The sequence below is a fragment of the Pseudomonas sp. LS2P72 genome (assembly GCF_054897865.1).
In genome coordinates this window covers 2,915,001-3,029,518 of sequence record NZ_CM142708.1, presented here as the reverse complement: position 1 = coordinate 3,029,518, position 114,518 = coordinate 2,915,001, and the positions used below count along the sequence as shown (strand labels likewise).

Annotated in this window: 101 protein-coding genes, 2 rRNA genes and 5 pseudogenes (1 of these 108 only partly in view); 48 read left to right on the top strand and 60 right to left on the bottom strand. The window is 58.7% G+C overall.

Annotated features, from left to right (window positions below; genetic code table 11):
- From ACYZUA_RS13930 to ACYZUA_RS13865, 14 genes are all read right to left on the bottom strand, one after another.
- Positions 1–1,389, bottom strand: partial view of a methyl-accepting chemotaxis protein gene (locus tag ACYZUA_RS13930; protein WP_461963577.1) — the 5' portion only. 216 nt of this gene lie to the left of the window's left edge; 1,389 of the gene's 1,605 nt are visible here — the first part of the coding sequence; it begins with the start codon at positions 1,387–1,389; its stop codon lies off the left edge, out of view.
- Between the two features lie 199 nt (positions 1,390–1,588).
- Positions 1,589–1,993, bottom strand: coding sequence for a TraR/DksA family transcriptional regulator (locus tag ACYZUA_RS13925; RefSeq protein WP_007907888.1), 405 nt, complete (start codon positions 1,991–1,993; stop codon positions 1,589–1,591).
- A gap of 329 nt (positions 1,994–2,322) precedes the next feature.
- Positions 2,323–3,345, bottom strand: coding sequence for an ABC transporter permease (locus tag ACYZUA_RS13920; RefSeq protein WP_461963574.1), 1,023 nt, complete (start codon positions 3,343–3,345; stop codon positions 2,323–2,325).
- A gap of 194 nt (positions 3,346–3,539) precedes the next feature.
- Positions 3,540–5,105, bottom strand: a complete 1,566-nt coding sequence (locus tag ACYZUA_RS13915; protein ID WP_461963572.1) for a sugar ABC transporter ATP-binding protein — start codon at positions 5,103–5,105, stop codon at positions 3,540–3,542.
- A 70-nt stretch (positions 5,106–5,175) separates the two neighbouring features.
- Positions 5,176–6,102 carry a sugar ABC transporter substrate-binding protein gene (locus tag ACYZUA_RS13910; RefSeq protein ID WP_461963570.1) on the bottom strand — a complete coding sequence of 309 codons (927 nt, stop codon included), beginning with the start codon at positions 6,100–6,102 and terminating at the stop codon, positions 5,176–5,178.
- A gap of 156 nt (positions 6,103–6,258) precedes the next feature.
- Positions 6,259–7,311: a Gfo/Idh/MocA family protein gene (locus ACYZUA_RS13905; protein ID WP_461963568.1), complete on the bottom strand. Its 1,053-nt coding sequence runs from the start codon at positions 7,309–7,311 to the stop codon at positions 6,259–6,261.
- A 160-nt stretch (positions 7,312–7,471) separates the two neighbouring features.
- On the bottom strand, positions 7,472–8,332 hold the full coding sequence (locus tag ACYZUA_RS13900) for a sugar phosphate isomerase/epimerase family protein (protein ID WP_461963565.1): 861 nt from the start codon (positions 8,330–8,332) through the stop codon (positions 7,472–7,474).
- Positions 8,333–8,462: 130 nt separating this feature from the next.
- Positions 8,463–9,473 (bottom strand): bifunctional inositol 2-dehydrogenase/D-chiro-inositol 1-dehydrogenase, encoded by a 1,011-nt coding sequence (gene iolG, locus ACYZUA_RS13895; protein WP_461963562.1) that lies wholly within the window; start codon positions 9,471–9,473, stop codon positions 8,463–8,465.
- A 32-nt stretch (positions 9,474–9,505) separates the two neighbouring features.
- On the bottom strand, positions 9,506–11,437 hold the full coding sequence (gene iolD / locus ACYZUA_RS13890) for a 3D-(3,5/4)-trihydroxycyclohexane-1,2-dione acylhydrolase (decyclizing) (protein WP_461963560.1): 1,932 nt from the start codon (positions 11,435–11,437) through the stop codon (positions 9,506–9,508).
- A 148-nt stretch (positions 11,438–11,585) separates the two neighbouring features.
- Positions 11,586–12,407 (bottom strand): TIM barrel protein, encoded by an 822-nt coding sequence (locus tag ACYZUA_RS13885; RefSeq protein WP_461963558.1) that lies wholly within the window; start codon positions 12,405–12,407, stop codon positions 11,586–11,588.
- 25 nt (positions 12,408–12,432) lie between these two features.
- A complete protein-coding gene (locus ACYZUA_RS13880) occupies positions 12,433–13,935 on the bottom strand; it encodes a CoA-acylating methylmalonate-semialdehyde dehydrogenase (protein WP_461963556.1) in 1,503 nt (500 codons plus the stop codon).
- Positions 13,936–13,979: 44 nt separating this feature from the next.
- Entirely contained in the window at positions 13,980–14,789 is an 810-nt protein-coding gene (gene iolB / locus ACYZUA_RS13875; protein WP_461963554.1) for a 5-deoxy-glucuronate isomerase, read from the bottom strand.
- A complete protein-coding gene (iolE, locus tag ACYZUA_RS13870; protein ID WP_461963552.1) occupies positions 14,786–15,679 on the bottom strand; it encodes a myo-inosose-2 dehydratase in 894 nt (297 codons plus the stop codon). Before iolE ends, iolB begins: the two co-directional genes overlap by 4 nt.
- 150 nt (positions 15,680–15,829) lie before the next feature.
- The gene (locus tag ACYZUA_RS13865; RefSeq protein WP_461963550.1) at positions 15,830–17,767 is read right to left on the bottom strand and encodes a bifunctional 5-dehydro-2-deoxygluconokinase/5-dehydro-2-deoxyphosphogluconate aldolase; all 1,938 of its coding nucleotides are present in this window, start codon (positions 17,765–17,767) and stop codon (positions 15,830–15,832) included.
- Positions 17,768–18,078: 311 nt separating this feature from the next.
- On the opposite strand from ACYZUA_RS13865, the gene ACYZUA_RS13860 reads away from it, so the two are divergent.
- Together ACYZUA_RS13860 and ACYZUA_RS13855 are read left to right on the top strand one after the other, a co-directional pair.
- The gene (locus ACYZUA_RS13860; RefSeq protein ID WP_046049576.1) at positions 18,079–18,999 is read left to right on the top strand and encodes a MurR/RpiR family transcriptional regulator; all 921 of its coding nucleotides are present in this window, start codon (positions 18,079–18,081) and stop codon (positions 18,997–18,999) included.
- A gap of 77 nt (positions 19,000–19,076) precedes the next feature.
- Entirely contained in the window at positions 19,077–19,688 is a 612-nt protein-coding gene (locus ACYZUA_RS13855; protein WP_309677852.1) for a glutathione S-transferase, read from the top strand.
- Between the two features lie 309 nt (positions 19,689–19,997).
- On the opposite strand, the gene ACYZUA_RS13850 is transcribed toward ACYZUA_RS13855, so the two are convergent.
- Positions 19,998–20,936, bottom strand: a complete 939-nt coding sequence (locus ACYZUA_RS13850; protein WP_461963547.1) for a hypothetical protein — start codon at positions 20,934–20,936, stop codon at positions 19,998–20,000.
- Between the two features lie 301 nt (positions 20,937–21,237).
- Here ACYZUA_RS13850 and ACYZUA_RS13845 point away from each other — a divergent pair, with 301 nt between their 5' ends.
- Together ACYZUA_RS13845 and ACYZUA_RS13840 are read left to right on the top strand one after the other, a co-directional pair.
- Complete coding sequence (locus ACYZUA_RS13845) at positions 21,238–21,921, top strand: response regulator transcription factor (protein ID WP_461963544.1); 684 nt, start codon at positions 21,238–21,240, stop codon at positions 21,919–21,921.
- Entirely contained in the window at positions 21,899–23,293 is a 1,395-nt protein-coding gene (locus tag ACYZUA_RS13840; protein ID WP_461963542.1) for a sensor histidine kinase, read from the top strand. The genes ACYZUA_RS13845 and ACYZUA_RS13840 overlap by 23 nt, the downstream gene beginning before the upstream one ends.
- A gap of 185 nt (positions 23,294–23,478) precedes the next feature.
- On the opposite strand, the gene ACYZUA_RS13835 is transcribed toward ACYZUA_RS13840, so the two are convergent.
- The 3 genes and pseudogenes from ACYZUA_RS13835 to ACYZUA_RS13825 form a co-directional block, all read right to left on the bottom strand.
- Positions 23,479–24,231 carry an HvfC family RiPP maturation protein gene (locus ACYZUA_RS13835; protein WP_461963540.1) on the bottom strand — a complete coding sequence of 251 codons (753 nt, stop codon included), beginning with the start codon at positions 24,229–24,231 and terminating at the stop codon, positions 23,479–23,481.
- Positions 24,224–25,063 carry an HvfB family MNIO-type RiPP peptide maturase gene (locus ACYZUA_RS13830; protein ID WP_461963538.1) on the bottom strand — a complete coding sequence of 280 codons (840 nt, stop codon included), beginning with the start codon at positions 25,061–25,063 and terminating at the stop codon, positions 24,224–24,226. Before ACYZUA_RS13830 ends, ACYZUA_RS13835 begins: the two co-directional genes overlap by 8 nt.
- A gap of 11 nt (positions 25,064–25,074) precedes the next feature.
- Positions 25,075–25,221: pseudogene (locus tag ACYZUA_RS13825) on the bottom strand (acetamidase/formamidase family protein); the annotation flags it as partial.
- Between the two features lie 428 nt (positions 25,222–25,649).
- Here ACYZUA_RS13825 and ACYZUA_RS13820 point away from each other — a divergent pair.
- Entirely contained in the window at positions 25,650–26,696 is a 1,047-nt protein-coding gene (locus ACYZUA_RS13820) for a class I SAM-dependent methyltransferase (protein WP_461963536.1), read from the top strand.
- A 112-nt stretch (positions 26,697–26,808) separates the two neighbouring features.
- Positions 26,809–27,651 carry an NAD-dependent protein deacetylase gene (locus ACYZUA_RS13815; protein ID WP_461963535.1) on the top strand — a complete coding sequence of 281 codons (843 nt, stop codon included), beginning with the start codon at positions 26,809–26,811 and terminating at the stop codon, positions 27,649–27,651.
- 115 nt (positions 27,652–27,766) lie between these two features.
- On the opposite strand, the gene ACYZUA_RS13810 is transcribed toward ACYZUA_RS13815, so the two are convergent.
- Positions 27,767–28,669, bottom strand: coding sequence for a LysR substrate-binding domain-containing protein (locus tag ACYZUA_RS13810; protein ID WP_461963534.1), 903 nt, complete (start codon positions 28,667–28,669; stop codon positions 27,767–27,769).
- A 210-nt stretch (positions 28,670–28,879) separates the two neighbouring features.
- On the opposite strand from ACYZUA_RS13810, the gene ACYZUA_RS13805 reads away from it, so the two are divergent.
- The 3 genes from ACYZUA_RS13805 to ACYZUA_RS13795 are packed head-to-tail and all read left to right on the top strand — an operon-like array spanning position 28,880 to position 31,473.
- The gene (locus ACYZUA_RS13805) at positions 28,880–29,578 is read left to right on the top strand and encodes a CoA transferase subunit A (RefSeq protein ID WP_461963533.1); all 699 of its coding nucleotides are present in this window, start codon (positions 28,880–28,882) and stop codon (positions 29,576–29,578) included.
- A 36-nt stretch (positions 29,579–29,614) separates the two neighbouring features.
- A complete protein-coding gene (locus tag ACYZUA_RS13800; protein WP_461963532.1) occupies positions 29,615–30,280 on the top strand; it encodes a CoA transferase subunit B in 666 nt (221 codons plus the stop codon).
- Positions 30,281–30,291: 11 nt separating this feature from the next.
- Positions 30,292–31,473, top strand: a complete 1,182-nt coding sequence (locus tag ACYZUA_RS13795) for an acetyl-CoA C-acetyltransferase (protein WP_461963531.1) — start codon at positions 30,292–30,294, stop codon at positions 31,471–31,473.
- Between the two features lie 114 nt (positions 31,474–31,587).
- Here the strand turns inward: ACYZUA_RS13795 and ACYZUA_RS13790 are convergent.
- The 3 genes and pseudogenes from ACYZUA_RS13790 to ACYZUA_RS13780 all read right to left on the bottom strand — a co-directional run.
- Positions 31,588–31,773 (bottom strand): annotated as a pseudogene (locus tag ACYZUA_RS13790) (Nramp family divalent metal transporter); the annotation flags it as partial.
- Positions 31,774–31,901: 128 nt separating this feature from the next.
- The gene (locus tag ACYZUA_RS13785) at positions 31,902–32,426 is read right to left on the bottom strand and encodes a DUF3833 domain-containing protein (protein ID WP_461963530.1); all 525 of its coding nucleotides are present in this window, start codon (positions 32,424–32,426) and stop codon (positions 31,902–31,904) included.
- Between the two features lie 10 nt (positions 32,427–32,436).
- Positions 32,437–32,970: a chalcone isomerase family protein gene (locus ACYZUA_RS13780; protein WP_461963529.1), complete on the bottom strand. Its 534-nt coding sequence runs from the start codon at positions 32,968–32,970 to the stop codon at positions 32,437–32,439.
- Positions 32,971–33,134: 164 nt separating this feature from the next.
- On the opposite strand from ACYZUA_RS13780, the gene ACYZUA_RS13775 reads away from it, so the two are divergent.
- Positions 33,135–33,929 (top strand): hypothetical protein, encoded by a 795-nt coding sequence (locus ACYZUA_RS13775; protein ID WP_461963528.1) that lies wholly within the window; start codon positions 33,135–33,137, stop codon positions 33,927–33,929.
- Between the two features lie 97 nt (positions 33,930–34,026).
- Here ACYZUA_RS13775 and ACYZUA_RS13770 read toward each other — a convergent pair.
- Positions 34,027–34,321, bottom strand: a pseudogene (locus ACYZUA_RS13770) (DUF6124 family protein).
- 559 nt (positions 34,322–34,880) lie between these two features.
- Between ACYZUA_RS13770 and relB the strand changes: the two are divergent.
- Both relB and ACYZUA_RS13760 read left to right on the top strand, forming a co-directional pair.
- On the top strand, positions 34,881–35,072 hold the full coding sequence (relB, locus tag ACYZUA_RS13765; protein ID WP_461963527.1) for a type II toxin-antitoxin system RelB family antitoxin: 192 nt from the start codon (positions 34,881–34,883) through the stop codon (positions 35,070–35,072).
- 195 nt (positions 35,073–35,267) lie between these two features.
- Positions 35,268–35,855 carry a hypothetical protein gene (locus ACYZUA_RS13760; protein ID WP_461963526.1) on the top strand — a complete coding sequence of 196 codons (588 nt, stop codon included), beginning with the start codon at positions 35,268–35,270 and terminating at the stop codon, positions 35,853–35,855.
- 3 nt (positions 35,856–35,858) lie between these two features.
- Here the strand turns inward: ACYZUA_RS13760 and ACYZUA_RS13755 are convergent, their stop codons facing one another.
- The 3 genes from ACYZUA_RS13755 to ACYZUA_RS13745 all read right to left on the bottom strand — a co-directional run bounded on the left by ACYZUA_RS13755 (position 35,859) and on the right by ACYZUA_RS13745 (position 38,847).
- Positions 35,859–36,575 carry an alpha/beta hydrolase gene (locus ACYZUA_RS13755; protein ID WP_461963525.1) on the bottom strand — a complete coding sequence of 239 codons (717 nt, stop codon included), beginning with the start codon at positions 36,573–36,575 and terminating at the stop codon, positions 35,859–35,861.
- A gap of 178 nt (positions 36,576–36,753) precedes the next feature.
- Positions 36,754–37,866: a succinylglutamate desuccinylase/aspartoacylase family protein gene (locus tag ACYZUA_RS13750; RefSeq protein WP_461963524.1), complete on the bottom strand. Its 1,113-nt coding sequence runs from the start codon at positions 37,864–37,866 to the stop codon at positions 36,754–36,756.
- A 201-nt stretch (positions 37,867–38,067) separates the two neighbouring features.
- The gene (locus ACYZUA_RS13745) at positions 38,068–38,847 is read right to left on the bottom strand and encodes an ABC transporter substrate-binding protein (RefSeq protein WP_056746669.1); all 780 of its coding nucleotides are present in this window, start codon (positions 38,845–38,847) and stop codon (positions 38,068–38,070) included.
- Positions 38,848–39,106: 259 nt separating this feature from the next.
- On the opposite strand from ACYZUA_RS13745, the gene ACYZUA_RS13740 reads away from it, so the two are divergent.
- Positions 39,107–39,739: a type 1 glutamine amidotransferase gene (locus ACYZUA_RS13740; RefSeq protein WP_461963523.1), complete on the top strand. Its 633-nt coding sequence runs from the start codon at positions 39,107–39,109 to the stop codon at positions 39,737–39,739.
- A 110-nt stretch (positions 39,740–39,849) separates the two neighbouring features.
- On the opposite strand, the gene ACYZUA_RS13735 is transcribed toward ACYZUA_RS13740, so the two are convergent.
- Positions 39,850–40,284, bottom strand: a complete 435-nt coding sequence (locus ACYZUA_RS13735) for a rhodanese-like domain-containing protein (RefSeq protein ID WP_461963522.1) — start codon at positions 40,282–40,284, stop codon at positions 39,850–39,852.
- 101 nt (positions 40,285–40,385) lie between these two features.
- Here ACYZUA_RS13735 and ftrA point away from each other — a divergent pair, with 101 nt between their 5' ends.
- Positions 40,386–41,360: a transcriptional regulator FtrA gene (gene ftrA / locus ACYZUA_RS13730; RefSeq protein ID WP_461963521.1), complete on the top strand. Its 975-nt coding sequence runs from the start codon at positions 40,386–40,388 to the stop codon at positions 41,358–41,360.
- 123 nt (positions 41,361–41,483) lie between these two features.
- On the opposite strand, the gene cobF is transcribed toward ftrA, so the two are convergent.
- On the bottom strand, positions 41,484–42,239 hold the full coding sequence (gene cobF, locus ACYZUA_RS13725) for a precorrin-6A synthase (deacetylating) (protein ID WP_461963520.1): 756 nt from the start codon (positions 42,237–42,239) through the stop codon (positions 41,484–41,486).
- Complete coding sequence (locus ACYZUA_RS13720; RefSeq protein ID WP_461963519.1) at positions 42,239–42,811, bottom strand: histidine phosphatase family protein; 573 nt, start codon at positions 42,809–42,811, stop codon at positions 42,239–42,241. The genes cobF and ACYZUA_RS13720 overlap by 1 nt, the downstream gene beginning before the upstream one ends.
- Positions 42,812–43,152: 341 nt before the next feature.
- Between ACYZUA_RS13720 and ACYZUA_RS13715 the strand changes: the two genes are divergently transcribed.
- The 8 genes from ACYZUA_RS13715 (at position 43,153) to ACYZUA_RS13680 (ending at position 51,530) form a co-directional block, all read left to right on the top strand.
- On the top strand, positions 43,153–44,007 hold the full coding sequence (locus ACYZUA_RS13715) for a MurR/RpiR family transcriptional regulator (protein ID WP_461963518.1): 855 nt from the start codon (positions 43,153–43,155) through the stop codon (positions 44,005–44,007).
- Between the two features lie 2 nt (positions 44,008–44,009).
- On the top strand, positions 44,010–44,654 hold the full coding sequence (locus ACYZUA_RS13710) for a cysteine hydrolase family protein (RefSeq protein ID WP_461963516.1): 645 nt from the start codon (positions 44,010–44,012) through the stop codon (positions 44,652–44,654).
- On the top strand, positions 44,651–45,982 hold the full coding sequence (locus ACYZUA_RS13705; RefSeq protein ID WP_461963515.1) for a glutamine synthetase family protein: 1,332 nt from the start codon (positions 44,651–44,653) through the stop codon (positions 45,980–45,982). The genes ACYZUA_RS13710 and ACYZUA_RS13705 overlap by 4 nt, the downstream gene beginning before the upstream one ends.
- Complete coding sequence (locus ACYZUA_RS13700) at positions 45,966–46,718, top strand: N-formylglutamate amidohydrolase (protein WP_461963514.1); 753 nt, start codon at positions 45,966–45,968, stop codon at positions 46,716–46,718. The genes ACYZUA_RS13705 and ACYZUA_RS13700 overlap by 17 nt, the downstream gene beginning before the upstream one ends.
- Before the next feature lie 57 nt (positions 46,719–46,775).
- Positions 46,776–48,125, top strand: a complete 1,350-nt coding sequence (locus ACYZUA_RS13695; RefSeq protein ID WP_461963513.1) for an APC family permease — start codon at positions 46,776–46,778, stop codon at positions 48,123–48,125.
- Between the two features lie 119 nt (positions 48,126–48,244).
- Entirely contained in the window at positions 48,245–49,261 is a 1,017-nt protein-coding gene (locus tag ACYZUA_RS13690) for an arginine N-succinyltransferase (RefSeq protein WP_461963512.1), read from the top strand.
- 61 nt (positions 49,262–49,322) lie between these two features.
- Complete coding sequence (astA, locus tag ACYZUA_RS13685; protein ID WP_461963511.1) at positions 49,323–50,357, top strand: arginine N-succinyltransferase; 1,035 nt, start codon at positions 49,323–49,325, stop codon at positions 50,355–50,357.
- Positions 50,358–50,660: 303 nt separating this feature from the next.
- Positions 50,661–51,530 carry an isocitrate lyase/PEP mutase family protein gene (locus tag ACYZUA_RS13680; RefSeq protein WP_461963510.1) on the top strand — a complete coding sequence of 290 codons (870 nt, stop codon included), beginning with the start codon at positions 50,661–50,663 and terminating at the stop codon, positions 51,528–51,530.
- Between the two features lie 150 nt (positions 51,531–51,680).
- Here the strand turns inward: ACYZUA_RS13680 and ACYZUA_RS13675 are convergent, their stop codons facing one another.
- The 5 genes from ACYZUA_RS13675 to ACYZUA_RS13655 all read right to left on the bottom strand — a co-directional run bounded on the left by ACYZUA_RS13675 (position 51,681) and on the right by ACYZUA_RS13655 (position 56,198).
- Entirely contained in the window at positions 51,681–51,983 is a 303-nt protein-coding gene (locus ACYZUA_RS13675) for a hypothetical protein (protein ID WP_461963509.1), read from the bottom strand.
- Positions 51,984–52,447: 464 nt separating this feature from the next.
- Positions 52,448–53,692, bottom strand: coding sequence for a M20/M25/M40 family metallo-hydrolase (locus ACYZUA_RS13670; RefSeq protein ID WP_461963508.1), 1,245 nt, complete (start codon positions 53,690–53,692; stop codon positions 52,448–52,450).
- Between the two features lie 163 nt (positions 53,693–53,855).
- Positions 53,856–54,689, bottom strand: a complete 834-nt coding sequence (locus ACYZUA_RS13665) for an IS3 family transposase (RefSeq protein WP_461962417.1) — start codon at positions 54,687–54,689, stop codon at positions 53,856–53,858.
- On the bottom strand, positions 54,686–54,982 hold the full coding sequence (locus ACYZUA_RS13660; protein WP_461962418.1) for a transposase: 297 nt from the start codon (positions 54,980–54,982) through the stop codon (positions 54,686–54,688). Before ACYZUA_RS13660 ends, ACYZUA_RS13665 begins: the two co-directional genes overlap by 4 nt.
- A 142-nt stretch (positions 54,983–55,124) precedes the next feature.
- Positions 55,125–56,198, bottom strand: coding sequence for a diguanylate cyclase (locus ACYZUA_RS13655; protein WP_461963507.1), 1,074 nt, complete (start codon positions 56,196–56,198; stop codon positions 55,125–55,127).
- A 193-nt stretch (positions 56,199–56,391) separates the two neighbouring features.
- Here ACYZUA_RS13655 and ACYZUA_RS13650 point away from each other — a divergent pair, with 193 nt between their 5' ends.
- The 3 genes from ACYZUA_RS13650 to hglS all read left to right on the top strand — a co-directional run bounded on the left by ACYZUA_RS13650 (position 56,392) and on the right by hglS (position 60,475).
- The gene (locus ACYZUA_RS13650; protein ID WP_461963506.1) at positions 56,392–57,846 is read left to right on the top strand and encodes a flavin-containing monooxygenase; all 1,455 of its coding nucleotides are present in this window, start codon (positions 56,392–56,394) and stop codon (positions 57,844–57,846) included.
- Between the two features lie 22 nt (positions 57,847–57,868).
- The gene (locus ACYZUA_RS13645) at positions 57,869–58,810 is read left to right on the top strand and encodes an alpha/beta fold hydrolase (RefSeq protein ID WP_461963505.1); all 942 of its coding nucleotides are present in this window, start codon (positions 57,869–57,871) and stop codon (positions 58,808–58,810) included.
- A gap of 279 nt (positions 58,811–59,089) precedes the next feature.
- Positions 59,090–60,475, top strand: coding sequence for a 2-oxoadipate dioxygenase/decarboxylase HglS (hglS, locus tag ACYZUA_RS13640; RefSeq protein WP_461963504.1), 1,386 nt, complete (start codon positions 59,090–59,092; stop codon positions 60,473–60,475).
- A 153-nt stretch (positions 60,476–60,628) separates the two neighbouring features.
- Here hglS and ACYZUA_RS13635 read toward each other — a convergent pair whose 3' ends face one another.
- Complete coding sequence (locus tag ACYZUA_RS13635) at positions 60,629–61,306, bottom strand: type 1 glutamine amidotransferase domain-containing protein (protein WP_461963503.1); 678 nt, start codon at positions 61,304–61,306, stop codon at positions 60,629–60,631.
- Positions 61,307–61,751: 445 nt separating this feature from the next.
- Between ACYZUA_RS13635 and ACYZUA_RS13630 the strand changes: the two genes are divergently transcribed.
- The 12 genes from ACYZUA_RS13630 (at position 61,752) to ACYZUA_RS13575 (ending at position 75,851) form a co-directional block, all read left to right on the top strand.
- Positions 61,752–62,270: an Hcp family type VI secretion system effector gene (locus ACYZUA_RS13630; protein WP_095131286.1), complete on the top strand. Its 519-nt coding sequence runs from the start codon at positions 61,752–61,754 to the stop codon at positions 62,268–62,270.
- Positions 62,271–62,401: 131 nt separating this feature from the next.
- On the top strand, positions 62,402–64,444 hold the full coding sequence (locus ACYZUA_RS13625; RefSeq protein WP_461963502.1) for a type VI secretion system Vgr family protein: 2,043 nt from the start codon (positions 62,402–62,404) through the stop codon (positions 64,442–64,444).
- The gene (locus ACYZUA_RS13620) at positions 64,437–65,315 is read left to right on the top strand and encodes a DUF4123 domain-containing protein (protein WP_461963500.1); all 879 of its coding nucleotides are present in this window, start codon (positions 64,437–64,439) and stop codon (positions 65,313–65,315) included. Before ACYZUA_RS13625 ends, ACYZUA_RS13620 begins: the two co-directional genes overlap by 8 nt.
- A 179-nt stretch (positions 65,316–65,494) precedes the next feature.
- Positions 65,495–68,935: a toxin VasX gene (locus ACYZUA_RS13615; protein WP_461963499.1), complete on the top strand. Its 3,441-nt coding sequence runs from the start codon at positions 65,495–65,497 to the stop codon at positions 68,933–68,935.
- Entirely contained in the window at positions 68,928–69,980 is a 1,053-nt protein-coding gene (locus ACYZUA_RS13610) for a DUF6708 domain-containing protein (protein WP_461963497.1), read from the top strand. Before ACYZUA_RS13615 ends, ACYZUA_RS13610 begins: the two co-directional genes overlap by 8 nt.
- A gap of 12 nt (positions 69,981–69,992) precedes the next feature.
- On the top strand, positions 69,993–70,607 hold the full coding sequence (locus ACYZUA_RS13605; RefSeq protein ID WP_461963496.1) for a hypothetical protein: 615 nt from the start codon (positions 69,993–69,995) through the stop codon (positions 70,605–70,607).
- Positions 70,589–71,038: a hypothetical protein gene (locus ACYZUA_RS13600; RefSeq protein WP_461963495.1), complete on the top strand. Its 450-nt coding sequence runs from the start codon at positions 70,589–70,591 to the stop codon at positions 71,036–71,038. Before ACYZUA_RS13605 ends, ACYZUA_RS13600 begins: the two co-directional genes overlap by 19 nt.
- A gap of 13 nt (positions 71,039–71,051) precedes the next feature.
- Complete coding sequence (locus ACYZUA_RS13595) at positions 71,052–72,101, top strand: DUF6708 domain-containing protein (RefSeq protein WP_461963494.1); 1,050 nt, start codon at positions 71,052–71,054, stop codon at positions 72,099–72,101.
- Positions 72,102–72,128: 27 nt separating this feature from the next.
- The gene (locus tag ACYZUA_RS13590) at positions 72,129–73,223 is read left to right on the top strand and encodes a DUF6708 domain-containing protein (RefSeq protein WP_461963493.1); all 1,095 of its coding nucleotides are present in this window, start codon (positions 72,129–72,131) and stop codon (positions 73,221–73,223) included.
- Positions 73,224–73,304: 81 nt separating this feature from the next.
- Positions 73,305–73,925 (top strand): hypothetical protein, encoded by a 621-nt coding sequence (locus tag ACYZUA_RS13585; RefSeq protein ID WP_461963492.1) that lies wholly within the window; start codon positions 73,305–73,307, stop codon positions 73,923–73,925.
- 118 nt (positions 73,926–74,043) lie between these two features.
- Positions 74,044–75,300, top strand: a complete 1,257-nt coding sequence (locus ACYZUA_RS13580; RefSeq protein ID WP_240890573.1) for an IS256 family transposase — start codon at positions 74,044–74,046, stop codon at positions 75,298–75,300.
- A 53-nt stretch (positions 75,301–75,353) separates the two neighbouring features.
- Entirely contained in the window at positions 75,354–75,851 is a 498-nt protein-coding gene (locus tag ACYZUA_RS13575; RefSeq protein ID WP_461963491.1) for a hypothetical protein, read from the top strand.
- A gap of 184 nt (positions 75,852–76,035) precedes the next feature.
- Here ACYZUA_RS13575 and ACYZUA_RS13570 read toward each other — a convergent pair whose 3' ends face one another.
- From ACYZUA_RS13570 to ACYZUA_RS13540, 7 genes are all read right to left on the bottom strand, one after another.
- A complete protein-coding gene (locus tag ACYZUA_RS13570; RefSeq protein WP_461963489.1) occupies positions 76,036–76,848 on the bottom strand; it encodes a VanW family protein in 813 nt (270 codons plus the stop codon).
- A 352-nt stretch (positions 76,849–77,200) separates the two neighbouring features.
- Positions 77,201–77,785 carry a hypothetical protein gene (locus tag ACYZUA_RS13565; protein WP_283183935.1) on the bottom strand — a complete coding sequence of 195 codons (585 nt, stop codon included), beginning with the start codon at positions 77,783–77,785 and terminating at the stop codon, positions 77,201–77,203.
- 87 nt (positions 77,786–77,872) lie between these two features.
- The gene (locus ACYZUA_RS13560) at positions 77,873–78,040 is read right to left on the bottom strand and encodes a hypothetical protein (protein ID WP_162842855.1); all 168 of its coding nucleotides are present in this window, start codon (positions 78,038–78,040) and stop codon (positions 77,873–77,875) included.
- A gap of 11 nt (positions 78,041–78,051) precedes the next feature.
- Positions 78,052–78,294, bottom strand: a complete 243-nt coding sequence (locus ACYZUA_RS13555) for a hypothetical protein (RefSeq protein WP_283183934.1) — start codon at positions 78,292–78,294, stop codon at positions 78,052–78,054.
- 62 nt (positions 78,295–78,356) lie between these two features.
- Complete coding sequence (locus ACYZUA_RS13550) at positions 78,357–79,421, bottom strand: lipocalin-like domain-containing protein (RefSeq protein WP_461963488.1); 1,065 nt, start codon at positions 79,419–79,421, stop codon at positions 78,357–78,359.
- Positions 79,411–81,882: an ABC transporter permease gene (locus ACYZUA_RS13545; protein ID WP_461963970.1), complete on the bottom strand. Its 2,472-nt coding sequence runs from the start codon at positions 81,880–81,882 to the stop codon at positions 79,411–79,413. Before ACYZUA_RS13545 ends, ACYZUA_RS13550 begins: the two co-directional genes overlap by 11 nt.
- A 1-nt stretch (position 81,883) precedes the next feature.
- On the bottom strand, positions 81,884–82,552 hold the full coding sequence (locus ACYZUA_RS13540) for an ABC transporter ATP-binding protein (protein WP_461963487.1): 669 nt from the start codon (positions 82,550–82,552) through the stop codon (positions 81,884–81,886).
- Between the two features lie 159 nt (positions 82,553–82,711).
- Between ACYZUA_RS13540 and ACYZUA_RS13535 the strand changes: the two genes are divergently transcribed.
- Together ACYZUA_RS13535 and ACYZUA_RS13530 are read left to right on the top strand one after the other, a co-directional pair.
- Positions 82,712–83,005 (top strand): type II toxin-antitoxin system RelE/ParE family toxin, encoded by a 294-nt coding sequence (locus ACYZUA_RS13535; RefSeq protein WP_461963486.1) that lies wholly within the window; start codon positions 82,712–82,714, stop codon positions 83,003–83,005.
- 2 nt (positions 83,006–83,007) lie between these two features.
- Positions 83,008–83,316: an addiction module antidote protein gene (locus ACYZUA_RS13530; protein WP_461963485.1), complete on the top strand. Its 309-nt coding sequence runs from the start codon at positions 83,008–83,010 to the stop codon at positions 83,314–83,316.
- 13 nt (positions 83,317–83,329) lie between these two features.
- Here ACYZUA_RS13530 and ACYZUA_RS13525 read toward each other — a convergent pair whose 3' ends face one another.
- Complete coding sequence (locus ACYZUA_RS13525) at positions 83,330–84,142, bottom strand: class I SAM-dependent methyltransferase (protein ID WP_461963484.1); 813 nt, start codon at positions 84,140–84,142, stop codon at positions 83,330–83,332.
- 284 nt (positions 84,143–84,426) lie between these two features.
- On the bottom strand, positions 84,427–85,323 hold the full coding sequence (locus ACYZUA_RS13520) for a LysR family transcriptional regulator (RefSeq protein WP_461963482.1): 897 nt from the start codon (positions 85,321–85,323) through the stop codon (positions 84,427–84,429).
- 154 nt (positions 85,324–85,477) lie between these two features.
- Here ACYZUA_RS13520 and ACYZUA_RS13515 point away from each other — a divergent pair, with 154 nt between their 5' ends.
- Complete coding sequence (locus tag ACYZUA_RS13515) at positions 85,478–86,914, top strand: mechanosensitive ion channel domain-containing protein (protein ID WP_461963480.1); 1,437 nt, start codon at positions 85,478–85,480, stop codon at positions 86,912–86,914.
- Between the two features lie 247 nt (positions 86,915–87,161).
- On the opposite strand, the gene ycaC is transcribed toward ACYZUA_RS13515, so the two are convergent.
- The 6 genes from ycaC to ACYZUA_RS13485 form a co-directional block, all read right to left on the bottom strand.
- The gene (ycaC, locus tag ACYZUA_RS13510) at positions 87,162–87,788 is read right to left on the bottom strand and encodes an isochorismate family cysteine hydrolase YcaC (RefSeq protein ID WP_045061273.1); all 627 of its coding nucleotides are present in this window, start codon (positions 87,786–87,788) and stop codon (positions 87,162–87,164) included.
- Between the two features lie 69 nt (positions 87,789–87,857).
- Positions 87,858–89,696 carry an amidohydrolase gene (locus ACYZUA_RS13505; protein WP_461963479.1) on the bottom strand — a complete coding sequence of 613 codons (1,839 nt, stop codon included), beginning with the start codon at positions 89,694–89,696 and terminating at the stop codon, positions 87,858–87,860.
- Positions 89,693–90,286, bottom strand: coding sequence for an antibiotic biosynthesis monooxygenase (locus ACYZUA_RS13500; RefSeq protein ID WP_461963478.1), 594 nt, complete (start codon positions 90,284–90,286; stop codon positions 89,693–89,695). Before ACYZUA_RS13500 ends, ACYZUA_RS13505 begins: the two co-directional genes overlap by 4 nt.
- On the bottom strand, positions 90,279–90,695 hold the full coding sequence (locus ACYZUA_RS13495; protein WP_461963477.1) for a DoxX family protein: 417 nt from the start codon (positions 90,693–90,695) through the stop codon (positions 90,279–90,281). The genes ACYZUA_RS13500 and ACYZUA_RS13495 overlap by 8 nt, the downstream gene beginning before the upstream one ends.
- A gap of 392 nt (positions 90,696–91,087) precedes the next feature.
- A complete protein-coding gene (locus tag ACYZUA_RS13490; RefSeq protein WP_461963476.1) occupies positions 91,088–92,008 on the bottom strand; it encodes a LysR family transcriptional regulator in 921 nt (306 codons plus the stop codon).
- Positions 92,009–92,050: 42 nt separating this feature from the next.
- Positions 92,051–93,037 (bottom strand): MBL fold metallo-hydrolase, encoded by a 987-nt coding sequence (locus ACYZUA_RS13485; protein WP_461963474.1) that lies wholly within the window; start codon positions 93,035–93,037, stop codon positions 92,051–92,053.
- A 207-nt stretch (positions 93,038–93,244) separates the two neighbouring features.
- Here ACYZUA_RS13485 and ACYZUA_RS13480 point away from each other — a divergent pair, with 207 nt between their 5' ends.
- Positions 93,245–93,685 (top strand): helix-turn-helix domain-containing protein, encoded by a 441-nt coding sequence (locus ACYZUA_RS13480; RefSeq protein ID WP_461963473.1) that lies wholly within the window; start codon positions 93,245–93,247, stop codon positions 93,683–93,685.
- Between the two features lie 143 nt (positions 93,686–93,828).
- Here the strand turns inward: ACYZUA_RS13480 and ACYZUA_RS13475 are convergent, their stop codons facing one another.
- Entirely contained in the window at positions 93,829–94,653 is an 825-nt protein-coding gene (locus tag ACYZUA_RS13475; protein ID WP_461963472.1) for an alpha/beta fold hydrolase, read from the bottom strand.
- 355 nt (positions 94,654–95,008) lie between these two features.
- Here ACYZUA_RS13475 and ACYZUA_RS13470 point away from each other — a divergent pair, with 355 nt between their 5' ends.
- Positions 95,009–97,813 carry an ATP-binding protein gene (locus ACYZUA_RS13470; RefSeq protein WP_461963471.1) on the top strand — a complete coding sequence of 935 codons (2,805 nt, stop codon included), beginning with the start codon at positions 95,009–95,011 and terminating at the stop codon, positions 97,811–97,813.
- Here ACYZUA_RS13470 and ACYZUA_RS13465 read toward each other — a convergent pair.
- Complete coding sequence (locus tag ACYZUA_RS13465; RefSeq protein ID WP_461963470.1) at positions 97,778–99,262, bottom strand: ATP-binding protein; 1,485 nt, start codon at positions 99,260–99,262, stop codon at positions 97,778–97,780. The genes ACYZUA_RS13470 and ACYZUA_RS13465 overlap by 36 nt on opposite strands.
- Positions 99,263–99,444: 182 nt before the next feature.
- Positions 99,445–100,395 (bottom strand): annotated as a pseudogene (locus ACYZUA_RS13460) (GlxA family transcriptional regulator).
- A 342-nt stretch (positions 100,396–100,737) separates the two neighbouring features.
- Between ACYZUA_RS13460 and ACYZUA_RS13455 the strand changes: the two are divergent.
- Together ACYZUA_RS13455 and ACYZUA_RS13450 are read left to right on the top strand one after the other, a co-directional pair.
- Positions 100,738–101,460: a pirin family protein gene (locus ACYZUA_RS13455; RefSeq protein ID WP_461963469.1), complete on the top strand. Its 723-nt coding sequence runs from the start codon at positions 100,738–100,740 to the stop codon at positions 101,458–101,460.
- 337 nt (positions 101,461–101,797) lie between these two features.
- Positions 101,798–102,754 carry an alpha/beta hydrolase gene (locus ACYZUA_RS13450; protein WP_461963468.1) on the top strand — a complete coding sequence of 319 codons (957 nt, stop codon included), beginning with the start codon at positions 101,798–101,800 and terminating at the stop codon, positions 102,752–102,754.
- A 3-nt stretch (positions 102,755–102,757) separates the two neighbouring features.
- Here ACYZUA_RS13450 and ACYZUA_RS13445 read toward each other — a convergent pair whose 3' ends face one another.
- Both ACYZUA_RS13445 and ACYZUA_RS13440 read right to left on the bottom strand, forming a co-directional pair.
- Positions 102,758–104,572: an ABC transporter ATP-binding protein gene (locus tag ACYZUA_RS13445; RefSeq protein ID WP_461963467.1), complete on the bottom strand. Its 1,815-nt coding sequence runs from the start codon at positions 104,570–104,572 to the stop codon at positions 102,758–102,760.
- Entirely contained in the window at positions 104,569–105,588 is a 1,020-nt protein-coding gene (locus ACYZUA_RS13440) for an AraC family transcriptional regulator (RefSeq protein ID WP_461963466.1), read from the bottom strand. Before ACYZUA_RS13440 ends, ACYZUA_RS13445 begins: the two co-directional genes overlap by 4 nt.
- A gap of 165 nt (positions 105,589–105,753) precedes the next feature.
- Between ACYZUA_RS13440 and ACYZUA_RS13435 the strand changes: the two genes are divergently transcribed.
- The 3 genes from ACYZUA_RS13435 to ACYZUA_RS13425 all read left to right on the top strand — a co-directional run bounded on the left by ACYZUA_RS13435 (position 105,754) and on the right by ACYZUA_RS13425 (position 107,815).
- Complete coding sequence (locus ACYZUA_RS13435; protein WP_461963465.1) at positions 105,754–106,605, top strand: 3-hydroxybutyryl-CoA dehydrogenase; 852 nt, start codon at positions 105,754–105,756, stop codon at positions 106,603–106,605.
- Positions 106,592–107,194, top strand: coding sequence for a TetR/AcrR family transcriptional regulator (locus tag ACYZUA_RS13430; protein ID WP_461963464.1), 603 nt, complete (start codon positions 106,592–106,594; stop codon positions 107,192–107,194). Before ACYZUA_RS13435 ends, ACYZUA_RS13430 begins: the two co-directional genes overlap by 14 nt.
- Positions 107,195–107,401: 207 nt before the next feature.
- Positions 107,402–107,815, top strand: coding sequence for a VOC family protein (locus ACYZUA_RS13425; RefSeq protein ID WP_461963462.1), 414 nt, complete (start codon positions 107,402–107,404; stop codon positions 107,813–107,815).
- A 168-nt stretch (positions 107,816–107,983) separates the two neighbouring features.
- On the opposite strand, the gene ACYZUA_RS13420 is transcribed toward ACYZUA_RS13425, so the two are convergent.
- The 3 genes from ACYZUA_RS13420 to ltrA form a co-directional block, all read right to left on the bottom strand.
- Positions 107,984–108,286 (bottom strand): group II intron maturase-specific domain-containing protein, encoded by a 303-nt coding sequence (locus ACYZUA_RS13420; RefSeq protein ID WP_461963461.1) that lies wholly within the window; start codon positions 108,284–108,286, stop codon positions 107,984–107,986.
- The gene (locus tag ACYZUA_RS13415) at positions 108,286–108,678 is read right to left on the bottom strand and encodes a hypothetical protein (protein WP_461963460.1); all 393 of its coding nucleotides are present in this window, start codon (positions 108,676–108,678) and stop codon (positions 108,286–108,288) included. The genes ACYZUA_RS13420 and ACYZUA_RS13415 overlap by 1 nt, the downstream gene beginning before the upstream one ends.
- 308 nt (positions 108,679–108,986) lie before the next feature.
- Positions 108,987–110,408, bottom strand: coding sequence for a group II intron reverse transcriptase/maturase (ltrA, locus tag ACYZUA_RS13410; protein ID WP_461959972.1), 1,422 nt, complete (start codon positions 110,406–110,408; stop codon positions 108,987–108,989).
- Positions 110,409–110,966: 558 nt separating this feature from the next.
- Between ltrA and ACYZUA_RS13405 the strand changes: the two are divergent.
- Positions 110,967–111,252 (top strand): annotated as a pseudogene (locus tag ACYZUA_RS13405) (hypothetical protein).
- Between the two features lie 73 nt (positions 111,253–111,325).
- Here ACYZUA_RS13405 and rrf read toward each other — a convergent pair.
- Positions 111,326–111,441 (bottom strand): 5S ribosomal RNA (rrf, locus tag ACYZUA_RS13400).
- Between the two features lie 169 nt (positions 111,442–111,610).
- A 23S ribosomal RNA gene (locus ACYZUA_RS13395) occupies positions 111,611–114,502 on the bottom strand.
- Between the last annotated feature and the right edge of the window lie 16 nt (positions 114,503–114,518).

The following is a 114,518-nucleotide window of genomic DNA, read 5'->3' as shown; positions in this document are numbered from 1 at the left end:
GGTCAGTGGTTGGCTGAAGACCTTGTTGTGGGTTGGCACATAGCCCTGCTGCGTACAGGCAATGGCGAACACCAGGCCTTCATGACGCGGCAACAAGGGTTCCTGGATCGCCGGCAAGACCTGATCGGCGTAGCGATCGAAGCGGGTCTGGTATTTGGCCGGGCTGGTGTTGGGAATGACCTGGTAATTGCGATCAAACAAATCATCGAGGCTGACGCGGCCCTCGTCGATATCCGCTTCAAAGCGCGCCGCGATCTGACTCGCGCCTTCGCGGGCCAGGTCATAAATCCGCTGGTGATAGTCATCCAGACCGACTTCGGCGAGGCGTTCGCTGATGGTTTCGGCCTGACCTTCCATTTGCACGGCGGCCTGGGCCAGGCGCTGGGTCTGTTGGTCGCTGATCGCCAGGTCGCTGCGCATCTGTTCGATGGCGTGAAACAGGCTATCGAGTTGTTCGCGGTTGGTGTCGGCGCCCCTGGCGATTTCCCCGACCTGGTTTTCGACGCCGGCAGCCAGGCGTGCAATGTTCTCCAAGTGTTGACCGGTGTGCTCGACCTGCTCAACGCCGGTGTCGAGGTCGCTGGACAGTTGGCGGATCTGCTCCACCACTTGTGCGGTACGTTGCTGAATATCAGCGACCATTTCCCCGACTTCGCCGGTGGCCGTCGCCGTGCGCGCGGCCAGACCGCGAACCTCATCGGCCACCACCGCAAATCCGCGACCATGCTCGCCGGCCCGCGCCGCCTCGATAGCCGCGTTCAATGCCAGCAGATTGGTCTGGCTGGCGATGGACTGGATCACCAGGGTGACCCGCTGGATATCATCACTGCGCAGGCTCAGGGCTTCGATCAGTTCACGGCTGTTACTGGCGCGCTGACTGAGTTGATGCATGCGGGCGATGGACTCGATCAGCTCCGTACTCCCTGCCGCGCTGCTCCGATGGGCCTCGCTGGCCGCACTGAGGGCTTCCCGGCTGAGTGTCGAGGTGGCTTGTTCGGTCGCGATCATCACTTCAGCGTTGCTGACTATCTGCGCCGCGGCACCGAGTTGCGACTGCAGTTTGTCGGCCAGTTGCTTGACCGAAAAGGCCACACCGGCGGCAGATAATGCGTTGTGACTGGTGGTGTAGGAAAGATCACGAGTCAACTCGGCAATCGCGCTGGCGCTGTCGACGGGGGTTGCCTCAGGGATGGCGCGCGTGCGCAAACGAGGTAGCCAGATCACCAGCATCGCCAATGGCAGGCCAAGGTAAAGCGACCAGCCGCCCAGCGTCATGCCACACAACAAGAGCATCAGGGCGATGCTTTGCAGAGTCGGCGTCAGCCAAAGGTTTTTCGGCAAAAGTACGGGTGCAGACACTGCTGCAACCACAGATCCGTCACGCGTCATCTTCGTCACCCCACCACTAATTCTAATTGTTGTACCGGCATTAAACGCCACTACAAGGCCATTATCTATGGTCCATTAGTAGTGGGCATTGCAGCAGATCAATAGAAGTGCGCGGGGTTTTCGCAGACGAAAAAAAGCATCGCGGGCAAGCCTTGCTCCTAAGGAGTGAGGCTTGCCCGCGATGCGGGGCGTTACGAAATCAGGCCTGACGCTGGTGCTTGTCGATCTGCTCGTGACGCTCTTGAGCTTCGATGCAGTACTTGGTGGTCGGGCTGATCAGCAGGCGCTTCAGGCCAATGGCCTCGCCGCTGTCGTCGCACCAGCCAAAGCTGTCTTCCTTGATGCGTTCCAGAGCCTGTTCCAACTGAGGCAGCATGCGTTGGTCGCGATCGATCGCGTTCACCAGCCAGGTGCGCTCTTCTTCAACAGAAGCAGCGTCGGCCGGATCGGCCGGAGTGTCCAGGCTTTCGATGGCGATGCGGTTCTGTTCGATGCGCTCATGGGTTTCGACTTTCATGTTCTGCAACAGCTCAGAGAAAAAAGCATGTTGCTCGGCATTCATGTAGTCATCCGCCGGCATGGCCAGCAACTTGTCCTTTGTCATTGATATCTCTATAAAAAAACGTGCATTAAGGCGAATTAGGGAGCGTTCCGGCGGACCTGGGTTTGGCCATCGGAACGGCGCCGTGTAATTCCAAGCGCCACCCGGCACTCAATTTACGAGGGGCGGCAGTCTAAGGCCGACTTGAGGCCTCAGCAACTGAAAAGACAGCGAATTTGTCCGACAAAGCCCTGAAAGTGCTCTATGGCAGTCTTTGCGATGGTTATCGGAGTGCGTTTATAGCAAGAAATTCAATCCAGCGGCTGTATATAGAAGACAAATGGTTACGCCACGCGGGTCAGGCGTGGCGCATTGGCTGCTTTATCTGAGGCTCAGCGCTTGCGTTTGCGTTTGTTGCGGTACTGATCGATGACCACTGCGACCACGATGATCAGGCCTTTGATGATGTCCTGAATGTAGGCATCGACGCCGACGAAGGTGAAACCGCTGGCCATGACCCCGAGGATCAGTGCGCCGATCACCGTGCCGGTGATCCGCCCTACTCCGCCGGCCAGGCTGGTGCCGCCGATCACTGCCGCGGCAATTGCGTCCAACTCATAAGACATGCCCATCCCGGCCTGCCCGGTCGCGGCCCGTGCCGACGCCACCACACCCGCCAGGCCTGCCAGCAACCCGGCGATGCTGTAGACGATCACCAGATGCCGCTTGACGTTGATCCCCGAGGTGCGCGCCGCCTGCATGTTGCCGCCGATGGCGTAGGTGTACTTGCCGTACTTGGTGTAACGCAGGGCGATGTGAAAGATCACCGCGACCACCAGGAAAATGATCACCGGCATCGCGCCGTGTCCGATCGCCGTGTAGGAATCCGAGAGCATGCTCACCGGTTGGCCTTCGGTGTAGTAACGCGCGAGGCCACGAGCCGAAACCATCATGCCGAGGGTGGCAATGAACGGCGGGATACCGGTAATGGCAATGATGCTGCCGTTGATCGCCCCCGCCAGCAGTCCCACCCCGAGCCCGGCAATCACCGGGATCCACACTGGCAAGTCAGTCAGCGATGGGAACACCGCCCGGGCGAAGTCCGACGTCTGGGCCAGACTGGCAGCGATCATCGCCGACAGCGCGAGCACCGAGCCAGAAGACAGGTCGATACCGGTGGTGATGATGACCTGGGTCACACCGATCGCCAGCAGTCCGATGATCGACACCTGCAGGATCATCAGCACCAGACGCTGGGAGTTCATCAGGAAGCTCTGGTCGCGCACGATCCAGCCAAACACTTCAAAGACCAGGCCGATACCAATCAGCACCAGGAAAATACTCAACTCGGTCGGAAAGCGCCGGCGACTCTTGACCGGTGCCGTTGCGGGCTTGTTTTCCAGTATCGCGTTCATAACCCACCCTTTAATAGAAATCTGTGTGGCGAGGGAGCTTGCCTGTGGCGAGGGAGCTTGTTTGTGGCGAGGGGATTTATCCCCGTTGGGCTGCGAAGCGGCCCCAAAAGAATAGGACTGCTGCGCAGTCCAACGGGGATAAATCCCCTCGCCACAGAATCCCTACTCACCCCTAGACTGCGTCCGCCCTTGGCTTAGTGGACCGCGGACATGCCCGAGGCCAATTGCATCACTCGTTCCTGGGTCGCTTCGCTGCGGTCGAGGGTGCCCATCAGGTCGCCCTCGTGCATGACCATCACCCGGTCGCTCATGCCGAGCACTTCCGGCAGCTCCGAGGAAATCATGATCACCGCCATGCCTTCGCTGGCGAGGTAGGAAATGAGTCGGTAGATCTCGGCCTTGGCTCCGACGTCGATACCTCGGGTCGGCTCGTCGAGAATCAGAATCCGTGGATTGGTCATCAGCCAGCGCGCCAGCAAGGCTTTCTGCTGATTACCGCCGGACAAGGTGTCGATGCACTGCTCCAGCGACGGGGTTTTGACCCGCAGCTTCTTGCACATGTCTTCGCACAGAGCGCGCAGGGCTTTTTGCTGGATAAATCCGTGGCCGGCGTAATGCGGCAACACTGCCATTTCCATGTTCTCCAGCACTGACAGGCACGGGAACAGACCGCTGAGCTTGCGATCTTCGGTCAGTAACGCGAAGCCCTTCTCGATCGCCATGTGCGGATCGCTGATGCGCACCACTTCGCCGTCGAGACGAATCTCGCCACCGTCGCTCGGGGTAATGCCAAAAATCGCTTCGGCAACGTTGGTCCGTCCCGAGCCCATCAACCCGGCGATGCCGAGAATCTCGCCGGCGTGCAAGTCGAAGGAAACATCCTTGAAAATGCCGTCCAGTTTAAGGTCGCGCACCGACAGCAGCAGATCGCCGATCGGCTGTTCACGCACCGGGAACAACTGGCTCAGCTCGCGGCCGACCATCATCGAAATCAGGCTGTCGCCGTCCATGCTGTCGGCCCGCTGCAGGCCGATGTAGGTGCCATCACGGAACACCGCCACTTCATCGGCGATGCTGAACACTTCGTTCATTTTGTGGGTGATGTAGATGATGCCTTTGCCCTGACTCTTGAGGTCGGCAATGATCGAGAACAGGTGCGCCACTTCCTTGTCGGTGATGGCCGAGGTCGGTTCATCCATGATCAGGATGTCGGAATCGTAGGACACGGCTTTGGCGATCTCGACCATCTGCCGTTCGGCGATGCTCAGGTTGCCGACCTGCTCTTGCGGATCGAGGTTGATCCGCAGGCGTTCCAGCAGTTTCGCCGTGCAGCGATGCATTTCACGGTGGTCGATCATGTGGAAACCGTTGAGCTGCTCACGGCCGATCCAGATGTTCTCGGCGATGCTCATGTGCGGCATCAGGTTGAGTTCCTGGTGGATCATCGCGATCCCGGCCTGGAGTGCTGCCAATGGCGTTTCGAAGACCACCGGTTTGCCCCGCAGGCGCAATTCACCGGCGTCCGGCTGATAGATGCCGGCAATGATTTTCATCAGGGTGGATTTGCCCGCGCCGTTTTCGCCCATCAGGGCCAGCACTGAACCGGGGCGCACCCGAAGCTGCACATCGGACAAGGCCACCACACCGGGAAATCCCTTGCTGACGTTGATGATCTCCAGCAGGTACGGCTCATCGACAGGTGTTGCAGCTGGCTGGATACCCACCAACGGGGTGCTCGAAGCAGTCGCTGAAGCGAACATGATCAGGTACTCCATCAGCAAGGTCGCGGTCGCAACCTTGCGTATTTATTGTTGTTATTGAACGGACGGGCTATTTGAACGTGTCGACGTTTTGCGGGGTAATCAAGCGGTATGGCACCCACACGGCCTGTTCAACCGGCTCGTTCCTGGCCATTTTCACGGCGGTATCGATCGAACCGTCGGCCTGACCTTTGGCGTCCTGGAACACCGAGACCGCCATGTTGCCTTTCTTGATCGCGTTCAGACCGTCCGGCGTTCCGTCGACACCGGCAATCAGCACACTGCCTTTCTCGACGCCGGCCTGTTGCAGGGCCATCGCAGCACCAATGGCCATTTCGTCGTTGTTGGCGATGACCGCGTCGAACTTGCGGCCTTGGGTCAGCCAATCGTTGACCAGGGTCATGCCTTTATCGCGCAACCAGGTGCCGGTCTGCTCTTGCTCGATCTTGATGTTCGGGTATTTGGCCAGAACGTCTTTGACGCCCTTGGTGCGGTTGGTGGTGGAGTTGTTCGCGAGGTCGCCCAGCAGAATCACGATGTCGCCCTTGCCGCCCATTTTGTCGGCCAGGTACTGCATCTGCATTTCACCGGCCTCCAGATCATTGGAGGCGACAGTGACCACGCCTTTGGGCAGCTTCAGGTCATCGGGGCGGCGGTTGACGTAGACCAGCGGGATGCCAGCCTTGACGGCGGCTTCAGTGATTTTCCTGGTGGCAGCGGTATCCACCGGGTTGACCACGATGGCATCGACCTTCTGGCTGATGAAGCTTTCGACCTGGCTCAACTGCCTGACCACGTCGCTGCGGGCGTCTTCGAACTGCAGCTTGACGCCCTCGGGATAGGACTTGGCTTTGGTGTCCATGGATTCGCGCAGGTAGGTCAGCCAGGTGTCATCGAACTGGGACATGCTGACGCCGATCTTCATATCGGCGAGCGCCGCACCACTGGCGAACATCAGGGACAAGGCAAGTGAGGCGAAGCGGATCTTGGTCTTCATGAAAAGTCTTTCTCCACATTCTTGTTGGTTTTATGGATGAGGCGTGACGATTTCAGTAAGCAGGCAAGCTGGAAAAGGGTTGAAACAGGTGGCGAGGCAGGTCGCTGAAAATGACTTTATTGGAAAATAATTTCTATATCAACTCATTTTAGAATTTTATTCTGATTTTATTCCATGGCTCTTGAACGGGCTCAATTCCACGATCTGACGCCGCTCGAAACTCAACCGCGCAGCGTCTAGAACGCGGGTGGTCGCCAGTGCATCACGGGCCTCCACAGGCAGTGGGCCACCGCTCTGTAACGCGGTTTGTAGCTGTAAATAGAACTGATTCCAGCAACCGCGCTCGGAGGGAACCCGCTCGCGCACTTCGCCCTGTTCGAACCAGCCCCAGCGGCGATGCTCTTCAACACCCCAGCGTTCACCTTCGGACTTTGGCGAGAGCCCGGCGAGCGCCGATGCTTCTTGCCCGTCCAGGCCATCGACGCTGTAGCAACCTTGGCTGCCGGTCACCCGAAAGCGCGGGCCGGGGGTGTTTTGCAGGCAACTGCCACCCAAGTGCGAGGTGACACCACTGGCATGGGTCAGGGCCATAAAGAAGCCGTTGTCGAATACCTGGCCTTTTTCCAGGTGATCCAGTTCGGCGTAGACCCGTGTCACCGGGCCGAACAACAGCAACGCCTGATCCACCAGATGGCTGCCCAAGTCGCGCAGGAAGCCGCCGCCACTGCCATTGTTCACTGCCGGTGGTGAGTAACGCTCGATCCGCGATTCGAAACGGGTGACCTGGCCCAGCGCACCGGATTCGATAAGTTTGCGCACGGTCAGGAAGTCCGAATCCCAGCGCCGGTTCTGATAAACGCTGAGTTGCACACCCTGGCGCTCGGCCATGGTGATCAGGGTTTGCGCCTGCTGCGCGTCAGCGGCGAACGGTTTGTCGCTGACCACCGCCACACCGTGTTCGATGCCATCGAGCACCAGCGCCGGACGGCCCTTGAGCGGCGTGGACACCACCAGCACATCGATCCCGGCTTCCACCAGTTGGCCGATGCTGTCGAACGCTGGCACTCCGGGGTGCTCGGCCGCCAGCAATTGTCGGCGTTCCGGTGAACGGGTGACCACACCCACGAACTTCGCCGCCGGCAAACTGCTGATCAGCGGAGCATGGAAAAACCGGCCACCATGGCCGTAACCGACAAGCCCGATACGCATGTGTGCATTCCTTCTTATTGTTATGTAACCGTTCACTGGATCTACACGTCCCCTGTAGGAGCCGAGCTTGCTCGCGATAGCGGTAGAACATTCAACATCTATGTGACTGTCAGGTCGTCATCGCGAGCAAGCTCGGCTCCTACAGGTTTTGTGGAGGTCGCTAGCGACAGAGTTCGCTTTTGACGCGTTCGAGCATCATCCGGTTGGACTCATCCGGCCGGTCTTCCCAGGCAAATACCGAGACTGTGGCGATGCCGTCGAACTGAATCTCGCGCAAGGTGCCGAAAAACGCATCCCAATCGACCTCACCCTGACCGATGTCCAGATGCTGGTGCACGGTGGCAACGACACCCGGCGGGTTGACGATGTAGCGCAACCCGGAAGACGCCTTGTGGTTGTAGGTGTCGGCGATGATCAGGTGGCTCAGCTTCGACCCGGCATACTTGAGCATCGAGGCAATATCGCCTTTGCCGTCGTCATAGAAGAAGGTGTGCGGGGCCGCGTAAAGGTAGTTGATCCACTCGCGATCCAGACCGCGAATGATGTCCACCGATTCGTTGTTGCGCTCGCAAAAGTCGTACGGGTGGGCCTGGATATCAAGCTTGATGCCTTCGCGCTCGAACTCCGGGATCAGCTCGTCCATGGAGCGCATGAACTGGTTCTCACACACCAGCGGGTTGTCTGACTGACCGGTGAACTCGGTGTTGACCAGCTCGCAGTCCATCTCCACGGCAATCTGGATCGCCCGCTTCCAGTTGCGTACGGCGGCAACACGCAAACCTTCGTCGGCAGCAGCCCAGTGGTACATCGGTAACAAGGAAGAGAGCTTGACCCCGGTGTCGCTCAGGGCTTTTCGAAACTCCTTGATCCGCGCCTTGTCGACCCGCGGAGCTTTGTAGAATGGCAGGAAATCTTCCCGGGGCGAGAGTTCGATGTGTTCGTAACCGAGTTCGGCGACCTTATCGACCATTTTGCCCAGGGGCAGGGTGCGGTACATGTAGGGGTCTAGTGCTATACGCATGTTCTTGTTCTCCTTCACCCGAAATCGAACACCGCCCCTGTAGGAGCAAGGCTTGCCCGCGATGGCGTCAGTTCTGACACTCCGCGTTATCGTTCATCGCGAGCAAGCTTTGCTCCTACAGGGGATCGGGTTAGCCGTAGAAATGTGGGCGGTCTGGCAGGCCGACTTTTACGATCGCCCCGCTGTTTTGCGCCTCGATACACGCGTCTGCTGCGACGGCAGCGGCGAAGCCATCCCACGCCGACGGCCCACCCACCTGCCCGGCCCGAACGCCATCGATGAACGCCTGCAACTCAACGTCGTACGCGGCAATAAACCGATCCTTCCAGTCCATCAGAATCGCGTTGGACAACTTCGCCCCGCTGCGCAACTGAACCTGCGACGGCTCGGGCAGTTTGGCGATGCCGGTCTCCCCTACCACTTCGCACTGGATGTCGTAGCCGTATTGGCAGTTAACGAACACTTCCACGTCGATGCGCGTGCCCTTGGCGGTTTCCAGCAGCACGATCTGCGGGTCTTTCAAATGCGCGAGGGCCTTGCTGCTCTTGCGCGGGAACACCACTTGCACCGACACGTAATCGTCGTCGAGCAACCAGCGCAACACGTCCAGTTCATGGATCAAGGTGTCGGTGATCGCCATGTCGGTCTTGTAGTTTTCCCCCACGGTCGGGTTGCGGTGCGCGCAGTGCAACATCAAGGGCTCACCAATCTGACCGCTGTCGATCACGGCTTTCAGTGCCCGATAACCTTCGTCATACGGACGCATGAAACCGACCTGGACCAAGCGTTTGCCGTGGGCCACTTCGGCCTCGACGATTTTGCGGCAGCCTTCAGCGGTGACCGCCAGCGGCTTCTCGCAGAACACCGGCTTACCCGCCGCAATCGCCGCCAGCACGAACTCTTCATGGCTCGGGCCCCAGGAGGTGACGAGGATCGCTTCGACCTCCGGCGCCTTGATCAGCGCGTGGCCGTCGGGATAAACCTCGGCGGTCAGCTTCAGGTCGGAAACGACCTTCGCGGCTTGTTGCAAGTTGATGTCGGTGACCGCGACAACCTGGCTGTTGAGCAAGGTCTGGCTGCAGCGACGAATGTGATCCTGGCCGATGGCCCCGGTGCCGATGACGCCTAACTTTAATGACATGTAAGGACTCCTTGGTGTTCGATTCAGGGCAATCAGTACTGACGGGCCTTGGCCAGTCGTTCATTCAGGGTCTTGGCCACCGCATTGGTGCGGGCGCTGGTGGAGACTTGCGCCACGCCGACCCGCCACCACGACAGGTAGCCGTGAATCATGGTTTTGGGCAGGACCTTGATGTCGATCAGCGTCGACACCGTCTGCAAGCGCGCATCGGCCAATGCCGCTTGCAGTTCTTCAACGGTGTTCACCTTGTAGGTTTTGCAGCCATAGGCCGCCGCGCTCATGGCGAAATCCACCGGCACGAAACCGCCGTCGAGCTTGCCGGTGCCCGGGTTGCGGAACCGGAACTCGGTGCCGAAGCTGTCCATGCCGTGTTCCATCTGCAGGTTGTTGATGCAACCGAAGGTCATGTTGTCGAGCAACACCACGTTGATCTTGCGTCGCTCCTGAATCGAGGTCGGCAGTTCGGAATGCAGCATCATGTAAGAGCCGTCGCCAACCAGCGCGTAGACCTCGCGATCCGGCTCGGCGAGTTTCACGCCCAGCGCGGCGTTGACCTCGTAACCCATGCAGGAATAACCGTACTCGACGTGATAAGTGTTTACCCCCTTGCTGCGCCAGCTGCGCTGCAAGTCACCGGGCAGGCTGCCGGCGGCGGCGACGATCACGGCGTCATCGGCCAGGGTTTCATTGAGCACGCCGAGCACGCGGCTCTGGGTCAGGCAGGAACCGGTCAGCTCGATGAATTCGCGCAGCACCGCCGGATCCATGTGGTCGTTGATTTCCGGGATGAAGTCTTTGTCCTGATATTCGACCTGATAGAGTCGGTCGACTTCCTCGTCCAGTTGCGCCTTGGCCTGTCGCGGTTGATCGCCCCACGCAGAACGGTAATCGCCCAAGGCTTCAGCCAACGCTTGCAAGCCGACTTTCGCATCCGCCAACAGTTGCACGCCATCGAGCTTCAGCGCATCGCAGGGGCTGATGTTCAGATTGAGAAATTGCACGTCCGGATGCTGGAACAGGGATTTCGACGCGGTGGTGAAATCGCTGTAGCGGGTGCCGACACCGATGATCAGATCCGCATCCCTGGCCAACAGGTTCGCGGCCAGGCAACCGGTTTCGCCAATGCCGCCAACGTTCAGCGGATGACTGGACACCACCGCACTATTGCCGGCCTGGGTTTCGGCGAAGGGAATATCGAAGCGTTCGGCAAACGCCTGCAACGCGGCATTGGCGCCAGAGTATCTGACCCCGCCACCGCAAATGATCAGCGGCTTGCGCTTGCCTTTGAACAGCGCCAGCGCATCACCCAGCATCGCTTCAGTCGCCGGACGACGCTCGATGCGATGCACGCGTTTTTGCAGGAAGTAATCGGGATAGTCGTAGGCCTCGGCTTGCACATCTTGCGGCAGGGCCAGGGTCACCGCGCCGGTTTCGGCGGGGTCGGTGAGCACACGCATGGCGTGGATCGCCGCCGTCATCAGTTGCTCGGGACGGTTGATGCGGTCCCAGTATTTGCTCACGGCTTTGAACGCGTCGTTGGTGCTGATGCTCAGGTCGTGGAACTGCTCGATCTGTTGCAGCACCGGGTCCGGCTGGCGGCAGGCGTAAACGTCGCCGGGCAACAGCAGCAAGGGAATGCGGTTGGCGGTCGCCGTCGCGGCGGCGGTCAGCATGTTCGCTGCGCCCGGCCCTACCGATGAAGAGCAGGCGTAGATCTTGCGCCGCAGGTGTTGCTTGGCGAAACCGATGGCCGCGTGGGCCATGCCTTGTTCGTTGCGACCTTGATGGACGATCAGGTCGCCGCTGTCCTGCTCCAGGGCCTGGCCCAGACCCAGCACGTTGCCGTGGCCGAAAATGGTAAAGATCCCGGCGACGAATTTGCTTTGAACCCCATCGACCTCGATGTACTGGTTATCGAGGAATTTCACCAGGGCCTGGGCCATGGTCAGTCGTGTCGTAGTCATAACCGATCCTTCAATACACGAAGAAACCTTTGTGGGAGCGAGCCTGCTCGCGATTGCGGTGTGTCAGGCGCTATCAATATTGAATGTGCCGCCATCATCGCGAGCAGGCTCGCTCCCACAGTTGATTTCCATCAGCCCGAAAACGTTGTCAGGCCAGGGATTTTTGCAGGTGTTCCATGCTCGCGCCGATCGCCTGCTGGATGTCCACCAGGCCATGGACGCTGTCGGCAAACGGTTCGAATGACAGGTAGCCGCTGTAACCGCTGCTGAGCAAGGTATCGATTTGCGCCGCGTTGCCGAGGATGTCGCCCTCGCCCACCAGCACCCGATGGCCGTCGCGAATGGTCGTCAGCGGTGCCTCGGCATCCTCGACACCGGAGATGTGTACAAGCCCGGTCAGCTCGGGGAAAAATTCATGTTCGCTGGCCAGGTGATGGTGAAAAGTGTCGTGAACCAGACGGAACACATCCAGCCCGCCGATGGCCTTGATCGCGTCCACTGCCGTGCGTTTACGGCGCAGCGAGCACTCTTCGAAACCCAGCGGCTCGATGAAACCGAGAATGCCGTGTTCGCGCAGGATCGGCGCCAGTTCAGTCAACGCCGTGCGCAGACCCGAAGCGCGTGCGGCCTCATTACGCGGGTCGGCCCGGTCGTTGAGCGGACACATGACCAACCCCTGTGCGCCGCAATCACGGGCATAAGCGGCCAGCGTCAAGGCGTGCGCTCGGCGCTCGTCATTCCACACATCAAACGGATACAACGCGTTGATCGACAGCACCGTAATGCCTTTGGCGGCACACAACTCACGGACGCGCTCGGGTGCGGTGCCGTCTTCGATCTCGACGCCTTTAAGGTCGTTGCGAATTTCGATGGCGTCGGCCTTGAGGGTCACCGCCAGCTCGATGAACGCCGGCAGGGACAAACGTGGGGCGACCATACGGTTCAGGGCGAAACGCAGGGGTTTGCTCATTATTGTTGTTCTCCGCACAGGTGAATCAGTTGGCCGTCGGCATGCTGAACTCAGGGCCCTTGGCAATGCTGTCAGGCCAGCGCTGCATCACGCTTTTGTAGCGGCTGTAGAAGCGGATGCCTTCTTCGCCGTAAGCGTGGTGATCGCCGAACAGCGAGCGTTTCCAGCCGCCGAAGGAGTGCCAGGCCATCGGCACCGGAATCGGCACGTTGATGCCAACCATGCCGACCTTGATCGTGCGAGCGAAGGCTCGGGCGATGCCGCCGTCGCGGGTAAAACAGGACACGCCGTTGCCGAACTCGTGGGCGTTGATCAACGCGACGGCGCTGGCGAAGTCCGGGACCCGAACGATGCCCAGCACCGGGCCGAAAATCTCCTGTTGGTAGATGCTCATCTCGGTCGTGACGTTGTCGAACAGCGTCGCGCCGACGAAGAAGCCGTTCTCGGCGCCCGGCACCTTGAAGTTGCGGCCATCGACAATCAGCTGCGCGCCCTGGGCCACGCCTTCGTCGATGAAACCTTCGACTTTGGCCTTGTGCTCGGCGGTCACCAGCGGCCCCATGTCACTGTCAGCCTTCAGGCCATTGCCGATTTTCAGTTGATCGATACGCGGCAGCAGTTTGGCAATCAACTGGTCGCCGACATCGCCTACCGCCACGGCAATCGAAATCGCCATGCAGCGCTCGCCAGCCGAGCCGTAAGCGGCACCGATCAGGGCATCGGCCGCTTGATCCAGATCCGCGTCAGGCATGACGATCATGTGATTCTTCGCCCCGCCCAGTGCCTGCACACGCTTGCCGCGCGAAGTGGCTTGCTGGTGGATGTACTCGGCAATCGGCGTCGAGCCAACAAAGGAAATCGCCTCGATGTCCGGGTGTTGCAGCAACGCGTCGACGGCGGTCTTGTCGCCCTGAACCACGTTGAACACACCGTCCGGCAACCCGGCTTCGCTCAACAGACGGGCCATCAGCACACTGGCGGACGGATCGCGCTCGGACGGCTTGAGGATGAAGCAGTTACCGGTGATCAGCGCCAGCGGGATCATCCACAGCGGCACCATCACCGGGAAGTTGAACGGCGTCACGCCGGCACACACGCCCAGCGGCTGACGCAGGTTCCAGTTGTCGATGCCGCCGCCGATGTTGTCGCTGAACTCGGTTTTCAGCAGGTTCGGCGCACCGCAGGCGTACTCGACGATTTCGATGCCCCGGGTGACTTCACCCTTGGCGTCCGAAAACACCTTGCCGTGTTCGCGGCTGATGATTTCTGCCAGCTCATCGTGATGTTTGTCGAGTAATTCCTTGAACTTGAACATCACCCGCGAACGGCGCAGGGGCGATTGCTCGGACCAGGCCGGAAAGGCTTTCAGGGCCGAGGCGACGGCTTCGTCTACGGTCTTCTGGCTGGCCAGCCCGACGCGCGCCTGAACGTTGCCGGTGGCCGGGTCGAAGACGTTGCTGAACCGTTCGCTGCTGCTGTCTTGCACTTGACCGTGGATGTAATGGCCGATGACCGGGGCGTTGCTCATTGATCGTGTTCTCCGTGCAGAGGTTGGAATTCAGGCGTTTTAGTTCAGAGATCAAGCAACCAGCTGTGCTGCGGATCGTTATGGAACTGCCAGACACGTTTCGGGCCGGCCATCACGTTCAGGTAATACGACTCGTAGCCGTACGGCACGCTGACCGGGTGATAGCCCTTGGGCACGACCACGAGGTCGCTGTTTTCCACGGCCATGGCCTGATCGATGCTGCGATCGTCGGTGTACACCCGCTGGAACACGAAGCCCTGGGGCGGGTTGATCTGGTGGTAATAGGTTTCTTCGAGAAAACTCTGGTGCGGCAAGTCATCGGTGTCGTGCTTGTGCGGCGGGTAGCTCGACGAGTGACCCGACGGCGTGCGCACTTCCACCACCAGCAGCGAATGGGCCGGCTCGGTGTCCGGCAGAATGTCGCAGACGTAACGGGTGTTGGCGCCTTTGCCGCGCACGCTGCGCTTCATGGTGCCGGGTTTGATCAGCCGTGGGCCGAGGCCGTTGGTGGTCGAGCCGGGGGCGGCGCACACGGCGATTTGCACATCGCTGAGCGCGACCACTTGCGCCTGACTGCCGGGTGGCAAGTACGCGGCGAACGGAGATTTGTCTTCGAACACCGACTGACGATCGCCGATGTTGTCCCAGTCGAACGCGCCCTGCCCCGGCGCTTCGCCCTTGATGCTGACTCGACCGCTGAGCAGCACCAGGCACAGTTCTTTATCACCGGCCGAGACCGGCAGGGTTTCGCCCAGGCTCAAGCGGTAAGCGGCGAAACCAACGTATTCCAGCTCACCTTTGCCCAGCTCGACCATGGTCCGGCCACGGGCGTTGCTTTTGACCAGCAGGCTCATAATTCAATCCTCTCGTCGAGCAGCGCACGCAAGGTGTCGTAGCCTTTTTTGGCGTAGACATAACTCGGCGCCACCGCTGGATCCTGTTCCGCTTCGACCACCAGCCAGCCGTGGTAATCGGCCGCCAGCAGCACGTCGAGCAAGGCGCCGAAATCGATGTCGCCATCGCCGGGCACGGTGAACGTGCCGTTGATGATGCAGTCCGGGAAGCTCCACAGGTTGTTGCGGGCCAGTTGCACCACCGGTTTGCGTACGTCCTTGAAATGCACGTGGCAGATGCGTTCGATGTGTTTGCGCAGTACATGCAACGGTTCGCCGCCACCCATGTAGCAATGGCCCGAATCGAACAGCAGGCCGACTTCGCTACCGGTCAGCGCCATCAACTTGTCGATGTCTGCCGGGGATTCGACGTAGGCACCCATGTGATGGTGGTAGGCCAGACGGACGCCTTGGGACAGGGTGAAGCGCGCCAGTTCGGTGAGCTTGTCGGCGTATTCCTGCCAGGCGTGTTCGGTGTGAAAACGCGGGCGTTCAACCAGCGGAATGCGCTGGCCTTGAATGGAGTCAGCGACTTCACCGTACACCAGCACATTGGCGCCGTTTTTGGCCAACAGCTCGACATGGCTGCCGATGGCGTCGATTTCTTCGGCCACCGAGCGGCGGGCCAGACGACTGGAATACCAGCCGGACACCAGGGCCAGGTCATAAGGTCGTAGCACATCACCGACGCCCTTGGCGTCTTTGGGGAATTTGCCGTTGAGTTCGAAACCTTCGTAGCCGATTTCCTTGCCTTCGCTCAGGGCGGTGCTCAGCGGCGTCTCGCCACCGAGGGACGGCAGGTCGTCGTTGCTCCAGGAGATCGGGTTGATGCCAATTCGAATAGCGGGCATGGCTGCACCTTTTATTGTTTTCTGAATGAGATCTCTGCAAACCAGTCCTGTAGGAGCAAAGCTTGCTCGCGATGCTTTTGGCGTTCTTGCGGGCCCCATCGCGGGCAAGTCGGATCGCCGCACCGCATGCTCCTACAGGTGATTTGCGCGTCAGGCCCGGGCAGTGCGCCAGGCATCGATCAGTTCGACGAACGTGCTCTGTACCTGACGGATCAGCGCCTCATCGTCGATTTCACCGGCCATCCACGCGCGGCTCGGCTCCTGAAAAATCGTCCGGCCGACTGCAAACCCGCGGCAAGTCTGGCTCTGACTGGCCTGTTGAAACCCTTCAGCCAACGCCGCCGCTGGCGCATTCAGCCCCAGCAACACCACGCCTCGGCAGTACGGATCACGCTCCTGAATCAGCTCGTCGAGTTGTTTCCACTCCTCGGCGCTCTGCGCTTCGATCTTCCACCACGCAGGGTAAATGCCCAGGTTGTAGAGGCGTTTGAGGGCGCGATACAACACGTCCGGATGGGTCGACGGATGATCCTTGGGCGGGATGATTTCCAGCAGCAGATCATGACCGCTGACTTGGGACGCCTGGTACAAACCCTTGATCTGCGCTTCCTGTTCCAGACGCAGCAACGGTTCGTCGTCGGGGTGGAATTGCACCAGGCACTTGATAATTTGTTCCTGCGGCCAGGCAATCAGGTTGCTGCCGATGGAGCGCCCATGTTCGAAGGCCAATGGTCGCGAACCCTGTACTTCCACCGGACGCGCCACCCACCAGCCGCGACCGGTGGCGGCGTTCAGCGAGTCCTGGCCGAAGCGTTGATCGGCCAGCAGCCCGACATCGGCCTCGATGCCTTGCTTGCGCAAATCGGCTTCGACCCGCTCCACGGCTTTGATAAACAGTTGCTTGAGTTCGCAGATGGCGCTCAGGTCGCGACCGCCCTTGTGCGCCAGTTCCACCAGTTGCCCGCGATGGTCGAAAGCAAAAATGAACAGTTGCTTCCACTGTTTGCGCGGCACGCTGACCTGATGCAAACGCTGCAACACCGCGTCCTGATCCGGCCGGGTAATCGGCACCGGGCTGTTAAACAGATAGTCGAGTTCGGCGCGGATCGGCATGGCCGGGGCGCAGGCATGGCGCGACACCACCAGACCGCCGCAGGCATTGGCCAACTGGCAGCAGCGCTCGTCGCTCGCATCCTCCAGCCAACCGGCGAGGAAGCCCGACATGAACGCATCGCCGGCACCCAGCACATTCAACACTTCCACCCGAACGCCGGGATAAATGGCGCCGTCTTCGAGACGCACCGGGATCACTCCGTGAATCACCGTGCAACCTTGCGGGCCGAGCTTGACCACCAGGGTCGCCGCACTCAGGCGCCGCACATTGCGTAGCGCAGTGAGCAAATCCTCGGAACCGCCGGCAATCAGGAATTCTTCTTCCGTACCGACGATCAGGTCGAAACGCGGAAGGATTTTCTGCACATGCTGGCTGACGTTCTGATCAGCAACGAACCGGGTTTCGCCGTCCGCCTTGCCGGCCAGGCCCCAGAGCACCGGGCGGTAGTCGATGTCCAGCACCCGTTTGACGTTGTGCTTCTCGGCGTAATCCAGCGCCTGGATGCTCGCCTTGTAGACGCCGTCGGTGGAGAAATGGGTGCCGGTGATCAGCAAGGCTTTGCTGGAAGCGATGAAGGCTTCACTGATGTCTTCGGCCCGCAACGCCATGTCGGCGCAGTTTTCGCGGTAGAAGACCAAAGGAAAGGTTTCGCGATCCTTGAGGCCCAGCAGAACCATGGCGGTCAGGCGTTCCGGATCGACCTTGATGCCGCTGACGTCGCAACCTTCGCGGGCCAGGGATTCCACCAGGAAGCGGCCCATGTGGTCGTCCCCTACCCGGCTCAGCATCGCCGATTTCAGACCCAGCCGAGCCGTGCCGAAGGCGATGTTGGCGGACGATCCGCCGAGGTATTTGGCGAAGCTTGAAACATCTTCCAACCGCGCCCCGACTTGCTGCGCATAGAGGTCGACGCCCAGGCGCCCCAGGCAAATCAGATCCAATTGACGCCCACTGGCAAAACGAGTCTGGCCCATGCTGGCTCCTGTTATTTTTATCTGCCTGCGTTCGGGGCGATGGCCGCGCCGAACACTCTTGGTGGATGCAGACTAAAACGTCCGGGATCGAACAATCAATAATTATTCTAAATATTTTTCTTGTGGAATATTTTTTCCAATAAACTTCAACACAAGCGCTCCAGACACAGTGCATCGTTTCAGCAGGCCCGATGACGGCCGCAAGCTCAAGATTTTATTCCGGCCTACCCTGTAGACTGCGCACAGCCAACCTATTGTCAGGGGATGACGCCATCTGTCCTCCCTATAAGAACAAGCCAGAAGGATTCCTTATGACCCGCACCGATCAGCCGGCGACGACCGAGAGCACGCCCGACAGCGATCTCGCCAGCCCCCCGATCAATGCCGAGCGTCTGCTGCAGCTGATCACCAACGAATACGAAAGCCTGCCGCGCCAGCTCAAACGCATCGCCAGTTACATGAGCCAGCAGAGCGACCGAATCATGGTCGACCGCATCAGCGATATCGCCCGCGAGTGCGAAGTACACCCGTCGGCGATCGTGCGGTTTTCCCAGCGCTTCGGGTTTAGCGGCTTTAGCGAAATGCAGGCGCTGTTCCGCGAGGCCTATACCCACAAGACCACGCCGGTGCAGAACTACCAGCAGCGCATTCGCAGCATGATCGCCAACAAATCACAGAAGGCGAGCGGCGGCGACCTGGCGCGTGAGTGCATCGATGCGACCCTGTCGGGCATCGAACGGCTGGGGCTGGAACTCGATGACCAGGCCTTCGACAAGGCCGTGGATCTGGTGGTGAATGCCGACAATATCTACGTGGTCGGGGTGCGCCGTTCGTTCGCGGTGGCCGACTACCTGGTCTACAACCTGCAACACACCAACAAGCGCATCCATCTGGTTTCGGGGCTCGGTGGCAGCTACCGCGAGCAGATGCGCAGCGTGCGCGCCAATGACCTGGTGATCGCCATCAGCTTCACGCCCTACGGCAAGGAAACCCAGCACTGCCTGCGCATCGCCCAGCACCATCAGGCCAAAACCCTGATCATCACCGACAGCAACCTCTCGCCGCTGGCAAAACGCGCCAACACTGTGTTGCTGGTCAACGAAGGCAGTTCGTTTGCCTTCCGTTCGTTGAGTGCGACGCTGTGCCTGTGCCAGGCGCTGTTTATCGCCGTCGCGTATCGGCTGGAATTGAAGGTCGATGAGATTCACGAACAGGTCGGTTTCGAAGATTAGCGCCCACGCCGTTTGCAGCTCGCTGAAGCTAAACTAAGGTTGTCCATCCCGAAATGGACATCTGAAGGAGCGGTTCAATGAAGCTGATCGGCATGCTGGATTCACCTTATGTGCGGCGCGTCGCCATCTCTGCCAAACGCCTTGGCATCCCGCTGGAACACCAGTCGGTTTCGGTGTTTCGGCATTTCGAGCAATTCCAGCAGATCAACCCGGTGGTCAAGGCGCCTACCCTGGTGCTCGACGACGGCGATGTGTTGATCGACTCGACGTTGATCCTCGACTACCTCGAAGCCTTGGCCGGTCCTGGCAACAGCCTGATGCCCAGCGATCTCGCGCAACGCCTGCGCTCGTTGCGCCTGATCGGCCTGGCGTTGGCAGCGTGCGAAAAGTCAGTGCAGCTTTACTACGAACGCAACCTGCGGCCGGCGGACATTCAATTTGAACCGTGGGTGGAGCGGGTCGAAGGACAATTGGCGGCCGCCTATTCGGCGCTGGAGCGTGAGCTGGAAATGCAGCCGCTGAAGACCGACGGGACGATTGCTCAAGACGGGATTACGTTGGCGGTGGCGTGGAGCTTCACCCATCTGGTGGTGCCGGATCAGGTGGATGTGAATCGGTTTCCACAGATCAGTGCGTTTACCGCGTATGCCGAGGGGCTTGAGGTGTTTGTGAGTACACCGATTGAGTAGGCAGGTTTGTTGTGCCTGATCTGGCCCCTTCGCGAGCAGGCTCGCCCCCACATTTGATCTGTGTCGCTCACAAACTTTGGGCTCACTGAAGATCTACTGTGGGAGCGAGCCTGCTCGCGATGGCGGCCTGACAGTCACCATCAATCCGAATATCAGTCCGTTCAAACGCAAAACGCCGCTTCCACCAAAGGCAGAAGCGGCGCAGGCATGTGCCCAGTGCTATCAGGTGAACAGGGCGATCAGGATGATGATCGGGATGGGTATGCCAAGAAAGAACAGCAGTAGTGAGCGCATGAGCGTTCTCCTGGGTTAACGAACAGGTACTGAGGTGGTGGATACATAAGCGTCGGTTTCGAGGTACTCGACCGCATCCCGACGACGGCCACCGAAAGTTGCAGCAAGGCTGGCGAAAAACGCGCCAATCAGCAGTGCAATGAACATCCACAGCGAGGTCATTGCAGCCACCTTCGCAGCCGTATCGGCGGCTTGTTGGGCAGCCAGTTTGGCGTCGGCCGCGGCTTTTTGCGTGCGGGCATACACTTCATCAACGCGACGTTCAGCGTCCGCTTGAGTGAGGTTGGTCCGTTGGGCGACCAGTTGCGCCAGGTAGGTGCGATCTTCGGCAGCCAGCTGACCGTCGTTGCTCAGGCTGCGCACGAAGATGCGCGTCACGGTGCCATGAACGGCGTCATCACTGACCGCCACCGGACGGTCATCGCGGAACAGGCTGTCGACGAAGTAGCCATACTGGTCACTGCCAGTGTTGCCGGCAGCCGCGCCAGCGGCTTGAGTCGCGGCACTCGCGGCGCCACCGACCACACTCGCCCCGGCCTGCACGCCACCGCTGACAATGCTGCTGACCGAGCCGACCACCAGCGTCGCCGTCACCAGCGTCGCCACGCACCAGGCCAGGAAGCCATGGGCGGTGTCACGGAAGTAAACTTCATCACCGTGCATGTACGCCCATTTCACCCGCAGACGACCGGCGATGTAACCGCCAAGCCCGGAAGCCACGATTTGCGTAGCGGCCAGCCACACAATCGTTGAAATGCCCAAGCCCTTGGCGCTCACCCCTTCATTGGCCCACGGCGATACCGCCGAAAAACCCAGGCCAAAGCCGAGCAACACGAGGATCAGCGACAACGCTGCCGCCGCAGCGGCCCCTGCGAATATTGCCCCCCAGGACACGCCAGAAAGCGTGCTCGATTCTTCTAAGGCAGGAGAGAAACCATCAGAGGATCTATTCATTGTTATATCGCTCCAGGCAGGAAAGATGGTGTTACAACTCTTCAAAGGAGGGATTGCAGTCACCGTGCCAGTCGCCAACTTTAAATAAATCTCGGGATTTCAGTGATTTAGAAAGTTTGAACTTCCTATGACCATGCAATTTGCAAGGAACTGTCTGTTGCGGCGGGTTTTATGCATTGACCGGGAGAGGTGTTTGCAATGGAAAAATCAAGAGATCGCATGAAGTTTTATTTAGATAGCCTGCCATCATTTCTTGGCAGAATGCCGCTCAACGTTGAGTACTCCTAATCAGGCCCGCCCTATGCCCCGCATCTTGACCATCGAAGACGACGCCGTGACTGCCCGGGAAATCGTTGCCGAACTGAGCAGCCATGGCCTCGACGTGGATTGGGTCGACAACGGCCGCGAAGGTCTGGCGCGCGCGGTCAGCGGCAACTATGACTTGATCACCCTTGATCGCATGCTGCCCGAGCTTGATGGTCTGGCGATTGTCACCACGTTGCGGACCCTGGGCGTGGCCACGCCGATCCTGATGATCAGCGCCCTCTCCGACGTCGATGAGCGTGTGCGCGGCTTGCGCGCGGGCGGTGACGATTACCTGACCAAACCGTTCGCCACCGATGAAATGGCCGCCCGGGTGGAAGTCCTGCTGCGCCGGCAGAACACCGTGACCTCCCAGGTCACCACGTTGCGGGTGGCGGATCTGGAGCTGAACCTGATCAGGCACGAAGCCAGCCGCGACGGTCAACTGCTGACGCTGTTGCCCACCGAGTACAAGTTGCTGGAATTCCTGATGCGCAACACCGGGCAGATTCTGTCGCGGATGATGATTTTCGAAGAGGTCTGGGGTTACCACTTCGACCCCGGCACCAACCTGATCGACGTGCACATCGGCCGGCTGCGCAAGAAGATCGACCCGCCTGGCAATGTCCCACTGATTCGGACCGTGCGAGGCTCGGGTTATGTCATTGCTGAACCCCTCTAACGGCTGGCGTTCATCCAGCAGCCGTTTGCTGGCGCTCTACAGTTCGCTGTTCGTGCTCTGGAGCGGGATTCTCATGGGGGTCATGTACTACGAGGTTTCCGCTTACCTGGACAACCTGGCCAAACACTCGCTGATGCAGCGCCAACATTTGTTTTCGCACTTTCAAGGCGAACAATTGGCAGACGCCCTCGCCGTCAGCATGACCTTCGACATTCGCGGCATCGACGCTTATGGCCTGTTCGATGCCCAGCGCCGCTACCTCAGCGGTGCGCTGCGTCAAATGCCCAAAGGCCTGCCGCTGGACGGCAAGATTCACATGCTCGGCGACTGCGCAGACTCTGATGACCCAAGCCTGCCCGCCGACAGCTGCGACGCGGTAGCGACCCAGACCAAGGACGGTCGCTGGCTCGTGCTGGTGCGGGATAACGGTTCGTTGTTTGCCGTGACCCGGATCATTCTTCACGCATTATTCTGGGGTGTGACGCTGACCATCTTGCCCGGTATCGCGGGTTGGCACCTGTTGCGGCGGCGTCCGTTGCGGCGGATCCGTGCGATCCAGGCCAGCGCCGAGGCCATCGTCGCCGGCGACCTGGCCCGTCGCCTGCCGCTGTCCAATCGCCGCGATGAGCTGGACATGCTCGCCGCCATCGTCAACGCCATGCTCGAACGAATCGAACGCTTGATGAACGAGGTCAAGGGCGTTTGCGACAACATCGCCCACGACCTGCGCACGCCGCTGACGCGCCTGCGGGCGCAGCTGTACCGGATTCAGCAACAGGCTGATGAGGGTTCGACGCTGGCGGTGCAACTGGATTCAGTGCTCGGTGAAGCGGACACCTTGATGGCGCGCTTTCGAGGGTTGCTGCGGATTTCCGAGCTGGAAGATCGTCAGCGACGCTCGGGTTTTGTACAGCTGGATCCGGTGCCGTTGTTGCAAGAACTGCACGACTTTTATCTGCCGTTGGCGGAAGAAGGCGAACTGGTTTTCAAGCTGCAACTGCCTGACGTCTTGCCGCCACTGAATGGCGACCGCGCGTTGCTGTTCGAAGCGGTGGCGAACCTGCTGAGCAACTCGATCAAGTTCACGCCGCCGGGTGGCGAGGTGATTTTGCGGGGGGGCAATGAGGGGGAATTTACCCGGATCGAAGTGCTCGATTCGGGTCCTGGCATTCCGATGGCCGAACGAGAGGCGGTGTTCCAGCGTTTCTATCGTGCCGACGGCGGCAACCAGAAAAGCGGGTTCGGGCTGGGGCTGTCGATCGTTGCGGCGATTGTCAGCCTGCATGGGTTTACGCTTGAAGTCGGTCCTAGTGAACTCGGTGGTGCGCGGTTAGTGCTGGATTGCCAGCAAAGCTTGATCCCCCAGACCTGACGCTAACTCAAGAACGACGTGGATCCCCTGTGGGAGCGAGCCATGTGGCGAGGGGATTTATCCCCGTTGGGCTGCGGAGCAGCCCCGGTATTTCAAAGTTAAAGCGCGTTTACGACTGCTTCGCAGCCGAACGGGGATAAATCCCCTCGCCACATGGCTCGCTCCCACAGGGATTGGTGGTGTTTTCAGTAGCCCACCACCCCTTCTTTATGCATCTGCTGCAGTAATGCCAAGCCACTTTCCATAAACTCCGGCGACCCAGCCATCCCCGCCTCCACCGCCAATCCTTCCAACTGCTCACGCCCATCCAGTTGAGGAAATTCCTCAACCCGCTGCAACAACCGCCAGGCCAACGGGCTCAGTGCAGAAAACTTCACACTCCAGTCCTCAGCCCGACGCACCAGCAACAATGTCGGCTGAGCCGGCGCTGTCTCCGGTTGATAATCCGGCCCCACCAACTGCACCGGCCAGGCATACGCCAACGGCCAGGCCAGCGGCGAAACCTGCAACGGTCGGTCCAGCAACAACCCGGCATCGCTCAGCGGCAACGGCTCGGCCTCGGACTGCTGCAGCGCCATTTCGATCCACTCGTAATGCGCCAGCTCCACCATGAACGGCGGCCACGCCCTTTCGCTCAACGCTTGCGGTTCCGAGGCCAGGAATTCGACAAACTCCTTGGCGATCTCGCCGAATTTCGGCGTGTGCGCTCGGTAGTCGCGCAGGAAAACCCGGACCAGTGAACGCCAGTGTTCATCGCCGAGAATCGTGATCAGCACCGGAAAGGTCCCGCTGAGCAACGACGACAGGTTCGCGAATACCAGGTCGCGGTAAACCTGCGCCCGAGCCACGTCCATCCCGGCCGGTGGCGCGCAATGTTCGGGATCGCGCAGGTAAAGGCCCAGGGTGTTTTGCTGCTGAAACAGACTCGGCTTATCCACGGTTCACCCCCTCGGTTTGCAGGCGGCGAATGGTCTGCAACTCGGCCAGCAGTTCGGAAAATGCCGGGAAGTTGAAATCCCGTTCCAGCAGCGTCGGCTGCGCGCCGAATCGAGCGTAAGCCTCAGCCAGTAACGACCAGACCACCGGTTTCACCGAGGCGCCATGGGTGTCGATTTTCAACGTGTCGGACTCATCGAAATGCCCGGCCACGTGCATGGCCACCACCCGGCCCGAATCGATGCCCGCCAGAAAGGTCTGCGGATCGAAACCGTGATTGATCGAGTTGACGTAGACGTTATTGACGTCCAGCAACAGGTCGCAATCGGCTTCGCGCAGCACCGCGTTGGTGAAGGTCACCTCGTCCATGTCTTGCTGCGGCGCGGCGTAGTAGGAGACGTTTTCCACCGCCAGGCGCCGACCGAGAATGTCCTGGGCCTGGCGAATTCGCGCGGCGACGTGATGCACCGCTTCTTCGGTAAAGGGCAACGGCAGCAGGTCGTAAAGGTGACCGTCATCGGTGCAGTAGCTCAAGTGTTCGCTGTACAGCGGCACGTTGTATTGATCGAGGAAAACCCGGACTTCCTGCAGAAACCCGACGTCCAGCGGTGCCGGGCCGCCCAATGACAGGGACAAGCCATGACAGGACAACGGATAACGCTCGGCCAGGGTACGCAGCGCATGGCCATGCGCACCGCCGATGCCGATCCAGTTCTCCGGCGCGACTTCCAGAAAATCGAAATCGCCCACGCGGGCGGCTTGAAGGTCTTTCATTAAACCGCGACGCAAGCCGAGACCGACTGTCGCCTTCGCTGATGTGATGGGGGTCTGCATGACCATCACCGCGGTGTGCCAGTGATCAGGGTACCGCCGTCGGCCAGTGGCCCGAGCATCGGCTGGCTTGGGCCGATGATGCCGCTGGTGTATGGGTCGACGCGCAGGCGATTGACGGGGGTGGGTTTCAGATCGGTTGCTGGCAGGAACGTGGGCATTGTTATCCCCTTCACGGTGTATAGGGTGCCAAATGGCCTACGCAGTTCATCGCAGATTTGTATCTCGCCTGTGTTCGGCAGAGCCCCTGAGTTAGCCGGCACTGTATCGAGAAGCCAGTTAGATACAGTGGGTTACACAAATCCCTTGTGGGAGTGAGCCTGCTCGCGATGAGGCTCTGCCAGTCGACACCAATGTTGAACATCAGACCGCTTTCGCGAGCAGGCTCGCTCCCACGGGGGGGACGGTGTGAACCAGGGGGTATGGGAAGGTTTTCGTCGCTCCGGCCGGCAGTGCACGGCCCCCGGACTAAACTTAGTGCACGCAGGACGTGCTTATCGTCCTGTTCATTCCCACGACCACCGTCCAGAGGTGAACGCCTCGAAAAACAAGGCCTCTGGACTGTGATCCTGCTGAAGGAGCACACGTGATGGACGAGGCCAGACTCAATGATTTCATGGGCAAATTGGTGAACGACATGGGCGGCGCGGCGATGCTGGCCAACGTCATCCTCGGCGAAGAGCTCGGACTGTACCGGGCCATGGCCGACAGTCAGCCAATCACCCCTGAAGCCCTCGCTGAAAAAACCGGCTGCAACCCCCGCCTGCTGCGCGAATGGCTCAGCGCCCACGCCGCTTCCGGTTACATGGAGCACCGCGACGGCCAGTTCCGGCTGCCCGAAGAGCAGGCCATGGCATTGGCGATCGAAGACTCACCGGTCTATATCGCGGGTGGCGTCGGGGTGGTCGCATCGTTTTTCCATGACAAGGACAAACTGGTCAGCGCCATGCGCGGCGACGGTGCCCTTGCCTGGGGCGATCACCATCCGTGCATGTTCAGCGGCACGGAGCGGTTCTTCCGGCCAGGTTATAAAGCGCATCTGGTCGCCGAATGGCTACCGGCGCTCGAAGGCGTGGTCGCCAAACTGGAGGCTGGCGCCAAAGTGGCGGATATCGGCTGCGGCCACGGCGCATCCACCGTGATCATGGCCCAGTCGTTCCCCGATTCGCGGTTCGTCGGTTTCGACTACCACGCGCCCTCCGTCACCGTCGCTACCCAGCGCGCCGAAGAAGGTGGCGTGGCCGGGCGTGCGCGATTCTTCCAGGGCACGGCGAAAAGCTTCCCCGGCGATGACTATGATCTGGTCTGCTATTTCGACTGCCTGCACGACATGGGCGACCCGGTGGGCGCGGCGCGGCACGCTTATGACGCACTGAAACCGGACGGCACGGTGCTGCTGGTAGAACCGTTTGCCAACGACTCGCTCGACGACAACGTCACCCCGGTTGGCCGCTTGTTCTACGCCGCTTCGACCTTCATCTGCACCCCGAACTCGCTGTCCCAGGAAGTCGGCCTCGGGCTCGGCGCTCAGGCTGGCGAGGCGCGGCTGCGCAAGGTCTTCACCGAGGCAGGGTTCAAGACGTTCCGGCGGGCCACAGAAACACCGTTCAACCTGATTCTGGAGGCGCGTAAGTAAACCCGATCCCTGTAGGAGCACAGCTTGCTGGCGATGGCGTATTTGAAATCGCCATCGCCGGCAAGCCGTGCTCCTACAGGGTTGTCGGCAATGGTCCATCGGAGTGTTGAACATGCTCGACAGCCCCATCCGCGAACAACTCGACCGCCTTCAGCAGTTAATGGCCGACCAGCCGTTTGTGGTCCTGACCGGCGCGGGCATCAGCACTCCGTCGGGCATTCCGGATTACCGCGACAACCAGGGCGTGCGGCGCGGCCGGCAACCGATGATGTATCAGGAATTCCTCTCCGCCCCCGAATCCCGGCGTCGCTACTGGGCGCGGGCGATGCTCGGTTGGCCGCGGGTGCGCCAGGCTCAGCCGAACGTGGCCCACGAGGCCTTGGCCAGTTTGCAAAATTCGCAGCAGATCAGCGGCCTGATCACTCAAAACGTCGACACCCTGCACGACCAGGCTGGCAGCCATGACGTCATCGAACTTCACGGCAGCTTGCACCGGGTGTTGTGCCTGGACTGCGGCAAGCGCAGCGAACGGGATTCGATCCAGCAATTGATGGAAGCGCAGAATCCGTATCTGGTCGGCGTGGATGCGGTGCAAGCCCCGGACGGCGACACGCTGCTGGATGCAGCGTTTGAGGCGCGGTTTCAGGTGCCGCATTGCCCGCATTGCGCGGGTGAACGGATGAAACCGGATGTGGTGTTTTTTGGCGAGAACGTGGCGCAGGCCACGGCGGCCAAAGCAATGGCGGCGGTCGAAAAGGCTGCGGGGTTGCTGGTGGTGGGGTCTTCGTTGATGGCGTATTCGGCGTTTCGGTTGTGCCGGGCGGTGGCGGATCAGGGGAAACCGTTGATTGCGATTAATCTGGGGAAGACTCGGGCGGATGACCTCCTCGATTTGAAAATTGAGGCTTCATGCGAGCAGCTTTTGCCATTGTTGGCTCAGCGCCGCTCGTCCTGATCAACCTAAAACCCTGTGGGAGCGAGCCTGCTCGCGATAGCGGAGTATCAGTCAACACTGATGTCGGATGTGCCGGCCTCTTCGCGAGCAGGCTCGCTCCCACAGGTGACCGTGATCAGGGCAGAGAAACTCGTTGGCCGAGGTTTTCTTCTTTGAGGATGTCGAACAACGCCTGCGCCGCCGCCGACAGTTCAACCCCAGGCTTGGTCAACACCCCAATCGCCCGCTCCACCACCGGATCGCGCAAGGTAATGCACCGCGCCCCCAGCTCCAGCATCTGCCCGACACACAACGCCGGCACCGCACTCACCCCCAACCCGCTCGCCACCATCCGCCCAACCGTCGCCAACTGATGACTTTCAAACTCCACCGGCAATTTCATCCCACGCGCCTGCAAGTGCTCTTCAAGCATCACCCGAACCGTCGACGGTCGCTGCAAGGTGATGAACGGTTCCTTGAGCAAGGTTTGCCAATCGATGTCTTCCCGTTCGGCAAAAGGAGAATCCTTCGGCACCACGGCAACGAAACGATCCATGTACAACGGCGTGAATGCCAGCGACGAACTCTGGTTCGGTTCAAACGCCACCCCCAGCTCAACCTGCCGGTCACGCACCATCTCCAGCACCTGCTCGTTGATCACGTCATTCACCGTGACGTTGACCTTGGGATAACGCGAGCGGAAGGTTTTCAGGATCGGTGGCAGCAGGTTGCCGGCGAATGAGGGCATCGCCGCCAGCGTCACGCGACCGCGCTGGAGGGTAAATCGTTGTCGCAGCTCATCCTCGGCATTGTCCCAGTCAGCGATCAGGCGACGCGCCAATGGCATCAGCGATTCTCCCTCCGCGGTCAGTGCGACATTGCGCGTGTTGCGGGTGAACAGGCGCCCGCCCAGCCCTTCCTCCAGCGCCTTGATGGTCAGGCTCAAGGCCGATTGCGACAGGTGCAGCCGCTCGCAGGCCACGGCAAAACTCAAACTCTGGGCCACGGCCAAAAACGCCCTGATCTGCTTGACTGTCATGTGCGAGTTGCTCCAGTAATCAGGAGCACGGCTTGCCCACGATGGCTTCCTTGAAATCGCCATCGCGAGCAGGCTCGCTCCCACAGGGGTTATTAGTGAGTTTTATCTATCAATCAACCTTAAAAATCAACTTAACAAATGAATACTGCGGCGAGACACTTCTATCCCATACGGCTAGCCAGCCGCCCACAAAGAATAAAAGAGGTGCATATGGCAGGTTTCGACAAGCGCGTGAGTTCCTACGAGGAAGCCCTGGCAGGTCTTGAAGACGGCATGACCGTGATCGCCGGCGGCTTCGGTCTGTGCGGGATCCCGGAAAACCTCATCGCCGAGATCAAGCGCAAAGGCACACGTGACCTCACCGTGGTTTCCAACAACTGCGGCGTCGACGGTTTCGGCCTCGGCGTGCTGCTGGAAGACCGGCAGATCCGCAAGGTGGTGGCCTCCTACGTCGGCGAGAACAAAATGTTCGAAGACCAACTGCTGAAAGGCGAAATCGAAGTGGTCCTGACCCCCCAAGGCACCCTCGCCGAAAAAATGCGCGCTGGCGGCGCTGGCATCCCGGCGTTCTTCACCGCCACCGGCGTCGGCACTCCCGTTGCCGACGGCAAGGAAGTCCGCGAATTCCATGGCCGCCAGTACCTGATGGAAGAGTCCATCACCGGTGACTTCGCCATCGTCAAAGGCTGGAAAGCCGACCATTTCGGCAACGTCATCTACCGCCACACCGCCCAGAACTTCAACCCGCTGGCCGCCACTGCCGGCAAGATTACCGTGGTCGAAGTCGAAGAAATCGTCGAACCCGGCGAGCTGGACCCGTCGCAGATCCACACCCCTGGCATCTACGTCGACCGGGTCATTTGCGGCACGTTCGAGAAGCGCATCGAACAGCGCACCGTGCGTAAGTGATCCCCTGCCCCCGGACCGAATGAAGGAATAACAACAATGGCACTTTCCCGCGAACAAATGGCTCAACGCGTCGCCCGCGAAATGCAGGACGGCTTCTACGTGAACCTGGGCATCGGCATTCCGACCCTGGTCGCCAACTACATTCCTGAAGGCATGGAAGTCATGCTGCAGTCGGAAAACGGCCTGCTGGGCATGGGCCCCTTTCCTACTGAAGAAACCATCGATGCCGACATGATCAACGCCGGCAAACAAACCGTGACCGCACGTATCGGCGCGTCGATCTTTTCCTCGGCCGAGTCCTTCGCGATGATTCGCGGTGGTCATGTCGACCTGACGGTGTTGGGCGCCTTTGAAGTGGACGTGGAAGGCAACATCGCCTCCTGGATGATCCCCGGCAAACTGGTCAAGGGCATGGGCGGCGCGATGGACCTGGTGGCCGGCGCAGACAACATCATCGTCATCATGACCCACGCGTCCAAGGACGGTGAGTCCAAGCTCCTGTCCAAATGCAGCCTGCCGCTGACCGGCGCCGGTTGCATCAAGCGTGTGCTGACCGACCTGGCTTACCTGGAAATCGAAAACGGCGCGTTCATTCTCAAGGAACGTGCACCGGGCGTCAGCGTCGAGGAGATTGTCGCCAAGACCGCCGGTAAACTGATCGTGCCGGATCACGTTCCGCAAATGCAGTTCGCTGCCCAGTGAGGAATCATTCCATGCAAGAAGTCGTCATTGTCGCCGCCACCCGTACCGCCATTGGCAGTTTCCAGGGTGCCCTGGCCAACGTGTCCGCGGTTGACCTCGGTGCTGCGGTGATCCGTCAGTTGCTGGCGCAAACCGGTCTGGACGTTACTGAAGTCGATGAAGTGATCATGGGCCAGGTATTGACAGCCGGCGCCGGGCAAAACCCTGCGCGCCAGTCCGCGATCAAGGCTGGCCTGCCGTTTACCGTGCCGGCGATGACCCTGAACAAGGTCTGCGGCTCGGGCCTCAAAGCACTGCATCTGGCCACTCAGGCAATTCGCTGCGGCGATGCCGACGTGATCATTGCCGGCGGCCAGGAAAACATGAGCCTGTCCAATTACGTCATGCCGGGCGCTCGCACCGGTCTGCGCATGGGTCACGCGCAAATCGTCGACACCATGATCAGCGACGGCCTGTGGGATGCGTTCAACGATTACCACATGGGCATCACCGCCGAGAACCTGGCCGAGAAGTACAGCCTGACTCGCGAACAGCAAGACGCCTTCGCCGCAGCCTCGCAGCAGAAAGCCACGGCCGCCATCGAAGCCGGGCGTTTTGCCGATGAGATCACGCCGATCCTGATTCCTCAGCGCAAGGGCGATCCGGTCGCCTTCCAGGTTGACGAACAGCCACGGGCCGGCACCACCGCCGACTCCCTGGGCAAACTGAAACCCGCCTTCAAGAAGGACGGTTCGGTGACTGCCGGTAACGCCTCGTCCCTGAACGACGGTGCCGCTGCGGTGATTCTGATGAGCGCGGAAAAAGCCAAGGCTCTGGGCTTGCCGGTACTGGCGAAAATCGCCGCTTACGCCAATGCGGGCGTCGACCCGGCGATCATGGGTATCGGCCCGGTCAGCGCGACTCGTCGTTGCCTGGACAAGGCCGGCTGGTCCATCGACCAACTCGACCTGATCGAAGCCAACGAAGCCTTTGCCGCACAATCCCTGGCGGTGGCCAAGGACCTGGAATGGGACCTGAACAAGGTCAACGTCAACGGCGGCGCTATCGCCTTGGGCCACCCGATCGGTGCGTCGGGTTGCCGAGTGCTGGTGACCTTGCTGCATGAAATGATCAAGCGTGACGCCAAGAAAGGCCTCGCCACCCTGTGCATCGGTGGTGGTCAGGGCGTGGCACTGGCGATCGAGCGGGCGTAAAGCGTTCAACAGACGGCGCGGGGACCCACGAATATCCGTTCGCCGCCTGGCAAAACACCCGGTGCGATTCACATCGCACCGGGTTCTTTTTGTCTGGTCGTCAGGCAAATTTCACCCCGCCAGACTCGCCAGCGGCACCACGAACAACAAGCTGTAACCAAACCGCGAGCCGGCCTCGATGGCGGTCGCCCAGTTGCCCGGGTCCATGTAGCCGATGGAAACCAGCAAGCCAGGAACGGCAAAGCGCAGCATCCGGTTGAAGAACGAGGCGCGGGGATCGACGGCAACGCTGCCGGCCACTTCCGGCGGACAGAACGGCGCCGTGGCGGTTTTGGGCAAACTGAATTTCACGCAAACATCCGTCGACGGGTGGAAAAGCGCAGCTTAGACGTTTCAGCCCATGCGCCCAAGGGGAAGATGCTCGGGTATCAGGCGCCGTGGCGGCGGAAGAACAATGTCACCTGGCCCAACTCAACACCGAACTTGGTCATGGCTGAGCGATTGGCCATGGTGTTTTCGTCCAGCAAGTACATCCAGTCGTCGAAATGCACTTGGTAGACCTTGTCGTCCACCGGCAGGTTGAGTTCATAGCGCCAGTGCAGCGCGTTGCCGGCGACCTCACCGCGGGACTCGCCGACCACATCGCCGGCCGTACCGCGCCAACGGCCAGGGCCGTCCGGGTACAACGTCCAGACGCGGGTCTGCCGGGTGCCATCGCTGTAGGTAAAGGCTTCATGCATGATCAGGTTCTGGCCGTCCATTCGGCTGTTGATCAGCACATGAAAGCGCTTGATCACCTCGCCCGAGCGCTTCTGGAACATTCCCCAGCCATCCACTCGCCCGACGAAGAACCCGGGTAGATCGAGCTTGGGGTTTTGCTCGCTGTAGCGCTGCACATCGACGCTGCAACCGGCCAGGCAGACGCACAACACCAACAGCAGATTCTTCAGCATGTCATGCACCTCAAGGCTTGGCGCTGCCCAGCAACTGCTGGCGCAACTCGGGATTACGTGTACGTGGGTCGAGCCAGATATCGAAAAAGGCCCGGGCGAATTGCGGGTCTTTCACTTCGTGTTGCGGCTGCTGGCCGACAAAGAACCGCGCCCCCTGCCCCGGCAAATAAACGCCGGTAATGCGGGTGCCGGCTTTTACATCGACGAACGACTGTTGCATCTGCACCTTCCAGCGCTCGAGTTGCTCGTTGCTGACCGAGGCGCCGGACAACCGCTTGATTTCATCGACACTGGCCTGCACCAGATCATCGCGGGAAATGCTGCGCTGATAGATCAGTTCCAGGGCAAACGGCTGGTCCGGCGCCAAGGGCCGGGCCGCACTCCAGAGCCGAGCGTTGTAGACATCGAACCCGAACACCCGAAACTCGCCGGTGCCGATGATCTGCGCACCGGGCAATGCCTCCTGCCAACTAGCCAAGGCCTGAGTGCCTGACAATCCCAGCAACAACACACCGTAATACAGGCGTAATCGGGGTCTGTTCATCGAGTTCTTTTCAACATGGGTATCTGCTAAAAACTTATACGCAAAGCATCATTTTGTACAATTATTCTAGCCGTATGCTTTGTATACAAAATCTCCTCATTCCTAGAGCAATCCTACGTCCGCAGTGCTAACGTTAGCGCCCCACTCAGGTCGGAGACGCGTGCGTGCTGATACTTAAACTGCTGGTCATCCCAGGATTTCTCTTGCTGATTTCCCTGGCCGGTAAACGCTGGGGACCGAGTGTCGCCGGTTGGCTGTCGGGGTTGCCGGTGGTGGTTGGGCCGATTCTGTTCTTTCTCGCCATCGAGCAGGGCCAGGTGTTTGCCGCTCAATCGGCGACGGCAGCCCTATCGGCGATGTTCGCGATGATTGCCTTTTGCGTGACCTACGCTCAGGTTGCACAACGCGCGAAGTGGCCGTGGGCGCTGGTGATTTCGCTGTTGGTCTGGGCCACGGCGGCCGTTGTGCTGTCATTGATTCCGCCGTCCCTGGTGTTCTCGGTGATCGCCGCCGCGACCGCTCTGCTGGCGGCGCCGTATCTGTTTCCCTCGGTACAGCCGATCGTTTCGGGCCCGGCGCCGAAGTCCGACAAATTGTTGTTGCGCATGATTGCCGGTGCCCTGCTGACCCTCGCAGTCACGTTGTTGGCCAGCACCGTTGGCGAACGCTGGAGCGGCCTGCTCGCGGTGTTCCCGGTGCTGGGCAGCGTGATGGCGGTGTTCTCCCAGCAAACCCGCGGCCCGGCGTTTACCGCTGCATTGTTGCGGGCCACCGCGACCGGGATGTATTCGTTCGCCGCGTTTTGCCTGGTGTTGGCGCTGGCCTTGCCAGACATGGGTTTGAGCGCGTTCGCTCTGGGCGTTGTGGTATCAGTGGGGATGCTCGGGGTGACCAAGCGCTTGTTGGCCAAGCCGGCGAGCGCGGCGCCGGACGCTGGACGGACGGCGATCAAACGCTAAGCTGCTTGATGCCATCGGGCCAGGAAGGTCGCCCGTTCCTCGCGCAGAATGCGGCTAAACAGCGAGGGCGCAAGCGCCCTCGCTACCCGCCTGGCGACTACCCAGGCTTGTGGTTGTCCAGTAATCGATTGACCGCTAACTCACCCAACATGATGACCCGTTGCAGCACCAGCATCGTTTGGCGTCGTGGGCCGTCCGTTACGTCGGTGAGATCGTTGACCATGGCGCTGGCTGATGCCAACGATTCGCAGGCCTCGACGAGCAACGTTTCGTCATCCACCGAAGCTGAGTGCGCGGTCGGCCGCCTCTTCCATTTTCTTGGGGTCAAGATCACGAAAGACGTCGTAGGGTACCGGACGGGTATTCGGGGGGTTGGGCGTAACTTCGAACATAGATGAAGCTCCAACTTGCAATACTTAGGAGCCATCACCCTCGCTACCAAACGAAGGGTGGCGGCCATACGTGGGTTGGTAGACCGGTCGAAGTTGGAAAAACCCGGCGCTCACAATGGAGCCCCACGCATGACCACCATAAAAGCAGAGTCCCGAAAAGAGACTGCATAAGGTGTTGCCATGCGACTTCGTAACGGGCTACCAAACCCGATCACTGTTTTGCAGTGACCAGCAAACGATATAGCCCGCCCCACAGCCGCACAAGCCAGCGGATTCTGGCGTACGCGTAGGCAACGGCGCAAGGCGTTGTAGCCGTTAGGACGTAACAGCGGGTGTCCTTAAACACGCACGTTAAACGCGTGAAAGCACTCATAAAATTGAGGAGGTGTCCGACATTTATTAGGGGTTGGCTGTGGCAAGCGAGAGGTTTAGTGTGGTTGCGCCCATCAGGTAGAGATGGGGTCACGTGGAGCTTGGCTGGGCGCGCGTCATCTTGACACCCGCGGCAGTGAGCCACCTACCGATTAGACGGCTAGGTATTGATCCCGGAGGTCACTCTATGAGCGTCGAACTTTCCCCTATCGTTTCAGCGTTTGAAACCGAAGAGCAGGCCGCCAGCTACGACCGTTGGTTCCGTGCCAAAGTGCAGGCGTCGCTCGATGATCCACGCCCGAATGTCCCGCACGAACAGGTAATGGCTGATATGCGATCCCTTCTCGAAGCCAAGCGCAATAAGCGCGATGCTGGTTGAGTGGCGGCCCGAAGCGCGGGATTAACTGGGTGACGGAGGGCCAGGCCGATGACGTATAGCAACGGCTGGTTGGATCTGATTCCCTGCGCTGACCAAAGGAACATGACCCCCCGTTAAACTGCGCTGGAATGCACGATAACCTCCATGGGATGATCGCCCCCCACCGCGAGACCGACCATTCCCTGGAGTTTTTGAATGTCATTGTTGAGTAAAAAAGCCGTTGTCCTGTTGTTGACGGCGGTTGCCAGTCTCGGAGCGTTGAATGCGCAGGCCGCCAAAGCCACTGCCAGCGCTACCGCGCCCGCACAGAAAGTCTCGATGCTCGGCGGCAAGTTCACGTTCACCCTGCCTAAAGGCTTCGTCGCCAACCCGTTGCCTGCCGGGGACGCGGCCACCGGCACCGCCGGGGCCACGGGCACGATGTACACCAATCAAGCGACGAAAACCGTGGTGATCGCCGCTGAAAACACCATCCCCGGCGGCCTCAACGTCAAAGACAACGACGGTCAGTTCCTCGACTCCGTGGCGTCTGACTTCGCCACTCAACAAGCCACCGCGCTCCCGGACTTCACCAAGCTCAGCGAAAAAAGCCTGACCCAGAAAGGCACCGGCCTGGGGCTGCGGCAGATCGACAGCACCGCCACCCAGGGCGGCGGCAAAACCCTCGACACCACAGTGATGGCCGCGTCCAACACGCGCATGGCGATCGTTCAGGTGATTTCCCGTCTCAGCGACAATGCGGGTCACGAGACGCTGGTCAAACAGATCGTCTCCGGCAAGTAACAATCAGCGATTGAGGCGCTGCAACCAGGCGCTCAAATCCTGCATTTCGACAGCACTGATGCTGTGACCGACGCCAGGGTAGGCATGAAACTCAGGCTTGAGTGACAGGCTCTGCAACAGGCTGTCGGCGTCCGTGCCGTCATTGTAGGAAAGGAGCGTGTCCGCGGTGCCATGACCAATGAAAATCGCCAGCTTCTGGCGTTTTTCATCCGGTTTCAGTTCGGATCTGAGTACCGGCAGAATCCGCCCGCTCAACGCTGCGATCCCGCCCACCGCCTCGGGATGACGCAGGGCCACCTCGTAGGACATCATCGCGCCCTGGCTGAAACCCACCAGGAATACCTTGTTCGGTTCGGTGTGATATTTCTTCGCCGCCTGTGCGACGAAATCCAGCAATACGGCGCCGCTGGTCTTCAGATCATCCGTCTCACCGTCGTAGGCGCCATCACCTTTCTGGCGGAACCACTGATAACGGCCCTCCTCTATCACCATCGGTGCCCGCACCGACAGGTAGTTGTAGGGCGCGGGCAACTCATCCTTGATGTCGAACAAATCCTGCTCGTTACTGCCGTAACCGTGGAGGAAAATCACCAGGGGCTGATTGCGCGATTCGGGGTTGGCCTGCTCCAGGTACTTGAGCGGCAGATCGGTTTGCAGCGGGGTTTGAGCGTGGACGGCGGCGGACGCCAGGAGTGTCAGCAGAGCGAGAAACTTCAACATAAACCTTCCTTCACAGAGCGCAGGATTCGGGGCAGAGCCTAACACTGTGAAGCTTGCCGGGCATATTCGGTGCTGCTGATGCCGCCATCGCGAGCAGGCTCGCTCCCACAGGGGGAACGCATTTCTATTGTGGGAGCGAGCCTGCTCGCGAAGAGGCCCTGGGAAACGGCGACAATCCTCAATCGTTAATGAGTTTTCCGACCCGAATCGGCTCGCGCCCCGCGACCTTCGCCTGCCAGTTGCCCGGCTGCGTATAGCGCCCGCGATCGATGGCAAACAACACGCCACTGGTCCCGGCGCAAACCGTGGTGACTCGATCATTCAGCGGGTCGACCACTTCAAACAGCGCATCCCCCATCTCCACCCACTCACCCGAATCGCGCAGGAAACTGACGACTCCGTGATGCGGCGCGAACAGGTATTGGGTGCCTTCGAACGGCATGCCTTCACAGCATTCGCTCGGTGCCGCGGGCCAAGTGCCTTTGATGAAACCCTGCTCGGCGAGGAAGCCGAGAATCGCCTCGCAATTGGCTTGAGCCTGATCGACTCGCGTATCACCCATGCTGCCCAGCTCCAGCGTCGTCGCCAGGTTGGCCGGCGGGATCGCGGCCTCAGGGAAAGCCCTGGCCAGGCGCAACCACGGCGTTGAACACGACTCATCAAATGAGCTGCCGCCGGAGTCTTCACAGAGCAACGCCACCCCAGCCTTCAAGCGCGCCGCCAGGGATTGCCACTGCGGCCAGTGTTGCGGCAAGGCATACAGATGAATCGTCGCGTCGAAATCACAATGCAGGTCGAGGGTAATGTCGGCCTCACAGGCGTGGCGCAGCAGCAAGCGGTGCATGGCTTCAAGCTGCGAGGCCGGTGCCGGCAAACCGTCGAGTACCTGGCCCATGGTCTGGCGAATCAGCGCAATGTTGGCAGCCGCGTCACTGCCCAAGCGATCACCGATCAACTCGGCCACCGGTGCGCTGAGTTCGACGAAGGAGCGGTTGAAGTTCTTGCCGCTGCCCAGCTCGAAGCGGCCCATGTGGCTGCCTTGCAGGTGTTGATCGAGGCCGATGGGATTGGCCACCGGGACCAGTTCGATCACGCCCTGCAACTGACCTTGGGTTTCAAGTTCGGCCAGACGCTTTTTCAGTTCCCACGCCGTGCGCATGCCCGGCAGTTCATCAGCGTGCAGGCTGGCCTGGATGTAGACCTTGCGAGTGCCCGCGCCATAACGAAACACGCTGAGGGTGCGTTCGGTGCCCAGGTGGCTCCAGGGCAGTGAATGGTCGATGCGTTGCATGGAAACTCCTGAATATCTGAACGGCGAAAATCACCTGTGGGAGCGAGCCTGCTCGCGAATGCGGTTTTCCAGTGGAAAGTTTTTTGCCTGACACACCGCTTTCGCGAGCAGGCTCGCTCCCACAGGGATCTCATTTCAACAGAGAGAACATAAAAAAAGTGGCAACCGCGTCAACGGTTGCCACTTTTTTGAACGGCGTGATTACTGGCCGTAAACGTCAAAGTCGAAGTACTTGTCTTGCACTTGCTTGTACTTGCCGTTGGCGCGGATTTCGGTGATGGCGGTGTTGAATTTTTCTGCCAGGGCGGTATCGCCCTTGCGCACCGCGATACCGGCGCCGCCGCCGAAGTACTTGGCGTCTTCGTAGGTCGGGCCTACGAAAGCGAAACCTTTACCGGCGTCGGTTTTCAGGAAGCCGTCGTCCAGGTTGACCGAGTCGGCCAGCATCGCGTCCAGACGACCGGCGACCATGTCCAGGTTGGCTTCCTGCTGCGAGCCGTAGCGAACCAGATTGATACCGGCCGGCACCAGCACTTCAGTGGCGAAGCGGTCGTGGGTACTGGCGCGCAGCACACCGACTTTCTTGCCTTTGAGTTCGGTCAACGGGTCTTTGATGTCGGTGCCTTCCTTCATCACGAAGCGCGCCGGGGTGTGGTAGTACTTGATGGTGAAATCGACGTTCTTTTTGCGATCGTCAGTGATGGTCATGGACGACAGGATCGCGTCGATTTTCTTGACCTTCAGGGCCGGGATCAGGCCGTCGAACTCTTGCTCGACCCAGGTGCACTTCACTTTCATCTGCTCGCACAGCGCGTCGCCGATGTCCACGTCGAAGCCGGTGAGTTTGCCATCAGGGGTTTTCATCGAGAATGGCGGGTAACCGGCTTCGATACCGAGGCGGATCGGCTTGGCGTCTTCGGCCACAGCCGTCAGGGACAACATCGACAGTGCCAGGGCACCGAACATCACTAGCTTCTTCATTTATAACTCCTGTGTGCGGAGACTTTTATTGGCAGCTTTCGATTAGCATTCGGTTGCGGCTTCCGATTGGAGAGCACCGAAGTGGTCGGCAGTCTAGAGCGGCTCAAGGAGGGTCAATTGTGTTTAAGCGACAAATACTTATAGAAAAGTGGCCGGCGGATTCAAGTCCCTTGAAGCGTGCGCCAAGCCGGTGCAAAGACTGTAGGACACGCCCTTTTTTCAGACAAAACCTACAAGCAAAAACTACAAGAGAGCCCTTATGCCCACGTTGAACCTGATCCAGCACCACCCCGCCGAAGGTCCCGGCGCTATTGCCGACTGGGCTAAGTCCCGAGGTCTGACCCTGAACGTGTTTCGCGCCGACCTCGGCCAGTTGCCGCCAGTGAGTGCAGCCCCCGTGATTCTGTTGGGCGGGCCTTATGAGTCCAACGGCGGGCCGGCCTGGCTGGAAGCCGAACGTCAGTGGTTGGCGGGCAGCCTGGATCAAGGCGCGGCGGTGTTTGCGATTTGTCTGGGGGCGCAGTTGCTGGCGTTGGGTCTGGGCGGGAATGTGCGGCGAATGGATCGAACCGAAACCGGTTGGACGCCCGTGACCTTTGTCGATGGCCAGACGTTGCGGGTGCTGGAATGGCACGAAGACGCCATCGACCTGCCGCCAAACGCGCAGTTGCTGGCCAGCAGTGATCAGTGCGAGCAGCAGATGTATTGCGTCGGGCCGACGCGAGTGGGTTTGCAGTTTCATCCGGAGTGGACGGCTGAATCGGTGGCAACACTCAATGCGCATTTTGACGATGAATCGCCGTTGCCTCGGGGGCCGCAGGACAGCGCCGCTTATGCAGCGGTGTTGGAATGGTTGCAGGCGACGCTGGATGGGTGGTGGGCATCCGTTTAGAAGCAAGATCAACAGATCACAGCCTCGTTTCACTCGACAGCTCCTACAGGCGATCACGTAGACCTGTAGGAGCTGTCGAGTGAAACGAGGCTGCGATCTTTTCGACTACATCAACATTCGCAACCGATCACGGTGCTGGCAGGCCGTTGCACCGCGACACTCAACTCAAACCCTTCATCCCGCCACCCGGTCACCCCGCCGATCATTTCCTTGACCGGGTAACCCAGCGCCGCCAGTTTCACAGCAGCCTTGTTGGCGCCGTTGCAGTGAGGCCCGGCGCAATACACCACGAACACGCTGGTTTTCGGGTAGGCCGCCAGACCTTCAGCGCTCAGCAGTCGCCCCGGAATATTGATCGCTCCCGGCACATGGCCACGCTCGAACGCGAGCGGACCGCGCACGTCCACCAGGACAAAATCCACCTCGCCGGCCTGTTGGCTGCCGTGGACGTCGGAACAGTCGGTTTCGAAGGTCAGACGGTTGCTGAAATGCATCAGGGCGATGGCCGATGGGGCGGCGGGAATCTCGCGGACCAGGCTGGTCATGGGCTGTACTCCAAAGTCTGTGTGGGTGTGAGAAGACTTTATCCGCCCGACGCTTGCGGCTACAGTGGCGCACAAGACACTCACCGGGAACTTTCCGCCAAATGCAGCCCACCCCTGGATTGGTCGCGATTCTGGCCTACGACGGCCTCTGTACGTTCGAATTTGGCATCGCCGTGGAGATCTTCGGCCTGGCCCGTCCGGAGTTCGACTTCCCTTGGTACGAGCACCGGATCGCCGCCGTTGATCAAGGTCCGATGCGTGCCATGGGCGGCATTCAGGTACTGGCCGATGGCGGCATGGAGCTGCTCGAAGAAGCCCGGACCATCATCATTCCCGGCTGGCGCGATCGCAGCGCTCCGGTGCCGGAGGCATTGATCGCGGCCCTGCGCCAGGCCCATGCGCGGGGTGCGCGGCTGCTGTCGATCTGCTCCGGCGTGTTCGTGCTGGCGGCCACCGGTTTGCTCGACGGTCGAGGCGCCACCACGCACTGGCGCTACACCGCTGAGTTGGCTGAGCGTTTTCCGAACATTCTGGTGGACCCGGACGTGCTCTATGTCGATTCAGGTCAACTGATTACCTCGGCCGGCAGCGCTGCCGGCATCGATGCCTGTCTGCACTTGGTGGCGCGGGATTTCGGTACGCAAGTGGCCAACTCAGTGGCGCGGCGGCTGGTGATGTCGCCACAACGCACTGGCGGTCAGGCGCAGTTCATTCCGACACCGGTCAGTCCTACGCCTCGTAGCGATTTATCCCGCGTCATGCAGTGGGCACGCGAGCGTTTGCATGAACCGCTGGAGGTTCGCGAGCTGGCGAGTGAGGCGGCCATGAGTGAACGGACGTTTCTGCGCCGCTTCACTGAAGCCACCGGCATGCCGCCCAAGGCGTGGTTGCAGCATGAGCGCCTGGGCCGGGCCCGCGAGCTGCTTGAGAGCACGAGCCAGAACACCGACCAGATTGCCCAGCGCTGCGGTTATCGCTCGGTAGAGAGTTTTCGGGTGGCATTTCGCAGCGTGGTCGGGGTGCCGCCGTCGGTGTATCGGGAGCGGTTTGGGCGGGAGGTTAAAGCAATAATTTGAGGTGTATTTGAGGGCCTCATCGCGAGCAGGCTCGCTCCCACATAGACCGCGTCCGTCAATACAACTCGGTCAACTGTGGGAGCGAGCCTGCTCGCGATGAGGTCAGCCCAGTCACCAGTGCACTCAAGGTTTACGCAGCAGATAGGTGTCCATAATCCACCCATTGGCCAACCGGGCCGCCTTACGCACTCGCTCGATCTCCTCCGCCACCTCCTTGAGCTTGCCGCTGATCAAGATCTCATCCGCCGTCCCCAAGTAGGCCCCCCAGTAAATTTCTGTCTCCTGGTCCGCCACCCGATGGTAGGAATCTTCTGCATCGAGCATCACCACCAGGCTGTCGGCATCGCTCACCTGCCCCGCTGCCAGCCGTCGGCCCGTGGTGATTTCAATCGAGCGGCCAATGCGGTTCAGCGGCACCTTATGCTGCGCCGCCAGCGCCTGGACACTGGTGATGCCGGGGATCACTTCAAATTCGAAGACGCACCGGCCCGAGGCCAGAATCGCCTGCAAGATCCGGATCGTGCTGTCGTACAACGCCGGGTCGCCCCACACCAGAAAACCGGCGCACTGGTCGTCAGTCATTTCCTCGCTGATCAACCGTTCGAAGGTCTGCTGCTTGGCCAGGTTCAGGTCTTCCACGCTGGCCTTGTAGTCCACATCCCCGCGTTCGCGCTCCGGGCTGTGGGCTTCGACGAAACGGTAGTCGCGATCGGTGATGTAGCGCTCGCAGATCTCGCGGCGCAGGTCGATCAGTTTGTCTTTGCTCTGGCCCTTGTCCATGAGGAAAAACACATCGACGAGGTTCAGCGCTTTCACGGCTTGCATCGTGATGTAGTCGGGGTTGCCGGCACCGATGCCGATGACCAGAAGTTTTTTCATCAACGTGTTCCCTCAGGGTCAGTGCCCAGCAAGCGTAAGCGCCAGCGGCCGTTGAACCGCAACTCGATGGCCGACAGCGGTTCAACGTCAATCAGGTTGAACGCTGCGCCTTGCAGCACCTGCATCAGCGCGGCGCGTATGACAAACGGATGGGTGATGGCAACGATGTGGCCCGGTGCGGCCTCCAGCGTTTTCAGCCAGGCGGCTACCCGCTCACCGAGATGCACCACCGACTCGCCCCCGTGGGGCGCCGAATTCGGATCATCGAGCCAGATCTGCAACGCTTGGGCGGCGGATTTTTGCAGATCGTCGATCCGCGCGCCGTTCCATTGCCCGAAATCGCAATCCCTCAATGCCTCGACGATCTCCACGTCGCTGCCGAACAGCTCGGCAGTCTGCCGGGTTCGCAGTTCAGGTCCACACATCAATCGTGGCGTCCCCTTGAACTGAGCGCGACGCGATCCCTTTGCCGACTGCCAATCCATCTCTATGGGCTCACTCGTAGGAAAACGCGACAATTTTTGTGCGACAGTTCGAGCGTGGCACATCAAGGTCAAACGGGTTGCCTGCACGAAGGATCACTCTGTCGATGGAATGGAAAACGGCAACACGCCGCAAACAATTACCCAATTGTGCCGCAAGAAGCGCGATCCAGGGCGTTTCGTTTGATCCAGCAAACAGGGGTTCTCACTCACACACACCTGAAAAAAACGGTGATATCCGACACCACCATGGGCGATAACCTACAAGCTCAGTCGCCTTCCGTGTAGCCCAAGTCCCACGGGCTTTTCGCTCTGTTTTGGGGCTTTAAAAAACCATGAAAAAATTCACTAGACATGTTGAGTCCACTACATAAATACTGTTTTAGCAATTTATGAAATGAAACCGACATATCCATCCAGCAGGAGCCCGGATGCCTTCTCTCAGAGACCTGATCACCGATACCGGCCTGGAACTTACGCCGTCGGAACGCAAAGTCATCCGTGCCTTGCTGGACCAGTACCCACGTAACGGACTGGGGCCGATGTCACGTTTGGCCGAACATGCCGGTGTCAGCGATCCCACCATCGTGCGACTGGTCAAAAAACTGGGCTTCAGCGGTTATGCCGATTTCCAGGACGCCCTGCTCAGCGACATGGACCAGCGCCTCCGCTCCCCCAGCACCCTGTTGCAACCCCGTGCTCATCTTCAGAAAGGCGATGCCTGGAGCCAATATCTGGCGCACAGCCATCGAGCGCTGGTGGACACTCATGCGCTGACTCAACCTGAAGATGTGCGGATTCTGGTGGAATGGTTGCTCGACACCCGCCATCAAGTGCATTGCTTCGGTGGACGCTTCAGCAGTTTCCTCGCCAGTTATTTGCTCAACCACTTGCGCCTGCTGCGTCGGGGCTGTTTCGCCCTGGAAGACAATGCGCAACTGCCCGACCGATTGTTCGACGTGCAGCGTCAGGACGTGGTGCTGGTATTCGACTATCGCCGCTACCAGTCACAAGCCCTGCGCGTGGCCAATGCGGCAAAAAGTCGATATGCACGCGTGGTGTTGTTCACCGACATCTATGCTTCACCGTTGCGGGAAATGGCCGACCTGATTATCAGTGCGCCGGTGGAATCGGTATCGGCCTTCGACACCCTGGTTCCGGCGCTGGCCCAGGTCGAGGCGTTGATTGCCTGCCTGACCCTGCGCAGTCAGGATCTGGCCGATCGCCTGGAAGGCATCGACGCCCTGCGGACCGACTTCGACACCCACCTGCTGGAGGAAAAATAAGGATGTTCACGCTCCCCCACCACTCGCCCAGGGATTTGCCGTTCGTCACCGATCACACCGCGCTGTTGCTGGTGGACATGCAACGCGCCTGGCTTGAGCCGCAGTTCGACCCGCACCTCAACGGGCCGGACGCCGAGTACTTCCTGACCCGCACCCACATGCAGGTGGTGCCCAATCAACGCCGGCTGCTCAGCGCCTTTCGCAGCGCCCGGCAAAACGTGTTGCACACGATTATCGAAAGCCTCACCGCCGATGGCCGCGACCGCTCGCTGGACCACAAGCTCTCGGACATGCACTTGCCCAAGGGCAGCCCGCAAGCGCGGATCATCGACGACCTGACCCCGGCAGAAAACGAAATCGTACTGCCCAAGACCTCATCCGGGGTCTTCAACTCCACCCACATCGACTACGTGCTGCGTAACCTCGGGACGCGGCACCTGATCATCGCCGGCATCGTCACCGACCAGTGCGTGGACATGGCCGTGCGCGACGCCGCCGACCGCGGTTATCTGGTGACGCTGGTGGAAGATGCCTGCGCGACTTACACACCCGCGCGGCATCAGGCCTGCCTGAATGCAATCAAGGGTTACTGCTGGATCACCGACACCCAGACCGTACTCGGCCGGTTGCAGGAGATGCAGTCATGAGCGAGCGCCTGTTGCCACTGCCCATGACCACCCTCATCACCACCGACCTGATCGGCGTGACACGCGGGCGCTCCTTTCCCACGGACGAACTCGAACACTATCAAAGCACCGGTTGTGGCTGGGTGCCGGCCAACAGCGCGTTGACCCCGCAAGACATCATCGCCTACGGCAACCCGTGGGGCGCTTATGGCGATTTGCGGCTGATGCCCGATCTGCTCAGCCGAGTGACGGTCAGTAACGGCCCGGATGCCAACGCGCCGGCACTGGATTTTATTCACAGCGACATTCGCGAAACCGATGGCCGCCCGTGGGGTGCCTGCCCGCGTACCGTGTTGCGCAACGAGGTAGAGCGTTATCGCGCCGAGTTGGGTTTGCAGGTCAATGCAGCGTTCGAGCATGAATTCAACTTGAACACCGGTGACGCTGAACACCTGGCGTTTTCGCTGCAAGCCCAGCGCCAGGGTGCCGAGTTTGGCGGTTGGCTGCTCAGCGCTCTGCGTGCCGGTGGCGTCGAACCGGAAATGTTCCTGCCCGAGTACGGCAAGCATCAATACGAAATCACCTGTCGGCCGACCCTGGGTGTGGCCGCTGCCGACCGCGCGGTGAACGTTCGTGAAATCACCCGCGAGATCGCCCGGCAAATGGGCCTGGCGTTGAGCTTCGCGCCCAAGACCTCAGAGCATGCGGTGTGCAACGGCGTGCATCTGCACGTCAGCCTGCTGGACCTGGCCGGCCAACCGGTGATGTACGACGCCGGCACCACCAATGGCTTGTCGACCCTCGGCCAGCACTGGGCCGCCGGCATCCTGCATCACCTGCCCGCACTCTGTGCGTTTACCGCGCCGACGCCGGTGTCCTACGAGCGTTTGCAGCCTCATCACTGGAGTGCGTCCTACGCGTGCCTCGGGCAACGCAACCGCGAAGCGGCGCTGCGAATCTGCCCGACAATAAGCCTGGGCGGCAAATCGGTGGCATCGCAGTACAACCTGGAATTTCGCGCGATGGACGCCACGTCCTCGCCGCATCTGGCCATGGCCGCGCTGCTGATTGCCGGTCGGCTGGGCATCGAGCAACGCCTGGCCTTGAACGCAATCACCGATGAAGTCCCCGACTCCCTGAACGAAGAACAACGCCAGGCGCGCGGCATCGTCGCCTTGCCCGCTTCCCTTGCCCAAGCCCTGGACTGCCTGCGCAACAGCGAGGCCCTGATCGAAGCCCTGCCGAGCGCGTTGCTGGACACTTACTTCGCCCTTAAAACCGAGGAACTGACGCTGACGGAACAGCTGTCGTCCGCCGAACGCTGTGAACACTATGCGCGCCTGTACTGAATCTGCTGAGCTCGGTCTTTACACCGGGCCCGTGTACACCCTGAGCCGGGAAGACTCCAGTCACCCGTTGATTCTGGTGTGCGAACACGCCAGTCGTTTTATTCCGGCCCGGTTAAATGACCTGGGGCTGAGTCACGAAGCGGCCCGCGAGCACATCGCCTGGGACATCGGCGCCCTGGCGCTGGCTGAAGGTTTGTCCCGAGCATTGGGCGCAACCTTGTTGGCGGCCAATTATTCGCGATTGTTGGTCGACCTCAACCGACCGCGCCAAGTGCCGGACAGCATTCCGGTGCAGAGCGAAATTTATCAGGTGCCGGGCAACCGGGACCTGGACGAAGCCACCCGCGAGTACCGTCGGCAATCCCTGTTCGAGCCATTTCACTCGCGTCTGACAGACTTGATCGACGAACGTGTCGCTCAAGGACGACCGGTACGGGTGGTGGGAATTCACAGCTTTACGCCGGTCTATCACGGCCAGCCCCGCGAGCTGGAAGTCGGCGTGTTGTTTGGCGAGGCCAGGGAATATGCCCAGCGATTGATCGATGGCTTGAGCCAGCATCCATTGAAAGTTGCCGGTAATGAACCGTACAAAATCAAGCCGCTGAGCGACATGACCGTGCCGGTCCACGGCGATGCACGAGGCTTGGAATCAGTGTTGATTGAAGTGCGCAACGACCTGCTGCGCACGCCTGCAGACATCAGTCGCTTTACCGAATACCTGGCACCGCTGTTGTAAAGGAATCGCTTCAAACCCGCAGCTTGCAGCTGCTTTCATCCCAAGGAGAAGGACTTCATGGAAATAGAAGAGTTCGGCTACAAACAAGAGTTGAAACGCAGCCTGTCGCTGACCGACCTGGTGGTGTACGGGATGATCTTCATGATCCCCATCGCACCGTTTGGTGTTTATGGCTACGTCAACGCCGAGGCGCCGGGGCTGGTACCGCTGGCCTACATCATCGGCATGGTGGCGATGCTCTTCACTGCCTTGAGTTACGGCAGCATGGCTCGGGCTTTTCCGATTGCCGGTTCGGTGTATTCCTACGCACAACGCGGCCTGAACCAACACGTAGGGTTTATCGCCGGTTGGCTGATGCTCCTCGATTACCTGCTGATTCCGCCGCTGCTGTATGTGTACGCGGCCATGGCCCTGAATCATTTGTACCCGGACATTCCGAAGGTCGGTTTCATCCTGGCCTTCCTGGTCAGCGCGACCTTCGTCAACTTGCGGGGCATCACCTTCACCGCACGGATGAACATCATCTTTCTGCTGGCGCAACTGGTGGTGCTGGGGATCTTCCTGTTCTACGCCTGGAACGCGCTGCACAGTGGCGGCGGTAACGGTCAACTGACCCTGGCGCCGTTGTACAACCCCGAGACGTTCAATTTCGCCCTGCTGATGCAAGCGGTGTCGATTGCGGTGCTGTCGTTCCTCGGTTTCGATGCGATTTCCACCCTCGCCGAAGAGATCAAGGATGACCCGGGCCGCAGCGTCGGCAAAGCCGCGCTGATCACGCTGGTGGTCATGGGCGTGATCTTCGTCGTGCAGACCTGGATTGCGACAGACCTGGCGGCCGGCATGGGTTTCAAATCGGCTGACTCGGCGTTTTATGAAATCGCTGAACTCGCGGGCGGCAGCTGGCTGGCCACCCTGACCGCCGTGGCTACGGCGCTGGCCTGGGGTGTTGCGGTGGCGATCACCTCTCAAGCAGCGGTGTCTCGTCTGCTGTTCGGCATGGCCCGGGACGGCAAGCTGCCAAAGGTACTGGCCAAGGTTCACCCCAAACACAACACGCCGTACGTGAGCATCTACCTGGTGGCCGTGCTGTCGCTGGTGATCTGCTACCTGTTCATCAACTCGGTGGACACCCTCACCTCACTGGTGAACTTCGGCGCGCTGAGCGGTTTTATGTTGCTGCACCTGACGGTCATCAACTACTACTGGCGTCGGCAAAAATCCGGACAGGTAATCCGTCACCTGATCTGCCCGGTGATTGGCTTCATCATCGTCGCGGCGATCATGTACAACATGGGCGTCGATGCACAGAAACTCGGCCTGATCTGGATTGCCCTGGGCCTGGTCTACCTGTTTGTACTCAACAAACTGGGCACCCGTGCGGTACTGCCCGACCCAAGCAACGGCTGACAAGAAAAAGAGCGGCGTCTGACAAACATTCAGGCGACCGCCGATATATTGCGTGGAAACCGACAGTGATAGTCAGGTTCGGTGCCAACCGCCGAACCCTTTGATACAGGAGTGCATCCATGCTGGTCTTACGCCCAGTCGAGTTAACCGACCTGCCCCAGTTGCAGCAACTGGCGCGCGAAAGTCTGATAGGCGTCACGTCCTTGCCGGACGACACCGAATGCCTGCGCGAGAAGATTCTCGACTCCTGCGCCTCATTCGAGAAAAACGTTGAGGGTCATGGCCCGGAGAACTACTTCTTCGTGCTGGAAGATCTGACCCGAGAGCGTTTGGTGGGCTGCTCGGAGATCCTTGCCACCGCCGGTTTCAGCGAGCCGTTCTACAGCCTGCGCAACCGGCATTTCACCAGCGCCTCGCGGGAGCTGAACATCGAGCACGGCGTGCCCGCGTTGTCGTTGTGTCATGACCTCAGCGGCCATACCTTGCTGCGGGGTTTTCATATTGACGCAACACTGGTGCGAACCCGGTTCTCTGAACTGCTGTCCCGGGCGCGGCTATTGTTCATCGCCGCCCACTCTCGGCGCTTTTCCGAAGCCGTCATCACCGAGATCGTCGGCTTCAGCAGCGATGAAGGGCATTCACCGTTCTGGGATGCGGTGGGCAAGCACTTTTTCGACCTGCCCTACGCCGAGGCCGAACGACTTTGCGGCCTGGAAAGCCGAACCTTCCTCGCCGAACTGATGCCGCAATACCCGATCTACGTGCCGATGTTGCCCAAGGAGGCGCAGGACTGCATCGGCCGCATCCACCCCGATGGCCAGGAAACCTTCGATATCCTCGAGCGCGAGGGCTTCGAGACCAACAGCTACATCGACCTGTTTGACGGCGGTCCAACGTTGTATGCGCGCACTCCCGGCATCCGCTCCATCGCCCAGAGCCAGACCTGCACGGCGAAACCGGGCTCGCCGATCGATACCCGTGGCAGCTATCTGGTGAGCAACGATTCGCTGAAGGACTATCGCGCCATCGTCGCCGATCTGGATTACCAGGCCGGGCAACCTGTGGGGTTGAGCGCCGAGATGTGCACCGCCCTGAACGTGACCGAAGGCAGCCCGATCCGGCTGATCGCCCTGTGAGCATCACCCGGCCCCGCGCCCAACGACAGCGCCCGAGCGGGCGTGCAGAAGGAGTTGCATCATGATTGTCCGCCCGGTTCGCGTCACCGACCTGCCCGCCTTGCTGAACCTGGTGCACCAGGCCGGCCCCGGCTTCACCACCCTGCCGGCCAACGAGGAACGCCTGACCCACCGGGTGCGCTGGGCCCAACGAACCTTCGCTGAACAGGTCGAACGCGCCGATGCCGATTACCTCTTCGTACTCGAAGACGACGATCAGCAGTTGGTGGGCGTCAGTGCCCTGGTGGGGGCCGTGGGCCTGCGCGAGCCCTGGTACAACTATCGGGTCGGGCTCACGGTCAGTTCGTCACCGGACCTGGGTATCCGGCGACAGATTCCGACGTTGTTCCTGAACAATGAAATGACCGGTCAATCGGAGATTTGCTCGCTGTTTCTGCGACCTGATCAACGCCAAGGCAGTAACGGTCGATTGCTGTCGTTGGGGCGTTTGTTGTTTGTAGCCGAGTTTCCGCACCTGTTCGGCGACAAACTCATCGCCGAACTGCGTGGCAGCGCTGACGAACAAGGTTGTTCACCGTTCTGGGACAGTCTGGGTCGGCACTTCTTCAAAATGGATTTCAACCACGCCGATCACTTGTCGGGCCTGGGCAGCAAGTCGTTCATCGCTGAACTGATGCCACGCCAACCGCTCTACACCTGCCTGCTCACCGAACAGGCCCAGGCCGTGATCGGCAAGGCGCACCCGAACACGGAACCGGCGCTGAAAATCCTCACCGCCGAAGGGTTTGCCCATAAGGGTTACATCGACATCTTCGACGCCGGCCCGGTGATCGAAGCCCCGGTCTCGAATATTCGCACCGTGCGCGACAGCCAACCGCTGCTGCTGGCCATTGGCACACCCGACGAGCAGGCCCCGGTGTGGCTGATCCACAACCGTCGCCTGGAAAACTGCCGCATCACCGCCGCCCAGGCCAGGCAGGTGGGCAACAGCCTGATTGTCGACCGCCTCACCGCCAAACGCCTGCAACTGCAACCCGGCAACTCGGTACGCGCCGTGCCGCTGCTCAATCAACAGCAGCAGGCTGTTGCGGCGTGACCGGATTCTGAAACTCCCCACACCTGTGGCGAGGGAGTTCGTCGGATCGCCGCACCGTCCCGCTGGGCTGCGAAGCGGCCCCCAAAGCCGATACCACTTTTCTTCAGACAGTTCGCGTTCGTTGATTTTACGACTACTGCGTAGTCGAGCGGGAGCAAGCTCCCTCGCCACAAGAAAGGCGCCATCTTCCCAGTGCAAAAAATCGTCATCATCCCTCCCCTGCTCGCGTGATAGCCTTTTGTTCCTTCGGCGTTGACACTTTTGCTCAAGCCCTTCCATTCCCATTGCAGTGGTGGAACTCATATGTCCAGGCTTTCTCATCAAGATTTACGCCGTAACTTTCGCGAGCTGTTCGCCTCCAACACCTGCTATCACACGGCGTCGGTCTTCGACCCGATGTCGGCCCGCATTGCCGCTGACCTGGGTTTTGAAGTGGGGATCCTTGGCGGTTCAGTCGCATCGTTGCAGGTACTGGGCGCCCCCGACTTTGCCTTGATCACCCTCAGCGAGTTTGCCGAGCAGGCCACTCGCATTGGCCGTGTTGCCCAATTGCCGGTCATCGCCGACGCCGACCACGGCTACGGCAACGCGCTCAACGTCATGCGCACCATCGTCGAACTCGAACGCGCCGGTGTGGCCGCCCTGACCATCGAAGACACGCTGCTGCCCGCCCAGTTCGGCCGCAAATCCACCGACCTGATCGGGGTGGCGGAAGGCGTCGGCAAGATCCGCGCAGCGCTGGAAGCCCGGGTCGATTCGGAAATGGCGATCATCGCCCGCACCAACGCCGGGATCCTGCCGGTGCAGGAAATCATCAGCCGTACCTGTCATTACCAGCAGGCCGGTGCGGACGGGATTTGCATGGTGGGCGTGCGGGACTTCGACCACCTCGAACAAATCGCCGAGCACCTGAGCGTGCCGCTGATGCTGGTCACCTACGGCAACCCGCTGCTGCGCGACGATAAACGCCTGGCCGAACTGGGCGTGCGGGTCACCATCGACGGCCACGGCGCCTACTTCGCCGCGATCAAGGCCACGTATGACAGCCTGCGAGAACAACGGCAGATCTTTACTCAGGCGTCGGACCTGAATGCGACCGAGTTGACCCACACCTATACGCAGCCTGAGGAATACATCCGTTGGGCGGAAGAGTTTATGAGCGTCAAGGAGTGATGGTTCAGTGCGTTTGACGGTGTGAACCGACCTGACGCCTTCGCGAGCAAGCTCGCTCCCACCTTTGATTGTTGGTGTATACAAATTGTGTGATCACCAACATCCCTTGTGGGAGCGAGCTTGCTCGCGATGGCGTCAGTTCAAACACCGCTAAACTGCAGTCCTGAACTCCACCTCCCGCTGCAACGCCCGCGCCTGAACCACATTCAGCATCGCGCAGCCTTCGCGCATCAACAAATGAACCGCCCGGGTAACGCGCGTCAGATCGCAATCGGAAATGTCTTTGAGGTTCAGGCTGGACAAGGTGTCCGCCAGATCGCGAACCACGGTGAAGCGATGCGCAGCGCAAGCGGCAATGTCGCTGAGTTCTTTGTGGGTGTTGATGAAGAGCACCGGGGTTTCGGCGTCGTAGGTGTCGATGGGGAGGTAACGGGGCATGACTTGGTCGAACATATTGGTAGCTCCTTATTAATGAGTTTTCCTGGTGTTCGACCGGCCAAGATCGTCGCGGAGAGTTGCCGCGAGACGCAACTATAGGGGTTGATGCCGAAACGCGGCAACAGGGTACGTTGTAGGAAACGTCTTGGAAAGTTGTGGGGTGGTTTTGGCGGCGGTGTCCGGTTTGAGAAACACCCCTCACCCTAACCCTCCCGAAACGTCGGACCGCCCCAGAAGGTAGAGGGGACTGACCGAGTTGTTGTGGCTATTTGCTGCGACCTGAGAGATTGAGTCGAACTAAGATTTCCCACACAGCAAAGCACTTAAAAATCGCATTCAATTTTGTTCGTTCACGTCGCCAGATTCCTCAAGAAACCCACGGTCAGTCCCCTCGCCCCCTTGGGGCGGTCCGACGTTTCGGGAGGGTTAGGGTGAGGGGTCAATCCAACTGACCCATCACCACCCAAACCGCACGCAATTCAGTGAGCCTTGGCCAACTCCATAATCATCCGCGACAACAGATAAATCCGCGGCGCCACGCTCTCAACCTCCGCGTATTCCTCCGGCGTATGAATATTCCCGCCAACAACCCCGAACCCATCCAGCGTCGGTGTACCCACACCCGCTGACAGGCTGGCATCCGCCGCCCCACCGCTACCTTCTTCCGTCAACTTACGGCCAATCTCCCCGTAAATCCCCTGAGCCATGGCCATCAACCGATCCGATTCTGGCGTTTGCGGCATCGGCGGCAATCCACGCTGAAGTGTGGTGGTGACTTCTGTGTCAGCAATCAGCTTGTCTTTCGAAACCCGCGCGAGCTCCTTCTCGATCCGGTCAAACTCTTCTGGCACCGCCGCACGCACGTCTGCCTTGGCGGTGGCTTGATCCGGAATCACGTTGGTGCGATCGCCGGTCTTGAGCACGGTGAAGTTGATGGTGGTTTTCTTCTCCGTGTCGCCCAGTTTGCCAAGTTGCAAAATCTGGTGCGCTGCTTCCATGGCGGCGTTGCGTCCCAGTTCTGGCGCGACACCGGCATGGGCCGCCTTGCCCTTGACCTCGACCACGGCGGTGGCGCTGCCTTTGCGCCATACCACCAGGCCATCCGCCGGGCGGCCGGGTTCGAGGTTGAGGGTGACGTCGTGGGCCTTGGCGTTTTTCTTGATCAGGTCGGTGGCGATGGCCGAGCCGGTTTCTTCGCTGGCGTCGAGCAGGAAGGTGATTTGCGCGTAGTCCTTGAAGTCGAGGTTTTTCAGGACTTTCAGCGCGTAGATCCCGGCAACGATGCCGCCCTTGTCATCCATCACGCCCGGCCCGTAGGCGCGGCCGTCCTTGATGTGGAACGGACGCTCGGCGGCCGAACCTTCCTTGAAGACGGTGTCCATGTGCGCCATCAGCAGGATTTTTGCCTTGCCGGTGCCTTTCAGGGTCGCGATCACGTGGCTGCTTTTGTCCGGGGTATTGGGCACAAGCTCGATGGTCGCGCCGAGTTTTTTCAGTTCGTCGATGGCGATGTCGCTGACTTTCGTCAGGCCCGGTTCATAGCCGGAACCGGAGTCGATGTTCACCAAACGTTCCAGTAACTTCAGGGCTTCGTCCTTGTACTGTTCGGAATCGGCGAGGACTTGTTTGTGCGGTTCGGCGAAGACTGCGGGAGCGAAAGCGCCGAGGGCGAGGGTCAGGCCAAGGCTGGTGGCCAGCAGGGAGCGAGGGCGGTTGAACGTCATGAATCGATCCTTGTTTCGTGTCGGGGGTGAAAAACACCCTACCTGACTACGGCGCAAGGCTCTAGACCGAATGCGACATTGAGCGTTCGGCTTTGGACCGAGTTGAAGCCATCGCGGGCAAGCCTGTAGTGGTTCAGTTTTTTTAAACCATCGCGTAGGAGTATTAAGCCGCCTGTTGCTCGAACAGCGCAGGCGGCAAGTGGTTCGAGGCGGAGTGGCAACGGCGATGGTTGTAATGCGAGATGAATTCCATCACATCCTTCTCCGCTTCGAAATGATTCTGGTAGCCGTTTTCCGGCATCCAATCGTGCTTCAACGTCCTGAAATAGCGCTCCACTACCGCATTATCCCAGCAGTTGCCTCGACGGCTCATACTCTGAACGATCCGGGTTTCTGCCAAACAGGCAACAAATCGATCAGCGGTGTACTGACAGCCTTGGTCTGAGTGAAATAGCAGCTCAGGCATCGGGCGCCGTATAGACACTGCCAACCTCAGTGCTTTTACAGACAGCTCAGCATCGGCCGTTCGTGAGCACGCCCAACCCACAATCCTGCGTGAAAACAGATCCATCACTACCGCCAGGTAAAGCCAGCTATTGCCAACTCTGATGTAGGTAATATCGCCTGCCCAAAGCGTATCTGGCCGGCTTGGATTAAAGCGACGATCAAGTATGTTCGGGGCTACGATCGCCGGCTTCGTGGCGCGGCGATAGTGGGCATAACGTGGCCTGCGTCGGTGCAGGCCAAAGGCATTGATCAAGGTACGCATTCGATAGCGGCCAATGAACCCCCCCTCTTTTCTTAGCTCTTTGCAAAGCCCACGAGTACCTAACGCCTCACGATGTTCTTTATGCAATGCACGAAGTTTGCGTCTCAGCCAACGCAGGCCAGGCTTCAGACGCTTGGATTTTCGCTTTATGTAATAACTGCTTCGGGCAATGCCAAGCACAGCGCACATGCGCCGAATCGACATTGCACCTTTAACGCCATCAATCATTTGGTTCGAGAGAACAGAACCTTTAGATGAGAGGGCAATTGCTTTTTTAGGACTTGGTTCTCGGCTTCAAGTAGCGTCAGTTTTGCCTGTAGCGACTCGATCAGCTCCTGATCCTGCAGTCGTGGAGGCTGCGCTATTCCGTCCTGCTCCCGACGCCAACGTAAAACCCAGCGACGCAGGGCTGTAGGGCCTACCCCAGTAGCTTCACAGGCTTTAGGTACGGAGTAATGCATCTCCACAACCAAGCGAATGGCTTCTGCTTTTTCCTCTGACGTTACAACCCGATAACCCATGATGCTTCCTTAGATCGACGCTCCTACATCATGGTCTAAAAACATTCGACCACAACAGCCTTGCTCCTACAGGTCAACGTGATCTGTAGGAGCCGAGCTTGCTCGCGATGGCGGAATGTCAGGCGACATTACTGGTGATGGATCACACCGAATCAAGTAATTCGTGACGCGGCTCATCCTCGCTGCAACAGATGACGCGGTTGCGACCGGTAGCCTTGGCTTCGTAGAGCGCCAGGTCGGCGTCGTTGAGCCACTGGGTCGCGTCGGTGTGTGCCGGGTTGAAGGCGGCCAGGCCGATGCTCAGGCTGACTGTCAGCGCCGGGCTTTGCTCGTAGCCCAAAGTGGCGAAGCGATCACGCAGGGCATCCATGGCGGCCGCAGCGCTCGCGAGCGGAAGGTCCGGGAGGATCACGCAGAATTCGTCGCCACCGTAGCGCCCGGCAACATCCGCCGCGCGCAGGTTCTGCTTGAGCATTTTGCTCAACTGGCGCAAGACGATGTCCCCGGCAACGTGGCCGTAGGTATCGTTGATGGATTTGAAATGGTCGATGTCGATCAGCGCAATCGCCCCGCCCTGCTGCTGACGTTTGCAACGCTGGAATTCGATCTCCAGTTGATCTTTCCAGGCGCCGTGGTTCAGCAGGCCGGTGAGGCTGTCGGTGCGGCTCAGGGCCAGCAATTCACGCTTTTGTCGGCCGAGGGTGTAGGCTTGGAGGAAGCAGATCCAGCCCAATGCCAGCGGATACAAACACATCAAGGGCAAACAGGCATACATCTGCAGTTGGCTGGTTTGCGGGATGAAGGCGGGGGAGAAAATCAGCAGTCCGACGCCCATCCCGAGAATCTGCGCCACGGTTCCCGCCAACAGAAAACGTAAACCGCCAATGGCCACATTGTTCATCGCCATCATGGCCAGGGTCGTCGCGCCGGGCAGCGGATTGAAGTGCATGGCGGTGACCCAAAAGCCGCCGAGAAAGGCGTCCACCAGCAAGTTGCGGTGTTCGGCGTGATAAGGCACTTTCGCGCGGCGCGCCCATTGATAAGCCAGGTGCGGCCAGAGTAAGCCGTTGAGCAGCATCGCCACCCAGACCCACGGTGCAGGGTTGAGGGGATACATCGCCGCGCTCACGAGCAACAGCCCCAAAGCCAAACCCAGGATTCGCGATGTATAGAGCCTCCTGGCCAGTGAAAGTCCTTTTCCTCCCGTTTTTTCCATAGAGGCCTCTGCGCCACTGAACGGAACCTGAAACCGCAAGGGTTTCAAGTGTGGTGAGAGTCTATCAGGGTAACAGCAAATAGCCATCACCGGCTGGCGGTCTGGATACCAAGGCATAGCCATGAGGCGAGTGCCCAATGTTTGGCTATACATGAAAGGAGGGTTCGATCAATAACGATAAAAAAGGAGGCCCATGCAGACCTTTCAAGTGTTGATCATCGGCAGTGGATTTGGCGGCCAGTGCGCGGCGATCAATTTGCTCAAGGCAGGCATCGACGATTTTCGCCTGCTGGAACGGCGGGACTTTTTCGGCGGCACCTGGTGCCAAAACACCTACCCCGGTGCGGCGGTCGACGTGCCCTCTCCGCTCTATTCGCTGTCCTTCGCGCCCTATCGCTGGACGCAAATGTTCGCCGAACAGGCCGAACTGCACCACTACACCCAGTACGTGATGGAGCACTTCGGCCTGCGAGACAAGGTGGAACTGCAGGCCAATGTCGAGCGCATCGAGTGGGACGAAGACGGCAAACGCTGGACGGTGCACACCGCCAGCAAAGGCACGTTTTACGCACAGTTCCTGATCAACGCCACCGGGCCGCTGAGCCAACCCGTGGTCCCCCACTTCGAGGGCCAGGAGCGGTTTCAGGGCAAGACCTTTCACACCAACAACTGGGATCACACCTACGATTATCGGCAAAAACGCGTGGCCATCGTTGGCAGCGGCGCCAGCGCGGCCCAGGTGATTCCGACGATTGCCCCGGACGTCGAACATTTGCATGTGTTCCAGCGCACGCCTCACTGGGTATTGCCTCGTGCCGACCATGCCTTTGGGCCATTCCAGCGTTGGTTATTGGGGCTCAAACCGGCCTACAAACTGTTGCGCTGGATGATCTACTGGCTGTTCGAAACCCGGGTGATTGCCTTCAAGTATTCGAAACCAGCGATCCGCTTGGTCCAGCAACACGCCCTGCGCTTCCTCAAACGGCAAGTACCCGACCCCCAATTACGGCAAAAACTGACACCCGACTACGTCATCGGCTGCAAACGGGTGATCATCTCAAGCACCCTGTACCCGGCGCTGGGTCGCCGTAACGTGAGCCTGCACAGCCGCGAGCAAGGCATCGCCGCCATCGATGAAACCGGCATCGTCACCCAGGACGGCCAACACATCGACCTGGACCTGATCGTCTGGTCCACCGGTTACGACGCCACCGACGGGGTGATTTCCTACCCGGTCACCGGCAAAAACGGCACACAACTCAAAGATTTCTGGGCCCAGTACCCGCGGGCCTATCTCGGCACCAGCCTGCCGGACTTCCCCAACCTGTTTATCGTCACCGGCCCTAACACGGGTATCGGCCACACCTCGGCGCTGTTCATCATCGAGTCTCAGATGAACTACATTCTGGATTGCATCCGCACGTTAAAAGAACACGGTTTGCGCTGCATCGAAGTACGCCCCGAAGCAGAACGTACCTACACTGAAATGATCCACCGGGAGATGCAACGCACGGTATGGAAGTCCGGGGGCTGCCAAAGTTGGTATCAAAGCAAGAGCGGTCATGTGATTGCGATGTTTCCGGGGTTCAGTTTCAGCTATCACCGGTTGACCAGGGCGCTGAAACCCGCCGATCACATTCTGTCCTGATCACGTAAAAGGAAGATGCCTGATGCTTTTGTTGGTTGTCGCAATCGCAGTTTTCGTGGCCTGGAGCTGGTTGAGTTACCCGGCCATCGGTCATTGGCTCTATGCCTTGAACATGTCGATAGAGGCCAAGCTGTATGGACTGCACAAAATTGTCGTGCCGATCGCCGAAATGACCGTCTCGACCTGGCAAGGCGGGCCGTACGAAGCGTCCAGCAGCGTGCTGATGCTTCACGGCTACAGCGCCGACAAGAACATCTGGCTGCGTTTTGCCCGGCACTTTGTCGGCAACTATCGGGTGATCATCCCCGACATCGCCGGCCATGGCGAAACCGGCTTCAAGGCGGGCGGCGGCTACGACATTCCCTTGCAGGCCAAGCGGATGATCCAGTTGCTCGATGTCTGCGGCGTCGAGAAAGTCCACGTGATCGGCAACTCAATGGGCGGCTACATGGCAGCGTGGCTGGCGGCCACGTACCCGGATCGCATTGTTTCGGTGGCCCTGATCGACCCGGCGGGTGTCACCGCCCCCGAAGCCAGCGACCTGGAGCGGCATTTGGCCAAGGGCCACAACCCGTTCCTGATTCATTCACGGGAAGAGTTCCAGCGCTTCTACGCCATGACCATGGCCGAACCGCCGTGGGTACCCAAAGTGGTGCTGGACGCCATCGCACAACGCTATGAACAGCAACGCGAGGAGCTGGAAGAAATCTTCAAGGACTTGCGCGCCAGCCCGCCGATGGAGCCGAAACTGCCCGACATCAAGTGCCAGGCGCTGTTGCTGTGGGGACACAAGGACCGCTTGATCGATGTCAGCAGCGTGGCGATCTGGAGCAAAGGCATCGCCGATCTGCGAGTGGAAGTCTGGGACCACACCGGCCATATGCCGATGGTGGAGCAACCGACGAACACGGCGCGGCTGTATCGGGAATTTTTGGCATCGCTGCGTTCTGAACTTCCTGTGTAGCAGCCGCCAAACACCGCCCCTGTAGCAACTGCCGAGCCTGCGAGGCTGCGTTCGGCTGCGAAGCAGTCGTGAAATCAGCCACTGCGGTGTGTCAGAAGGAACGTGCATACAGGGTTTGCGACTGCTCCGCAGCCGAACGCAGGCTCGGCAGCTGCTACAAGCTGCTACAACCAGCAGTCCTTTGCAGAATGAAGTCCGTAAGATTCTTCGTTTGTCGGTGCCGCGCAAGGCTGCGATCTTTTCCCGCATCCTTTACGTCACCGCACCAGGAATTCTTTCATGAGTCACCCGAACTTCGTCAGCCCTGACCTGATCCGCCAACGCTTTTCCAAAGCGATGTCCGATATGTACCGCGAAGAAGTGCCGCTGTACGGCACGCTGATGGAACTGGTGGAACAGACCAACCATCACGTGCTGGACAGCGATCCACAGATCGCCCGACAGTTGAGCAGCACCGGTGAAATCCAGCGTCTGGACCTGGAGCGGCATGGCGCGATCCGTGTCGGCACCGCCGATGAGCTGGCCACCCTCGCCCGGCTGTTTGCGGTGATGGGCATGCAGCCGGTGGGTTATTACGACCTGACTCCGGCCGGCGTGCCGGTGCACTCCACGGCTTTTCGCGCAGTGCATGAGGCGGCGTTGCAGGTCAGCCCGTTCCGGGTGTTCACCTCCCTGCTGCGCCTGGAACTGATCGAAGACCTGGAACTGCGAGCGTTCGCCCAATCGGTGCTGGATAAGCGTTCGATCTTCACGCCCACCGCGCTGACCCTCATCGAGCGCGCCGAAACCCGGGGAGGCCTCACCGAACAAGAGGCCCAGGACTTCGTCGAGCAGGCGCTGGAAACATTCCGCTGGCATCACACCGCCACCGTGACCGCCGAGCAGTACCGCAAACTCAGCGCCCAGCATCGCCTGATCGCCGACGTGGTGGCATTCACCGGCCCGCATATCAACCACCTGACGCCGCGCACCCTGGACATCGACATCGTCCAGGCGCAAATGCCGGCCCACGGCATCACCCCCAAAGCGGTGATCGAAGGCCCGCCCCGCCGTCAGTGCCCGATCCTGCTACGCCAGACCAGTTTCAAGGCCCTGGACGAGCCTGTCGCCTTCACCGATCAAGCCGAGAATCGTGGCAGTCACAGCGCCCGTTTCGGCGAAATCGAGCAACGCGGCGCGGCGCTCACCCCCAAAGGCCGGGCGCTTTACGACCGTTTGCTCAACGCTGCCCGGGATGAATTGAAAGACTTCCCCAATGAGGCCAATGCCGCGCGTTACAACGCGCTGATGGCGCAGCACTTTGCAGAATTCCCTGACACCGTTGAGGGCATGCGCCAACAGGAACTGGCGTACTTTCGCTACTTCGTCACGGAAAAAGGGTTGGGGGCCGATGAGCTGAAATCTTGGTCGCTGGAGGATCTGCTCAGCGGCGGGTATTTGAGAGTTGAACCGTTGGTGTACGAAGATTTCCTGCCGGTTAGCGCAGCGGGGATTTTTCAGTCGAACCTGGGGGATGCGGCGCAAACCCACTATGGTGTGCAGTCGAACCGGCAGGTGTTCGAGAAGGCGCTGGGGCGATCGACGATTGATGAGTTGGCGTTGTATGCCGAGACGCAGCGGCGCTCGATCGAGGAATGTTTCACGGCATCCAGCCTCGCGATCTGAGGCGTGGCACGAACCTGTAGCGGCCGGCGCAGCCTGCGTCCGGCTGCGCAGCAGTCGTTGTATCCGCCGCCGCGGTCTTTCAGACAAACCGCGTTTGCCGGTTTTACGACTGCTGCGCAGCCGAACGCAGGCTCCGCCAGCTACACGTCAGATTTAACGGAGCTTCGCCAACAATTCTTGTGCCGCGGCCTCGGACGATGCCGGATTCTGACCAGTAATCAGCAAACCATCAGTGAGCACATAACTCGCCCAGTCAGCACCTTTGGAATAGACACCACCCTTCTCCTTAAGCATGTCCTCCACCAAAAACGGCACGACATTCGTCAGTTGCACAGCCTCCTCCTCGGAATTGGTAAATCCCGTCACACGCTTGCCTTTGACCAGCGGCTGGCCGTCCGCGCCCTTGACGTGACGCAACACACCCGGTGCGTGGCAGACGGCCGCGACCGGTTTGCCCGCCTGGGAAAACGCCTCGATCAAAGCAATCGAAATTTTGTCTTCGGTCAAATCCCACAGCGGGCCATGGCCGCCGGGGTAGAAAATAGCGTCGTAATCTTCAGCCCTCGCGCTGCTCAGCAGAGCGGTAGACGCCAATGCGGACTGGGCGGCGGGGTCTTTGCGAAAGCGCTCGGTGGCCGCAGTTTGCGCGTCCGGCTCGTCGCTTTTTGGGTCCAGCGGTGGTTGACCACCCTTGGGCGAGGCCAGGGTCAACTGAGCGCCGGCGTCTTTAAAGGCAAAGTACGGTGCGGCGAATTCCTCCAGCCAAAAGCCGGTTTTCTTACCCGTGTCACCCAATTGATCGTGTGACGTTAGAACCATCAGGATTTTCATGTCGTTCTCCTTGAGTTCGCAGTTGTTCATTTATCTCGGCGCTGAGTTTGACCTCCAGGCTGCAGCATTCGTTGCACCTGTCACCCTAGCGGTTCTGCTACCGGTTTTCGGCAAATCAGACGATGGGGCGCCGAATGATGGCTAACCGCCTTGATGCGCAAGAAGTTGCGCACTCAACGCTGCGAAAGCCCTTCCCGGGGCGCTGATCGCCCGGCCTGGCAGGCGCTCCAGCCAAGTGCGCAAGAAGTTGCGCAGTACTGCGCAACTTCTTGCGCACATTCACTAGCAATCGCTGCCAAACATTCTTCGCGAGCGCTTAAAAACATCTCAACCTTCTGATTTATATAGTTTTCACCGTTTATGGCACGGACCTTGATAACAGTCAGGCACCCACCGGGCGATACCGCCTCCCGGGCACCCTTAACTTTTAGCAAGGAGCACATCCATGGCTACACCAGCGTACATGTCCGTCACTGGCGAGAAACAAGGTCTGATCACTGCCGGCGCGTTCACTGCCGACTCGGTTGGCAACACCTACCAGGAAGGTCACGAAGACCAGGTCATGGTTCAGGGTTTCCAGCACGAAGTGATCATCCCGCGTGACCCGCAGTCCGGCCAACCTACTGGTCAGCGCGTTCACAAGCCAGTTGTCATCACCAAAGTGTTCGACAAGGCTTCCCCACTGCTGCTGGCTGCCCTGACTTCGGGCGAGCGCATGACCACTATCGAAATCAAGTGGTACCGCACCTCGGCTCAAGGCACCCAAGAGCATTACTACACCACCAAACTTGAAGACGCGATCATCGTGGACATCAAGGACTACATGCACAACTGCCAAGACCCGGCGAACTCGCACTTCACCCACCTGGAAGACGTGCATTTCACCTACCGCAAAATCACCTGGACCCACGAAGTATCCGGTACTTCGGGTTCCGATGACTGGCGTTCCCCGGTCGCTGGCTAAGTCTGGCTGACCGTTTCAAGCATCGGCCAGCTCTGCTGGTCGATGTTGTTTCCGCCCTTCCAGAATTTTGCGTCTGCTGATTCCTGTTTCAGGTATCGGTTTACGCCGCTGCACTGCACGAGGAACAAGGGATGTTCGCGCCGGCCAATCAAACTCACTTTGCCCTGACCATCGAAGGTCTTTCCAACGACTTCCAGGTTCTTTCCCTGCAAGGTCGGGAAGCCATCAGCCAGCCTTTTGTGTTTGAGGTGGAGTTGGTCAGTGAACAGCCGTCCCTGGACCTCGAGACCCTGCTGCACAAACCGGCCTTCTTGCAGCTCTCGCCTGACGGCAGCGGCATCCATGGCCAGATCTACCGCGCCGCCCAAGGTGATTCCGGCAAACGCCTGACCCGCCACGCGGTGACCCTGCGCCCGCAACTGTCTTACCTGGCGCACCGCATCAACCAACGCATCTTCCAGAACCTCACGGTGCCGAAAATCATCGGCAGCGTCCTTGAAGAGCACGGTATCCAAAGCAACGCCTACGAATTCAAAGTCGGGGCGATATATCCCGAGCGCATTTACTGCGTTCAGTACGATGAATCGGACCTCCAGTTCGTCCAGCGTCTGTGCGAGGAGGAAGGTATCCACTACCACTTTCAGCACAGCGCCACGGCCCACAAGCTGGTGTTCGGCGATGACCAGACGGTGTTCCCGAAACTCGCGCCCGTGGCCTACCAGCAAGACTCCGGCATGGTCGCCAACGACCCGGTGATCAAGCGCTTCGACCTGCGCCTGGAAACCCGCACCAGCCGCACCACCCGCCGCGACTACGACTTCGAGAAACCACGCCTGACCCTGGAAAGCGAAAACCGTGGCGACGCCCTGCCCGACCTCGAAGACTACGACTACCCCGGCCGCTTCATCGACCGCGAACGCGGCAAGCACCTGGCCAAACGCGCTCTCGAACGCCACCGCAGCGACTTCCAGCTCGCCGAAGGCAAAAGCGATCAGCCGTTGCTGGTCAGCGGCCACTTCCTGGCCCTGACCCAACACCCGAAAGCCAAATGGAACGACCTGTGGCTGCTCACCGAAATCCTCCACGAAGGTAAACAGCCGCAAGTGCTGGAAGAGTCGGTCACCAGCGACACCACCAACCTGAAAGACGATTTCCACCAGGGCTACCGCAACCGCTTCCAGGCCACCCCGTGGGACGTGCCGAACCGCCCGCCGCTAACGCAAAAGAAACCGCGCATCCTCGGCAGCCAAAGCGCCGTGGTCACCGGACCCAAGGGTGAAGAGATCCACTGCGACCAATACGGTCGCGTCAAAGTGCAATTCCACTGGGACCGCGAAGGTCAGGCCGACGACAAAACCAGCTGCTGGCTACGCGTCTCCTCCGCCTGGGCCGGCGCCCATTACGGCGGCATCGCCATCCCGCGCATCGGCATGGAAGTGCTCGTCACCTTCCTCGAAGGCGACCCCGACCAACCGCTAATCAGCGGCTGCCTGTACCACAAGGAAAACGTCGTCCCGTACGCCCTGCCGGCGAACAAAACCCGCAGCACCTTCAAAACCCTGAGCTCCCCCGGTGGCGGCGGTTACAACGAACTGCGCATCGAAGACAAAAAAGGCCAGGAACAAATCTTCCTGCACGCCCAGCGCGACTGGGACGAAAACGTCGAGCACGACCAGAAGATTCGCGTCGGCAACGAACGCCACGACACCGTCGAGCAAAACAGCTACAGCGAATTCAAGGCCGAAGAACACCACACCGTCTACGCCGACCGCAAAGTCGAAACCCGCGCCAACGACCACCTCACCGTGGGCGTCAACCAGCACATCAAGGTTGGCACTGGGCAATTCATTGAAGCGGGCCAGGAGATCCACCTGAGCAGCGGCATGAAAGTCGTACTCGAAGCCGGCAGCGAACTGACCCTCAAGGGCGGCGGCAGCTTCATCAAGATTGATGCAAGCGGCGTGACTATGAGCGGGCCGGTGATCAACATGAACTCGGGTGGTGGGCCGGGTAGCGGGACGGGGGCGGCGCCGTTGTTGCCGGGGCCGTTGAAACAGGCGGATGCGGATAAGGCCGGCCAATTGTTGGTGCCCGCTCAGCGGCAAGCGTTGATGCAGAAGAAGCCAATCTGCGCGATCTGCGAGAAGGCCAAACTGGAGGCGCAAAATGCTTAAGTCAGATTGGCCGCTGGAAAATGGGTTGCCTCAAGGCCTGCCGTGGAATGGCACCGTCGGTTTGCTACTGGATGGCGTCAGCGTCGAGAAACTGCCTCAACACCTTTATCAATGGTCGGATAATCCGGTTTTCGAGCCACTCTACCTCGGCACCCCGTGGGCTGAACTGGGTGACGTTTCGCCGTGCCTTGTCCAGATAAACACCCAGAACAATCCCATTCTCGCGAAGTTTCTGGCTGAGCCCCGCCAGGAGTGGGGCTACCTAGTGTTCAGCGATCAACCCTGGGCACAAATGGTCGAGCACTTCCGCTGGCTGACCAGCGTCATGCACCCTCAGGGTGAAGAAGTCCTGCTGCGCGTCGCCGACCCTGCCGTGGCCCACGCATTGCTCAGCCACGCCGAGAGCATCAAGGACCCTACCCTGTTCGGCCCGTGCTCGCAGATCGTCACCGCCGACGCGGCTCTGGGCTGCTGGCACATCAACCAGCGACCGGGCAAAGCTCCCGAGCCCAACCACAGCAAACGCTACCGCTTGAGCGACGAACAACTCAGCCAACTGGACGAAGTGAATTTCCGCAGCATCGTCCTGCGCCTCGACCAACACATGCACGAATACTTTCCGTCCTATCAGGCACAATCGATGCCGTTGCAGCGCTGGGAACACCTGCACGCATTGGCATCGACCTCGTACGACCGCGGCTTCAACACCGAGCTCGACATCACCCTCTACGCCAACATTCACGGGTTTCTCGGTGAGCGAGCGCTGGAAGAACATCCGGACCTGGATGCGATACTTAAAACGCCTTCGGAACAAACGCCCGCTCAGCGACTCGAACGGGTCGCTGATATGGCCCAGGAACGGGCCACATGACCGGATTGAGAGCGCTCCAATGAGCATCACTCTTTGCCTAACAGGCAGCTTTTTGTGAGACTGCGCCGCGCGTTGGCAAAACCCGCCGGTAGCCGTACTCACGTCATCACCAAGAATTGAGCAAGCGGGCGAGCCGAGCCGAGCCGCCCTTGCTACCCGATGCTGGAAAGGAATTCCGAATGAGCCAGACAGGTAAGAATCCAAACGCAGTCGACTTGCCCCGCACCGATGGCAAGTGCGCCACGGGCGGTTGCCCGCAGATGAAGCAGAAGCTTCAACTGATTCCCCTGCGCTATGGCCTTGTCGAACGGCTCGACCCTTCTGCTGAAATCTCGCTACCTTACAAAACCGTCTCTCGCCCACTGGGTATTCGCCTGCTGCGTGATGGCTGGCTCTACGTCATCGACAACACGACTGGCTATCTGCACGAATACGAGGTCAAAAACGGCGTCGTCACCAAGTGCATCTGGAAAGGCAAAGAAGCCACTCAAGACAAGCGCACGGGATCCGCAGGCGAAAACGCCCTGATTTTCACCCGTGGCAGCGCCCTGCACATCGCCTATGCCGAAGTCCAATGGACCGCCGCCAAGTGCTCGCAAATGCTCAAATCGAGTAAAGAGCGCGACCTGTTCATGCAGAAGGTGAACCTCGCCAAAGGCGACGTGGAGAAAGGTGGACCGCACCTGCTGACGGACAAGCAGGCTGAAAAATGGATAGCAGAGGTTGCGGAGAAACCTGCAACACAAGCCCCACCCGCGGGTGCACACCCTGAAGAGAGCAAGGACTACGTCTGGGAAAACCAGACGGGTCTGTTCAAGGCAGCGCAACTCGGAACTATTAAGAAGCCGTTGCTGGCTGCTTATGAGAAAGATCACTTCTATCTGGTGTTCAAGGACAGCATTGGGGTGATGCGGGATCTTGCCGAGCACCAGGACAAAGTAGTTGGCTGGATCGATGAATGGGTGGTCAAGGAAAAGAACGACCTCAGGTATTCAATCGGTAACTACATCGAAACGCTGATGGTGGTCAGTGAAAAGTCCGCGCGACAGTCTGGTACCAGCGACGCCTTGTTTGAAAAAACCACGCCCGAGCAACGGCAAAAAATCTATGACTACGTCAATTCACGCAACGAGTATGACGGGGCCAGGACCAGCACTACCGATCTGCCGCAAAGAGTAAGTCGTGTCCGGGTTCCCAACCCTAAGGCCGGCGCCGCTTACAAGGTCATGAATACCAAAAAGCAGGAAATGATCGATTCCCTCGGCAAGAATCTTTACAACGATCTGGAAGATGACATCGAGGTGCTGGAAGACAAAAGCCATGCCGCAGTGCAAGGCAAGGGCTTGGGTGCTCGTGGCATCCACGACCTCGTACGATATGGGGAAATGAACAAGTATCTGGAAACCGAGCGCTCCCATCTGAAGCGCTGGACCGCACGCCTCAACCGCATTACCGACGACCGTGTTGGGTTGTTTACCAAGAGCGAATACCACATGAGTGCGTGGTATTTCGATGCGGATGTGCTTGATCAGTTGATGTCAGCGTTGGTTACTGAGCAAAACTGTGTCCGGGATATTTGTCGCACTGAAGTAAGTATGAAGTTCGTTGGTGAGTATTTCCATGGTGCACCTTATTTCAGCATGCCTGGTTTTGCTAGCCGGCTCGATGAGGCGTTCCTACTAAAAAAAGCAGGAGACCTTGGTAAATGGCTAGACGACGCCAACAATCTCAACGGTGGACTTACTGATGCGCAAACAAGGCTGAACGAAGTTGGCACTCTGATGGGGCGTCACTGGACAGTGAATCTCAATCCTAGCGCTCTCGACATTAGCCATGCGGTTAATGCTGCCTACTCTCCTGCCATTGCACTACGCTTGCAAAATTGGTTATCTGAGATCCAAAACAATCTCAATGGCCCCGAGTTGAAGGCACACCTAGATAAAATCTCGACGCATAGTAACCGAGCACATCGTTTGGGAGCCCTCTATGCATTGAAACATGGCGGCGCGACTTTGAAAGTTTCCAGTGTTCAGGACAGAGAGATCTTTCTGGGGCGCTTAGACAACCTCGGAAAATTGCTTATTACCGAGGAAAAAACCCTCAACGACCGCGATCACGCGCGAAAAGAAAGCAAGCGTCGTGTGGCGAGTACTGACGAGCAAGGTAAAACAAAAAAGGCCAACGCAAAGACGGAAGAAGTCGAGTTAAACCGACAACTCCTTACGGTGCGTAAAGAGCGCGCAACTATCACAGCCAAAATTCAAGAGAGTCTTACAGCAACCAATACCCTAAGCTCGGGCTTTATAGGAGTGCAGTTAAAGATCGACGCTGCTCAACAAAGCCTGCTCAACAATGAAATCCAGCGATTAAAAATCGGAGCGCTCCGAAGTTATGGCGAGCCTGGCGGCACGACAATATTAACAAGCAGTTTCGTGCCAATGGCCGCTTTTCTATTTCAAGCTTGGAATTTTAGAGAAGCGTTGGATGCGTGGGGTAAAGTATCGGGAAATACAACATTAAAGGACAACGTTGTGTTCTTTGGTGCATTTACAGGTGTCGTTTCTGCCGCACTATCGGTGTATCAAAACTCCTATATCGCATTAGTGGACAAAGGCTTTAAAGCAACAGTGGCCAGTACCGGTGGCAGAGGCGGCGCACTGTTCATGGTGAAGCTTGGAAAACTAGGTTTGGGTCTTGGGGCGGTCATAGCTCCCTTAGGGCTTCTGAGTTCAATTGGAACTACTTTGGATAACTGGAACAAGTGGACCGACGCATTGCTAACCGGCACTGCCGGAGAAAAAGCTGGTGCGTTGTTGGCTCTTACGGGAGATGTAGGCAACACAAGCGTCATGGGAATCGCTACCGCCAAATCGCTCCGAGACGTTGGTTCTGTTGGCCGAATTTACATGACTACGCCAAGAGCTGATCGAGTCGTAGCGGTTGGACGCGCATGGGGGACCAAAGGAGTTCGCTTCCTAAGCTTTTCCTCCCGGCTAACTCCATGGTCTCTTGGATTTACGGCCCTACAATTGGGTGGTGAAGCGCTTTACAACTATTTCAACCTTGATGATCAACAACGATGGATGCAAGGTTCCTGCTGGGGAATAGAGAACAAACAGTGGGATATGGCTAAACATGCTCAAGGTCTGGCGGAAGTTAACTTACGCCCCATCATTACAGATGCAGGCATCGTAAAACGTCAACTCGATGGAAATGGAGTACGGACGTTTGGAATTACCTTTCCGGGCATCTCATTGGAAAAACTGAGTGAAACCCCAATCAGATTTCAAGCCGAGTTATCCGCCCAACTCACCTTCCCGGCGAAGGATGTAGGGGAGTTGATACGCGACGGATTACAACTTGCAAATAGTGATCCATTACTACTTAAGTTAGAAATACCTGAAGATTGGTGTGGAGAGCAATCGGAATTGAGATTGCGCTTGAGTGTTCAACCAGATATAGCTGAAAAACCGCTAAAAGCAGATGACGGCTTTCTCTATTACCCGATATCACTACGCTTCTCGGGAACCAATAAACCACTTACAGGTGAGCCTTCGGTCAGAATTGGTCGAGCTAATTTAAAATGGACCGACATTAAGGCGGAGACTCTACATGCCTGATAAAAAGCACGATCGGCTACCTCATGCGGGTGACTTTGAAAGAGAGTCAGGCACCGAGGTAGTGTACTTATCACCAAAACCGGTACCCACGGGTATGCCTGCTTATAGCGCACGTCAATTACATCGCAACGCCAATAGAACTTTTCTGGATTTCGCTATCGGCCAAGGTAATTTTGAGTTTATGGGGCGAACCGGCATCGGCTCAATAATGCTAATCGTGACATTATTATTCTTTTTCTCGGGATTTGCGTCTTGGATTAGAAGATATGAAGAACCTTTTCTTTATGCCTGGTTGAAATTTTTCTTCAACCCCGTGCTGTGGTCGATTATCGGAGCAATCTCTCTAACATACATTTATTTTTTCTTTCAGGCAGCTCGCCAAGTATCTATTCACCCACCCATCCGTTTCAATCGAGAGCGTCGCGAAGTTGTATTTATCTTAAAAAAAGGCGACAAACCGCGCTTTGTACCTTGGGAGGATGTCATTGTTTGCGTATCTGTTGGAAAGCTAATTACTCAATATTCAGTAATGCCTGAATTTAAATTACTTATTGGTTTAAGAGATGCCAACACAGGTGATGTACTGTGGTCTGTGATCCCCAGTAGCAACTTGAGTCTTGCCGTTTCTGAGTGGGAGGCAATTCGTGTCTACATGGAGGAAGGAATGGTTTCCTTACCACCAGATCAATCAGATGAGCTTGAGGAAGGTACTGTCGATTTTTTCCATCTATGCCGTCGCAGCTACCGTGCGGATCACTCCTTCGTACGTTACGCCTGGGGCTTTTTGACGATCCAGTTTTTCAGCGGTTGGACATTGCCCTGCCACATCTCTGGCTGGGTAAACAATCGGCCTAAAGCAGGGTTCCCTAAAGAAGTCCTCGACTGGTCAAAACCTCTACCCGCCGACCAACATGCTATGCCGAGTGAAGAACTGCTCAAAGAAAGCGCCGAGATCCGGAAGGCCTTCGCCAAAGGTCAGAACCTGTTGGATTACTTTAAGGTGAAATTTGCCGAACCGACTCAAGAGTCCGAGCCCTCCAACTGATGAGTCGTGTCTTTGGAAAATAAATACGATCGACTACCTCAGGCCGGGGATTTTGAAGCGGAATCTGGGACAGAGACTGTTTACCTGTCACCTAAGCCTGTCCCTACAGGCATGCCGCCCTTCAGTGCTCGCCATTTACATCGCGAAGCCAACGACGTCTATCTAGATTTTGCTGTCGGGCGGGGGAATTTCGAGTTCATGGCTCGTGCAGGTATCGGCTCGGTAGTATTCATCACTTTCTTTTTTCTCTTTGTGTCAGGATTTGGCTCATGGCTGCGAAAAGACGTTCAACCCTTTTGGAGTAGCTGGGTAGATTTTTTTACAAACGCCTTCGTCCAAGGATTTATCTGGTCTCTTACCGCCGTCTACATTTGTATATTTTGTTATGCGGTCCGACAGACCACTATTCACCCCCCTATCCGCTTTAACCGACAACGCCGTGAGGTTGTGTTCGTACCTAAAAAAGGTGCCGCACCACGCTATATTCCTTGGGAGGAGGCAATCGCATGTGTATCCTCTGGCCGGCTCATTACTCAATATGCGGTGATGCCCGAATACAAGCTAATGATCGGTTTGCGTGATAGTGCCCGCGGCGATGGTGGTCCGTGGTGCCAAGCGGCAGTCTGAGTCTGGCCGTATCCGAATGGGAGGCGATCCGCGTGTACATGGAGGAGGGAAGTTTCGCGCTGCCATCTGATGAAACGGAAGAGTTTGAAGAAGGCAGCGTTCCCTTTTTCCATCTGTGTCGACGCAGCTACCGCACGGATCACTCACTTCTACGCTACGTCGGGGGCTTTCTGGTTATTCAATTTTTCAGCGGCTGGACTTTGCCGTGCTACATCTCTGGCTGGGTCAACAACCGCCCCAAAGCCGCCTTTCCTAAAGAAGTTCTGGAGTGGTCAAAACCTCTCCCCGTCGAGCAACACGTTATGCCAAGCGAAGCGTTGCTCGAGGAGAGCGCTGAAATCCGGGAGGCCTTTGCCAAAGGGCAAAACCTGCTGGATTACTTCAAGGTGAAATTTGCAGAACCAATTCAAGAGCCCGAGTCCACCACCTGACGAGTCCTGTCCCTTGAAGAATAAATACGATCGGTTGCCTAAGGCAGGCGATATCGAGAGAGAACCGGGCACTGAGATAGTCTATTTATCACCAAAACCGGTACCGACCGGAGTGCTGCCTTTCAGTGCGCGCCAACTGCACCGCTATGCCAATGAAGTTTTCTTAGACTTTGCCATTTCCCGAGGAAGTTTTGAGTTTATGGCCCGCGCAGGAATTGGGGCGGTGATGTTCCTGTTGATTTTTCTTTTTTTGACAACGGGGTTTGGGTCTTGGATAAGAAGAGATGTAGAGCCGTTCTGGAGTAGTTGGCTTGATTTTTTTACAAGCATTGCGGTCTGGGGTTTTGTGGGAGCGCTTGCAATTCTTTACCTTTGCGTTTTTTTCTTTGCAATTCGCCAAGCCAGCAATCAACCTCCCATACGCTTCAATCGCCAACGTCGGGAAGTTGTTTATGTTCCCAAGAAGGGAATGTCCCCTCGTTATGTGCCGTGGGAAGAGGTTATCGCGAGCGTTTCAGTTAGCAAGCTGATCACTCAATATGCTGTAATCCCCGAGTTTAAACTAATGATCGGACTTCGCGACAAAAACGGCGATGTGCTTTGGGTCAGTGTTCCAAGTGGAAATCTAAACCAAGCCATAGCTGAGTGGGAGGCCATACGTGTCTATATGGAGGAAGGGCCTCAAGCGTTACCCATGGGGCAATCAGATGAATTCGAAGCAGGCTCAGTCGCGTATTTCCATATGTGTAGACAAGGATACCGTTCTCATCATTCATTCCTTCGGTATGTCTGGGGATTTTTGATAATTCAGTTTTGCAGTGGCTGGACGATACCTTGTTACATCGCAGCATGGATCAATAACCGCCCCAAAGCCGCCTTCCCTAAAGAAGTCCTGGAATGGTCAAGATCTCTCCCCCTCGAGCAACACGCTATGCCGAGCGAAGCGTTGCTCAAGGAGAGCGCCGAAATCCGGAAGGCCTTCGCCAAAGGCAAGAACCTGCTGGATTACTTCAAGGTGAAATTTGCCGAACCGGATAATGAGCCTGCAGTGGACGCGTCCTAGGCCGAACCCACTTTATGGTTATCCTGCATGACACCTACCTCTGCGCAATACGACGAGCTCGATATACAACAGCAGCGCCCTATCGTTGGTGAAACTCGTCGTTTTACCACTGGAGAGGCTCTATTTTTGTCGCCACTGCCGGTGCCCACCGGGCAAATCCCCATGGATTTTGGCGGAAGCTTTGTTGAGGTGAATGACACATTCCTTGACGTGGGCAGTACTAATTTCGGCAAGGCTTTCCAAGCTAGGGCAATGATTGGGCTCGGTATGATGTTCATTTTTTCATGCCTGATTATTCTGCCTTTCCTTGCAGGATCTACTACCTGGGGAAACCCATTTTCCGAGTCCTTTTGGGACAGGGCAGCAGGCATGTTCCATTTCGGTGTGACCTTTAGTATTTGGGGCGGAGGAATAGCCGCACTCCTGGGTACTTACGTCATCTTGAGCACTACCAGAGCGAAGTCGCGCACCCGCCCTATTCGATTCAACCGTCAACGTCGTGAAGTCTGTTTCTTCCCCGAAGGTTCCGACCTCCCCGTCATTCAACCATGGGAAGAAACAGTATCTTGGCTCTCAATCAGTACAGGTGTGACTGGAGTGGGAGTGACAAGCGCCTATGCCTTCGGTATGGCGTTCGACGACTCCAAAATGGACGTAGTGCACTTTGTGAGACAAGGCGTAACAACTCCTGCTCATGGCTTGGGTAAGTGGGAAGCCATACGTGTCTATATGGAAAAAGGTCCAGAGTTCTGCCCTGGCAAAGCACCATACGAAGGCCGTGGCACCTTCGATAAAGAACGACAAGACATGCATGAGGAGCACCAACACAACGAACGTTCCGCTTTCGGGGTTGGCTGGTGGTACCTGACACACCTGATCACCTGGTGGCGTTTTCCGTACTGGGTAGCAGAATGGGACCATCGTTTCAGCATGAAATCTCTACCTGATTCCATTGCTGAGTGGTCAAAATCTCTACCGACTGAGCAGTGGGCCAAGCCGAGCCAAGCGTTGAAAGAGCAAAGCGCCAAGATCGAAAAGGCTTTTGCTCAGGGACAAGATTTCATGACGTACTTCAAGGCGAACCTAAATGAAATCAAGACAGAAGAATCGATAAATAATTGAATGGAAACGATGAGCCGCGTCCTTGATGCATAAATGTAATCGACTACCTCATGCCGGAGATGCACTTTATGGTTATCCTGCATGACACCTACCTCTCCGCAGTACGACGAGTTCGATATTCGACAGCAGCGCCCCGTCGCTGGGGAAACTCGTCGCTTCCCCACAGGCGAAGCATTGTTCCTTTCACCTCTACCTGTTCCTACCGGGCAAATCCCAATGGATCTCGGCGGAAGTTTTGTTGAAGTCAACGACACCTATCTGGACTTGGGTAGCAGCAATCTCACCAAGTCTTTCCAAGCACGATTAGCTGTATCACTCCCTACAGTCGTAGTTATCGTTTGTCTATTTGTTCTCCCAACCTTGATGGGCTTCGCAGCATTCATAAATCCATTCGGCAGAAGCTTTTTGTTTTACTTCAACGATTTTTTTGAGTTCGGAATATCACTAGCGCTCTGGTGTGGAGGGGGAGCAGCGCTGATTGGCCTGGGCATCGAAGAGGCATCAGGAAAACCTTACGTTTCGATATCCGTGAGCAATCATATTGTGGACTACAATGAGTACTATCAGATTGATAGAGCTACTTATGATTTGTACCTGGCCAACTCAACCGTCGCGCTGGAATTTGTTAAGCGCTGCAGAAATCGCGAGTTAGACAAGTTTCTCTTTTTCAAACCGGGGACAGATCGTGGAGAGCCCTCATAAAAGCCAAAAAAATGGATGATTTACACCGGGTAACTTTGGATATTCAACGATTAGAGGGTGTAATTAGTTTTGTGTAAACGGTCATTTGGCAGGAGACTGCCTACCCCAAGGAAATCCAATGACCGAGCCAAAACCCAAGCGCGCCAAACGAGTCAAGCCTGATCCTGAACTGGTTAAACTGGCCGACAGTCTGCTGGCCAACTACAAAAAGCCCGAAGATCTGATCGGCGAAAACGGCCTGCTCAAACAGCTCACCAAGATGCTGGTGGAGCGGGCCCTTGAAACCGAGATGACCGAACACTTGGGGCACGACAAAAGCGCAGCGATCACCAACACCGCCGCCAATGCGCGCAACGGTCACAGCGGTAAAACCCTGAAGGGCGACTTCGGCGAACTGCCGCTCGACATCCCTCGCGACCGGCAGGCGTCCTTCGAGCCGCAGTTGGTGGCCAAGCATCAAACCCGCTGGACGGGCTTCGATGACAAAGTCATCTCTCTCTACGCTCGCGGTTTGAGTGTCAGAGAAATCCAGGCTCACTTACAGGAAATGTACGGCACAGAGGTCTCTCCCAGCCTGATCTCGGCGATTACCGACGCGGTGAGTGACGAGGTCAAGCTGTGGCAAGCCAGACCACTGGACGCGCTGTACCCGATCCTCTATCTGGACTGCATTCACGTCAAAGTGCGTGACGCTGGCGCCGTGCGCAACAAGGCGGTTTACCTGGCTATCGGCGTCAATATGGCCGGTCACAAGGAAGTGCTGGGTCTGTGGATCGCTCAAACCGAAGGCGCGAAGTTCTGGCTGCAAGTGGTGACCGAACTCAAGAATCGGGGCGTGCAGGACATCTTCATCGCCTGCGTGGACGGTCTCAAAGGTTTCCCTGAAGCCATTGAAGCCGTCTACCCAAAAGCCGTCGTTCAGCTGTGCATCGTGCACATGGTGCGCAACAGCTTGAACTTCGTGTCGTGGAAAAAGCAGCGAGAGGTGGCGGCTGATCTCAAACTGATTTACACCTCGGCAACCGCCGAATTGGCCGAACAACGACTCTGCGAATTTGAAGCCAAATGGGATGCCGAGTACCAGTCGATCAGCCTGTCATGGCGGCGAAACTGGGCTCGGGTGATCCCGTTTTTTGACTATCCAGCCGAAATTCGCAAGGTGATTTACACCACCAATGCCATCGAATCGATCAACATGAGCCTGCGCAAAGTGATCAAAACGCGCGCCTCATTTCCGACCGATGACGCGGTGATGAAACTGTTTTATCTGGCGCTGAACAACATCAGCAAGAAGTGGACGATGCCGATCCGGGACTGGAAAGCGGCCTTGAATCGCTTCAGTATCCAGTTCGAAGATCGGCTGTTAACGGTTTAATAAAAATCCCGTTTACACAAAATCTAGGACACCCTCAACGATTAGGACACCATGTGAACAAACACAGGATCACCCTTTCAAACGGCTGGATCGCCGAATTTGAAAACCAAGGCGAATTCCGAATGTCAGCCGAAGGCTGGAATCTGGTTTTGCAAGGACCGAATCAAAAAAGCGTCCAATACTTCAAAGACAAGATCGTCGTCGTGAACGACGACGACGGCGCTCAGGCCAAATCGTGTATCCGACTTTCTAGCGACGGCGTTTACGGTTATTTGACCACGGGACTGGATCACGGCTGGGTGATTGACTTTGCGCGAGGCATGATCGCTCCGCATCGGGTAACCATCTCTCACCACCACGACGGATACGATGAAAGCATCTCGATGTACGAACAACCTGCCTTCAAACGCGCGCGCCAGTATATAAGCGTGACAGGCAAGCATATTTATCTGACGTTCCCATTCACCAAGGATGAGGATTTCCCCAAGGTCTGGGAGGAATACCTGCTAATTCGGAGACGACAACTGGATGAGCTTTATTTCCGAAACTGAACCGTCAATATTGTTGCAATACTGCCGCTGCAATCTCAGCGAGCAGTTTTGACAGACCGAGCACGATCAAGGCATGCAAATGCCGTTTTGCGGTTCCGTTGATTCAAGAGCTTCACCATGAAAAATTCTCCAACCGACGCCCAAAAAAAAACGGGCGATCTAACGATCACCCGTTTTATGCATTTCAAGTCAGCAACCTTTCCTCAACCTCATACTTAACCACCACCCGATTCTTATAAAGCCGCTCACTCTTCAATACCTGACTCTCCTGCCCCTTGCTCCTGACCTCCCGCCATATCTCGTTCTCTCGAAAAACCCGCCCACCGTCTCGTACAAACCGATGCCCAAGTTGATAAACGTGATACCGAAACTCTCTCACCTGATCGCACAACAACTCCCCTTCCAACTGTTGCTCGGCTACATTGAGTTTCAACTGAAAATGGCGATCGGTCGGGTTATGCAACACTAGGTCAATGTAGTTGTAAAAGATCGCGGCCCCGGAGCCGAATGGCAGTACCCGCCCTTCGTCAGGAAAGGGATCGAAGCTGTGGTTCGATCGCTCAACCACGACCAACGGAGAGTGAATCGCCATCCAGTGAATCAGGTTGCTCAGTTGGCAGATCCCGCCACCGATGCCGCTGCGCGCTTCACCAAATGACAGCTCCATGCCTTCGACATAACCGCGTTTGCGGGTAGGCCGACCCACGAGGCGGCAAAATGAAAAATACTCGCCAGGGCCGATGACGACGCCGTCCATCGAAGCGACGGCCAGTTTCAGGTTGATGACTTTATTGTGTTGCAGGGCAAGATCGGAGTTGCCGAGTTTGCGGATCAGTTTGGAGGTGTGCTTGAGATAGCGAAATGGCAATCGGGAGACGGTGTTCAGCGAAACAGCGTATTGCTTGCGGGAGAAGCGCCAGGCCAATTGCCGGAACAGTCTTTTTTGCCACACGCGAAGCCAGTAGAGCGCCGGGTGGTAGAGGGAGAGTAGTTTCATCCGTGTCAGAACGGCGGCAGTCGTTTTCTTCCTTGATCTGCACAATGCCGCGCATTTTAACGTATTGCTGCAGGTGTGTATCGAACGTCGAAAAGGTGTTCGCCCAGTGTAATGGCCTGGCAATCCATGCACCGGTAAAGAGCCCTGACACTGGGCGAACGGGAAGTATTTTAATTGAAGTTGTCGAATATGTCCGCGTATATGAACATGAAATTTATCGAAACACCTTTCGATTAAATGTCGGCCTAAATACTATTTAAGGAACCCGACAAACTCACCGGTTAGACCATTAAAACTGATTGTTCTTATACAGAAAAGTTGTACAAGAACAATCCGCATATAGAGCTAATACTCAACTTGAGTGTTTGCTGGTCACTTTCAATGTGTCGGTATAGGTCACAATGACACTCTGTCCAACTTTCAGGTCTTTCAATTTCGCTTGAACTTCGGGTCTTACGACGTCAACAGTCTTGGACTCGCCGGCGGGGTTTTCGAAGGTTACCTGGTTTTTCTTCACGTCGATTTTGGTGATTTTCAGTTGGACCTGCACCTGACGGTAGGCTTCGCCGCCCGGGTTGTCGCTGCCGGGGGCTGCGCGGACTTCGCCAGCGCGTTCGACGGTGCCTGGCAGGCCTTTGTCGACATCGGTGTCGAGGTAGGCGGCGACAGAACTGGTTACCGTGATGTCAACTTGGTCGCCGACTTTCAAATTGCCGAGGTTTTTCGCCTTGTCGGTCAATTGCACATGGACCTGACGACCTTCCGGCCCCTCCAGGACGACCTGATGTTTGGCAGCATCGACCGAGACAACTTTGGTGGTGACCTGATCCGCCTCCACAACGGCAGACAGCGGGATATCCGCAGCCATGGCGCTAAGGCTGGCGGCAGACAGCAGGGTTGCAAGGGTGATGGCTTTGGTCAGTGCGTGAAGTTTCATAAGCGGTACATTCCCTGTGAATTGAAGGCAGCAACGATCGCTGAACCACCGTCCAGCGCCCTCTGCGCAGATGAGCATAGACGCTGATCAGGGAGTGTTCGCAGTTTCTTGTGCGGTGGATTCACCGCTTTCTGTACCCTTGCCGCTTTCCTTACGCCGGGTCGGATCGGTCGGGCGCAGAGCGTCGTTGTCGCGCTCGACTTCTCCCGGTGGTCGCGGTTCGTCAGGGTGTTCAGTGGGGGTCGTCGGTTTCATGTGGGTTCTCCTCAAGCCTCGGGATCGTCAACCTCCTGGGCCACGTTCACGGCTGGCGAATATTTATGGGATTGATCGGCCTTGACCTTCAAGGCTTGCCATTGTTCCAGGTCGATGGCGCCCTGCCCCAGCAAGTCGTCGGCCACCCGCAGCAGTTCGGCGTAATGGGCGTCGGGGGATTGTTGCCAGTAGGCCTTGTCTTCGAACAGGCGCTGCCACGAATCAAGGTCAGGCGGTTTCAGGTCTTCACTCATGGCGGGCTCCTGTGAACGGGCTTCTAGAATTAGGAGGCCATTGCTCTGCCGAGAGTTCCGACTCAATACCCGGTCATTTCCAGATAACCCTGCCCGCCATGGCTGCCGCTCAATCGCACCGGCCCTTCCCAATAGGGAATGCGCAAAGCCATCCACGCATTGGGATTGAGCGCGCTGATCGTGATGTCGAGGTGTTTGTCGGGGATTTTGATCGACCAGCGCACCGGCATCGAACGCCCGGCGACGTTGGCGGTGTCTTGCGGTGTGAGGCTGATGTCGGAGGCTTGCAGTAGCTGCGTTTGACCCTGAGCGTCGATCCAGGTGCCGGTGAGGTAAGGCGCGCCGTCCTTCTGCCGCATACGGTAGAGCATCACCTGTTCGCCGCTGTCCAGGTGCAGGGAAAACCAGTCCCAGCCCGTCTGGTTGGCGGTCAGGGGTTGGCTGCTCCATTCCCGGTCGAGCCAGGCCGGGCCGCTGACTTGATACGTTTTTCCGTCGATTTCCAGCGTGCCGCTGGCTTGAAAAAACGGCTGACTGTAGTAGTACGACGCCTGCCCTTGTTCGGATTTCTGACTGAAGCCTTTGTCGCCCTGAAGCACCAAAGGACGTGTGGAGGTCAGCCGGAGTTGATAGCCAAAATCCTTGTCCCGGGCGCTGAGTTGAAGCTCCGCCATAGGGTCGGAGCCTTGGCTGCTGAAACGCCAATCATCGATCCACGCGTTGAACGGCGCCAGGCTCACACCAGCCTGACCAACGCCACCGCGGGCGTATCGCTCAGCGGCGTGATGCACCGTCGCCGAGGTCACGGCCGCGTGGCCAAGCCAGATGATTTGATTACCCCAGCCTGCCACTTCGGGCGTCGCTTTCAAGGCGCTGCGAAACAACGTCCACTGCGCGCCGAACTCGCGCCCCTGATCGTCCTTGAGGTTGGCGGTGACGTACCACCATTCGATGCGAAAACCGTCATGAGGACCGTGATCCGCCGGAAAGCTGAACACCCGACCGGGCACCACCGGCGTAAACGCGGCGGCCTGATGACCCAGCCCCGCGAAGCCTTTTTCAACAGGCGCCGAGTTATCGCACCCGCTCAATAACGCCAATAGCAACACGCCGACCTTAATCTTCATGAGCAAACGTCCTCAGCAGATCCGCCGGTTGCGTGCGGTACAGCGAGTACAGCGGCCACGCCGACGCCAGTAAAGTCGCCAACAGCGCCAACCCCATCAACTGCAACAGCTGCAGCGGAAACACCCGCAGCGGCAAGCGCCAGCCGAAGGCCTGAACGTTGATCACCGTGTCCAGGCACCACGCCAGCGCGATCCCCAACGGCAACGCCAACACCAGGGTCAGCACTGCCAGCAACCAGGTCTGCCCGAGATTGAGCAGCATTAATTGCCGGCGAGTCACGCCAAGCGCCCACAGGGGGGCGAGTTGCCCGAGGCGGCTCTGGCTTTGGGTCAACAGGCTGATGAACAGCGCCACGCCTGCCACACAGAGGGTCAGGCTGTTGAGCGCGGCGGTCGCGGCAAAGGTGCGTTCGAACACTTGCGTGGACCAACCCTTGAGCCGGGCCTGGTCGACGACGCGGCTGTCCTCCAGCGTGAAGCGTGTTTGCAGCGCTGTCAGAAAATCAGGGATCAACGTCGGGTCGATGCGCAGGTTGAAACGGTTCGGTGTCAGCTGCGGCCAGCCGCGCAGCAGATGGTTGACGTTGACCAGAATGTGCCCCTTGGGATTGCCGTAATCGGCGTAGATGCCGACGATCCGTGGCGTCCATGTGCCGTTCGGTGTGGGAATCGTCAGGTGATCGCCAAGGCGCACCTTCAGCCGGCGGGCCAGTTGTTCGCTGAGCATCAGTGCGTCGTCCTTGGCCAGTCGGTCCCAAGGGTTGTCGCCCAAGGCTTCCAAAAGCGGCCAATGCTGACGATACGTCGGGTGATCGATCACGCCGAAGACGTCCGCCGGCCAGCCTTGCAACTGGATCGACACTTGCCAGTTGGGCAGCACCGCCGTGAGTCCGGGTTGCTGCTTGAGCCAGGTTTGCAGCTCTCTGGCCTGGGCCGGATTTCGCGGGTTAACGTACAGTTCGGCGGTCAGGCGTTGTTCGAGCCAATCGGTGAAGGTCTGACGAAAACCGGCCGTCATGCTGCCCGCACCAATGTTCGCCGCCAGTGCCAACAACAGCGCCATCAGCGCCAGGCTCAGGGCCGGCAGTTGCTGACGACAGTCGGCGAGAAACCATTGGCCGAGCACCGAGCGACTGCGATGCAGCACCCGATTCAACACCCAGTTGAGCACCACCGGCAACGCCAGTGCAGCGCCGATCAACAGTGCCGCCATCAGCACGAAGCCACTGCTCAGGCTGTCGCCAAAGATCAACGCCAGCAGCGCGATCACCGCGGCGATCACGGCAACCCAACCCTGACGCCGCAACCAGCGCGCGTGAGCCTGATGCCAGGCTTGCGGGTCGGCCAGGGCCAGCAAAGGCAGGCGCGCGGCCCGCAACAAACTGTTGGCCCCGGCCAGCAACGCACCGAGCAGGCTCAGACCGACGCCACTGAGCCACCACCACGGACTGAGGCTCAGCTGCCCCGCCACTTCGGCGCCGTACAACCCGCGCAGGCTGGCGGCGACATCCGGCAACAGCACGCTGGCCAGCAGGTAGCCGCTGGCGACGCCGACCAGTCCGCCGATCAACGCCAGACCACCCAGTTCAACCGCCAGACAGGCAATCAACATCCGTGCGCTAACACCGCAGGCGCGCAGGGTTCTGAGCAAGCCACGGCGTTGTTCCAGCGCCAGGCCGATCGCGGCGTGGACGATGAACAGGCCGACCACGAATGACAGAAAACCCAGCGCATCGAGATTCAAGTGAAAGCTTTCGGTCAGGCGCGACAAATTGTTCTCTTCACCGCTGGTCTTGAGCTGCAGCTGCCCCTTGAATTGATCAGGCAGGGTTGCGGTGAAATCCTTCGGCAGCAGCAGGCGTGACAGCTGATCCGGCAGGCCGAGAATCTGCTGGGCGAAGCCGATGTCCACCAACAACATACCGGGGGCCATATCGGGTTGGGCATGCAGCGGCGGTAATGCCTGACCACTCAAAGTCAGCGGGCGTTCGCCCTCGTGCAGACCCAATGCCTGCAACGTCTGCGGCGAAATCCAGGTACTGCCCGGCGGGCTGAAAAACTCGACAACCTGCTCAATCGCCAACGCCTGCCCGGCCACGGAGGAACCGGCGGGCAGCGACACCGGCTCGATCCCCATCAGGTGCAAGCGCTGGTCTTCATGGCCCTTGAGCGTCACCCGACCTTGCAGGACCGGCGACACCGGCCAACCCGCACTACGCAGATCGACAAACATTTGCTGGGAGAAGGTTGCGCCGCTGGGCGCACTGAGGCTGGCCTGGGGTTCGCCGCCGATCAACTGACTGGCCCGAGCATAGCTTTCACGCGCCTGGCTGTTCAGCGCCTGCACGCCAGTCAGCAGGCTGGTGGCGAGCCAGAGGCCGGTCAGCACACTGAAAAACTGCACCGGGTGCTGCCGCCAATGGCTGAGCAGCGCCCGCAGCGTCTCGCGAAAGACCCGCACCTCAGCGCTCGTCCGCGCCAGCCAGACGGCCACCGTGGAGCACCACTTTTTCGGCCAGCCGCGCGGCAACCCGTGGGCTGTGGGTGACCATCAACAAGGTGGTGGGACTGTCGTCGAGCAACTCCAGCAACAACTTCAAGACCTCGTCGCTGGCGGCTTCATCGAGGCTGCCGGTGGGCTCGTCGGCCAGCAGCAGTTTCGGCTGCGACGCCAGGGCGCGGCCCAGCGCGACCCGTTGCTGTTGCCCGCCGGACAGCTGTTCCGGATAACGCCGCAGCAAATCAGCCAAGCCCAGACGTTGCACCAGATGCGCCTGCCAGCGCGGATCATGGCGCCCCGCCAATCGCGCCTGGAATGCCAGATTGTCCTCCACGCGCAAACTGCCGATCAGGTTGAACTGCTGAAACACCAGGCCGATTTCGGTCCGCCGCCAGTTCGCCAGTTGCCCTTCGCTCATCAGCTCCAGCCGATGTTCGCCGCTGTGGATACTGCCGCGATCGACCTTGTCCAGCCCGGCAATCAGGTGCAGCAAGGTGCTCTTGCCACTGCCCGATTCCCCCATCAACGCCAGGCTGCTGCCGGGTTTCAAGGTGAGGTCGACACCTTGCAGAACCGCTAATGGGCCCTGGGGAGTGGCGTAGCTTTTGAAGACGCCTTGGACCGAAAGCATAGGGAAAACCGTTCGATGTGCGTGGAGCAAGGATAGCGGACGGCAGCAGCACCGCGAATAGGTCAAACAGCTCATATCCCACACATTTCAGGGAAAAAACATACACAACCAAGGAATTGCCTGACTGCTCATTCGTATCCATGTGGATACATTTGAGCAATGAATTATCTTATTCAACAAACTATGATCTTCGCGACATGGCATGCCTCAGTTCGTGACTTGCGGGCGAAGTTAGCCATCGCTCGTCGCATTGATCGTGCCTCTGCGGGTAATCTGGGCGATATCAAACCGGTGGGTGATGGTGTTTCCGAAATGCGCGTGGACGTCGGTGCAGGCTATCGGGTCTACTTCACTATGCGAAACAGCGTCGTCATTGTGCTATTGGCGGGTAGTGACAAATCTTCGCAAACCGCCGACATCAGGCGGGCGAAAAAAATGGCGAAGGAGGTTTAAACATGAGCCAGACTTTGACTACTTTCGATATGGCGGCTCTGCTGGACAGTGACGAAGCCATCAGCGAGTACCTTTCGCAAGTGCTCGCAGACGGCGACAACGAAGAATTTCTTCGCGCTATCGGTTATGTGGTGAAAGCGCGTGGAATGACACAGATAGCCAAGGATTCGGGTATGGGCCGCGAAAGCCTGTACAAGGCCTTCGCACCAGGTGCAAAACCACGTTTCGATACGGTTTTAAAGGTCATTCACGCCCTTGGCATTGATCTCTGCGCGCAGCCGGGTCATTCGGTCAATCACTCGAATCTCTGAGAGACACTTCTGACTAGACTGCTCGCTTCTGCGCAACCCACGTAAAACACAACGGCAACTGCGCCGTTTGCTGCTCATACCGATCATAGAGTTCCTCGCGGTTGGAATGCGGGTACTCCTTGAAGTGGCTGATCTGCAATCCGGCGTCGATGGCACCGGTGAAGATGGCGCCCAGGGTGTGGACGAACCAGTAGGACGAAGCCGCCTGCTGGTCGATTTTGCCTTCGTAGACGATCGGCTGGTCCTGCACGAAAGGTTCGCTGCGAAAGTACGAGCTGTCCGGCCGATACGGATCGGCGGACTCGGGGTCGAACATTTCGAGGAAGGGATGGGTTTCGTACACCACCAGGCTGCCACCGGGCTTGAGGGTTTGTGCGACATGGCGGAAGAATTCGCCGATGTCCGGCATCCAGTTCAACACGCCGATGGTGATCAGGGCCACGTCGAAGCGGCCATGAAGTTCAGCCGGCAAGTGATGGATGTCTGCCTCGATGAACTCAGGCATATGGGGCGAGCGTGACGCCAGTTCCCGCGCCTGATCGAGGAAAGCCTCGGACTGGTCGACGCCTACGACGCTGCGAGCACCCAGCGCAAACAACGAAAGGCATTCACGGCCGTTGTTGCAACCCAGTTGCACCACGTCTTTGCCGTCGACACCCACTTGTTCCAGCAAACCTCGTAGGGTGTCGTCCAGGCAGCAAAAATCCCTGTCACCAACTGCCGTCAAACGGGCCTGCCATTCGGGGGTGTCTTTGTGGTGTCGGGCAGAGTCATTCCACGCATCGCGGTTGCTGGCGATGGCTTTTTCTTTTGTCGGCATTTCCATTGCGCGCTCCAGACTGGGGTCTTGATTGACCGGCACGAGTCTAGATTAGCGCTTTGAAAAACCCCATTGAGTCTTTGTTCAAATCTTGTAACCCGGGCATCGCAAACGCGTCCCCGAATGGTAGCTGTCGGGACAAATAACTCCGTCCCCAATACTCATTCAAAATTCCACAAATCCCCTGTGGGAGCGAGCCTGCTCGCGATAGCAATCTGTCGTTCAACATGATGTCGTCTGACACTCCGCCATCGCGAGCAGGCTCGCTCCCACAGGGGAAGTGGTGAGTCTTACAACCCACCCTCAGCCTGATCCAGCTGCTCCCGCAAAAACTCGATCAGCGCCTGCACCGGCCGTGAACTCTGGCGGTGCTGCGGATACACCGCCGATAACGTCAGCGGCTGCGGACGAAACTCATCCAGCACCGGCACCAGCCTGCCGTCCTTCAACGCCGAACCAACAATGAAGGTCGGCAAGTAAGTAATCCCCATGCCGGCAATCGCCGCGTCCCTGAGCAATTCACCATTGTTGACCCGCATCCGCCCGGTGACATTGACCACCAACGGCTTGCCCTGCCCTTCGAAACGCCATTGCACTTGACGCCCGTGGCCGTAAGGCAGGCAGTCATGGCTGTGCAAGTCTTCGGGTTTGAGCGGCGTGCCGCGCTCGGCCAGGTAAACCGGGCTGGCGCAGTACACCCGCTGGATGGAAGCGATGCGTCGGGCGATCAGCGTCGAATCCTCCAGAATGCCGATGCGCAGCGCCAGGTCATAACCCTCACTGAGCAAATCCACCGGCCGATCACTGAGGTCGACCTCCACCGTGACATCGCGATAACGCTGCAAAAACACCGGCAGCAAACAGCCCAAATGCGCCACCGCAAACGACAACGGCGCGCTGATACGAATAGTGCCGCGGGGCTCGGTGGTCTGGCCGGCGATGCCCTGCTCCACTTGCTCGACTTCGCCCAGCAGGCGCAAGGCTGACTCGTAATAACTCTGCCCCAGTGGCGTGACGTCCAGTCGCCGCGTGGAGCGATTGAGCAGACGCACACCCAGGCGTTCTTCGAGTTGCATCAAGCGCCGGCTGACGAACTGCTTGGACAGGCCCAATTGATCAGCCGCCGCGGTGAAGCTGCCGGAGTCCATAACCTGGCAAAAAATACGCATATCTTCGAATGGGTTCATTGTCACGCCTTGGTTGACAGTCAAACATTTTATAGCCGCTTTTTCCTTTTTAGGCACCTTATTAATCTGTGTCCACCGTGCAGCGACAGCCGCTGCTTTTAAACTGGCGAAGCTGTTACGCGATCGAAAAGCAATCTTCAGCCGGAGTTTCCCCATGTCCTTTTTCCTTGCCCATCTGCTGTCGTGGATTGCCCTGCTGCTGGTGATCGACGCCGTGCTCTGGCACCTCGCGCCGTTCAAACATCGCGTCACGCGGGTCGGTGTGCGACTGACGCTGTTCGTGATGTTCAGCGCACTCGCGATCAATGCCGGCGTGAGTCCGTTGCAGGCGCCGCTTTTCGCCGAGGATCGCGTGGCGCAATCGGGCGCCACGGCGCTGGGGATTCTCTGGTGGCTGTACGCCGCACGGGTACTCACCGAAGTCATCGGTCTGGTACTGATGCGCCGCATCGGTCACAGCGGTCGGTTGCTGCAGGATGTCATCGGTGCGCTGGTGTTTCTGATCGCCATCGTCGCGGCGGCCGGTTATGTACTGGAGTTGCCAGTGAAAGGTTTGCTGGCGACTTCCGGCGTCGTGGCAATCGTCGTGGGCCTGGCGTTGCAAAGTACCTTGAGCGACGTGTTTTCCGGGATCGTGCTCAATACCACCAAGCCGTATCAGGTGGATGACTGGATCATGATCGACGGCGTCGAGGGCAAAGTGCTCGACATCGACTGGCGCGCCACCCACCTGCTGACCAGTGCCGGCAGTACCGCGGTGGTACCGAATTCGGTGGCGGCCAAGGCAAAAATCGTCAACCTCAGCCGGCCGAACAACCTGCACGGTGTGTCGATCAGCATTCAGGTGCCTAACCACATCCGCCCGCGTCGGGTGCTGGACGCACTGGACCGCACGCTTCAGGGCAGCAGCAGTTTGCTGCTCAACCCGGCACCGAAAGCAGTGCTGAAAGAGTCTGGCGAAACCCTGTCCGAATACGTAGCCAGCGGGTTTATCGCCGAGCTGGGTAAAAAAAGCGAAGTGCGCAATCAACTGTTCGACCTGGTGCATCGGCACCTCGAAGCGGCGGGTATTTCCCGGCAGCTCGATGGCGTGATTGAACCGACGACCCGCGCACGGGCGTTGCTTGATGAAGTGAAAATCTTCCGTTCCTTGAGCGAGGATGAGCGTGATCAGATCGCCCGGTCGATGGTCCCGCAGCAGTACGCGGCAGGTCAGGTGGTGCTGGAGTTGGGCGACGTGCCGGACAGCTTGATGGTGATCGCCACCGGCGTAGTCAGCGCCACCGTACCCAATGGCACTGGACAAACCGAAGCCGGGCGTATGGGGCCGAGCGAAGTCATGGGTGAGCAAAGCATTCTTGCCGATACCCCCTCGCAGGCGACCTTCACCACATTGACCTCGTGCATCATTTACCGGATCGACAAATCCCTGACCCGTCACTGCATGGAACAACGTGTCGAAGTGGGTCGGGCGCTGAACAAGCTGCAGGCGGTCAGGCAGCAGAGCAGTCGGTTGGCGTTGATGACCCCATTGGTGCCGATCAGGAAAAGCGGATTCCTGAGTTGGCTGCAGAAACGCCAACCGGTGTAACGGGCCACACGGTTTCATGTAGCAGCTGTCGAGCTTGCGAGGCTGCGTTCGGCTGCGAAGCAGTCGTAAAACCTGAGTGCGAGTTTTTTTCTGACACACCGCATTGTTTGAACTCACGACTGCTTCGTCCAAATGCGGCCCAAACCGAACGCAGCCTCGCAAGCTCGACAGCGGCTACAAAAAAGCTCATTCGCCAGACAAAAAAATGCCCGCACATTCGCGGGCATTTTTCTATGTGATTGCAAACTTACTTCGAAGACAGCACCGAGTAGCTGTTCATCAAATTGCGGTAGTTCGGAATGCGCGGCGACAGCAGGTTCGCCAGGCCTTCCATGTCGTTGCGCCAGTCGCCCTGCAGCTCGCAGGCCACCGAGAACCAATTCACCAGTTGAGCACCGGCCGCCGCCATGCGCGCCCAGGCTGCTTGTTGCACGGTTTCGTTGAAAGTGCCCGAGGCATCGGTCACCACGAACACTTCAAATCCTTCAGCCAGCGCCGACAGCGTCGGGAACGTCACGCAAACGTCGGTGACGACACCGGCGATGATCAATTGCTTGCGGCCAGTGGCTTTAACGGCTTTGACGAAATCTTCGTTATCCCAGGCGTTGATCTGGCCTGGACGCGGGATATACGGAGCGTCCGGGAACTGTTCTTTCAACTCCGGAACCATCGGGCCATTCGGGCCGTTTTCGAAGCTGGTGGTCAGGATGGTCGGCAGCTTGAAGAACTTGGCCACATCGCCCAGGGCCAGTACGTTGTTCTTGAATTCGTTCGGCGAGAAATCCTGAACCAGCGAGATCAGGCCCGTCTGGTGGTCGACCAACAGGACAACGGCGTCATCTTTGTTCAGGCGTTTGTACGGAACGTTGCTCATGTGAAACTCCTCGGTGGATGGGTGTTACATATGGCGCCGACGCGAAGGGTCGGCGCTTTTTTTTGATCGTCAGAACGCGAAGCACGAGCAGCCAAACGCGCCCCAGAAACCTGCGAAATCGCTGACCGGCGCATTCGACAACCGCGCCTTTTCATGGCTATGGGAATGCACGCCGCACGGCCCGCTGCAATGGTGAACCTGCGCCTGCATCGGTGAGGCCGGACGCCAGTGCCCCGGCACTTTCACCACCGGCGACCAGTCCGGAAGCACCGGTACGCTGGCCGGCCCGAGTTTTTCGAAGTCACCGGCGGCGTACACCACCTTGCCGCCGACCACGGTCAACACCGACTCGATCCACTTGATCGCTTCTTCGTCGACGCTGAAAAAATCCGCGCTCAAGGCTGCGACGTCAGCCAGTTGGCCGACCTTGATCATGCCTTTCTTGCCCTGTTCGGAAGAGAACCAGGCGCTACCGTGGGTGAACAGCTCCAGTGCGGTTTGACGAGACAAGCCCTCGGCATGCAGTTCCAGGCCACCGACCGTGCGGCCGCTGACCATCCAGTACAGCGAAGTCCAGGGGTTGTAGCTGGACACTCGCGTGGCATCGGTGCCGGCGCCGACCGGTACACCTTCGGCCAGCATGCGTTTGATCGGCGGGGTCGCTTCGGCGGCTTTGGCGCCGTAACGCTCAACGAAATATTCGCCCTGGAATGCCATGCGATCCTGAATCGCGATACCGCCACCCAGCGCCCTCACCCGCTCAATGTTCTGCGGTGTAATGGTTTCGGCGTGGTCGAAAAACCACGGCAAACCGTTGAACGGAATGTCGCGATTGACCTTCTCGAACACGTCGAGCATGCGGCTGATGGATTCGTTGTACGTGGCGTGCAAACGGAACGGCCAGCGCTGCTCGACCAAGTGGCGCACCACCGGCTCCAGTTCGTCTTCCATGGTTTGCGGCAAGTCCGGACGCGGCTCAAGGAAATCCTCGAAATCCGCCGCTGAAAACACCAGCATTTCCCCGGCGCCGTTATGCCGCAGGTAATCGTCGCCTTGATGCAGGGTCACGCTGCTGGTCCAGTTTTTGAAATCGGTCAGCTCTTCCTTGGGCTTCTGGGTGAACAGGTTGTAGGCGATGCGAACGGTCAACTGCTGGTCCTTGGCCAACTGCTCGATCACCTGATAATCGTCCGGATAATTCTGGAAACCGCCGCCGGCATCGATGGCGCTGGTCAGGCCGAGACGGTTGAGCTCGCGCATGAATTGGCGGGTGGAGTTGACCTGATACTCCAGCGGCAACTTCGGCCCCTTCGCCAGGGTCGAGTAGAGGATCATCGCGCTGGGCCGGGCGACCAGCATGCCGGTCGGTTCACCGTTGGCATCGCGCACAATCTCGCCACCCGGCGGGTTCGGCGTGTTGCGGGTGTAACCAGCCACGCGCAACGCGGCACGGTTGAGCAAGGCGCGGTCGTACAAATGCAGAACAAATACCGGGGTATCCGGCGCGGCCTGATTGAGTTCTTCGAGGGTCGGCATGCGCTTTTCAGCGAACTGGAATTCGTTCCAGCCACCGACCACACGCACCCATTGCGGCGTCGGCGTGCGGTCGGCCTGATCCTTGAGCATGCGTAGCGCGTCGGCCAGTGAGGGGACGCCTTCCCAGCGCAATTCGAGGTTGTAGTTCAAACCGCCACGGATCAGGTGCAAGTGCGAGTCGTTGAGGCCGGGAATGACGCAGCGACCCTTGAGATCGATGACCTGCGTGCCCGAACCGCGCAGGGCCATGGCGTCGGCGTCGGTGCCGACAGCGACAAAGCGACCCTCGCTGATCGCTACAGCGCTGGCGCGTGGGTTTTCACGATCAACGGTATGAAATTGGCCATTGAATAAAATCAGATCGGCGTTCATCGCGTTTCCTTGGGCTGAGTGGAAGAGGACAGCCAGGGCGCGAACAACCGCGTCGCCATCGGCATGAACAGGTACACCACCGAAACGACGATGGTCAGCGTGATCAGGAACGTGGCGACCACGTAATTGGACAGGAAGGTACTGAGCTGCAGCAGCGGCCCCCAGATCAGCGGCACCAGCAAGGTGTGCGGCAAAATCACCAACAACGTCACCACGGCCTGCTTCCAGCGCGGCGGTGGCGGCGATGCGGCATCGGCTTGCGGCGCGAACCAGAACTCGTTGACCGGATTGACCTCGGTCTGGTCGCCGTCAGCGAGCATCGGCGTGGCTTCGTTGACCAGTCCCAGCCGTTGCGGCGAATCGAGCCAGCGCTGCATCGATTCGGTCGAGCAGAAGCGCAGCACGCAGGTGTACAGATCAAGACCGGCACTCTTGCCGCGAATCACATCGACGCCCAAGTGCCCTTCCTGCTGCCCGGCAATCCTGACAATGTTGCGCAACCAGGCTTCGTAGGGCACTTCAAACCCCGCCTTGACCCTGTGCTTGATGACCAGTGTCACGACTTCCTCGAAACGATTGGATTCAGGCATAACGCAAAGCTCCAGGGAAACGGACATTGAGCGCCAGCCGTCCCGGCCCGGCGATAAGAAGGCTGGTGAACAACATCATCAGCAGCCAGCCGAACTGCCCTTCATCGAGGCTCCATTGCGGATGCACAATCAACAGCGCGATCAGCAGCACCGCCAAAATCGGCAGACACGCCAGACGCACCAGCACCCCGACGATGATCAGCAGCGGGCACAGCACCTCGGCGAAAATCGCCAGCATCAGCGTGACGTTCGCGCCCAGGTGGAAAGGGTCTTCGATGACTTGCAGTTGAGCGTTGTAGTTAAGCAGCTTCGGCAAACCGTGCACCCACAGCAGAAACAAACCACCGCTGACCCGCAAAAAAAACAGCCCGAAATCTTGGGCTCGTTCATCCCATCGCGAAGTGTTCATGGGCAACCTGCACTAATGAAAAACCACCGACAGCAATGTGCCGGAACGTCATTCGATAGTGCCGGTGCGGGGAAGGGAAAAATTGGATGTGTGTGCTCTTTTTGTGGATGAGCCCGGCGGTACGATCCACCGCAGATCCCTTGTAGGAGCGAGCCGGCTCCGGGCGGCGTTCCGACGATAGCGGTGGGTCAGGCAATATCAATGGCAATGACACATCGCCTTCGTCGGAACGCCGCCCGGAGCCGGCTCGCTCCCACAGTTGGACTGGGTACATCAGGATATAAACAGGTCGGCTGTCAGGCCGTCTTCGCGGGCAAGTCGGATCGCCGTACCGCTCGCTCCTGCAGGGAATCGGGCAGGCGGGAATGTGGTCGGCCCGGAGGTCGCCACGTTCAAGCCGAAATCGGCAAAGGCCTCGACATGAACTCACTGATCCGCGACCGCAACCACCGCTCTGCCGGATCGTTGTCATGCACCCCGCTCCAGGCCATCGACAGCTGCGCCGCATCGATGGGAAACGGTGGATCTTCAGCCCGCAACGCACACCCTTCAACCAGCGCGCACGCCGCATAATCAGGCACGGTGGCGATCATTTCAGTGCCGGCAAGCAACGCGCGCAACCCGCTGAACTGCGGCATGCCCAATACCACGCGGCGACTGCGGCCGACCTTGGCCAGATCCAGATCGATGTTGCCGCTCAGGTCGCCGGAGAACGACACCATGGCATGCGGTCGTTCGCAATATTCGTCGAGCGTCAGCGGTCCCGGTCGTTTGTCCCCACGCAGCACTTTGCAGGGGATGTCCCGCAACTTCTTACACTTCGCATTCGCCGGTAAATCCGTGGTGTAGCTCACCCCCACGGAAATTTCTCCCGAGGCCAGCAATGCCGGCATCAACAGATAGTTGGCACGACGCACCACCACGACGATCCCCGGCGCCTCGTCCTGCAATTGCCGCAACAACGGCGGAAACAAACCGAACTCGGCGTCGTCCGACAGGCCAATGCGGAACACATCGCAGCTTGTGGCGGGGTCGAACTCTTTAGCTCGGCTCACCGCCCCGGAAATCACATCCATCGCCGGTTGCAGCTCCTTGAGAATCGCCAGCGCGCGCGCCGTAGGCTCCATCCCGCGGCCATTGCGCAACAGCAGCGGATCGTCGAACAGATCCCGCAACCGCCCCAGCGCCGCGCTCACCGCCGGCTGCCCCATGAACAGTTTTTCAGCAACACGGGTGAGGTTTTTTTCGAACATCAACGCTTCGAAAATCACTAACAGGTTCATGTCGACGCGGCGCAAATCGTTACGGTTCACAGGCAGATTCCTCGTGTTGAGCCAGGTACCAAGCGTTGGATTTCATTCGATCAGCGGTACGTTGGCCGCACGTTTGTAAGGACCGTACTCCACCGGTATCCATTGGAAATGCTGACCTTGCGCCGCGATATGGCCGATGCCCGGAAACGGCAAGTGCGCCGCCGTTATCCAGGTTTTGCTTGCCGCTGCATCGCTGAAAACCTTGGCGCGACTCTTGATCGCTTGCTGACTGTTGACGTCAAAGCCAATCGACACTTCAGGATGCTCGAACTGCACCGCGAGGTTATGCACCAGGTCGCCCATGAACAAAATGCTCTGCCCCTGCGAGGTGAAACGGTACGTGGTGCTGCCCGGCGTGTGGCCGGCTTCCAGCGCCGCGTCGACCACGCCGGGCACTGGCGACTGACCAGCACCGAAGGTCTTGAAACGTCCTTCGGTCACATACACCGCGGTCGAGTCCTGGGCGATTTTGAAGTACGGCTTGGCACCCTCGGGCGCCTTGGCGAGGGCCTGGGGATCAAGCCAGTAATCGGCTTCTGCCTTCGCCGCAAAAACCGTGGCGTTGGCGAAAATCGGTTTCTGTTGGCCGTCGACCAGTCCGCAGACATGGTCCAAATGCAGGTGGGTCAACAAAATCGTATCGACCTGCGATGGCTCATAACCGGCGGCTTTCATATTGTCTGACAGCATCCCGGCTGTAGCACCAATGCACTGACCGGCGCCGGTATCGACCAGGATCAATTGCTTGCCAGTGTTGATCAGAAAGGCGTTGAACGCGGTTTGTACGCCCGGCGTTTCGATCGAGCGGCGAGCCAGCAGCGCGCGGATCTGACTTTGGCTCAGGCCCTTGAGCAGTTTGGGCGACAGATCGTTGTAGCCGTCGAACAACGCCGTCACCTCGTAATCGCCCACCGCCAACCGGTAGTAACCCGGCACTTGTGTGCCGACTTGCGCCGGTGCCTGAGCCGAAGAAATGCCGGACGCCAGCGCTACCGCGAGCCCCAGCGCGCAAATCAGAGAATGTTTCATGCCACCACCTTGGTCGAGTCAGAAGAGCGGCCACGCACAACGCCGCCAGATGACGTCGATTTTGCATGGCTCGCCCCCGTAGAAATTGCAGCAATGTGCTGAGTTAGCGCCGTTGGTTGCCACCTGCACGGACGGAATTAACAACGTTTAACTCGCCTGCCAGAGCCCTGCGGCCAAAAATGAAGCTCACCGACACGGACATTTGTCATGGCCCATTCTCAGCAAAACGTCGCCCGTGCGACGGCCCCTGAAACGCGAAAGAAAAACGCCGGCGGCCTGACCCCGTGGCGCGAAAGCCTGGCCAAGCAACTGATCCTCGAGCGTCTTGGTGAAACCGTTGAAGTGACCGAACTGGCCCGCGCTTGTGCTCTTTCGCGCAGTCATTTCTCCCGCGCGTTCAAGTGCAGCACCGGGCTCTCACCTCAAGACTGGATTCGCAACCAGCGCATCGCCCGCGCCAAGCAATTGATCCAGAGCTCCGACCTGACGCTGACGCAAATCAGTCTCGAATGCGGCTTCTGCGATCAGGCGCATTTCTGCCACATCTTCACTCGCAATGAAGGCATCACTCCGTTTGCGTGGCGTTGCCGCGCTGTGCGCGCCCTGCCCCAACGCCCCGCCTACACTGCTCAACTTAACGCGCCGTAAACCCGCTTTCCTGTAGCAGCTGTCGAGCCCCGGCGAGGCTGCGTTTTCGAATTTTGCGACTGCTTCGTCCGAATGCGGCCCAAACCGAACGCAGTCTCGCTAGGGCTCGACAGCTGCTACAGGGCTTCGGCCAGGGTTGACGCTTAGTCCTTCAAAAACGCCAACAGATCAGCGTTGAGCTGATCCTTGTGGGTATCCGTCAAGCCATGGGGAGCGCCCGGGTAGATCTTCAACGTAGATCCTTTCACCAGTTTTGCAGACGCAATGCCCGCCGCTTCGATCGGCACCACCTGGTCAGCATCGCCATGCACCACCAGCGTCGGTATGTCGAACTTCTTCAGGTCTTCGGTGAAGTCGGTTTCGGAGAACGCCTTGATGCAGTCATAAGCGTTTTTGTGGCCGGAGGTCATGCCTTGCATCCAGAACCAGTCGATCATGCCCTGGGATGGCTTGGCGCCCGGTTTGTTGAAGCCGAAGAACGGACCGCTGGCGAGGTCGATGTAGAGCTGCGAACGGTCGGCCAGGGATGCCTCGCGAATGCCGTCAAACACTTCGATCGGCAGGCCTCCGGGGTTGGCTTCAGTCTTGAGCATCAGCGGCGGCACCGCAGAAATCAGCCCGGCCTTGGCCACGCGCCCGGTACCGTGACGACCAATGTAGCGCGCCACTTCGCCGCCGCCGGTGGAGAAGCCAAACAGCACGGCATCCTTCAGGTCCAGTAACTCGATCAACTGCGCCAGGTCATCAGCGTAGGTGTCCATGTCGTTGCCGGTCCAAGGCTGGCTGGAGCGACCATGACCGCGGCGATCATGGGCGATCACCCGGTAGCCTTTGGAGGCAAGGAAGATCATCTGCGATTCCCAGCTGTCGGCGTTCAACGGCCAGCCGTGGCTGAAGACAATAGGCTGACCGGTGCCCCAGTCCTTGTAGTAAATCTCGGTGCCGTCTCGGGTCGTGAACGTACTCATGCGATGTCTCCTTAGCGAGTGTTGGGGTGTATCAAACCGGTGAGTGGCTTCCGGCGTCCTCATGACATGTTTAACCCCTGTAGGAGCTGTCGAGTGAAACGAGGGGGAGTTTTGAGCGTAGACCAGACTCAGGACGAGTTAAACGTTGTTAATTTTCCCTGGCGCGCCAAAAGCCTCAGCGATACCTTCAAGAGCGCTGCGCCCAATAAGTACGGAACTCATGAACTGGGGCCGCAAACCGATGGTCCAGGCGGACATTGCAGAGTCATCCGGCCAGCACATTTGCGCTGCCATAAAAATCTGAGGAATATGCTCGCAAACCGCGTACCAGACGGCTGCAAGCAGGAGTGACACGTTGACCCTTTCCCCCGAACACGCTATCCATTTCGGCCCTTACCGGATCTATCCCGGACAACGTCTGGTCATGGAGGCCGACCAGCCGCTGCGCCTGGGTCGGCGTGCCATGGACATTCTGTTGATCCTTTTGGAACACGCCGGGAAGGTGGTCAGCAAACAAACGCTGATCGCCGGGGTCTGGCCCAAAAACGTGGTGGAAGACATCAACCTGCGGGTGCACATGGCCGCATTGCGCAAGGCCCTCGGTGACGGCCAGGCCGGCCAGCGTTACATCGTCACCGTGGCGCAGCGCGGGTACAGCTTTGTGGCGCCCTATTCGCTGGAGCACATCGAGCACCCTCCGGGGAGCGAAGCGCCCGCGCCGAGCGGTCACAACCTGCCCGTTCGGCGAACCCGCATGATCGGTCGCCAGTCCCTCGTCGATAGCCTGATGGTCCAGCTGTCACGCCAGCGTTTCATTACCCTGGTCGGCCCCGGCGGAATCGGCAAGACCACCGTGGCCCTGCGTGTCGCTGAACAACTGATCGGGCGCTACCGGGATGGCATTCGTCTGCTGGACCTGGCGCCGATCAACGATCCGTCGATGATCACCGTTCACCTGGCGACATTGCTCGAACTGTCCTTGCACGACGCCGAGCCAATGAGCGGCCTCGCCGCGTTCCTGCGCGACCGGCAAATGCTGCTGGTGATCGACAACTGCGAACACTTGCTCGACGCCATCGCATTGCTGAGCGAGAGCATCCTGCGCGCCGCGCCACAGGTGCACATTCTGGCCACCAGCCGTGAGAGTCTGCGCGCCGAAGGTGAATGTGTTCAGCGCCTGGAGTCGCTGGACTGCCCTCCCCCCATCGCCGTACCAAACCGCGCTCAGGCCCTTACATTTTCCGCCCTGCAGTTGTTCGTCGAACGCGCGATGGCCAGCCACGACAGCTTCGAGCTGACCGATGACGAGCTGCCGCTGGCAATTGAAATCTGCCGGCGTCTGGACGGTATTCCACTGGCGATCGAATTGGCGGCCGCGCAAGTCAGCGGCCTCGGATTAAGCGGCTTACTGACCCAACTCCAAGGCAGTTTTCGCCTGCTCACCCAGGGTTGCCAGACCACGCTGGGCCGACACCAAACCCTGCGTGCCACGCTGGACTGGAGCTTCGAGCTGCTGAGTGCCTGCGAACAAACCTGTCTGCGCCGACTGGGAGTGTTCAGAGGCGGATTCACCCTGGAATCGGCAGCGGCGGTGATCGTTGGCGAACACATCGAACCGCAGGCAGTGTTTGGCTCGATCACGCAACTGGTGGCCAAATCGCTGCTGAACGTGGAAGTGGGTGACGAAGAGGTGTTCTACCGATTGCTCGACACCACCCGCAGCTATGCCCTGGAAAAGCTCGACCAGGCCGCCGACCTGCCCGATACCCGCAAACGTCACGCCGAACGCTGCCTGACGTTGATGAATCAAGCCCAGCACGAGTGGGAGCTGGTCCCGACACGCACGTGGATCGAGCGTTATGCGCGCAATCTGGAAGACATTCGTTCGGCCCTCGACTGGGGCTTGAACGCACAAGGACCGCAAGCATTGGCGATCCGCCTGACAGCCACTTCCACGCCGCTGTGGCAGGAACTGTCGTTGCTCAAGGAGCACGGTATGTACGTGCGCAGGGCGCTGGCACTGCTCGATGCAACGTCCGATCCCTGCCCGCAGCTGAAAATAGCCCTGCATCTGGCCCTCGGCAGTTCTTGTTATCACACTCAGGGTGGCACGGCGGAAACCATCGAGGCTTTCGTAAGCGCCAGAACCCTGGCCAAACAGTGCAATGATTTGGCCGGTCAGTTGCGGGCGGTGTCCGGGCATATGGCGGTCAACCTCTGTTGCGCCAACTATCAAATGGCCCTGGAACAGAGCCGGCAATTCGATCGGTTGGGGCTGCACGGCGATGCGGTGGTGTCCCTCAGCACGCATCGCTTGCGAGTGCTGGCGTTGCACTTTGCCGGGGACCAGCAGCAGGCGCGGATGAATGCCGAACAGGTCCTTCAGCGCATGACCCAGAGCGGCCATCTCAACCGTTTCACCTACGGTTTTGGCGTGCACTACGATCAAAGCGTCGCCGCCCTGACGATTCTGGCGCGCATCCTCTGGTTGCAGGGGCACCCGGAACAAGCCTGGCGCACCGCCCGGCAAGCGCTGGACATTGCGATCCAGATCAACCACGGCACATCCATCTGCTACACCCTGGCGCTGGCCGGTTGCCTGATCGCTCACTACAACGGCGATACCCGTACCGCTCGTGAACTGTTGCGCCTGCTGCTGGAACAAGCACAGAAACACTCGGTGCTGCTGTTCTACACCTGGGCCCGGCACTATGCGCAGGTGATTGACCGCGCCGAGGCGCACTTGCCTCTTCAACCAGGCGTGGGGCTGATCAAGGACATCATGGTCACGTTGGATAGCGGCTTCGTCGATGACGCCCTGTTGCAACGGGCCGACACCGGTACCGCCGGCTGGAGCACAGCGGAAGTTCTGCGCGCCCGGGCTGATGCGCTGCTGGCCGAGGATTGCCCACTGAAAACCGAAGCGGCCGAGGCCGTGCTGATCAGGGCATTAAACGTGGCGAAACATCAGGGCGCCCTGGCTTGGGAACTGCGAAGCGCCACCTCGCTGGCGCAACTTTGGCAGCGTCAGGGCTTGTATCAGCAAGCACATGAGCTGCTGGCACCGATCTACCATCGGTTCACCGAGGGATTTGCTACACCGGACCTGAGCAAAGTCCGTCGATTACTCGACGAGCTCCATGGGCAACTGCGCGCCTGAGACCCAGCGCGCCCGGCTGATGTAGTGCGAATAGCGCCGCTCAAACACCCGCAGATGGCCGCTGTGTTCGAGCTTCTCAAGGGCATACGTGCGCGTGATGTTGAGTAAGCGATAACGGGTTGTGCCGTTGACCTGATCCATCGAAAGCAACGATTTGGCGACCAATCGCTTCACCAGGTCCGCCAGCTGATCGGGCTTCAGCTCCACGCAACTGCACACGCCAATCGCGGCATCGAGGGTGAAGGACATTTTCAACACCGACAGGCGCTGCAACACGGTTTGTTCCAGCAGGCTCAGCCGCTCATAGCTCCAGTCCAGCGCAGCTTTGAGCGTCTGATGTCGGGGTACCGCCGTGCGCCGGCCGTGGGTCAGCAGCTGAAGACAGTTATCCAGCTGAGCTTGCAAACCGACCAGCGCCAGCGCGTGGATCTGCGCTGCTGCCAGTTCTATGGCCAGTGGCAACCCATCGAGCCGCCGACAGATTTCGCGGACTGCCTGGAGGTCTTGTTCGCGCAAGGCAAACCCTTGTTGACGGGCTCGGGCACGACTGACGAACAGCTGCACCGCCGAATACCCCATGGCTTCGGCGACACTGTGCAACGCCGACACGGGCGGCACCGTCAGAGACGGCACACGTTGGACCGTTTCCCCTGCTGCCTGCAAAGGCTCGCGGCTGGTCACCAGAATGGACAACCGAGGCGCCGACATCAGCAAATTCTCGACCAGGGTTCGGCAGTTTTCCAGCAGGTGATCGCAGTTATCGAGCACCAGCAACGTGTGCCGGTTTGCCAGCCCGTCCAGCGTCGTGCCGATCTCCCGTTCAAGGGTCTGGGTCAGACGATCGACCATTCGCATTGGGTGATCGATCGCCGCGAAATCAACCAGCCACACGCCATCTTCATAGTGCTGCAATAGCAGTTCGGCGACACGCACCGCCACCGTGGTTTTGCCGACGCCGCCGGGGCCAACCAGCGTCATGAAACGCCGAACCGGCAACTGCCGGACGAGACTGCCGACCATCGAATCCCGGCCGGTCACCGGCGTGAGTCGTGCAGGCAAGTTGTGCTGATGTTTTTGAATGGTCTCGATCAAGACCTGCGTGCCCGCGGACGCAGGCTGCACCGGGGCGATAAAGCTATAACCGCACTGGGGAATGTTGACGATGTAGCGCTGGCCATTCTGCCCGTCGCCAAGCGCCCGACGCAGGGCCGCAATGTGCACGCGCAGGTTGATTTCCTCGACCACGGACGTCGGCCAGACGTGAGCAATCAGTTCGTCCTTGCTGACGACGTTGCCGGCGCGCTCGACCAGCACCTGGAGAATATCCAGTGCCCGACCGCCCATGCGCAGCGGTCGATCACCGTCAAGGATCAGCCGTTGCCGCAAGTGGAATGCATAGGGGCCGAATCGCAGCACCGCATCGCTGTTTAAATCTCTGAGGCTGTTCATGCACATTCACGTGCTGAAAACCTGGCCGGCTCACAGTGCAGCAACATCCTTGCACCCGCCTTCCAGGCTCCCGCACCTCCATTGCCAAGCGTTCAGGCTATCTTGGCAGGCATCAGTGACGGTACAACTGCCACGGTGGGAGCGTCACAGCCATCACGGTGCGCATAACGGACAAGAAGGCTCTAGCTGAACTGTTCGCGGTATTGGGTCGGGGTCAAACCAAGCTTTTCACTGAACAGAAAACGCATGTGCCGCACGCTGCCGAAACCACTTTTGAAGGCCACGGTCTTGAGCGGCAACTCGCTGGTTTCCAGCAGATTCCTGGCGCAATCAATTCGCGCGCTTTGCAGAAACTCCATGGGTGTCATGTTCACTTCCCGGGCAAACGTCCGGGCGAAGTGCCGCGCACTCATGTTCGCGAGGCTGGCCATGCGTTCGATGCTGAAGGCTTCATCGAGGTGTTCGAGCACATAGTTCTGCACGCGAGTGATCGGCGTTTCCTGAGGTGCGACAGCGGCCATCAACGGACTGAACTGCGCTTGCCCACCCTGCCGCTTCATGACCACCAGCAATACCTTGGCAACGTCCTGGGCGACCTTCTTGCCATGGTCTTCAGCGACCACCGACAGTGCCAGATCGATGCCGGCAGTGACGCCGCCGGAGGTGATGAGATTGCGGTCCTGCACGTAAATCTGATCGGTCTCGACGGTGGCCTCGGGAAAGCCCTAGATCAGGCGTTCGGTGTAGTGCCAGTGGGTGGTGACGCGATAACCATCCAGTAAACCGGCATGTCCCAGCACAAACGCACCGGTGCAGATCGAGCCGTAGCGCTCGGCGCGACCGACCGCGCCTTTGAGCCAACACAACAACGGTGGATGTTTTTCGTTGTAGGCCCCCGGCCCACCCGGCACCAGCAACAGGTCAAACGCCTGATCCGCCTGATCGATGTGCAAATCGGCCTGGACGCTGACGCCGTTGGAGGCACGCAATGCACCATGTTCGGTGCCGATGGTCGACAGTTCGTAACAATCATCCGCTGCCAGATATCGATTGGCGATGGAAAACACTTCCATCGGGCCTGCCATGTCCAGCAGGAGAAAGTCCGGGAACAACACCATAGCCACGGTTTTCATGGGTTCAAAATCACTGAAATTAAAAAATAATACTGGCTAAACACGGAACCTGTGGGAGCGAGCCTGCTCGCGATGACGGTTTCACATTCAAAGGTGATGGTGCCTGTATGACCGCTATCGCGAGCAGGCTCGCTCCCACAGGGTTTAGTGCCAGGGATAAAGGATGCTGTGCATTATGGCCAAATGTGGCATCAGCGTCGGAGAAGAATACGTGATCGCCAGTCGATTACTGTCAACCTCAAAGGGACAGTATTTACGCTTCCATCTACTTATTGCATCAGCCAGTAACCATTAACCTTCTCCTCACTCGGACGAATCAACGTCCCCACAGGAGATTTCATCATGCTGACCCTTCGCAAAGCTTCCGATCGCGGCGCGGCCAATCACGGTTGGTTGAAGTCGTTCCATACCTTTTCTTTCGCCAACTATCGCAACCCGAAAGAGCAGGGTTTTTCCGATTTGCTGGTGATCAACGATGACCGGGTTGCCGCCGGTAAAGGTTTCGGTCAGCACCCGCACCGCGACATGGAGATTTTCTCTTATGTGCTCGAAGGTGCTTTGGAACACAAAGATACCCTGGGCACTGGCTCGGTGATCCGCCCTGGGGACGTGCAGTTGATGAGCGTCGGCAGCGGCGTGGCGCACAGCGAATACAACCACTCGACCACCCGGCCGGTGCACTTCCTGCAAATCTGGATCGTGCCGGAGGTCAGCGGCGCCAAACCGCGTTATCAGCAAGAGCACTTCAGCACGCAGAAGAAACGCGGCCGTCTGCAACTGATCATCTCCCCGGACGGGGCGAAGGGTTCGCTGAAGGTGCGTCAGGATGCACGGGTGTATGCCGCGTTGATCGACGGCAAGGAAAGCGCAACGCTGGAATTGGCCGCCAATCGCTATGCTTATGTGCATGTGGCCCGCGGCAGTGTTGAACTCAACGGCATGCCATTGCAGGAAGGTGATGGTGTGAGGGTTCGCGATGAACAGGTACTGGCCCTGAGCAACGGCGTAGATGCCGAAGTGCTGGTGTTTGACCTGCGGCCCCAGGAGCTGCCGGAAATGCCATAAAGATCAAGAGATCGCAGCCTCGTTTCACTCGACAGCTCTACAGGGATTTGCGTACACCTGTAGGAGCTGTCGAGTGAAACGAGGCTGCGATCTTTAGCTTTAGTCCCGAGTGCCAGAAAACACACGGCTTTAAAGATTCATGGCCAGGACGCCGCTTCGCGAGCAGGCTCGCTCCCACATTGGAATGCGTCCCCCTGTGGGAACGAGCCTGCTTGCGATGAGGCCCTGAGCATCACTGGCTGATCCGGGCCATTCATACGACTGTCGAATTTATCCCCACCGTTCCCCACCCTTCTGTTAAAACCCGAGCTTTCCTTTTCATCCTCCGGACCCCTGCATGTTTTCGAATGTGATGAGCCGCTTAAGCCGACGCTGGCTGCCGCTGCTGTGCATGGCCGTGCTGATCGTCGGCTTGCCGGTGAGCTGCGGCGTGCTCAAGTACACAGAGCGCGAGCTGCTGTTTCGTATCGAGCCGGGCAACGCTGGCTGGTATCGCGGTCTGCCGCAGGACGTTCAGGAATTCGACATCAAGCCCGCCAGCTTCAAGGCCGGGCAAAGCCTGCATGCCTGGTGGTGGCCGGCCGCGCGTCGAGATGCGCCGTCGATCCTTTACCTGCACGGTGTGCGCTGGAACCTGACGGGCCAGGCGCTCCGCATCGAGCAATTGCGCGCCATGGGCTATTCGGTACTGGCCATCGACTACCGCGGGTTTGGCCAGAGCAAGGGTGATCTGCCATCGGAAGCCAGTGTTTACGAGGACGCGCGAGCCGCCTGGGAGCGCTTCACCCAGATGCAACCGGACGCCAACAAGCGCCTGATCTACGGCCACTCCCTCGGTGGCGCGGTGGCTATCGATCTGGCTGCAGACCTGGCCGCACAGGCGAAAAAGGACCATGGTGTGGTGCCGGTGCGCGGCCTGGTGATCGAGTCCACCTTCACCTCGCTGGGCGATGCCGTGGCACAAGTGGCCGACAGCAACCTGCCAGTGAAATGGTTGCCGGTGCGCTGGTTGCTGTCGCAGAAATTCGATTCCATCGACAAGATCGTCGACATCAACATGCCGTTGCTGGTGGTCCATGGACTGGCCGACCCATTCATGCCATCGCGGTTCAGCCAGCAGTTGTTCAATGCTGCCAACGAACCCAAGCACCTGTTATTGGTGCCCGGTGGTACGCACAACAACAGCATGAGCCGGGGCGGCACCCAGTATCGCCAGGCACTCGACGGTTTGATGAGAACTAAACCAACACAAATGGCCGGGCCGGCGGTGACGCGGGTTCCTCGGGAGTCTTGAAAGCTATCGGTAACCGCGGGCCTGCAAATCAAACAACTGCGCATATCGCCCGCCCGCCGCCACCAGACTGTCGTGATCGCCTCGCTCAAGGATCGCGCCCTGGTCCAGCACGATGATGTGGTCGGCATTGCGCACGCTGGAAAAACGGTGAGAGATCAGCAACGTCATCCGGCCTTCGGTGTGCTCACTGAAATGCTCGAACACCGCTGCTTCCGCCGCCGGGTCGAGTGCAGAGGTTGGCTCATCCAGAATAAGGATATCGGCGTTGCGCCGCATGTAGGCGCGGGACAACGCGATCTTCTGCCATTGACCGCCGGACAGCTCTTGTCCCCCGGCGAACCACCGTCCCAATTGCGTGGCGTACCCTCGATCCAACCCTTCAATGAAGGGTGCGGCCATGCCCTCGACGGCGGCGGCCTGCCAGCGCTGTTCATCGTTGAACGCCAGGGTGTCACCGACGCCGATGTTCTCGCCGACGGTAAATTGGTAGCGGATGTAATCCTGAAAAATCACCCCGATGCGCCGCCGCAGCGTGTCTTCTTCCCACGCTTGCAGATCGCTGCCGTCCAGCAGGATACGTCCCTGATCAGGACGGTACAGTCGCGTCAGTAATTTGATCAGCGTGGTCTTGCCCGAACCGTTCTCCCCCACCAACGCCACACTGTGGCCAGGCACAAGGTGAAGTTCGATGCCTTCCAGCGCGGGGCGACTGGCGCCCGGGTAACGGAAACCGACGTTCTCGAAACGCAGGCCATCGCCGGGGATCGCACCCACGGTGAGGCTGCCGGTATCGGCAACAACAGGCTCGGCCAGGTATTCATAGAGACTGGAGAGGTAAAGGCCATCTTCGTAGAGACCGCTGATGGCACTCAGGCTGCTGCTCACCGCCGTCTGCCCCTGCTTGAACAACACCAGGTACATGGTCATCTGACCGAGGCTGATATTGCCGTGGACGGTATCGACCACCACCCAGGCATAGGCCAGATAAAACGCGCCGGTGCCCAGTAGCCCGAGGACAAATCCCCAGCCATCTCGACGTAATGTCAGGCGCCGGTCTTCCGCATAGAGCCGTGCGAACGTGTCGCGATAACGCTTCAATAACAGCGGCGCGAAGCCGAACAGTTTGACTTCTTTGATGTAGCCCTCGTGGGAGAGCAGTGTCTCGATGTAATTCTGCTGCCGACTCTCCGGCGCGCGGCGAGTGAACAGTCTGAAAGCATCACCGGAAAAATGCGCTTCGGCGAAGAACACCGGCAACGCGCCGACCACCAGCAGCACCAGCGCCCAAGGTGAAAAATGCACCAGCAACACACCGAAGCTGATCAACACAATCAGGTTCTGGATCAGTCCCAACGACTTCATTACCAGCGCCAGCGGCCGGGTCGATGCCTCGCGGCGAACTCGAACCAGCTTGTCGTAGAACTCGGAATTCTCGAACTGCACCAGCGATAACGTCTGGGCCTTCTCCAGAATCATCGTGTTGACCTTCTGCCCCAACTGCACCCGCAACAGCGACTGCTGGACCGACAGCGCCCGCTGAGCCCCGGACAGCAACGCGAGCACGCCCGCTTCGAATAACACGTAACGCACGACCGGCCATAACGGCGCACTGCCTTGCTGCGCGTGCAACTGCATGGCGGAGACCACTGCATCGACAATCCGCTGCCCCAACCAAGCCGCCAGTGCCGGAAGCACCCCGGCGATCAGCGTCGCCAGCACCAACCCCAGAAACAGTCCGCGAGACGTTGCCCAGACCAGCAGCAAGGCGCGTCTCGCCTGGCCGAGTAACGAGGTGAAACGATCAAGAACAGGGGTCACTCCGTGAGCTCTCCCTGATACCTCGCCCGATACCGTCCCGGACTTTCCCCCGTCCACTTCTTGAACGCCCGGTGAAACGCGCTTGGCTCCTGAAAGCCAAGCTGTTCGGCAATATCGCTGATACTCGCCTTGCTCTGACGCAGTTGCTCAAACGCAACGCCACGCCGCACCTCGTCCTTGATTTCCTGATACGAACACCCTTCACGCTCCAGCTTACGGCGGAAGGTGCTGGGGCTCAGGTGCTGTTCCAGGGCAAAGGCCTGCAAGGTCGGCCATTGGCTGTAATGGCTGTTACGCAGGCGCTGATGGACCTGCGACGCCAGGCCGTGCTGATTGCGAAAACGGATCACCAGCCATTGCGGCGCGGTGCGCAAAAACACTTTCAATGAGGCCAGATCCTGAACCACCGGCAGACGCAGATAGTGACTGGCGAACTCGATTTCGGTGCGCTCGGCGCCAAAGGTCAGGTTCGGTCCCCAGAGCAAACGGTCATCACTGAGTGCCACACGTTCATGGCGGAAATCTGCGCGGTCGATGGGGATGCGCCGCCCACCCAGCCAGCAGAGCAGACTGATCATCAACACCAGAAACGTCTCCTCGCCCAAACGACTGACGTCGCTGTTTGGCGAGTGGTTCTGCAGGCTGATCACCGCACGTTTTCCGCGCACCGTCAGCGTGCCGCGAAAGTCGTGGAGGAATAGCGCGAAATTGGCCAGGCACTGGCGCATGGCTTTGTGCAGGTCAGGTTCCTGAATCAATGCCCGGCAGATCAGGGCGAAACCGCCCGGCGGCATGCCATGGGAGTCGAGCCCGAAGAACTCATCGTTGAGCTCGCGGATCTGAATCAGCCACAACGCAGCAAACGCACTCGCCGGTACACGCGCGGTGGGCTGCGCCATCAACGCCGGATCGATGCCGGCCTGTTCCAGCGCAGCCCTCAGACGTTGCGGATTATCTCCCAGCCCATGGATCATTGCCTGCACGAAGTAGGCGGAAACCGAGTCCTTTTCCCGCATGTGAACGCTTCTCTCCCCATCACCCGAATGGCAAAAAACACCAGTGCCGTTGAACAGTTTCGGCATAGGACAACCGCCCCGCCGGCTCTAGACTCGCGGCCAATAGTACGCCTTCGGCCACTACGGCGGCCAAGGTATCGCGGGATTTGATCGGAAGGACAGAACATGAATCTGCAAAACATTGGCGTGATCGGCGCAGGCACCATGGGCAATGGCATTGCGCAAGTCTGCGCCTTGGCCGGTTTTACCGTGACCTTGCTCGACATCTCCGAGAGCGCCCTGCAAAAAGCCATCGCCACCGTCGGCAAAAACCTCGATCGGCAGATCGCCAAGGAAACGCTGACGCAAGAGCAAAAACTCGCTGCCCTCGACAAGATCCGCACCAGCACCGATTACAGCAGCCTGCAGAACGTGCAACTGGTGATCGAAGCCGCGACCGAAAACCTCGAGCTGAAACTGCGCGTGCTGCAACAGATCGCCGCGCAGGTCAGCGACGATTGCGTGATTGCCTCCAACACGTCTTCGCTGTCCATCACCCAACTCGCTGCCAGCGTGAGCCAGCCTGAGCGCTTCATCGGTCTGCACTTCTTCAACCCGGTGCCGGTGATGGGCCTGATCGAGGTGATTCGCGGTTTGCAAACCAGCGACGCCACCCACGCCCTGGCACTGGACATGGCGACCACTCTCGGCAAAACCGCGATCACCGCGGGCAACCGTCCGGGTTTCGTGGTCAATCGGATTCTGGTGCCGATGATCAACGAAGCGATCCTGGTGTTTCAGGAAGGCTTGGCCAGTGCCGAAGACATCGACGCCGGCATGCGCCTGGGCTGCAATCAGCCGATCGGGCCGTTGGCGTTGGCGGACCTGATCGGTCTGGATACCGTGCTGGCGATCCTCGAAGCCTTCTACGACGGCTTCAACGACAGCAAATACCGCCCTGCTCCACTGCTCAAGGAAATGGTCGCCGCCGGTTACCTGGGACGCAAAACGGGGCGTGGCTTCCATGCCTATGCCTGAGCGTTGCTCGCGCTTTGCCGAGTACCGGGACAAGGTGCTGGAGCTGTTCGCCTGCAAAGGTTTCGGACAGGTCGGCATGCGAGAGCTCGCGACGTGCCTGGGGCTCGCCCCCGGCTCGTTGTATCACCATTACCCCAGCAAGCAGCACTTGCTCCTCGACCTGATCGAGGAGTTTTACGAAGAGCTGCTGGCAACCTTGGGGCGGATCGAACAAAAGGCGCCAGCAAAACGCGACAAACTCCATGCCCTTATCCAAGCGCATTTGAATCTGCATCAGGAGATGCCTTGGCATTTTCGTCTGACAGAGCGGGACAGCGGCTGCCTGAATGAAGAGCAACAGGAACGGGTTCGGCAGCTGCGCGAGCAATACGAGCGCAAATTGTTGCTGATGCTAGGGGTCCAGTCCCGCTTCAGTGAACAGGGTTTGCTGGCCGCCGGACATGCAATCGCAAACCTACTCAACAGCGCACCCGGCTGGTTGGCGCAACATTTGATGGATGAGCGAGAGCGCGTTGAACTGTTGGAGAGTCTGGTGAGTGGAGCGATCGAACGTTTGCTGCGCCCCGCAGCTCCACGGGCAGTAGCTTGAGGACCCAAGACGATATCCCCCGTGACCGTGGATCGTTACCCAGGCACCGGAAGGCATAAGCCATAAGCCACGCCGCTTCAATAGAAAAAACATCTAAACGATTCCTGCCAATCACGACATCTAACGCTTTGCTAATGGGAGCCCAATCACTGCGGAGCCGGAGGTGAATTCAGCCTCCCTCCGCTTCTTCGTTACCGGGAGCAAAGCATGAAAATCAATCCCTACCTGATCTTCAACGGCGACTGCAAAGCCGCCTTCACCTTCTATGCCCAAAGCCTGCCAGGCCAGATCGAAGTCATGATGACCTTCGGCGAAAGCCCCGCGCGCGAGCACTTTCCGGCGGACTACCACAACCTGATCATCCACACCCGTCTGCTGGTAGGCGATCAGGCGATCATGGGCTCGGACACAACACCTGATCGCCCCACTGACGAAATGAGCGGCTGTTCGGTTTCGTTGAACGTCGACAGTATTGCGGAAGCTGAACGGGTCTTCGCTGCATTGTCGGAAGACGGCAGCGTTCAAATGCCACTGGAAGCGACGTTCTGGGCAGCACGCTTCGGCATGTTGGTTGATCGGTTTGGTGTGTCGTGGATGGTGAATTGCGAAAAGGATCAGTGAAACTCACTTTCTCAAGATCGAGTAGGAGGCGGATTTACATCCGCCGTCCTCTCACCGTACGTAGGGTTCCGTATACGGCGGTTCAATTAATACACTGGAGTCGTTGCGCAGTGCTGCGCAACGAGACCAGCCCCATTTTGGCGAAGTACAACGTCGGTACTGCCTGATTCATGTGATGGGATGCCGAGTTCCACCAAGGCCCTCGCCCATTAACGCTCGATTGCCACGCTCGCTCGGGTCTAAGCCCAAGAGAGATAAGTCGTCGTTCTCGGGTCTTCGGGGTTTTCCACTGCCGCCAGAGCAGGCAACGTAATTTTCGACACAGCCACCAATCGAGTCGTCCAGTGTCCGCATGTTCGCGGTCAATCGGAAATAGTTCGCCCAACCTCGCAGTACGGGGTTTAGCACCTCGATGGTGTGCGGCAAGGACCGTCCTCGGCCCTTGCGCAGCAACTCACGAACTCGATCCATCAACCTGCGAAGACTTTCGGGTGCGTACTCTTTTGCCTTGGCCACCGCATCCAGCGCGCTTCTCTGTGGGCGAAAGCCAAAGCTGCCCTCGGAGAATGTCGACTCGAAAATCGGTTGCAGTACTTGATGGAGCGCTTGCTGGATGAGTCGATCACCACCGTGGGTACGCCGAGCGTTCTGACCCCGCCATTGGGCTTTGGAATGTCCACTCGGCGCACTGCCCGGGGCAGGTACTGATCTTCCAGCAGTGCCGTCTTCACACTTGACCAGTGCACCAACAGCCAGTCTTTCAGTTCCTCGACCGTCAGGCGATCAACGCCCGCTGCACCTCGGTTCTTCAGAACTCGCTTGTACGCCCGTCGCATGTTGCTGGGTTCGACCACCTCCTCCATGAGCCGGTAGTCCTCCGATTTCGTTCGCCCAGCTGTCGCCGCAACCTCAGCACTCTGCGGGCTTCCTTCCAGATTCCGTCCGACTCTGGCAGGCAGGCTTCCCACACTGGGAGCTTCTGCATCATCGTGGATTGTCGAGATCAGTCGTCCTACTCTCGGTATTAATCGTTCAGGCCTCCCTCTTGCCGGGTGTGCAGGGGACTTTCACCCCTTAGTGAGTGCGCCCTGCCGGGCACAATCGAGTAGGAGGCGGCTTCACAGCCGCCGTCCTCTCACACCACCGTACGTACGGTTCCGTATACGGCGGTTCAGGTTATGCGGCTAAGCCGGTTTATCGTATCCAGTATCGAGACCAACCCGAGTCGATCCCACAGCTTCTTCGGTAGCGCCTGATTCATATGCGACGCTCCCGAGTTCCACCATGGGCCTCGGCCATTGGTCGCCGATTTCCACGCCCGCGCCTCGTCGAGTCCCAAACGTATCAAGTTGCGCGCCCTCGTAGAGGGCCGCTTCCATTGACGCCAGATGACACAACGAAGTTTGTGACGCACCCATCCGTCCAGTTCCTCAAGTGGCCGCTTGCTCTGAGTCAGCTTGAAGTAGCCAGCCCAACCACGCAGTACGGGCGTTACTTGCTCGACGATATACCTCATTGAGCGAGCCCGTATCCGACGCAAGATTTCCCTGAGTCGATCGCGTAGGCGGTGCAGGCTTATGCTCGCTACCCTCAGCTTTGGCTGTTTATGCCAGCTCATCCCATAGCCCAAGTAGTCGCAGACCCAAGGCCGTGCTACGCAGCTCTTTTCCCGATTCAGCGTCAGTTTCAGACGCTGATTCAGGTAGCGCTCAACCCCAGCCAACACTCGCTCACCCGCACGACGACTGCGCACATAAATGTTGGCGTCGTCGGCATAACGCACGAAGCGATGGCCTCGCCGTTCCAGTTCGCGATCGAGTTCGTTGAGCAGGATGTTCGACAGCAACGGCGAGAGCGGGCCGCCTTGCGGCGTCCCTTCCTGCCGTCGGCTGACGAGTCCGCCCGACATCGTTCCCGCTTCGAGGTAACGACGGATCAGCGCGAGCACCCGCTTATCTTCGATTTGACGCGTCACGTAAGCCATCAGGACATCGTGGTTGACCCGATCAAAGAACTTCTCGAGATCAAGTTCCACGCACCAGCGGTGACCCGCTGCCACATGGTCCCGAGCGGTTTCGAGGGCTTGGTGGGCGCTTCTGCCCGGACGAAAACCGTAGCTGTAGTCCGAGAACAGCGGGTCGAAGATCGGCGTGAGCTGTTGCAGCAGAGCCTGCTGGATCAGGCGATCCACGACGCTGGGGATACCCAGCTGTCTTGTGCCGCCTTTGGGTTTGGGGATGTCGACGGCGCATACACCTTGCGGGTGGTACTCACCGGCCAGCAACCGATCCTTGAGGGTCGGCCAATACTGTTTTACGTAGCCCGCCAAGTCATCGACCGTCATGCCATCGGCACCCGGTGCGCCCTTGTTGCTGACCACGCGGTGATACGCACGCTTGAGGTTCGCCGGTGCAAGCACCCGCGCCATCAGCGTGTCCGGCTCCGCGTTCGTCCACGCCACAGACGCCGTCGATACCTCTGCCCTGTCAGCCGTCATCCTCGGATACTGTCCGGGACTCGGGGTAACAGTCTTCTCTGGGAGAAATTTCTGCATTTCGATACTCGACGAGACTCTGACGCCTACTGGCGGCATAACCTGTTCGGCCCTTGGTGACGTGGTTATTCGTCACTTACTACGGCCTCGGCTGACTTCTGCACGTTCATCCCGTCGCCTCTCGACGCTCGGTAGCACAGTGGCAAACGTGCAGATCTCCCAGGGTAATTCGCGCGACCTTCCTGCTTATGCCTGTCGGATTTACGTCACAGCGTTCCGTGCAAGTATTGGGCTTTGACGATTTGGGCCGTCTTACCCCGCTGCGCCGCCTCTATCCGCTTCCTGTTCGTCAGGCCAGCATTTTGCCTCGGGCTTCCTTCAGATTCGCAGTCACCCGCGACACCCTTGCCTCTGGCTAACACTTCCCCTTGCCGGGTGTGTAGAGGACTCTCACCTCCAAGTCACCAGCGTGGCCACCACAGCCAAACTGGTTGCGCTTACGCGCAACGCGCCATGCCTGGCGCACCCATGAAAAAAGCCCAACCTGGAAAGGTTGGGCTTCTGGCAACTGCCGGACCGTCTGCTACCGTCAACACGCTACCTCGTACAGCCGCGGATTGTTCGAAGGAACCTCACTATGCCTGCCCATGATGTGCCTTGGTCCACTCGTCTCAAACTTGGTCCACTCGTCTCAAACTGTCACTGCTGGCCGGAGGACTCACCGCCACTCTGCTCGCGCTGAGTGGGTGCGCCACCGTCGACGCCCAGACCACCGCCTATGTGGGCGTGGAGCATCCCGCACCGACGCTCGCCAGCGAGATCGTGGTGGTGGTCTACGACCATATCCAACCGGTTGGCGCCTATGTCAACGGTCCACTGTGGGCTCGCGACGTAAACCATCGAGGGTCGGAAGCTCAAAGGGACTGTGATCAAATACCGGTAATGTCCGCTCGCACTTTCCTGCGGACAAAACAAAACCCCTACCTGCATACGCAGATAGGGGTTTCGGAATTTAATCTTGACGATGACCTACTCTCACATGGGGAAACCCCACACTACCATCGGCGATGCATCGTTTCACTGCTGAGTTCGGGATGGGATCAGGTGGTTCCAATGCTCTATGGTCGTCAAGAAATTCTGGTACCGAGTCGTGGCCAGTCGGCCTCGCTTCAGCAAATCGGGTATGTGACAGCGGGTGTTTTGTGAGTCTCTCGAATTTTCGGTTCGTTGCGTCTTCACACACCGCAATCTGGTGCTCTTTCGCTTTTCAGCTCGAAGCCTGCAAATTGCTTGGGTGTTATATGGTCAAGCCTCACGGGCAATTAGTATTGGTTAGCTCAACGCCTCACAGCGCTTACACACCCAACCTATCAACGTCGTAGTCTTCGACGGCCCTTCAGGGGACTCAAGGTCCCAGTGAGATCTCATCTTGAGGCTAGTTTCCCGCTTAGATGCTTTCAGCGGTTATCTATTCCGAACATAGCTACCCGGCAATGCCACTGGCGTGACAACCGGAACACCAGAGGTTCGTCCACTCCGGTCCTCTCGTACTAGGAGCAGCCCCTCTCAAATCTCAAACGTCCACGGCAGATAGGGACCGAACTGTCTCACGACGTTCTAAACCCAGCTCGCGTACCACTTTAAATGGCGAACAGCCATACCCTTGGGACCGGCTTCAGCCCCAGGATGTGATGAGCCGACATCGAGGTGCCAAACACCGCCGTCGATATGAACTCTTGGGCGGTATCAGCCTGTTATCCCCGGAGTACCTTTTATCCGTTGAGCGATGGCCCTTCCATACAGAACCACCGGATCACTAAGACCTACTTTCGTACCTGCTCGACGTGTCTGTCTCGCAGTCAAGCGCGCTTTTGCCTTTATACTCTACGACCGATTTCCGACCGGTCTGAGCGCACCTTCGTACTCCTCCGTTACTCTTTAGGAGGAGACCGCCCCAGTCAAACTACCCACCATACACTGTCCTCGATCCGGATAACGGACCTGAGTTAGAACCTCAAAGTTGCCAGGGTGGTATTTCAAGGTTGGCTCCACGCGAACTGGCGTCCACGCTTCAAAGCCTCCCACCTATCCTACACAAGCAAATTCAAAGTCCAGTGCAAAGCTATAGTAAAGGTTCACGGGGTCTTTCCGTCTAGCCGCGGATACACTGCATCTTCACAGCGATTTCAATTTCACTGAGTCTCGGGTGGAGACAGCGCCGCCATCGTTACGCCATTCGTGCAGGTCGGAACTTACCCGACAAGGAATTTCGCTACCTTAGGACCGTTATAGTTACGGCCGCCGTTTACCGGGGCTTCGATCAAGAGCTTCGCGTTAGCTAACCCCATCAATTAACCTTCCGGCACCGGGCAGGCGTCACACCCTATACGTCCACTTTCGTGTTTGCAGAGTGCTGTGTTTTTAATAAACAGTCGCAGCGGCCTGGTATCTTCGACCGGCATGGGCTTACGCAGTAAATGCTTCACCCTCACCGGCGCACCTTCTCCCGAAGTTACGGTGCCATTTTGCCTAGTTCCTTCACCCGAGTTCTCTCAAGCGCCTTGGTATTCTCTACCCAACCACCTGTGTCGGTTTGGGGTACGGTTCCTGGTTACCTGAAGCTTAGAAGCTTTTCTTGGAAGCATGGCATCAACCACTTCGTCACCCAAAGGGTAACTCGTCATCAGCTCTCGGCCTTGGAATCCCGGATTTACCTAAGATTCCAGCCTACCACCTTAAACTTGGACAACCAACGCCAAGCTGGCCTAGCCTTCTCCGTCCCTCCATCGCAATAACCAGAAGTACAGGAATATTAACCTGTTTTCCATCGACTACGCTTTTCAGCCTCGCCTTAGGGACCGACTAACCCTGCGTCGATTAACGTTGCGCAGGAAACCTTGGTCTTTCGGCGTGGGTGTTTTTCACACCCATTGTCGTTACTCATGTCAGCATTCGCACTTCTGATACCTCCAGCAAGCTTCTCAACTCACCTTCACAGGCTTACAGAACGCTCCTCTACCGCATCACCTAAGTGATACCCGTAGCTTCGGTGTATGGTTTGAGCCCCGTTACATCTTCCGCGCAGGCCGACTCGACTAGTGAGCTATTACGCTTTCTTTAAAGGGTGGCTGCTTCTAAGCCAACCTCCTAGCTGTCTAAGCCTTCCCACATCGTTTCCCACTTAACCATAACTTTGGGACCTTAGCTGACGGTCTGGGTTGTTTCCCTTTTCACGACGGACGTTAGCACCCGCCGTGTGTCTCCCATGCTCGGCACTTGTAGGTATTCGGAGTTTGCATCGGTTTGGTAAGTCGGGATGACCCCCTAGCCGAAACAGTGCTCTACCCCCTACAGTGATACATGAGGCGCTACCTAAATAGCTTTCGAGGAGAACCAGCTATCTCCGAGCTTGATTAGCCTTTCACTCCGATCCACAGGTCATCCGCTAACTTTTCAACGGTAGTCGGTTCGGTCCTCCAGTTAGTGTTACCCAACCTTCAACCTGCCCATGGATAGATCGCCCGGTTTCGGGTCTATTCCCAGCGACTAGACGCCCTATTAAGACTCGCTTTCGCTACGCCTCCCCTATTCGGTTAAGCTCGCCACTGAAAATAAGTCGCTGACCCATTATACAAAAGGTACGCAGTCACCCAACAAAGTGGGCTCCCACTGCTTGTACGCATACGGTTTCAGGATCTATTTCACTCCCCTCTCCGGGGTTCTTTTCGCCTTTCCCTCACGGTACTAGTTCACTATCGGTCAGTCAGTAGTATTTAGCCTTGGAGGATGGTCCCCCCATATTCAGACAAAGTTTCTCGTGCTCCGTCCTACTCGATTTCATGACCAAGAGATTTTCGCGTACAGGGCTATCACCCACTATGGCCGCACTTTCCAGAGCGTTCCGCTAATCTCAAAGCCACTTAAGGGCTAGTCCCCGTTCGCTCGCCACTACTAAGGGAATCTCGGTTGATTTCTTTTCCTCAGGGTACTTAGATGTTTCAGTTCCCCTGGTTCGCCTCTTAAGCCTATGTATTCAGCTTAAGATAACCATCTTATGATGGCTGGGTTCCCCCATTCAGACATCTCCGGATCAAAGTCTGTTTGCCGACTCCCCGAAGCTTTTCGCAGGCTACCACGTCTTTCATCGCCTCTGACTGCCAAGGCATCCACCGTATGCGCTTCTTCACTTGACCATATAACCCCAAGCAA

Excerpts from the sequence above, each read along its gene's own strand:
- ACYZUA_RS13425 (WP_461963462.1), top strand. The coding sequence starts at position 107,402 with ATGAAAATCAATCCCTACCTGATCTTCAACGGCGACTGCAAAGCCGCC.
- ACYZUA_RS13635 (WP_461963503.1), bottom strand. The coding sequence starts at position 61,306 with ATGAAAATCCTGATGGTTCTAACGTCACACGATCAATTGGGTGACACG.
- ACYZUA_RS13485 (WP_461963474.1), bottom strand. The coding sequence starts at position 93,037 with ATGAAACATTCTCTGATTTGCGCGCTGGGGCTCGCGGTAGCGCTGGCG.
- ACYZUA_RS13520 (WP_461963482.1), bottom strand. The coding sequence starts at position 85,323 with ATGAACCCATTCGAAGATATGCGTATTTTTTGCCAGGTTATGGACTCC.
- ACYZUA_RS13745 (WP_056746669.1), bottom strand. The coding sequence starts at position 38,847 with ATGAAGAAGCTAGTGATGTTCGGTGCCCTGGCACTGTCGATGTTGTCC.
- ACYZUA_RS13805 (WP_461963533.1), top strand. The coding sequence starts at position 28,880 with ATGGCAGGTTTCGACAAGCGCGTGAGTTCCTACGAGGAAGCCCTGGCA.
- ACYZUA_RS13750 (WP_461963524.1), bottom strand. The coding sequence starts at position 37,866 with ATGCAACGCATCGACCATTCACTGCCCTGGAGCCACCTGGGCACCGAA.
- ACYZUA_RS13440 (WP_461963466.1), bottom strand. The coding sequence starts at position 105,588 with ATGCGGGAAAAGGACTCGGTTTCCGCCTACTTCGTGCAGGCAATGATC.
- ACYZUA_RS13760 (WP_461963526.1), top strand. The coding sequence starts at position 35,268 with ATGTCATTGTTGAGTAAAAAAGCCGTTGTCCTGTTGTTGACGGCGGTT.
- ACYZUA_RS13500 (WP_461963478.1), bottom strand. The coding sequence starts at position 90,286 with ATGCCTGAATCCAATCGTTTCGAGGAAGTCGTGACACTGGTCATCAAG.
- ACYZUA_RS13840 (WP_461963542.1), top strand. The coding sequence starts at position 21,899 with ATGTCATTGCTGAACCCCTCTAACGGCTGGCGTTCATCCAGCAGCCGT.
- ACYZUA_RS13735 (WP_461963522.1), bottom strand. The coding sequence starts at position 40,284 with ATGACCAGCCTGGTCCGCGAGATTCCCGCCGCCCCATCGGCCATCGCC.
- ACYZUA_RS13465 (WP_461963470.1), bottom strand. The coding sequence starts at position 99,262 with ATGAACAGCCTCAGAGATTTAAACAGCGATGCGGTGCTGCGATTCGGC.
- ACYZUA_RS13755 (WP_461963525.1), bottom strand. The coding sequence starts at position 36,575 with ATGTTGAAGTTTCTCGCTCTGCTGACACTCCTGGCGTCCGCCGCCGTC.
- ycaC (WP_045061273.1), bottom strand. The coding sequence starts at position 87,788 with ATGAGCAACGTTCCGTACAAACGCCTGAACAAAGATGACGCCGTTGTC.
- ACYZUA_RS13785 (WP_461963530.1), bottom strand. The coding sequence starts at position 32,426 with ATGCTGAAGAATCTGCTGTTGGTGTTGTGCGTCTGCCTGGCCGGTTGC.
- ACYZUA_RS13450 (WP_461963468.1), top strand. The coding sequence starts at position 101,798 with ATGTTTTCGAATGTGATGAGCCGCTTAAGCCGACGCTGGCTGCCGCTG.
- ACYZUA_RS13800 (WP_461963532.1), top strand. The coding sequence starts at position 29,615 with ATGGCACTTTCCCGCGAACAAATGGCTCAACGCGTCGCCCGCGAAATG.
- ACYZUA_RS13865 (WP_461963550.1), bottom strand. The coding sequence starts at position 17,767 with ATGGGCCAGACTCGTTTTGCCAGTGGGCGTCAATTGGATCTGATTTGC.
- ACYZUA_RS13505 (WP_461963479.1), bottom strand. The coding sequence starts at position 89,696 with ATGAACGCCGATCTGATTTTATTCAATGGCCAATTTCATACCGTTGAT.
- ACYZUA_RS13530 (WP_461963485.1), top strand. The coding sequence starts at position 83,008 with ATGAGCCAGACTTTGACTACTTTCGATATGGCGGCTCTGCTGGACAGT.
- ACYZUA_RS13610 (WP_461963497.1), top strand. The coding sequence starts at position 68,928 with ATGCCTGATAAAAAGCACGATCGGCTACCTCATGCGGGTGACTTTGAA.
- ACYZUA_RS13435 (WP_461963465.1), top strand. The coding sequence starts at position 105,754 with ATGAATCTGCAAAACATTGGCGTGATCGGCGCAGGCACCATGGGCAAT.
- ACYZUA_RS13860 (WP_046049576.1), top strand. The coding sequence starts at position 18,079 with ATGACCCGCACCGATCAGCCGGCGACGACCGAGAGCACGCCCGACAGC.
- ACYZUA_RS13540 (WP_461963487.1), bottom strand. The coding sequence starts at position 82,552 with ATGCTTTCGGTCCAAGGCGTCTTCAAAAGCTACGCCACTCCCCAGGGC.
- iolG (WP_461963562.1), bottom strand. The coding sequence starts at position 9,473 with ATGTCATTAAAGTTAGGCGTCATCGGCACCGGGGCCATCGGCCAGGAT.
- ACYZUA_RS13880 (WP_461963556.1), bottom strand. The coding sequence starts at position 13,935 with ATGAGCAACGCCCCGGTCATCGGCCATTACATCCACGGTCAAGTGCAA.
- ACYZUA_RS13580 (WP_240890573.1), top strand. The coding sequence starts at position 74,044 with ATGACCGAGCCAAAACCCAAGCGCGCCAAACGAGTCAAGCCTGATCCT.
- ACYZUA_RS13585 (WP_461963492.1), top strand. The coding sequence starts at position 73,305 with ATGACACCTACCTCTCCGCAGTACGACGAGTTCGATATTCGACAGCAG.
- ACYZUA_RS13740 (WP_461963523.1), top strand. The coding sequence starts at position 39,107 with ATGCCCACGTTGAACCTGATCCAGCACCACCCCGCCGAAGGTCCCGGC.
- ACYZUA_RS13655 (WP_461963507.1), bottom strand. The coding sequence starts at position 56,198 with ATGGAAAAAACGGGAGGAAAAGGACTTTCACTGGCCAGGAGGCTCTAT.
- ltrA (WP_461959972.1), bottom strand. The coding sequence starts at position 110,408 with ATGCCGCCAGTAGGCGTCAGAGTCTCGTCGAGTATCGAAATGCAGAAA.
- ACYZUA_RS13795 (WP_461963531.1), top strand. The coding sequence starts at position 30,292 with ATGCAAGAAGTCGTCATTGTCGCCGCCACCCGTACCGCCATTGGCAGT.
- ACYZUA_RS13615 (WP_461963499.1), top strand. The coding sequence starts at position 65,495 with ATGAGCCAGACAGGTAAGAATCCAAACGCAGTCGACTTGCCCCGCACC.
- ACYZUA_RS13415 (WP_461963460.1), bottom strand. The coding sequence starts at position 108,678 with ATGGAGGAGGTGGTCGAACCCAGCAACATGCGACGGGCGTACAAGCGA.
- ACYZUA_RS13900 (WP_461963565.1), bottom strand. The coding sequence starts at position 8,332 with ATGCGTATAGCACTAGACCCCTACATGTACCGCACCCTGCCCCTGGGC.
- ACYZUA_RS13815 (WP_461963535.1), top strand. The coding sequence starts at position 26,809 with ATGCTCGACAGCCCCATCCGCGAACAACTCGACCGCCTTCAGCAGTTA.
- ACYZUA_RS13515 (WP_461963480.1), top strand. The coding sequence starts at position 85,478 with ATGTCCTTTTTCCTTGCCCATCTGCTGTCGTGGATTGCCCTGCTGCTG.
- ACYZUA_RS13550 (WP_461963488.1), bottom strand. The coding sequence starts at position 79,421 with ATGAAGATTAAGGTCGGCGTGTTGCTATTGGCGTTATTGAGCGGGTGC.
- iolD (WP_461963560.1), bottom strand. The coding sequence starts at position 11,437 with ATGACTACGACACGACTGACCATGGCCCAGGCCCTGGTGAAATTCCTC.
- ACYZUA_RS13910 (WP_461963570.1), bottom strand. The coding sequence starts at position 6,102 with ATGAAGACCAAGATCCGCTTCGCCTCACTTGCCTTGTCCCTGATGTTC.
- ACYZUA_RS13715 (WP_461963518.1), top strand. The coding sequence starts at position 43,153 with ATGCCTTCTCTCAGAGACCTGATCACCGATACCGGCCTGGAACTTACG.
- ACYZUA_RS13660 (WP_461962418.1), bottom strand. The coding sequence starts at position 54,982 with ATGGGTTATCGGGTTGTAACGTCAGAGGAAAAAGCAGAAGCCATTCGC.
- ACYZUA_RS13845 (WP_461963544.1), top strand. The coding sequence starts at position 21,238 with ATGCCCCGCATCTTGACCATCGAAGACGACGCCGTGACTGCCCGGGAA.
- iolE (WP_461963552.1), bottom strand. The coding sequence starts at position 15,679 with ATGCCCGCTATTCGAATTGGCATCAACCCGATCTCCTGGAGCAACGAC.
- ACYZUA_RS13525 (WP_461963484.1), bottom strand. The coding sequence starts at position 84,142 with ATGGAAATGCCGACAAAAGAAAAAGCCATCGCCAGCAACCGCGATGCG.
- ACYZUA_RS13480 (WP_461963473.1), top strand. The coding sequence starts at position 93,245 with ATGGCCCATTCTCAGCAAAACGTCGCCCGTGCGACGGCCCCTGAAACG.
- ACYZUA_RS13675 (WP_461963509.1), bottom strand. The coding sequence starts at position 51,983 with ATGTTCGACCAAGTCATGCCCCGTTACCTCCCCATCGACACCTACGAC.
- ACYZUA_RS13430 (WP_461963464.1), top strand. The coding sequence starts at position 106,592 with ATGCCTATGCCTGAGCGTTGCTCGCGCTTTGCCGAGTACCGGGACAAG.
- ACYZUA_RS13695 (WP_461963513.1), top strand. The coding sequence starts at position 46,776 with ATGGAAATAGAAGAGTTCGGCTACAAACAAGAGTTGAAACGCAGCCTG.
- ACYZUA_RS13780 (WP_461963529.1), bottom strand. The coding sequence starts at position 32,970 with ATGAACAGACCCCGATTACGCCTGTATTACGGTGTGTTGTTGCTGGGA.
- ACYZUA_RS13565 (WP_283183935.1), bottom strand. The coding sequence starts at position 77,785 with ATGAAACTTCACGCACTGACCAAAGCCATCACCCTTGCAACCCTGCTG.
- ACYZUA_RS13625 (WP_461963502.1), top strand. The coding sequence starts at position 62,402 with ATGTTCGCGCCGGCCAATCAAACTCACTTTGCCCTGACCATCGAAGGT.
- ACYZUA_RS13570 (WP_461963489.1), bottom strand. The coding sequence starts at position 76,848 with ATGAAACTACTCTCCCTCTACCACCCGGCGCTCTACTGGCTTCGCGTG.
- ACYZUA_RS13710 (WP_461963516.1), top strand. The coding sequence starts at position 44,010 with ATGTTCACGCTCCCCCACCACTCGCCCAGGGATTTGCCGTTCGTCACC.
- ACYZUA_RS13670 (WP_461963508.1), bottom strand. The coding sequence starts at position 53,692 with ATGACGTTCAACCGCCCTCGCTCCCTGCTGGCCACCAGCCTTGGCCTG.
- ACYZUA_RS13590 (WP_461963493.1), top strand. The coding sequence starts at position 72,129 with ATGACACCTACCTCTGCGCAATACGACGAGCTCGATATACAACAGCAG.
- iolB (WP_461963554.1), bottom strand. The coding sequence starts at position 14,789 with ATGAGCCTGCTGGTCAAAAGCAACGCCCGTGGCCGGACCATGGTCGAG.
- ACYZUA_RS13905 (WP_461963568.1), bottom strand. The coding sequence starts at position 7,311 with ATGCGTATCGGGCTTGTCGGTTACGGCCATGGTGGCCGGTTTTTCCAT.
- ACYZUA_RS13495 (WP_461963477.1), bottom strand. The coding sequence starts at position 90,695 with ATGAACACTTCGCGATGGGATGAACGAGCCCAAGATTTCGGGCTGTTT.
- relB (WP_461963527.1), top strand. The coding sequence starts at position 34,881 with ATGAGCGTCGAACTTTCCCCTATCGTTTCAGCGTTTGAAACCGAAGAG.
- ftrA (WP_461963521.1), top strand. The coding sequence starts at position 40,386 with ATGCAGCCCACCCCTGGATTGGTCGCGATTCTGGCCTACGACGGCCTC.
- ACYZUA_RS13455 (WP_461963469.1), top strand. The coding sequence starts at position 100,738 with ATGCTGACCCTTCGCAAAGCTTCCGATCGCGGCGCGGCCAATCACGGT.
- ACYZUA_RS13560 (WP_162842855.1), bottom strand. The coding sequence starts at position 78,040 with ATGAAACCGACGACCCCCACTGAACACCCTGACGAACCGCGACCACCG.
- ACYZUA_RS13630 (WP_095131286.1), top strand. The coding sequence starts at position 61,752 with ATGGCTACACCAGCGTACATGTCCGTCACTGGCGAGAAACAAGGTCTG.
- ACYZUA_RS13925 (WP_007907888.1), bottom strand. The coding sequence starts at position 1,993 with ATGACAAAGGACAAGTTGCTGGCCATGCCGGCGGATGACTACATGAAT.
- ACYZUA_RS13665 (WP_461962417.1), bottom strand. The coding sequence starts at position 54,689 with ATGATTGATGGCGTTAAAGGTGCAATGTCGATTCGGCGCATGTGCGCT.
- ACYZUA_RS13650 (WP_461963506.1), top strand. The coding sequence starts at position 56,392 with ATGCAGACCTTTCAAGTGTTGATCATCGGCAGTGGATTTGGCGGCCAG.
- ACYZUA_RS13830 (WP_461963538.1), bottom strand. The coding sequence starts at position 25,063 with ATGCAGACCCCCATCACATCAGCGAAGGCGACAGTCGGTCTCGGCTTG.
- hglS (WP_461963504.1), top strand. The coding sequence starts at position 59,090 with ATGAGTCACCCGAACTTCGTCAGCCCTGACCTGATCCGCCAACGCTTT.
- ACYZUA_RS13850 (WP_461963547.1), bottom strand. The coding sequence starts at position 20,936 with ATGAATAGATCCTCTGATGGTTTCTCTCCTGCCTTAGAAGAATCGAGC.
- ACYZUA_RS13475 (WP_461963472.1), bottom strand. The coding sequence starts at position 94,653 with ATGAGTACGTTCACGACCCGAGACGGCACCGAGATTTACTACAAGGAC.
- ACYZUA_RS13705 (WP_461963515.1), top strand. The coding sequence starts at position 44,651 with ATGAGCGAGCGCCTGTTGCCACTGCCCATGACCACCCTCATCACCACC.
- ACYZUA_RS13680 (WP_461963510.1), top strand. The coding sequence starts at position 50,661 with ATGTCCAGGCTTTCTCATCAAGATTTACGCCGTAACTTTCGCGAGCTG.
- ACYZUA_RS13535 (WP_461963486.1), top strand. The coding sequence starts at position 82,712 with ATGAATTATCTTATTCAACAAACTATGATCTTCGCGACATGGCATGCC.
- ACYZUA_RS13920 (WP_461963574.1), bottom strand. The coding sequence starts at position 3,345 with ATGAACGCGATACTGGAAAACAAGCCCGCAACGGCACCGGTCAAGAGT.
- astA (WP_461963511.1), top strand. The coding sequence starts at position 49,323 with ATGATTGTCCGCCCGGTTCGCGTCACCGACCTGCCCGCCTTGCTGAAC.
- ACYZUA_RS13555 (WP_283183934.1), bottom strand. The coding sequence starts at position 78,294 with ATGAGTGAAGACCTGAAACCGCCTGACCTTGATTCGTGGCAGCGCCTG.
- cobF (WP_461963520.1), bottom strand. The coding sequence starts at position 42,239 with ATGAAAAAACTTCTGGTCATCGGCATCGGTGCCGGCAACCCCGACTAC.
- ACYZUA_RS13645 (WP_461963505.1), top strand. The coding sequence starts at position 57,869 with ATGCTTTTGTTGGTTGTCGCAATCGCAGTTTTCGTGGCCTGGAGCTGG.
- ACYZUA_RS13620 (WP_461963500.1), top strand. The coding sequence starts at position 64,437 with ATGCTTAAGTCAGATTGGCCGCTGGAAAATGGGTTGCCTCAAGGCCTG.
- ACYZUA_RS13820 (WP_461963536.1), top strand. The coding sequence starts at position 25,650 with ATGGACGAGGCCAGACTCAATGATTTCATGGGCAAATTGGTGAACGAC.
- ACYZUA_RS13690 (WP_461963512.1), top strand. The coding sequence starts at position 48,245 with ATGCTGGTCTTACGCCCAGTCGAGTTAACCGACCTGCCCCAGTTGCAG.
- ACYZUA_RS13885 (WP_461963558.1), bottom strand. The coding sequence starts at position 12,407 with ATGAGCAAACCCCTGCGTTTCGCCCTGAACCGTATGGTCGCCCCACGT.
- ACYZUA_RS13420 (WP_461963461.1), bottom strand. The coding sequence starts at position 108,286 with ATGGATCGAGTTCGTGAGTTGCTGCGCAAGGGCCGAGGACGGTCCTTG.
- ACYZUA_RS13810 (WP_461963534.1), bottom strand. The coding sequence starts at position 28,669 with ATGACAGTCAAGCAGATCAGGGCGTTTTTGGCCGTGGCCCAGAGTTTG.
- ACYZUA_RS13855 (WP_309677852.1), top strand. The coding sequence starts at position 19,077 with ATGAAGCTGATCGGCATGCTGGATTCACCTTATGTGCGGCGCGTCGCC.
- ACYZUA_RS13915 (WP_461963572.1), bottom strand. The coding sequence starts at position 5,105 with ATGTTCGCTTCAGCGACTGCTTCGAGCACCCCGTTGGTGGGTATCCAG.
- ACYZUA_RS13700 (WP_461963514.1), top strand. The coding sequence starts at position 45,966 with ATGCGCGCCTGTACTGAATCTGCTGAGCTCGGTCTTTACACCGGGCCC.